The sequence below is a fragment of the Marivita sp. S0852 genome, assembly GCF_046591575.1.
Classification (GTDB): Bacteria; Pseudomonadota; Alphaproteobacteria; order Rhodobacterales; family Rhodobacteraceae; genus Marivita.
This window is the reverse complement of the sequence record NZ_JBIQWA010000009.1, coordinates 1-110175: the sequence shown is the minus strand read 5'-3', so window position 1 is coordinate 110175 and position 110175 is coordinate 1. Positions and strand designations below refer to the sequence as shown.

Annotated in this window: 120 protein-coding genes and 2 pseudogenes; 51 read left to right on the top strand and 71 right to left on the bottom strand. The window is 60.3% G+C overall.

Annotated elements, in window-relative coordinates; translation table 11 throughout:
• Nucleotides 1-37: 37 nt before the first annotated feature.
• The 3 genes from ACG74X_RS17425 to ACG74X_RS17415 are packed head-to-tail and all read left to right on the top strand — an operon-like array spanning nucleotide 38 to nucleotide 4954.
• On the top strand, nucleotides 38-631 hold the full coding sequence (locus tag ACG74X_RS17425; protein WP_411236428.1) for a transposase: 594 nt from the start codon (nucleotides 38-40) through the stop codon (nucleotides 629-631).
• Complete coding sequence (locus tag ACG74X_RS17420) at nucleotides 618-2951, top strand: relaxase/mobilization nuclease domain-containing protein (RefSeq protein WP_411236426.1); 2334 nt, start codon at nucleotides 618-620, stop codon at nucleotides 2949-2951. Before ACG74X_RS17425 ends, ACG74X_RS17420 begins: the two co-directional genes overlap by 14 nt.
• A gap of 8 nt (nucleotides 2952-2959) precedes the next feature.
• Nucleotides 2960-4954 carry a type IV secretory system conjugative DNA transfer family protein gene (locus ACG74X_RS17415; RefSeq protein WP_411236436.1) on the top strand — a complete coding sequence of 665 codons (1995 nt, stop codon included), beginning with the start codon at nucleotides 2960-2962 and terminating at the stop codon, nucleotides 4952-4954.
• Nucleotides 4955-5313: 359 nt separating this feature from the next.
• Here the strand turns inward: ACG74X_RS17415 and ACG74X_RS17410 are convergent, their stop codons facing one another.
• From ACG74X_RS17410 to ACG74X_RS17320, 19 genes are all read right to left on the bottom strand, one after another.
• A complete protein-coding gene (locus tag ACG74X_RS17410; RefSeq protein ID WP_111733913.1) occupies nucleotides 5314-6168 on the bottom strand; it encodes a DUF3037 domain-containing protein in 855 nt (284 codons plus the stop codon).
• Complete coding sequence (locus tag ACG74X_RS17405; protein WP_348155878.1) at nucleotides 6165-6965, bottom strand: HipA family kinase; 801 nt, start codon at nucleotides 6963-6965, stop codon at nucleotides 6165-6167. The genes ACG74X_RS17410 and ACG74X_RS17405 overlap by 4 nt, the downstream gene beginning before the upstream one ends.
• Nucleotides 6962-8113 carry a restriction endonuclease subunit S gene (locus ACG74X_RS17400; RefSeq protein WP_411236425.1) on the bottom strand — a complete coding sequence of 384 codons (1152 nt, stop codon included), beginning with the start codon at nucleotides 8111-8113 and terminating at the stop codon, nucleotides 6962-6964. The genes ACG74X_RS17405 and ACG74X_RS17400 overlap by 4 nt, the downstream gene beginning before the upstream one ends.
• Nucleotides 8113-9678 (bottom strand): N-6 DNA methylase, encoded by a 1566-nt coding sequence (locus ACG74X_RS17395; protein WP_411236424.1) that lies wholly within the window; start codon nucleotides 9676-9678, stop codon nucleotides 8113-8115. Before ACG74X_RS17395 ends, ACG74X_RS17400 begins: the two co-directional genes overlap by 1 nt.
• Nucleotides 9679-9695: 17 nt before the next feature.
• Entirely contained in the window at nucleotides 9696-12065 is a 2370-nt protein-coding gene (gene hsdR, locus ACG74X_RS17390; protein ID WP_411236422.1) for an EcoAI/FtnUII family type I restriction enzme subunit R, read from the bottom strand.
• 537 nt (nucleotides 12066-12602) lie between these two features.
• Complete coding sequence (locus ACG74X_RS17385) at nucleotides 12603-13682, bottom strand: type IV secretion system protein (protein ID WP_411236421.1); 1080 nt, start codon at nucleotides 13680-13682, stop codon at nucleotides 12603-12605.
• A gap of 407 nt (nucleotides 13683-14089) precedes the next feature.
• A complete protein-coding gene (locus ACG74X_RS17380) occupies nucleotides 14090-14278 on the bottom strand; it encodes a hypothetical protein (protein WP_057821914.1) in 189 nt (62 codons plus the stop codon).
• Nucleotides 14275-15261 carry an ATPase, T2SS/T4P/T4SS family gene (locus tag ACG74X_RS17375; protein WP_055296391.1) on the bottom strand — a complete coding sequence of 329 codons (987 nt, stop codon included), beginning with the start codon at nucleotides 15259-15261 and terminating at the stop codon, nucleotides 14275-14277. The genes ACG74X_RS17380 and ACG74X_RS17375 overlap by 4 nt, the downstream gene beginning before the upstream one ends.
• A gap of 4 nt (nucleotides 15262-15265) precedes the next feature.
• Entirely contained in the window at nucleotides 15266-16645 is a 1380-nt protein-coding gene (locus ACG74X_RS17370) for a TrbI/VirB10 family protein (RefSeq protein WP_411236418.1), read from the bottom strand.
• Nucleotides 16642-17337: a TrbG/VirB9 family P-type conjugative transfer protein gene (locus ACG74X_RS17365; RefSeq protein ID WP_411236416.1), complete on the bottom strand. Its 696-nt coding sequence runs from the start codon at nucleotides 17335-17337 to the stop codon at nucleotides 16642-16644. The genes ACG74X_RS17370 and ACG74X_RS17365 overlap by 4 nt, the downstream gene beginning before the upstream one ends.
• A 2-nt stretch (nucleotides 17338-17339) precedes the next feature.
• Nucleotides 17340-17993: a virB8 family protein gene (locus ACG74X_RS17360; RefSeq protein WP_411236415.1), complete on the bottom strand. Its 654-nt coding sequence runs from the start codon at nucleotides 17991-17993 to the stop codon at nucleotides 17340-17342.
• A 17-nt stretch (nucleotides 17994-18010) separates the two neighbouring features.
• Nucleotides 18011-18820 (bottom strand): type IV secretion system protein, encoded by an 810-nt coding sequence (locus ACG74X_RS17355; RefSeq protein ID WP_411236414.1) that lies wholly within the window; start codon nucleotides 18818-18820, stop codon nucleotides 18011-18013.
• On the bottom strand, nucleotides 18820-19908 hold the full coding sequence (locus ACG74X_RS17350) for a lytic transglycosylase domain-containing protein (protein ID WP_411236412.1): 1089 nt from the start codon (nucleotides 19906-19908) through the stop codon (nucleotides 18820-18822). Before ACG74X_RS17350 ends, ACG74X_RS17355 begins: the two co-directional genes overlap by 1 nt.
• A 55-nt stretch (nucleotides 19909-19963) precedes the next feature.
• On the bottom strand, nucleotides 19964-20131 hold the full coding sequence (locus tag ACG74X_RS17345; RefSeq protein ID WP_411236410.1) for a hypothetical protein: 168 nt from the start codon (nucleotides 20129-20131) through the stop codon (nucleotides 19964-19966).
• On the bottom strand, nucleotides 20128-22503 hold the full coding sequence (locus ACG74X_RS17340; RefSeq protein ID WP_411236409.1) for a type IV secretion system protein B4: 2376 nt from the start codon (nucleotides 22501-22503) through the stop codon (nucleotides 20128-20130). Before ACG74X_RS17340 ends, ACG74X_RS17345 begins: the two co-directional genes overlap by 4 nt.
• On the bottom strand, nucleotides 22493-22771 hold the full coding sequence (locus tag ACG74X_RS17335; RefSeq protein WP_411236408.1) for a type IV secretion system protein VirB3: 279 nt from the start codon (nucleotides 22769-22771) through the stop codon (nucleotides 22493-22495). Before ACG74X_RS17335 ends, ACG74X_RS17340 begins: the two co-directional genes overlap by 11 nt.
• Nucleotides 22764-23057: a TrbC/VirB2 family protein gene (locus ACG74X_RS17330; RefSeq protein WP_009503803.1), complete on the bottom strand. Its 294-nt coding sequence runs from the start codon at nucleotides 23055-23057 to the stop codon at nucleotides 22764-22766. Before ACG74X_RS17330 ends, ACG74X_RS17335 begins: the two co-directional genes overlap by 8 nt.
• Nucleotides 23054-23668 (bottom strand): lytic transglycosylase domain-containing protein, encoded by a 615-nt coding sequence (locus tag ACG74X_RS17325; protein ID WP_411236407.1) that lies wholly within the window; start codon nucleotides 23666-23668, stop codon nucleotides 23054-23056. Before ACG74X_RS17325 ends, ACG74X_RS17330 begins: the two co-directional genes overlap by 4 nt.
• 43 nt (nucleotides 23669-23711) lie before the next feature.
• Entirely contained in the window at nucleotides 23712-24080 is a 369-nt protein-coding gene (locus ACG74X_RS17320) for a hypothetical protein (protein WP_058123676.1), read from the bottom strand.
• Between the two features lie 210 nt (nucleotides 24081-24290).
• On the opposite strand from ACG74X_RS17320, the gene ACG74X_RS17315 reads away from it, so the two are divergent.
• The 3 genes from ACG74X_RS17315 to ACG74X_RS17305 all read left to right on the top strand — a co-directional run bounded on the left by ACG74X_RS17315 (nucleotide 24291) and on the right by ACG74X_RS17305 (nucleotide 25321).
• Entirely contained in the window at nucleotides 24291-24542 is a 252-nt protein-coding gene (locus ACG74X_RS17315; RefSeq protein ID WP_411236435.1) for a hypothetical protein, read from the top strand.
• Between the two features lie 124 nt (nucleotides 24543-24666).
• Nucleotides 24667-24924 (top strand): multiprotein-bridging factor 1 family protein, encoded by a 258-nt coding sequence (locus ACG74X_RS17310; protein WP_017470289.1) that lies wholly within the window; start codon nucleotides 24667-24669, stop codon nucleotides 24922-24924.
• A gap of 169 nt (nucleotides 24925-25093) precedes the next feature.
• On the top strand, nucleotides 25094-25321 hold the full coding sequence (locus tag ACG74X_RS17305) for a hypothetical protein (protein WP_027238601.1): 228 nt from the start codon (nucleotides 25094-25096) through the stop codon (nucleotides 25319-25321).
• A 120-nt stretch (nucleotides 25322-25441) separates the two neighbouring features.
• Here ACG74X_RS17305 and ACG74X_RS17300 read toward each other — a convergent pair whose 3' ends face one another.
• The 6 genes from ACG74X_RS17300 to ACG74X_RS17275 all read right to left on the bottom strand — a co-directional run bounded on the left by ACG74X_RS17300 (nucleotide 25442) and on the right by ACG74X_RS17275 (nucleotide 29493).
• A complete protein-coding gene (locus tag ACG74X_RS17300) occupies nucleotides 25442-26137 on the bottom strand; it encodes a hypothetical protein (RefSeq protein WP_411236404.1) in 696 nt (231 codons plus the stop codon).
• A 353-nt stretch (nucleotides 26138-26490) separates the two neighbouring features.
• A complete protein-coding gene (locus tag ACG74X_RS17295; protein ID WP_007803481.1) occupies nucleotides 26491-26802 on the bottom strand; it encodes an STAS/SEC14 domain-containing protein in 312 nt (103 codons plus the stop codon).
• Entirely contained in the window at nucleotides 26774-27739 is a 966-nt protein-coding gene (locus ACG74X_RS17290; protein ID WP_007803480.1) for a cation diffusion facilitator family transporter, read from the bottom strand. The genes ACG74X_RS17295 and ACG74X_RS17290 overlap by 29 nt, the downstream gene beginning before the upstream one ends.
• Entirely contained in the window at nucleotides 27729-28292 is a 564-nt protein-coding gene (locus ACG74X_RS17285) for a transglutaminase-like domain-containing protein (RefSeq protein ID WP_007803479.1), read from the bottom strand. Before ACG74X_RS17285 ends, ACG74X_RS17290 begins: the two co-directional genes overlap by 11 nt.
• 69 nt (nucleotides 28293-28361) lie before the next feature.
• Nucleotides 28362-28982: a cation transporter gene (locus ACG74X_RS17280; protein ID WP_008327361.1), complete on the bottom strand. Its 621-nt coding sequence runs from the start codon at nucleotides 28980-28982 to the stop codon at nucleotides 28362-28364.
• 82 nt (nucleotides 28983-29064) lie between these two features.
• A complete protein-coding gene (locus ACG74X_RS17275) occupies nucleotides 29065-29493 on the bottom strand; it encodes a MerR family transcriptional regulator (RefSeq protein ID WP_007803476.1) in 429 nt (142 codons plus the stop codon).
• Nucleotides 29494-29706: 213 nt separating this feature from the next.
• On the opposite strand from ACG74X_RS17275, the gene ACG74X_RS17270 reads away from it, so the two are divergent.
• The 10 genes from ACG74X_RS17270 to lnt are packed head-to-tail and all read left to right on the top strand — an operon-like array spanning nucleotide 29707 to nucleotide 37159.
• Entirely contained in the window at nucleotides 29707-30273 is a 567-nt protein-coding gene (locus ACG74X_RS17270) for an SCO family protein (protein WP_007803475.1), read from the top strand.
• A gap of 5 nt (nucleotides 30274-30278) precedes the next feature.
• Nucleotides 30279-30701: a disulfide bond formation protein B gene (locus tag ACG74X_RS17265; protein ID WP_007803474.1), complete on the top strand. Its 423-nt coding sequence runs from the start codon at nucleotides 30279-30281 to the stop codon at nucleotides 30699-30701.
• On the top strand, nucleotides 30698-31357 hold the full coding sequence (locus ACG74X_RS17260; RefSeq protein ID WP_007803472.1) for a DsbA family protein: 660 nt from the start codon (nucleotides 30698-30700) through the stop codon (nucleotides 31355-31357). Before ACG74X_RS17265 ends, ACG74X_RS17260 begins: the two co-directional genes overlap by 4 nt.
• Nucleotides 31358-31379: 22 nt before the next feature.
• The gene (locus tag ACG74X_RS17255; RefSeq protein WP_008327335.1) at nucleotides 31380-31850 is read left to right on the top strand and encodes a copper chaperone PCu(A)C; all 471 of its coding nucleotides are present in this window, start codon (nucleotides 31380-31382) and stop codon (nucleotides 31848-31850) included.
• A complete protein-coding gene (locus tag ACG74X_RS17250) occupies nucleotides 31850-32476 on the top strand; it encodes an SCO family protein (RefSeq protein WP_007803468.1) in 627 nt (208 codons plus the stop codon). Before ACG74X_RS17255 ends, ACG74X_RS17250 begins: the two co-directional genes overlap by 1 nt.
• On the top strand, nucleotides 32473-33846 hold the full coding sequence (locus ACG74X_RS17245; RefSeq protein WP_007803467.1) for a M23 family metallopeptidase: 1374 nt from the start codon (nucleotides 32473-32475) through the stop codon (nucleotides 33844-33846). Before ACG74X_RS17250 ends, ACG74X_RS17245 begins: the two co-directional genes overlap by 4 nt.
• A 3-nt stretch (nucleotides 33847-33849) precedes the next feature.
• On the top strand, nucleotides 33850-34308 hold the full coding sequence (locus tag ACG74X_RS17240) for a DUF411 domain-containing protein (protein ID WP_007803465.1): 459 nt from the start codon (nucleotides 33850-33852) through the stop codon (nucleotides 34306-34308).
• Between the two features lie 22 nt (nucleotides 34309-34330).
• On the top strand, nucleotides 34331-35113 hold the full coding sequence (locus ACG74X_RS17235) for a ZIP family metal transporter (RefSeq protein WP_007803463.1): 783 nt from the start codon (nucleotides 34331-34333) through the stop codon (nucleotides 35111-35113).
• Nucleotides 35114-35117: 4 nt separating this feature from the next.
• Nucleotides 35118-35591, top strand: a complete 474-nt coding sequence (gene lspA, locus ACG74X_RS17230) for a signal peptidase II (RefSeq protein WP_007803461.1) — start codon at nucleotides 35118-35120, stop codon at nucleotides 35589-35591.
• Complete coding sequence (gene lnt / locus ACG74X_RS17225) at nucleotides 35588-37159, top strand: apolipoprotein N-acyltransferase (RefSeq protein WP_009807490.1); 1572 nt, start codon at nucleotides 35588-35590, stop codon at nucleotides 37157-37159. The genes lspA and lnt overlap by 4 nt, the downstream gene beginning before the upstream one ends.
• A gap of 261 nt (nucleotides 37160-37420) precedes the next feature.
• On the opposite strand, the gene mntR is transcribed toward lnt, so the two are convergent.
• Nucleotides 37421-37879, bottom strand: a complete 459-nt coding sequence (gene mntR, locus ACG74X_RS17220; protein ID WP_008327326.1) for a manganese-binding transcriptional regulator MntR — start codon at nucleotides 37877-37879, stop codon at nucleotides 37421-37423.
• 109 nt (nucleotides 37880-37988) lie between these two features.
• On the opposite strand from mntR, the gene ACG74X_RS17215 reads away from it, so the two are divergent.
• On the top strand, nucleotides 37989-38252 hold the full coding sequence (locus ACG74X_RS17215; protein ID WP_224888552.1) for a hypothetical protein: 264 nt from the start codon (nucleotides 37989-37991) through the stop codon (nucleotides 38250-38252).
• On the opposite strand, the gene ACG74X_RS17210 is transcribed toward ACG74X_RS17215, so the two are convergent.
• Nucleotides 38246-40432, bottom strand: coding sequence for a heavy metal translocating P-type ATPase (locus ACG74X_RS17210; RefSeq protein WP_043755113.1), 2187 nt, complete (start codon nucleotides 40430-40432; stop codon nucleotides 38246-38248). The two genes, ACG74X_RS17215 and ACG74X_RS17210, sit on opposite strands and share 7 nt — an antisense overlap.
• A 345-nt stretch (nucleotides 40433-40777) precedes the next feature.
• Here ACG74X_RS17210 and ACG74X_RS17205 point away from each other — a divergent pair, with 345 nt between their 5' ends.
• A complete protein-coding gene (locus tag ACG74X_RS17205) occupies nucleotides 40778-41065 on the top strand; it encodes a hypothetical protein (RefSeq protein WP_369817429.1) in 288 nt (95 codons plus the stop codon).
• A 47-nt stretch (nucleotides 41066-41112) separates the two neighbouring features.
• Here the strand turns inward: ACG74X_RS17205 and ACG74X_RS17200 are convergent, their stop codons facing one another.
• The 3 genes and pseudogenes from ACG74X_RS17200 to ACG74X_RS17190 form a co-directional block, all read right to left on the bottom strand.
• Nucleotides 41113-41778: a L,D-transpeptidase gene (locus ACG74X_RS17200; RefSeq protein WP_007803448.1), complete on the bottom strand. Its 666-nt coding sequence runs from the start codon at nucleotides 41776-41778 to the stop codon at nucleotides 41113-41115.
• A 193-nt stretch (nucleotides 41779-41971) separates the two neighbouring features.
• Complete coding sequence (locus ACG74X_RS17195; RefSeq protein ID WP_007803446.1) at nucleotides 41972-42694, bottom strand: cytochrome c biogenesis CcdA family protein; 723 nt, start codon at nucleotides 42692-42694, stop codon at nucleotides 41972-41974.
• Nucleotides 42682-42801 (bottom strand): annotated as a pseudogene (locus tag ACG74X_RS17190) (IS5/IS1182 family transposase); the annotation flags it as partial. The pseudogene ACG74X_RS17190 and the gene ACG74X_RS17195, both read right to left, overlap by 13 nt.
• A gap of 109 nt (nucleotides 42802-42910) precedes the next feature.
• Between ACG74X_RS17190 and ACG74X_RS17185 the strand changes: the two are divergent.
• Nucleotides 42911-43555 (top strand): hypothetical protein, encoded by a 645-nt coding sequence (locus ACG74X_RS17185; protein ID WP_007803445.1) that lies wholly within the window; start codon nucleotides 42911-42913, stop codon nucleotides 43553-43555.
• A gap of 7 nt (nucleotides 43556-43562) precedes the next feature.
• Here the strand turns inward: ACG74X_RS17185 and ACG74X_RS17180 are convergent, their stop codons facing one another.
• The 5 genes from ACG74X_RS17180 to ACG74X_RS17160 all read right to left on the bottom strand — a co-directional run bounded on the left by ACG74X_RS17180 (nucleotide 43563) and on the right by ACG74X_RS17160 (nucleotide 49534).
• Nucleotides 43563-44900 (bottom strand): APC family permease, encoded by a 1338-nt coding sequence (locus ACG74X_RS17180; protein ID WP_007803442.1) that lies wholly within the window; start codon nucleotides 44898-44900, stop codon nucleotides 43563-43565.
• Between the two features lie 48 nt (nucleotides 44901-44948).
• On the bottom strand, nucleotides 44949-47294 hold the full coding sequence (locus ACG74X_RS17175; RefSeq protein ID WP_012187177.1) for a copper-transporting P-type ATPase: 2346 nt from the start codon (nucleotides 47292-47294) through the stop codon (nucleotides 44949-44951).
• A 78-nt stretch (nucleotides 47295-47372) separates the two neighbouring features.
• Entirely contained in the window at nucleotides 47373-48293 is a 921-nt protein-coding gene (gene lgt, locus ACG74X_RS17170) for a prolipoprotein diacylglyceryl transferase (protein ID WP_007803438.1), read from the bottom strand.
• A gap of 105 nt (nucleotides 48294-48398) precedes the next feature.
• A complete protein-coding gene (locus ACG74X_RS17165) occupies nucleotides 48399-48785 on the bottom strand; it encodes a DUF302 domain-containing protein (RefSeq protein WP_007803435.1) in 387 nt (128 codons plus the stop codon).
• A 140-nt stretch (nucleotides 48786-48925) separates the two neighbouring features.
• Nucleotides 48926-49534 (bottom strand): EF-hand domain-containing protein, encoded by a 609-nt coding sequence (locus tag ACG74X_RS17160; RefSeq protein ID WP_012187178.1) that lies wholly within the window; start codon nucleotides 49532-49534, stop codon nucleotides 48926-48928.
• A 397-nt stretch (nucleotides 49535-49931) separates the two neighbouring features.
• On the opposite strand from ACG74X_RS17160, the gene ACG74X_RS17155 reads away from it, so the two are divergent.
• Nucleotides 49932-50489 (top strand): hypothetical protein, encoded by a 558-nt coding sequence (locus ACG74X_RS17155; protein WP_012187179.1) that lies wholly within the window; start codon nucleotides 49932-49934, stop codon nucleotides 50487-50489.
• 76 nt (nucleotides 50490-50565) lie between these two features.
• On the opposite strand, the gene ACG74X_RS17150 is transcribed toward ACG74X_RS17155, so the two are convergent.
• The 4 genes from ACG74X_RS17150 to ACG74X_RS17135 form a co-directional block, all read right to left on the bottom strand.
• Nucleotides 50566-51231, bottom strand: a complete 666-nt coding sequence (locus ACG74X_RS17150) for a L,D-transpeptidase (protein ID WP_411236399.1) — start codon at nucleotides 51229-51231, stop codon at nucleotides 50566-50568.
• A gap of 42 nt (nucleotides 51232-51273) precedes the next feature.
• Nucleotides 51274-51759, bottom strand: a complete 486-nt coding sequence (locus tag ACG74X_RS17145) for a disulfide bond formation protein B (protein ID WP_008327308.1) — start codon at nucleotides 51757-51759, stop codon at nucleotides 51274-51276.
• Nucleotides 51760-51899: 140 nt separating this feature from the next.
• Entirely contained in the window at nucleotides 51900-53162 is a 1263-nt protein-coding gene (locus ACG74X_RS17140) for a multicopper oxidase family protein (protein WP_007803424.1), read from the bottom strand.
• Nucleotides 53163-53287: 125 nt separating this feature from the next.
• Complete coding sequence (locus ACG74X_RS17135; protein WP_012187183.1) at nucleotides 53288-53869, bottom strand: L,D-transpeptidase; 582 nt, start codon at nucleotides 53867-53869, stop codon at nucleotides 53288-53290.
• 179 nt (nucleotides 53870-54048) lie between these two features.
• Here ACG74X_RS17135 and ACG74X_RS17130 point away from each other — a divergent pair, with 179 nt between their 5' ends.
• Nucleotides 54049-54885 (top strand): DUF305 domain-containing protein, encoded by an 837-nt coding sequence (locus tag ACG74X_RS17130; protein WP_411236396.1) that lies wholly within the window; start codon nucleotides 54049-54051, stop codon nucleotides 54883-54885.
• A gap of 12 nt (nucleotides 54886-54897) precedes the next feature.
• Entirely contained in the window at nucleotides 54898-55662 is a 765-nt protein-coding gene (locus ACG74X_RS17125; RefSeq protein ID WP_012187037.1) for a MauE/DoxX family redox-associated membrane protein, read from the top strand.
• Nucleotides 55663-55683: 21 nt separating this feature from the next.
• On the opposite strand, the gene cueR is transcribed toward ACG74X_RS17125, so the two are convergent.
• Nucleotides 55684-56082 carry a Cu(I)-responsive transcriptional regulator gene (cueR, locus tag ACG74X_RS17120; protein ID WP_007803416.1) on the bottom strand — a complete coding sequence of 133 codons (399 nt, stop codon included), beginning with the start codon at nucleotides 56080-56082 and terminating at the stop codon, nucleotides 55684-55686.
• Between the two features lie 12 nt (nucleotides 56083-56094).
• Complete coding sequence (locus ACG74X_RS17115) at nucleotides 56095-58605, bottom strand: heavy metal translocating P-type ATPase (protein ID WP_411236394.1); 2511 nt, start codon at nucleotides 58603-58605, stop codon at nucleotides 56095-56097.
• 152 nt (nucleotides 58606-58757) lie between these two features.
• Between ACG74X_RS17115 and ACG74X_RS17110 the strand changes: the two genes are divergently transcribed.
• On the top strand, nucleotides 58758-58958 hold the full coding sequence (locus ACG74X_RS17110; protein ID WP_007803412.1) for a heavy-metal-associated domain-containing protein: 201 nt from the start codon (nucleotides 58758-58760) through the stop codon (nucleotides 58956-58958).
• Between the two features lie 42 nt (nucleotides 58959-59000).
• On the opposite strand, the gene ACG74X_RS17105 is transcribed toward ACG74X_RS17110, so the two are convergent.
• The 7 genes from ACG74X_RS17105 to ACG74X_RS17075 form a co-directional block, all read right to left on the bottom strand.
• A complete protein-coding gene (locus ACG74X_RS17105) occupies nucleotides 59001-59732 on the bottom strand; it encodes a DsbA family protein (protein WP_009807488.1) in 732 nt (243 codons plus the stop codon).
• A 1-nt stretch (nucleotide 59733) separates the two neighbouring features.
• Nucleotides 59734-60216, bottom strand: a complete 483-nt coding sequence (locus tag ACG74X_RS17100) for a c-type cytochrome (protein ID WP_007803408.1) — start codon at nucleotides 60214-60216, stop codon at nucleotides 59734-59736.
• Nucleotides 60213-61607 (bottom strand): multicopper oxidase family protein, encoded by a 1395-nt coding sequence (locus ACG74X_RS17095; protein WP_007803406.1) that lies wholly within the window; start codon nucleotides 61605-61607, stop codon nucleotides 60213-60215. The genes ACG74X_RS17100 and ACG74X_RS17095 overlap by 4 nt, the downstream gene beginning before the upstream one ends.
• 43 nt (nucleotides 61608-61650) lie before the next feature.
• Nucleotides 61651-62568 carry a c-type cytochrome gene (locus tag ACG74X_RS17090; RefSeq protein ID WP_007803405.1) on the bottom strand — a complete coding sequence of 306 codons (918 nt, stop codon included), beginning with the start codon at nucleotides 62566-62568 and terminating at the stop codon, nucleotides 61651-61653.
• 2 nt (nucleotides 62569-62570) lie between these two features.
• Entirely contained in the window at nucleotides 62571-63164 is a 594-nt protein-coding gene (locus tag ACG74X_RS17085; RefSeq protein ID WP_007803403.1) for a c-type cytochrome, read from the bottom strand.
• A 369-nt stretch (nucleotides 63165-63533) separates the two neighbouring features.
• A complete protein-coding gene (locus ACG74X_RS17080) occupies nucleotides 63534-63992 on the bottom strand; it encodes a c-type cytochrome (RefSeq protein WP_007803401.1) in 459 nt (152 codons plus the stop codon).
• 28 nt (nucleotides 63993-64020) lie between these two features.
• Nucleotides 64021-64581 carry a L,D-transpeptidase gene (locus ACG74X_RS17075; RefSeq protein WP_009807486.1) on the bottom strand — a complete coding sequence of 187 codons (561 nt, stop codon included), beginning with the start codon at nucleotides 64579-64581 and terminating at the stop codon, nucleotides 64021-64023.
• A gap of 155 nt (nucleotides 64582-64736) precedes the next feature.
• Between ACG74X_RS17075 and ACG74X_RS17070 the strand changes: the two genes are divergently transcribed.
• Nucleotides 64737-65039, top strand: coding sequence for a DUF2933 domain-containing protein (locus tag ACG74X_RS17070; RefSeq protein WP_007803398.1), 303 nt, complete (start codon nucleotides 64737-64739; stop codon nucleotides 65037-65039).
• 283 nt (nucleotides 65040-65322) lie between these two features.
• A complete protein-coding gene (locus tag ACG74X_RS17065) occupies nucleotides 65323-67452 on the top strand; it encodes a protein-disulfide reductase DsbD family protein (RefSeq protein ID WP_411236391.1) in 2130 nt (709 codons plus the stop codon).
• 28 nt (nucleotides 67453-67480) lie between these two features.
• Here ACG74X_RS17065 and ccmI read toward each other — a convergent pair whose 3' ends face one another.
• From ccmI to ACG74X_RS17030, 7 genes are all read right to left on the bottom strand, one after another.
• A complete protein-coding gene (gene ccmI / locus ACG74X_RS17060) occupies nucleotides 67481-68632 on the bottom strand; it encodes a c-type cytochrome biogenesis protein CcmI (protein ID WP_008327282.1) in 1152 nt (383 codons plus the stop codon).
• A complete protein-coding gene (locus ACG74X_RS17055; protein ID WP_009807484.1) occupies nucleotides 68629-69102 on the bottom strand; it encodes a cytochrome c-type biogenesis protein CcmH in 474 nt (157 codons plus the stop codon). Before ACG74X_RS17055 ends, ccmI begins: the two co-directional genes overlap by 4 nt.
• Complete coding sequence (locus ACG74X_RS17050) at nucleotides 69099-69665, bottom strand: DsbE family thiol:disulfide interchange protein (protein ID WP_009807483.1); 567 nt, start codon at nucleotides 69663-69665, stop codon at nucleotides 69099-69101. The genes ACG74X_RS17055 and ACG74X_RS17050 overlap by 4 nt, the downstream gene beginning before the upstream one ends.
• 8 nt (nucleotides 69666-69673) lie before the next feature.
• Entirely contained in the window at nucleotides 69674-71674 is a 2001-nt protein-coding gene (locus ACG74X_RS17045; protein WP_012187039.1) for a heme lyase CcmF/NrfE family subunit, read from the bottom strand.
• A 65-nt stretch (nucleotides 71675-71739) separates the two neighbouring features.
• A complete protein-coding gene (locus tag ACG74X_RS17040; RefSeq protein ID WP_222481198.1) occupies nucleotides 71740-72045 on the bottom strand; it encodes an SHOCT domain-containing protein in 306 nt (101 codons plus the stop codon).
• Nucleotides 71981-73447 carry an ATP-binding protein gene (locus ACG74X_RS17035; RefSeq protein ID WP_009807480.1) on the bottom strand — a complete coding sequence of 489 codons (1467 nt, stop codon included), beginning with the start codon at nucleotides 73445-73447 and terminating at the stop codon, nucleotides 71981-71983. Before ACG74X_RS17035 ends, ACG74X_RS17040 begins: the two co-directional genes overlap by 65 nt.
• On the bottom strand, nucleotides 73447-74169 hold the full coding sequence (locus ACG74X_RS17030) for a response regulator (RefSeq protein WP_007803380.1): 723 nt from the start codon (nucleotides 74167-74169) through the stop codon (nucleotides 73447-73449). Before ACG74X_RS17030 ends, ACG74X_RS17035 begins: the two co-directional genes overlap by 1 nt.
• A 188-nt stretch (nucleotides 74170-74357) precedes the next feature.
• Between ACG74X_RS17030 and ACG74X_RS17025 the strand changes: the two genes are divergently transcribed.
• From ACG74X_RS17025 to ACG74X_RS17005, 5 genes are all read left to right on the top strand, one after another.
• Nucleotides 74358-74831: a rhodanese-like domain-containing protein gene (locus tag ACG74X_RS17025; protein ID WP_008327269.1), complete on the top strand. Its 474-nt coding sequence runs from the start codon at nucleotides 74358-74360 to the stop codon at nucleotides 74829-74831.
• Between the two features lie 40 nt (nucleotides 74832-74871).
• Complete coding sequence (locus tag ACG74X_RS17020) at nucleotides 74872-75357, top strand: ion channel (protein ID WP_008327268.1); 486 nt, start codon at nucleotides 74872-74874, stop codon at nucleotides 75355-75357.
• A 161-nt stretch (nucleotides 75358-75518) separates the two neighbouring features.
• On the top strand, nucleotides 75519-75968 hold the full coding sequence (locus ACG74X_RS17015; protein ID WP_008327267.1) for a DUF6010 family protein: 450 nt from the start codon (nucleotides 75519-75521) through the stop codon (nucleotides 75966-75968).
• Between the two features lie 3 nt (nucleotides 75969-75971).
• Nucleotides 75972-76634 (top strand): TVP38/TMEM64 family protein, encoded by a 663-nt coding sequence (locus ACG74X_RS17010; RefSeq protein ID WP_008327266.1) that lies wholly within the window; start codon nucleotides 75972-75974, stop codon nucleotides 76632-76634.
• A gap of 1 nt (nucleotide 76635) precedes the next feature.
• Nucleotides 76636-77616 (top strand): cation diffusion facilitator family transporter, encoded by a 981-nt coding sequence (locus tag ACG74X_RS17005; RefSeq protein ID WP_009807478.1) that lies wholly within the window; start codon nucleotides 76636-76638, stop codon nucleotides 77614-77616.
• On the opposite strand, the gene ACG74X_RS17000 is transcribed toward ACG74X_RS17005, so the two are convergent.
• From ACG74X_RS17000 to ACG74X_RS16960, 9 genes are all read right to left on the bottom strand, one after another.
• A complete protein-coding gene (locus tag ACG74X_RS17000) occupies nucleotides 77613-78464 on the bottom strand; it encodes a TniQ family protein (RefSeq protein WP_207287098.1) in 852 nt (283 codons plus the stop codon). The two genes, ACG74X_RS17005 and ACG74X_RS17000, sit on opposite strands and share 4 nt — an antisense overlap.
• On the bottom strand, nucleotides 78401-79282 hold the full coding sequence (locus tag ACG74X_RS16995; protein ID WP_411236386.1) for a TniB family NTP-binding protein: 882 nt from the start codon (nucleotides 79280-79282) through the stop codon (nucleotides 78401-78403). Before ACG74X_RS16995 ends, ACG74X_RS17000 begins: the two co-directional genes overlap by 64 nt.
• Before the next feature lies 1 nt (nucleotide 79283).
• Entirely contained in the window at nucleotides 79284-80918 is a 1635-nt protein-coding gene (locus ACG74X_RS16990; RefSeq protein WP_009807475.1) for a Mu transposase C-terminal domain-containing protein, read from the bottom strand.
• 270 nt (nucleotides 80919-81188) lie between these two features.
• On the bottom strand, nucleotides 81189-82646 hold the full coding sequence (merA, locus tag ACG74X_RS16985; protein WP_008335972.1) for a mercury(II) reductase: 1458 nt from the start codon (nucleotides 82644-82646) through the stop codon (nucleotides 81189-81191).
• Between the two features lie 51 nt (nucleotides 82647-82697).
• The gene (locus ACG74X_RS16980; protein ID WP_008335974.1) at nucleotides 82698-84047 is read right to left on the bottom strand and encodes a dihydrolipoyl dehydrogenase family protein; all 1350 of its coding nucleotides are present in this window, start codon (nucleotides 84045-84047) and stop codon (nucleotides 82698-82700) included.
• 63 nt (nucleotides 84048-84110) lie between these two features.
• Entirely contained in the window at nucleotides 84111-84341 is a 231-nt protein-coding gene (gene merF / locus ACG74X_RS16975; protein ID WP_050759304.1) for a mercury resistance system transport protein MerF, read from the bottom strand.
• 97 nt (nucleotides 84342-84438) lie between these two features.
• Complete coding sequence (locus ACG74X_RS16970) at nucleotides 84439-84735, bottom strand: hypothetical protein (protein WP_222481190.1); 297 nt, start codon at nucleotides 84733-84735, stop codon at nucleotides 84439-84441.
• 22 nt (nucleotides 84736-84757) lie between these two features.
• On the bottom strand, nucleotides 84758-85063 hold the full coding sequence (locus ACG74X_RS16965) for a hypothetical protein (protein WP_009807473.1): 306 nt from the start codon (nucleotides 85061-85063) through the stop codon (nucleotides 84758-84760).
• 12 nt (nucleotides 85064-85075) lie between these two features.
• Nucleotides 85076-85483 (bottom strand): mercuric transporter MerT family protein, encoded by a 408-nt coding sequence (locus ACG74X_RS16960; protein ID WP_176244179.1) that lies wholly within the window; start codon nucleotides 85481-85483, stop codon nucleotides 85076-85078.
• Between the two features lie 96 nt (nucleotides 85484-85579).
• Here ACG74X_RS16960 and ACG74X_RS16955 point away from each other — a divergent pair, with 96 nt between their 5' ends.
• Nucleotides 85580-85981: a MerR family transcriptional regulator gene (locus ACG74X_RS16955; RefSeq protein ID WP_008335980.1), complete on the top strand. Its 402-nt coding sequence runs from the start codon at nucleotides 85580-85582 to the stop codon at nucleotides 85979-85981.
• A gap of 329 nt (nucleotides 85982-86310) precedes the next feature.
• On the opposite strand, the gene ACG74X_RS16950 is transcribed toward ACG74X_RS16955, so the two are convergent.
• Nucleotides 86311-87378, bottom strand: coding sequence for a hypothetical protein (locus ACG74X_RS16950; RefSeq protein ID WP_411236382.1), 1068 nt, complete (start codon nucleotides 87376-87378; stop codon nucleotides 86311-86313).
• A 227-nt stretch (nucleotides 87379-87605) separates the two neighbouring features.
• On the opposite strand from ACG74X_RS16950, the gene ACG74X_RS16945 reads away from it, so the two are divergent.
• The gene (locus ACG74X_RS16945) at nucleotides 87606-88502 is read left to right on the top strand and encodes a recombinase family protein (protein ID WP_027263653.1); all 897 of its coding nucleotides are present in this window, start codon (nucleotides 87606-87608) and stop codon (nucleotides 88500-88502) included.
• On the opposite strand, the gene ACG74X_RS16940 is transcribed toward ACG74X_RS16945, so the two are convergent.
• Together ACG74X_RS16940 and ACG74X_RS16935 are read right to left on the bottom strand one after the other, a co-directional pair.
• On the bottom strand, nucleotides 88486-88881 hold the full coding sequence (locus ACG74X_RS16940; RefSeq protein ID WP_017467198.1) for a PIN domain-containing protein: 396 nt from the start codon (nucleotides 88879-88881) through the stop codon (nucleotides 88486-88488). The genes ACG74X_RS16945 and ACG74X_RS16940 overlap by 17 nt on opposite strands.
• On the bottom strand, nucleotides 88871-89098 hold the full coding sequence (locus tag ACG74X_RS16935; protein ID WP_009815510.1) for an AbrB/MazE/SpoVT family DNA-binding domain-containing protein: 228 nt from the start codon (nucleotides 89096-89098) through the stop codon (nucleotides 88871-88873). The genes ACG74X_RS16940 and ACG74X_RS16935 overlap by 11 nt, the downstream gene beginning before the upstream one ends.
• A 313-nt stretch (nucleotides 89099-89411) precedes the next feature.
• Between ACG74X_RS16935 and repA the strand changes: the two genes are divergently transcribed.
• From repA to repC, 3 genes are all read left to right on the top strand, one after another.
• Entirely contained in the window at nucleotides 89412-90599 is a 1188-nt protein-coding gene (gene repA, locus ACG74X_RS16930) for a plasmid partitioning protein RepA (RefSeq protein WP_027263652.1), read from the top strand.
• Nucleotides 90596-91612, top strand: a complete 1017-nt coding sequence (gene repB / locus ACG74X_RS16925; protein WP_411236379.1) for a plasmid partitioning protein RepB — start codon at nucleotides 90596-90598, stop codon at nucleotides 91610-91612. Before repA ends, repB begins: the two co-directional genes overlap by 4 nt.
• Nucleotides 91613-91789: 177 nt before the next feature.
• Entirely contained in the window at nucleotides 91790-93025 is a 1236-nt protein-coding gene (gene repC / locus ACG74X_RS16920; protein WP_012187363.1) for a plasmid replication protein RepC, read from the top strand.
• A gap of 131 nt (nucleotides 93026-93156) precedes the next feature.
• On the opposite strand, the gene ACG74X_RS16915 is transcribed toward repC, so the two are convergent.
• Nucleotides 93157-94359 (bottom strand): Fic family protein, encoded by a 1203-nt coding sequence (locus ACG74X_RS16915; RefSeq protein WP_411236377.1) that lies wholly within the window; start codon nucleotides 94357-94359, stop codon nucleotides 93157-93159.
• A gap of 280 nt (nucleotides 94360-94639) precedes the next feature.
• On the opposite strand from ACG74X_RS16915, the gene ACG74X_RS16910 reads away from it, so the two are divergent.
• Both ACG74X_RS16910 and ACG74X_RS16905 read left to right on the top strand, forming a co-directional pair.
• Nucleotides 94640-95110 (top strand): hypothetical protein, encoded by a 471-nt coding sequence (locus ACG74X_RS16910; protein WP_411236375.1) that lies wholly within the window; start codon nucleotides 94640-94642, stop codon nucleotides 95108-95110.
• A gap of 40 nt (nucleotides 95111-95150) precedes the next feature.
• Nucleotides 95151-96089: an ArdC family protein gene (locus ACG74X_RS16905; RefSeq protein WP_064260190.1), complete on the top strand. Its 939-nt coding sequence runs from the start codon at nucleotides 95151-95153 to the stop codon at nucleotides 96087-96089.
• Between the two features lie 108 nt (nucleotides 96090-96197).
• On the opposite strand, the gene ACG74X_RS16900 is transcribed toward ACG74X_RS16905, so the two are convergent.
• Nucleotides 96198-97049 carry a cation diffusion facilitator family transporter gene (locus ACG74X_RS16900; RefSeq protein ID WP_411236373.1) on the bottom strand — a complete coding sequence of 284 codons (852 nt, stop codon included), beginning with the start codon at nucleotides 97047-97049 and terminating at the stop codon, nucleotides 96198-96200.
• A gap of 63 nt (nucleotides 97050-97112) precedes the next feature.
• Between ACG74X_RS16900 and ACG74X_RS16895 the strand changes: the two genes are divergently transcribed.
• From ACG74X_RS16895 to ACG74X_RS16875, 5 genes are all read left to right on the top strand, one after another.
• Nucleotides 97113-97463 (top strand): ArsR/SmtB family transcription factor, encoded by a 351-nt coding sequence (locus tag ACG74X_RS16895; RefSeq protein ID WP_007803330.1) that lies wholly within the window; start codon nucleotides 97113-97115, stop codon nucleotides 97461-97463.
• A gap of 205 nt (nucleotides 97464-97668) precedes the next feature.
• Nucleotides 97669-98058, top strand: coding sequence for a DUF3768 domain-containing protein (locus ACG74X_RS16890; protein ID WP_411236370.1), 390 nt, complete (start codon nucleotides 97669-97671; stop codon nucleotides 98056-98058).
• Between the two features lie 156 nt (nucleotides 98059-98214).
• A complete protein-coding gene (locus ACG74X_RS16885) occupies nucleotides 98215-100197 on the top strand; it encodes a ParB/RepB/Spo0J family partition protein (RefSeq protein ID WP_411236369.1) in 1983 nt (660 codons plus the stop codon).
• Between the two features lie 72 nt (nucleotides 100198-100269).
• The gene (locus ACG74X_RS16880; protein ID WP_411236368.1) at nucleotides 100270-100863 is read left to right on the top strand and encodes a regulator; all 594 of its coding nucleotides are present in this window, start codon (nucleotides 100270-100272) and stop codon (nucleotides 100861-100863) included.
• Nucleotides 100863-101561, top strand: coding sequence for a DUF6927 domain-containing protein (locus ACG74X_RS16875; protein ID WP_209226965.1), 699 nt, complete (start codon nucleotides 100863-100865; stop codon nucleotides 101559-101561). Before ACG74X_RS16880 ends, ACG74X_RS16875 begins: the two co-directional genes overlap by 1 nt.
• Here the strand turns inward: ACG74X_RS16875 and ACG74X_RS16870 are convergent.
• Nucleotides 101499-102596, bottom strand: coding sequence for an IS630 family transposase (locus ACG74X_RS16870; protein WP_209226966.1), 1098 nt, complete (start codon nucleotides 102594-102596; stop codon nucleotides 101499-101501). The two genes, ACG74X_RS16875 and ACG74X_RS16870, sit on opposite strands and share 63 nt — an antisense overlap.
• A 197-nt stretch (nucleotides 102597-102793) precedes the next feature.
• On the opposite strand from ACG74X_RS16870, the gene ACG74X_RS16865 reads away from it, so the two are divergent.
• From ACG74X_RS16865 to ACG74X_RS16825, 9 genes and pseudogenes are all read left to right on the top strand, one after another.
• The gene (locus ACG74X_RS16865) at nucleotides 102794-103120 is read left to right on the top strand and encodes a type II toxin-antitoxin system PrlF family antitoxin (protein ID WP_036562940.1); all 327 of its coding nucleotides are present in this window, start codon (nucleotides 102794-102796) and stop codon (nucleotides 103118-103120) included.
• Nucleotides 103117-103635, top strand: a complete 519-nt coding sequence (locus ACG74X_RS16860) for a type II toxin-antitoxin system YhaV family toxin (protein WP_411236367.1) — start codon at nucleotides 103117-103119, stop codon at nucleotides 103633-103635. Before ACG74X_RS16865 ends, ACG74X_RS16860 begins: the two co-directional genes overlap by 4 nt.
• A 94-nt stretch (nucleotides 103636-103729) precedes the next feature.
• Nucleotides 103730-103894, top strand: a complete 165-nt coding sequence (locus ACG74X_RS16855) for a hypothetical protein (RefSeq protein WP_009819683.1) — start codon at nucleotides 103730-103732, stop codon at nucleotides 103892-103894.
• The gene (locus ACG74X_RS16850) at nucleotides 103884-104036 is read left to right on the top strand and encodes a StaA (protein ID WP_411236365.1); all 153 of its coding nucleotides are present in this window, start codon (nucleotides 103884-103886) and stop codon (nucleotides 104034-104036) included. Before ACG74X_RS16855 ends, ACG74X_RS16850 begins: the two co-directional genes overlap by 11 nt.
• A gap of 102 nt (nucleotides 104037-104138) precedes the next feature.
• Nucleotides 104139-108401: a strawberry notch-like NTP hydrolase domain-containing protein gene (locus ACG74X_RS16845; protein WP_411236364.1), complete on the top strand. Its 4263-nt coding sequence runs from the start codon at nucleotides 104139-104141 to the stop codon at nucleotides 108399-108401.
• 121 nt (nucleotides 108402-108522) lie between these two features.
• Entirely contained in the window at nucleotides 108523-108909 is a 387-nt protein-coding gene (locus ACG74X_RS16840; protein WP_037240036.1) for a DUF6878 family protein, read from the top strand.
• Between the two features lies 1 nt (nucleotide 108910).
• Complete coding sequence (locus ACG74X_RS16835) at nucleotides 108911-109372, top strand: DUF6915 family protein (protein ID WP_100269191.1); 462 nt, start codon at nucleotides 108911-108913, stop codon at nucleotides 109370-109372.
• A gap of 100 nt (nucleotides 109373-109472) precedes the next feature.
• Nucleotides 109473-109775, top strand: a complete 303-nt coding sequence (locus tag ACG74X_RS16830; RefSeq protein ID WP_411236363.1) for a hypothetical protein — start codon at nucleotides 109473-109475, stop codon at nucleotides 109773-109775.
• Between the two features lie 125 nt (nucleotides 109776-109900).
• Nucleotides 109901-110062 (top strand): annotated as a pseudogene (locus tag ACG74X_RS16825) (chromosome partitioning protein ParB); the annotation flags it as partial.
• Here ACG74X_RS16825 and ACG74X_RS16820 read toward each other — a convergent pair.
• Nucleotides 110053-110175, bottom strand: a 123-nt coding sequence (locus ACG74X_RS16820; protein ID WP_411234979.1) for a transposase domain-containing protein, incomplete at its 5' end; no start/stop codon positions are given. The pseudogene ACG74X_RS16825 and the gene ACG74X_RS16820 overlap by 10 nt on opposite strands.

Genomic DNA, 110175 nt, shown 5'->3' with positions numbered 1-110175 from the left:
GTGGAAGGTGGCAGGAAATAGGGGGTCTTTCTTCCGCATGTCCCGAACAAAACGCCTGACAGAGATCGAGAAGATGCAGATCGTCCGCGAGGCCGCGGAGGGTGTGTCGACGTCTGAGCTGGCTGAGCGTTTCGAGGTCACATCGCGGGCCGTTCGCTACGTCCTGAAAGCCGATGCCGAGCGTCAGATGGATGCCGCGATCCCGGTCTCGGCGGTCAGTGTGAAGGTCACGGCTGCGGAGCTTGAGGCGCTCGACGCGGTGTTGGCGAAGGCGGGGATCGAGAGCAGGGCCGAGGGGCTGCGGCGGCTCATTCAGACGGCAGGCGGGGTGTTCGTTCCGGACGCGCAGATGGCAGCAGAGATGGCGCGCTACCGCGCCTCTCTGCACGAGGTTGGCAATGGGGTTGCGCAGATCGCCAAGCAGATGACGCGGGCCAACCGGATGGGGCAGGGGGCCGTAGGCGGCACGAGTGCCGAGTTCTCCGAATTGCGCCTCGCGCAGATGCGCGGGCTGGCGCGCTTCATCCTCGATTCCGCTGACGAGATCGATCTGCTCTTGCGCCGCCGTCGTGACGCGATGCAGCTGCAGGCCACGGCCGCGCTGAGGGAGTTTGCCCATGCGGCTGAATGATGCCGTCCATGCCGTCACGGGCGAGGTCTTCCGAGATGGCTGGAGCCGCGTCCGGGGCTCGATGCAGGGGCTGCACGTGGCCAAGCAGACCCAGTTGACGCGCGCGGCAGCAGGGCATCGGCCGGCGGTTTTCAAGGCAATCCGAAGCGGGGGTACGCATACCAAATCGCAGCTCTCAAACCAGCTCGATTACCTCACCACGAAGTCGACCCATATCGTGGACTCGAGCGGATTTCTGGATGGCAAGGCGAAGCTCGAGGCAAAGGATATCAAGGACCTCACCGAGCGCTTTGCCAAGCGGTGGGATGCGGGCTTCAAGCCCAAGCTGGGACAGACCACCCATATGCTCATGTCCTTCCCCATCGGCACGCGCGGCGAGGATGTGCGCGACATTGCGACGGATGTGGCCGAGCGGTTCTTCCAGACTGATGCGGGGCATTTCGATTACATCATCGCTGTGCATGAGGACCGCGATCACCCGCATGCGCATCTGGTGCTGAACCGCCGCTCGCAAGAAGGCGAGTTCTTCTTCCTCGGGCGCAACCACCGGTTCAACTATGACGATTTCCGCCTCGCCATGGTCGAGGAGGCCGAGAAGTATGGTGTGCGCCTGGAAGCCACGCGCCGGGTGGATCGCGGGGTCGTGCATTACCCCGCCCCTACCCGCGAGGTTTATGCGGCGAAAGAAGAGGGCCGCGCGCCCCGCGAGCGGGAACGTGTTGGGCAGGACCTAACGCGGACGCTGGCGGAGATCGCCAACACCAGAACCGTCTACCATTCGCTTGCCGCGGAGGCCTCCCGGGAGGCCCGCGAGGATATCGCCGCGGCACTTTTTCGCGCGGGCGAGGTGCTGGCGCATGGCGGACAGATGGATCGAACAGGAGATGTGTATATGGCCGAGGATCAAAGCTTTGAGGATCTGAGAAGCCTCTATGCGGAGAAGCTCGCGCGGGTGCAGGGCATGATCGCAGAGAAGTCCGATGCGGAACGTCCGGTGCTGGAAAAGCGCCTTATCGAGATCCAGACGCAGGTCCAGCACATGCAGCCGCTCGGATTGCGTTCGAGCACGTTGTCAGAGGCGCCCTCGGAGGGCGGGGTCTATTCCGAGGCAAACATCCAAGAGAGCCAGTTGGAGCGCCTCACAGAGCCGCGCCTGCGCTCTCGGATCGACGCAGCGCTACGGGGCGCCGGGATCAGCACATCGGAAGTGGTGGCGCGGATCGAGACCGGGGCCGCGAATGCCGCGCTGGAGCATCAATGGATCGCAGATGATCTCTCCAAGGTGGCTGAGGCGCGCGATCTGAACCTCGAGCGCCGCGCCGATCTGGAACAGGCGCGTGACATCCTGAATGACGTGCATGTGGAACTTGGCACGCTGTTGGAGCGCGAGAACGTGCTGCGCCGGGATGGCGTCATGGAAGCGGAACCGATCAGCGAGCGGTTCCATTATCACCGGGACGCGGTCCGGGCGATGGAAGGGACAATCCGTCAGCAGATGCGCGCAGAGGGCCTGACAGCGCAGCGGATCGAAGACCGGGACTGGGAGGTGGTCTCAAAGGCAGAGCGCCGGATTGAGACGGAGCAGCGTGCATATCTCGAGGCACACCCGGATCTGCTCGCACGCCCCGGCGATGTGATTGACCGGTCTGAGCCTTACAGGGAGACCATTACCGATGCGGCCCGCGCCAGCGAGATCACCCGCGAGGTCGACCGGATCATGGAGGGACGCGATATCCGCACGCCCGTTGCAGATGCTGTCACGGATGAATTCAGGGAGCGCTATCCGGACATGCCGTCCCACCTCGCCCGCGGGCTCGGCGCGACCTATGCCGCTGTCGTCGAGATACGGGACACGGAGGCCATCAATCAGGTCCGCCGCGAAAGCGAGTTGCGCGACGGACTTGGGGTTGGCACGCGCGACGACATCCTCGCGGCCCGCGATGAAACTGCACCGCTGTCTGACCGATCCGGCCGCCTCTCAGACGAAATCGCGCGTGTTCTGGACCATGAGCGGGCAGGGGAGTTGTCCGCGCCCTTCGAAACCGAGGCGGAGCGGGACGCCTTCCGCGAGGAGATCGCGCGGGTGCTGGACGTGCGCCAACTCGACCGGCTCACATCCGGCGATGCCGATGCGCTGGACAAGGTTCTCGAGGATCGTCTCGACCGGCTCTATGTCGCCAAGGTCTATCTGCAATCCGATGCCGCCACGGCCAACACGGAGGCCTTGCGCCAGGTGGTCGATGACCTCGCCGATGCCGAATACGAAAAACACCGCGCGACAGACGTGGATGGCGAGACCGAGCGGGGACAGGTCCATTGAGCGCCGCCATGGGAAAAGCGCGGATCGCCACGGGCGTCCTTCTGGTGACGCTTGTGAGTGGGGCCATGGGCTATACCATCGCCTCGGCGGTGCTGACCTACCAGGATCTCGGCTTCGGGGCCGAGATCGACTTTGCCTATATCGCGCAGAACTACATGGCGATCCTGGACCGCCGCCCGGAGGATGCCCAACTCATTCACCTGATCATCGGCAGCTTTGCCGCCGCCGGCCTGATGCTGAGCCTCGCCCTCTCGGGATCGGCCCTCACACGGTTTGGCCAGACGCATTGGCAGAGTGCGCGCGAGATGAAGGCCAATGGGTTTTTCGGGGCGCCCGGGACCGGGTTCATCCTCGGCAAGCTGGGGACGCCTGGCTCTCGCGCCAATTACATTTGCTCGAAGGTTTTCCCGCATGCGCTGATCGTGGCGCCCACGGGCCGCGGCAAGACCACGGGCTTCGTCATTCCGAACCTGCTGACCTGGCAGGGCTCCGCCGTGACGCTCGATGTGAAGGGCGAGTGTTTCGAGGCCACGGCCCGGCACCGCGCAGCCCAAGGCGACAAGGTCTATCGCTTTGCCCCCACCGATTGGGAGGGCAAGCGCACGCATCGCTACAACCCGCTCCTGCGCATCTATCAACTGAAAGATCCCGCGCGCCAGCAGATGGAATTGCAGCTTCTTGCGACGCTCTTCCTGCAAAGCGACAACGACCGGGTGCAGGGCCTCCTCAAAGGCGGGATCGATCTCTTCGTCGCGGCAGGGCTCTTGGCGTTCCAGCGCAAGCGCCCGACCTTGGGCGAAATCTACCGCATCGCTGCCTCGGGCGGGAACAAGCAGAAGGAGTATTCCGCGCGGGGGCATGAGGTCGATAACAGGGCCGCCAAGCTGATCTTCACGCGGCTCGCCTCGACCAACAACGACACGCTGACGTCCTACGTCTCGCTCCTGATGACCTCGGGGCTCGATCAATGGCAGAACCCGGCCATCGATGAGGCGACGGCGGTGTCGGACTTTGATTTCCGCACGATCCGCAAGAAACCCTTCTCGGTCTATCTTGTGGTCCAGCCGCTGATGGTGAAGCCGCTCGCGCCGCTGATCCGGCTGTTCTTCTCCGATCTCCTCTCCGCCATGCAGGAAAAGGACCCCGGGCCGGATGAGCCATGGCCCGTGATGATCATGCTCGACGAGTTCAATCGCCTCGGCAAAATGCCCATCGTGGTCGAAAGCATCGAGACACTGCGCACCTATCGTGGTCACCTGGCCGTGGTCACCCAAACCATTCCCGCCCTCGATGAAATCTACGGCGAAAACACCCGCCGCGCCTTGCAGGGGAATGCGGGCGTGAAGCTCTATCTGACGCCCTCCGATGAAAAGACAGTCGAAGAGTTGAGTAAGGCTGTCGGCAAGACCACGAAAACCGTTGTCACGCGCTCGCAATCCATCGGCAAGAACCCCTTTGAAGGGCGCAGCCAGTCGACCCGGACCGAAGAGAGCTCGTTGTTGCCTGAAGACGAGGCGCGCCGCTTGCCGCTCGACGAGATCGTCATGGTGATCGATGCGCAAATGCCGGTCCGGGCGAAGCGGATCCAGTATTTCGACGACCGGCTGTTCAAGGCGATCTACGCGGCGCAGACAGGCGAGTTGCCGTTTCCGGAGCCGGGGGGAGGCGGATCACAGGGTACGCTGCCGCTGAGTATGCGCGCCATGCCGATGACGCCGCCAGCGAAAGGGTCAGGCGGATCCGAGGCCGATATCGAGGCAGCAGACCAGGCTGCTGCAGGTCAGCCGTCAGCGCATGTCGTGCCAAAGAAGACCGCGCCCGTCGTTCAAGCCGTCATCGCTGAGGAACAGCGGCAGATGGAGATGGATTTTGGTAGCCAGGTTGTGGATGTCGAAACAGCGGGCGCGAGTGATGAGATGCAGATGCGCTCCGCTGTCGAAGGCTTGGATGAGATGGAAGCGATGTTGCGAGAAGACGGCAGCGAAAATCTGGTTGCTCGATAGGATGAAGAGAGTGTTATTTTTGCAGGGGGGCGGCGAAACCGGACGTTCGAATCTCATTCGTACCGCCATATACCCTAGCGAAAATGTTCACACGCTCCAGATACGACCGGATTTTTCCGTTGTTTTCTAGGGGTATGCGGGAAGGAGTTGAGCACTGGACTCTTCATCAGGAGGCCCGTAAACGGTTTCTCAGGGCATATATTCTCCGGACCTGTTAACCGACCCACTACGGTCGTCAGCGCACATGCGCTTGTTATTATGCGATAATTTTTCTCGTTGCGTACGCGAGGTTTGGATACTCAACCGAAAGCCGGATGAGACGCGAGTCGAAATCGAAGCGTTGAACACAAGGTGGGCAGCTACTGGACACGACCTTGATGTTGACGCACTTCGTCTTCTATTTCATGGACAAAATCGTCGATTTCGTCTTCTTCGAAAACGCGATTGTCGAAAGGCACCTGTCGCAAGATATCGACCGCATTCTTGTACGCCGGAACTAAAGACGCACTCTGCGGGCGGCCAACGAGAAAATGCACCTGGACGTCTTCGGTGGCACCAACTTTTACAGCAGAGAGGTGGCCAAGCCAGCGGCGTGCCTTGTCCTTGATGTTGTCTGCGTCCGAGAGATCGAAGGATAGTGGCTCGTAGACATGCCAGCGACCGTTCTTCCAAGCATGCCGAAAATCGACAGTATCGGTGCTTCCGTGGACACGCTTGGACTCCAACGAGACTTGCACGCCTTGCTCCTTCAGCTTCGCCTCGACTGGTCGCCAAACATCCTCATCAGACCTGCGTCGTTGCGAAGGGCGATCATAGCGAGTGATGAACCGGTGATAGAGCTGATCGAAGGTTTTCTGTGGATCGGACGTCAAGCCCGCCCCTACGGGTGACCATTGCAGCGAACTGTCATCAAGCGGAAGAGCGATGCGCGCATAGTCGCCAGCAGTCTTTTCACCCTTGAACAGGCCTTCGGATTTCAGGCTGCGCTCAACGCTTTTCATGCCGCGTTCGATCGATTCGATGGCGCGCTTGTAAGCATCGCTATCGAGGTCTGGAAATATATTCTTGATCCTTCCGAAGGTCTTACGAGCCTTCGTGAGGATAAGCGGCTGGCCCGGGACAACCACGACCAAGCCGACGTTCACGAACTCGCCGGTTAGGATATCGTGGACGTAGCGTAAGACGACGTAGCTGTACGGCTCCTTCGTGGTCATGTCAGTATCCTCCCTAACTCCCTGATGCAGTCGTCGATGTTGTCCCGAGCGTCAGCGATCAACTTCAACGCAGCATCTATATCAGCTTGGGCGGTTGCCCACTCTGACGGGATGCTTCCTTCATACTCCTTCAGACGCGCATCCGACAAGGCGGTCCATCTAGATTTGATCGACGCGAAGTCGATCGGTGCGCCCTTCAACTCCTGCACGAATATATGCTTGCCGGGCGTTTCCAAATCCTTCATTCCGCCCAATATCCATGGCGCTTTCCACAAAAGAACCATTCTATGCATAAATGCGAGCTCGTGATCGATAATTCGAAGCTCATTGCCGCATATCAGGCAATTCGGGTTGTCTACCCTCCGATCAGGGTTCTGAATGATGGCATCGAACAGCAATATACCGGATGCTGTTGGTCGCATGGCATCTGACAGCCGTTGGCCGGTCGCCCAAGCCGAGAACCCCGACGTTCGGGTTGACCCGAACGCGATGCGACTGCTGCGGCGCAGTTTGTCTGCGATCTGGGTATCTGAAACAACAGGAATAATTTCCGGCGGTATCTCTACAAGCCAGGGTTTGGGTACAGGCAGCCCGAGATCGGCTGCAAGGCAGGCCGCGATTGCTTCGCGTGCAAGGTTGATCTCGGCTTGATCGCACCCGGCCGAAAGCTTCACGAACATTTCCACATCATCATCATCTGCTGCTCCGCCAACGGCTTCGCAGGCGGCCAGCACCGGCGCCGTGCGGCCATTGGCAGCGGTTCTGTCAATCCGAGTCAATACTGCGTGTGGAATCATGCCGCACTGGCCTCTGATCTGAAAACCTCATGAAGCAACGCTGGCATAAGGGCATCTACGTCTTCCGTCGTTCGCATCCGGATGCTTCGGATTTCCTGAGCCTTAGCTTGGATACGACTGAACCAGTGTTGTGTTTCGATAGGCGGCACAGGAACCTCGATGACTTCAAGCTTTTTTAGTCCCAGGGTGCGGTTTCTTCCCGCTCCGCCTGGTGATGCCTCGCCAAGTTTCTGCAAACCTTCCGTTGTGCGGAAGTAGAATAGCAGAAATTCAGCTGCGACTTGGTCGGGGTTTGTCACGCAGGTCAAAAAGCGATGCGAACCAACCCGGCCATCGTCTTCAGACTTTGCGATGGCGACGGCACCTTCCCATGCAAAAACTATGTTGAACACCAAATCCCCAGATTCGATGGTGAACAGTTTCTTGGAGCCAACCTCCATCCCCGACAGACCTGGCTTGTGAAACGTTCCTCGACCAAACGAACGAACACCCAACTCCATGTAGGTTTTGTCGGGTTCCACTTCGACTGGGCGGCGGACAAGCGGGGCGACTTCAGCCATTGGGCGGAGTGGTGCGCCGTCGATGACTCGCTGGAAGGCCTTTAGCAGCATGGCCTGGGTCTCACGTTCAGAAGCTTCGACTGCCCGCCGACGCCTATCCACCAAGGCTGAAACATCGTCGAGCCTCCGAACTATGTCACGCTGCTCATCGAGCGGCAGCATCGGTACGCTCATTTTTAGAAATTTATCTTCCTTCATGCGAACTCGATTGGTCGAACCCTCGCTTGCGCGACGGCAGAGATCAACGAATTCCGGCGTGCGCGAATACCATTCAAAAAAGTGCGGCAGCACCTTTGATGAATCGATATCGAAACAAGGGAAGTCGTTGCTAACCAGAGCGCCGTCGAGATTGGCAGGAACGATGCCAAAGGCGCCATGTCGTGCATCAATTCGCGAAATCAGAAACTGTCCTGCTTTAGCTTTATACTGCTTTGCCGCAGCAATCGCTGAGCCCTGCACTTCGCCGCGCAACGTCAAACCTTTCCCCCATAGTTTGGCGGTGATCTGCTTGTATCGCTGATCCGGCTGAACGGGCACCCAATCCTCGGATTTGGTTAGGAATTCATCAATGCTGATCGTCTTCGCCATCAAGAGCGCTCCGCAAGGACAGTTTTGATTTCGTCCATGATGCCAAGGATCCGTTTTTCCTGTTTGATGATCGCGTCGACAATTTCGGCGGGTGCGCGGTGGTCCGCGACTTCGCCGGAATGAGGGTTCTTGATGTCGAGATTGCAGGATGTGACACGATTCTGTTCATCACGCTTGATCAGATCGGCAGCGGAAACCTTCCAGGCGCGGTCATTCTCCATGCGATCATTCCACCATTCAAGGCAGCCGCCGAATTCCTCATAAGCCATCGGTGCGGTTTTTGAGTACTTCTTGCGACCTTCCGGCAGGGGCAGTTCATAGTACCAGATGTCCTTGGTCGGTCCGCTGGAGTCGAAAAAGATCAGGTTTGCCGGGATGTCCGTGTAAGGCGCAAACACCCCCTCACGCAGTCGCACCACCGTGTGTAGATTGAATTTCTCCAGCAAGTCGGCCTTGATCCGTGCCGAGATGCCGTCGCCGAACAGAGTGCCATGCGGGACGACAACAGCCGCTCGACCGCGCCCTGCACGTTTCAATCGGCGCATGATCAGCTGAAGGAACAAAAGCGCAGTTTCCGCTGTACGGCGATCGTCGGGGAAGTTGTTGAGGATGCCCGTCTCTTCCTCGCCGCCAAAGGGCGGGTTGGTCAGGATGACATTGACCCGCTGATCCTCGCCGATTTCAGCCAGACGAAACCGCAGCGCGTTGCCAGGATCGATCCGCGGGGCATGAAGACCGTGCAGCAGCAGGTTGAGCTGAGACAGCAGGAATGGCAGCGACTTGGCTTCGCCACCGAAGAAGCTGTCTTCCTGCAGGGTGCGGCGCTTCTCGACCGTGTCGGCCTGCCGTTCGAGGTGTTGGTAGGATTCAGTCAGAAAGCCCCCCGTGCCGCAGGCTGGATCGAGGATGGTCTCACCGAGTTTCGGGTCTGTCACTTCAACCATGAAGCGCACCACCGGCCGGGGCGTGTAGAACTCGCCAGAGTCCCCGGCGGCGTCGCGCATCTCGCGCAGCAGTGTCTCGTAAAGGCGGCCAAGCGTGTGGACCTCTTCGGACGAGTCGAAGTGGATGCCATCTATCAGGTTCACAACGTCACGCAGAAGGTAGCCACTTTCCATTCGGTTGGCGAAGCCCTGAAAAACGGTCGCGATCACGTCGCGCCGCTCACGTCGGCCATTGTCACCGCGTAAGCCGCGCAAATAGGCGAACAGGCCGGGGCCACGGCTGCCGTCCGGCCGCTCGGCTTCGTCAGCGACCAAGAACGACAGCAGGTCCGGGCCAGTGATTCCGTCGGCATCCGCTGCCCAATCGCGCCAGCGATACGGCGCCTCGATGATCGAACGATAGTCCTTGCCCGCCAGGTCCGCGCGTCCTTCTTCAATCCGCTCCATGTCGTCTAGGAACTTCAGGAACATGATCCAAGTGAGCATTGGCAGGCGGTCGAGGTCGCCGTTCAGCCCCTTGTCCTTGCGCATGATCTTGCGTGCAGACTTGATGATGCTGTCGAGACGCTGGGCAGTGGTCAGTTGCTTCGGCTCTGCCTTCTTGCGGGCGGTTTTTGCCAATCTAGGCCTCCTTCAATTCAAGCGGTATAGAGCAGGCGCTGCAATTCGGTGACGGCGCTGCGCAGCTCCTTGCCCCCGCCGAAGCGGGCGGCAATTTCGATTACATTGCCCCATTCGTTGAATGGGGGCACTTCCAGGATGTCAGGCAACTTGAACTGAGCGCTGCCGTGTTCTGCATATTTCTCAAGCACAGCGCCCAGAACTTCGCGGGCATCAGGCCCGAAGCGGGCCAGAAAGTCGTCCTGTTCCCGCAGCAGGCGATCCGCGCGCTCACGACGTGTGCGCAACGGCGCATTGTAGGCGAGATGGCAAAGTAGGTCGAACGGGTCGGCCTCCGGCTTTCCGACCGCCTCGGCAAGGGAGTCTAGCTCGATGCCTTTCTCCTCCAGCCGTTCGACGATCTCGGCCCGGCGCTCGGGGTCAAGCCAGTCTGTCCGAAGTTCCGAGGCGTTGGGATAGAGAGTGCGAACCTTGTCGCCAGTATAGTCGGTCAGCTGGCGGCAGGCGAGTTGACGGCCGTCGGAATCAAGCTCGTAAACGAGGTGCCGGACAATCGAAACCTCACCGCCATCGACGTAGAATTTCCGGGGGCCGGCTTCTGGCTCGTCGTCGAGCTCGACCGGTCCATCTGGCAAATCAGGGTAGTCGTCGGGATCCAGTGGCGTCTCTTCTATCTCGCGCTCTTCAACGACATCACCTTCTGCATTGATCACCGCTTCATCCTCGCGGACGGGATCGCCGTCGAAAGCTGGATCAGCAAACATTCGTGTTGCAGTGCCGGTGTAGTCGATGATGTTGAAGGCGAGCTTCCCATAGTCGGCCCTGAGGCGCGTTCCGCGTCCGATAATCTGCTTGAACTCCGGCATCGAGCCCACCACCCGGGCAAGCACAACGTTCTTGCAGGTCGGGGCATCGACGCCGGTGGTCAAAAGCTGCGAGGTGGTGAGGATGACCGGCGTCTGGGTTTCGACATCCTGGAACTTGGCTCGGTGCGCGCTGCCAATATCACCCTCGTCAGACGTGACGCGGCAAACATAGTCGGGGTGATCCTTCACCAGATCGGTGTTTAAGGCAGCGAGCGCTTGGCGCATTTCGAGCGCGTGTTCCTGGTCGACGCAAAAAACGATGGTTTTGGCGAAACGATCAGTCTCCGCCATGAAGCCCGCCAGGTGTTTCGCGATGGCCTGCGTCCTTGCACGAAGCGCCACGACTCGCTCGAAATCTCGCGTGGAATACTCGGAGTCGGGGATTTCACGTCCATAGCGGTCAAGCTCGCCACGTGTCGGGCGCCATCCGGCGGCATCATAGTCCGAGATGACACGGTGAACGCGGTACGGGGCGAGGAAACCATCGGCGATGCCCTGCGCGAGACTGTATTCGTAAAGCGGATCGCCGAAGTAGTTATAGGTGTCGAGGTTTTCCTCGCGCCGCGGCGTCGCTGTCATTCCGATCTGGGTCGCTGGTGCAAACCACTCGAGAATCTCGCGCCAATTGCTGTCGTCGCGCGCGCTGCCCCTGTGACATTCATCAATTATGATCAGGTCGAAGAAGTCGCGTGCATATTCGCGATAGAGGCCAGGACGGTTTTCGTCGCGCGCGATGGACTGGTAGATTGCGAAATAAACATCACGACTTTTGACAGCGACACCACCTGCGATCTTGTGTCGGGCATCGCCGAATGGACTGAAATCCTTCGCCATCGGATCATCAATCAGCACGTTGCGATCCGCGAGAAACAGGATCTTTGGATTCCGGTTGACCCCTTTGGAATTCCAGCGTGCAGACCAGAGCTTCCAGCAGATCTGGAAGGCGACGGCAGTCTTGCCTGCTCCGGTGCACAGTGTGAGTAGTGCTCGCTTCTGGCCCTGAAGCGCCGCCTGAACGGCGCGGTTCACAGCGATTTCCTGATAGTAGCGAAGAGGCTTGGCTCGGTCTGGGAACGTGGGCGTCAACAGCCGTTCGGCCACTTGATCGTCGGAAATGCCCTCGGCGCGGCGGAGCCGAGCCCAGAGATCATCGGGCGCCGGGAAATCCCCAATGATACTCTCAACACCGGTTGTGTAATCGAATTCAACGACTTCGATGCCGTTTGTCGAATACGCAAACTGCAGCCCAAGAATCTCAGCATACTCCTTTGCCTGCTGAAGTCCCTCAGCTGCGTGTTTATATCGGGACTTCGCCTCAACAACGGCAATTGGAAAATCCGGGTTATAGCGGAGCAAATAGTCTGAGCGCTTCTGTTTTCCCCGGCGGGCTTTTCCGCCAATGAAAACTACCCGACCATCGGTAAATGTTTTCTGTTCGTTGATTGCATGCGGACGATTGTCCCAGCCTGCTGCCTGCAGCTTTGGGACGACGAATTTTCTGCAGGTATCAGCTTCGTTCATGCGTAATCTATTTCGCCCGGTTTCGACATGCCATTGCGAAGTAAACGGCTTGTCAAAGAACCCAGCTTAAACAAATGCACAATTCTTTGGTTTGGCTGCTCTTTCACCTGACAATGGCTCACGGAGGCTACAGCTTCAGTGACAGTGCCTGCAAGCCCTATTCGGCCCGGCGCATCAGACTCCCCACTTGCTGTGATCAATCGTCAGGAACGTTACCTCGCAGTACCTCCAATGTCAGTCCGGGCGGCTGACGGCCAGCAAGAATCGCCTCCACAATGCCTAGAGCAAGCTGAGATAACCTCAGCGTTCGTGCCAAATACGGAGCAGCAATCCCCTCGCGTTTGACCAGTTCATTGATCGTGGCAAACTGGCCGGACTGCAGCATCCTCTACTACCGGAACGCATGCGCGAGAACCTTGACTAGGAAGCTGCTATTCTGGCGCGGTAGCATGGCTCTAACTGACAGTCGCACGTCATTCCGCTAACTGTACTTCACGATGGTGATCTCCACCTTCCTCGAGTGCTATGAGTTGACCGTCACCGCCTGCCAAGGCGTCCCAACCTTGAAAGCTGCGCAAGCATTCTGGCTCCTGTGCCAGTCGCGTCGCCGGGAGGAGCTGGGGTTGGCCCCCCAGCAGTATTTGGACGGTGTGGCAAGGCCTGCACACCGAAGAACTGGCGGGCACGCAGAGCTGCGTATTCGGCCCCGGTGGCGCCACCGATGGCGTAGCGGTTGTAGACCTGCTGGCTGCCGGCAAGCCCTCTGGCGAAGGCATAGCTTCCCCCGAACCCGGCCGAGAGTGCTGGCATCATGATGTTTCCGGAAATCGCACGAACCAAGAAAGGCGTTGCTATGATGAAACCCTTTGCCATCAGCACCATCATGAAAAATGGGATAAGGGCCCCTATGTTCGAGGCTCCCTCCGGGTCGCCCAGTTCGGCAAGAAGAGCCCGAGAAACCCCCGTGATCGTCGCGAACACGCCAGCTACGACGATCGGATACATCCCAAAGGATATGAGTGCCGAAAGCCAGCGCGCGAAGTAGTCCTTGGTCACCTCGAAAAGGGTCAGGAAGATCATGACCGGCGCAATGCCGATTAGAAGAGCGATCATGAGCCGTGACGCCACAACAATGAACGCTGCCAACCCGCCCAAAATTGAGAGCAGTAGGACGCCGAGCGTGTCCAACAAGGCACCGGCCATCCAGTTTAGCTCAGATCCCGCCGCGTTCAGATAGTCCCCGAGGGCTGCGATCAGTTCGTCGAATTCCTCCGCAAAGGTACCGGACGGACCTGGTGATCCGCCGCCGACAGAAGCCACAAGGGCCCCGGCAATGCTGTCGATCCCATTCAGTATCGCTGAGGCAAGCGCATTGAACTGGACCCAATTGGCCGCGAAGACTCCTATCAGCCCGACCTTCACGGCCAGCCAAAAGGCAGTTCGGCCGTCCATGGCGCGATACTGGTAGATCATGTTGATGAAGACCAGAATGACAACCAGTGTTGTGCCCAGAACCAGCAACGTGCCCACCGTTGCTGCGACCGCGCCGAATTGCGTCTCGGCAGCGGTATTGAGATAGCCTTCGGCCGTTTCCACGAAGTAGGTGACGACACTCATGGATCCCTACCAGTTTCCAGCGGCTTCGCAGATTGGCATGGCTTTGCGTCGAAGCTCATTTGCTTGGCGCCGGTATTGGGACGTCGCTTCCACGATGTCCCAGTATTCGGACGAGGCGAGACGCTCAACGTATACGCGTTCGGCTGCTGCCCAAGATGGATACCGCGTGGGACATTCACAGCTTTGGGCTTCAACGATGCGTTGCATACTCTGCGCCCGATAGATTTGTTGGATCAGGAGCCGTTTGTGGGACTCGCGTACATCGATGTCTTGCATCCACTGTGGCTCGGGAGACTGGTCTGGGCAGACATCCGGCTGATTGTCGAGCGTTGGGACCAGGTTCCGCTCGGCCACGCCAGCGGTTGGGCAGAGAGCGACGAGCAGGCCTGCCGTTGCAACGACCCGCATCATTCTGAAGCCGCCTTCGTCGCAACAGTTTCACGCTTCAAGAACGTGGTGTAGCCGTAGTCACCCGCTTCGGCGGTGATGACTTCCCACCCCTCCGCGCCGCGCTCATTCAAGGCGCTTCGCATCGCGTCGTAGTCCTTTTGTTTTTTCACCTCAAAGAACAAGATATCGTATTCAAACGTCTTCATGGGGAAGTTCCAATCTCAGTTGCGCCGGGGAGGTAGAATTCCGTGATGCCGCGTTTGCCGTCATGGCGACCGGCCTGGATGATCACGTCGATGGAATTCTCGATGTATTGGATCATGTCGGCATAGGTCATCGGGATTTCGGTTTTGAGCGCCGCGATCGCGAGCCGCTGCACGGCCAATTGCGGGGTTTCGGCATGCAGCGTGGTCATCGAGCCGCCATGGCCGGTGTTGATGGCTTCCAGAAAGGTCATGGCCTCCTTGCCGCGCACCTCGCCGAGGATAATCCGGTCGGGGCGCATGCGCAGCGTGGCGGTGAGAAGCACATCGGCGGTCTGGAATTCTGCGTCGCGATTGGCGATGAGGGTCACGGCATTTGGCTGGGTCGGTAGAAGCTCGGCCGCTTCTTCGATGGTCACGATGCGTTCCTCGGCCGGTACGTGAGAGAGGATCTTGCGCGCGGCGACGGTCTTGCCGGTGGAGGTGCCACCCGAGACGATCATGTTGAGTTTGTTCTCGACGCAGAAGGCGAGCGCGTCATCGATCAAACCCGCGGCCACCACGGCGCGCAAGGCGCGCTTTTTTTCGACGCGCAGGTCTTCGAGCTTGCGCTCTTTTCCGTAGAGGAAATCGAGTGCGATGCCCTCGAGTGGCAGGCTCGAGAAGAACCGCAGGCTGATCGACATGGCCGAGAGCACGGCGGGCGGGGTGATGACCTGTGCGCGGATCGGGCGACCCTTGTAGGTGATCGATACCGAGACGATGGGGCGGTCCTTGCTCATCGTTGTATTGGCCGAAGAGGCGATCTGGTTGCCGAGGTCCCTGACCTGAACGCCCGTCAGCCTTTGATCCAGCGCGCGCATGAAGTGATCGCCCTGGAATTCTCCCCAGCAGGTCCCGTCGGGGTTGATGCAGATCTCGATGACATCGTCGCGAGCGGCGGCGTCGATCCGGTCGAGCGAGGTTTCCAGATAGCTCAGCGACATGGGCTCAGAATATCTCCAGATCGCGGTCGACCATGACCGTGACGCGGGCGCCCTGGTCGACATAGATGACGGGGCCGATGGAGAGGTAATCGCCTATGACGCTGTCCGTCGCATCTGCCAGATCATCGCCCACGTCTTCGAGAATGTCCGCGGCAGTCTCATCCTGGACCTCGGAGGCGGCGGCACTTGGTGCGGCGGAAATCAGCGAGATCAGGGCGGCCGACCCGAAACGCTCGGCAAAGCGCGTGTCCACGAAACCTGTGACACCGGAACGGCCCAGTTCATCGCCCCCGAAGGAGCTGATCTGGACGGTCTGGCCCGCGGGCAGGATAATCCGGTCCCAGGCGATCGTGACGCGGCGCTGCGCGATATCGACGCCGGCGCGGTAGCGCCCGATGAGACGGGATCCGCGCGGGATTAGGAGGCGCGCGCCATCGACGCTGTAGACATCCTCGGAAACCACGGCACGGGTCTGGCCGGGCAGGGAGCTGTCGAGGGCAGTTTCCATGACGGCCTGGATCATGGTGCCCTGGATGACGGTGTTGGAGGGATTGGCGATCACCTCGGCCTGCGTCACGGTAGAGGGCAGCGCCCCGTTCAGCACGAAATCCGTCACCTCGCCAAAAGTGCGTTCAGTCAGAGCCGTTTCATTCGCTCCGGACGTGCCGCCAAAGGCGATGGTGGGCGAGGTGATGCGGCGCTCCTGAAACGCGCGTTCCTCGGCCGCGCGGCGTTCAAGTTCCGCGAGTCGCCTTGCTTCCTCTTCGCGGCGCAGCCGTTCTTCTTCCCGCGCCCGCAACTCGTCCTCGGTGGGCCCGATGGGTGCCGGAAGGGGGCGGTTGGCTTCGAGCTGTGCGAGTTCGAGGTCCATGCGGAGTTGCTCAAGGCTGCGATCCCGCGCCGTCAGTTCGTCCTGGAGTCGTTGCTGTGCGGCTTCCGAGGCGGCTTGGAGCGCAGCGATCTGAGTGGTCAGCGCGTCGATCGCCTCTGCGGCGGCGGTGTCTTCCTCGACGACAGGTTCGGGAGCGTTGCGCAATTCCTCGATCTGGGCCTGCAAGGCGGTGACCTGTGCCAAAAGCTCCGCGTTGGGCTCGACTGGATCCGGTCCGACAAACACAACCTCGGGCTCGGGCGGGGGCAAGGTCTCGATAGCGCCAAAGCCATCCCCTTCGTTTTGGAAGACGTCCGGAGTGGCCGTCGGCAAGGCTTCCTCTTCTTCGGGCTGTGAGAGGAGATAAAGCAGGGCACCACCCGCGCCGATGACGAGGACCACGACCAGCGCGAGAAGGGGCGACCGGCGCTGCGCCGCTATGGGCGCGCGGGCACTGCCTTTCTCAAGGGCGGCGAGGCGCTTTTCCAGCTCGGTATTCTCGGTATCGCTCATGAGGCGGCCTCCGTGGGCGGGATCGCCTCGATGCAGACCACCTCTTCGCCAAGTCGCAGGACCCATTGGCGGTTTACGCCGCTGACGCGGATCACGCCGTCTTCAGGAGTTTGCGTGTTGACCGTGCGCTCGCGGCCGCCCGCGTAGCGAAAGATCGCTGGCACAGGGGCGTTTCTTGGAAAGGCGAAATACGTGAACGTCCCGTCATCCCAGATGCGGGTTGGCGTGAACTCGGTCCGCGCGCTGGCACCGTAATTGTAGTTTGGTGCTTGGGCGGCGATGGCCCGGGTCGGGCGCGCAGCGTCATCAGGATAGCGGAACTGCACCACATAGAAGGTTGGGCTGCGGACCTCCTCGACGTTGAAATAGTAGCTTCGCCTGTTCGTGTAGACGGTCACATTGGTATGGACACCGCGCGCGACGGGCTTGATTGCAAATGCCTGACCACCGGGCACGCCATCGATCTCGAAGCCCTCGGTGTCGCCCGCGATGATCGAGCGGATGCTTTCACCCTCACCGAATTCGACCGTGGTGACATGGGTAAGCGAGACGCTGACGCGGTAGACCTGGCCTTCCTGGTAGGTGGCCAAGCGCACCCGGCTGTCGTTGGGACCGCCACGCGGGATGGCTTCGGCAGAGACGAGGCCGGGCAACAGGGCAATGACAAAAATAAGCGATCTTATAAACAACAACGTCAGTTCTCCAATCTGTCGGAGCGGATGGAATATTCGAGGACGGTGAAGCCGAATGGATTGGTCCAGACCTCATCGATGGAGCGGCGGGTCTCCGGGCGGAACTCGAAGAGAAGCGTCGCAGTGAAGAGGCCGGTCTGGGTGCCGTTAATGGACGTCAGGCGCTTGCGCAGGCGGACCGTCGCGCGGTTGGTTCCGATCCGGTTGATGCTGAGGATTTCCACGTCGAGCCGAGCATTGGGGCCATAGACCGTCGGCGGGTAATTCTCGTTGGCGCTGTTCCAGATCTGGCGCAGCCCGCTCTCGGCAGCTCCGTCCGAGCGGCGCAGGACGCTGCGGATGCGCAGATCGTTGTCGAGCTGGTTATAGACCTCCCGGTCGGTCACATAGCGGAAGACCTCCGCCTCGATGATCGCCTGGTTGGCGGTGACCGAGGAAGCGCCCACCGAGGCCTCGGGGAGTGCAAAGCCGGTGGCGGGATCATAGGGGACAACGACGGGGGGCGGGTCGACATCGAGGATCGAGACAGCTGCCGCGCTCAGACAGCCGATGATGCCGAAGACAAGGCCTATCAGGCCAAGACGCTGCCAAAGCCGTTCACGGCGCAGGGCGCCATAGACCAGTTCTTCCTCGATGATTTCTTGTTCAGTCGCCACCCGTCATGCCCCCACGATCAGTCTGCCCGGAGGTCTGGCAAGGTGAAATCCATGAAACGCTGCTCTTCGGCGATGGTGGCGGCATCGATCACGCCGCCCGTGCCATCGCCCACGGTTTGAATCGCTTCCAGCTGCCACATTGCCACGAGGGCGATGGCCAATTCAGCTGTCACGCGCGTGTTGAGATCGACGCTTTGCTTGAGCTCTTCCATGTCGTCGATGAGCCCGACAAGGCGGTCTACCCGCTCGAGCGACTGGCCGGCATCTTCATAGCTGTTCTGGGCGGCGGCTGAGACGAGTGCGCCGGTTGTTGCCTGCGTGGCCACACGGTTGGCCCCGGGATTGCCGCTGGTGGCCATTTCCGAGAGCGTGTCTTCATCGAAGCCGAGATCGGCCAGCACCCGGTCCATCTGGGTTTCGATCTCGCCTGCGCCAGAACCAGACAGGCCGGAGAAATCCCCAGTCTTGATCGCCTCAATAGTGGCGAGGATGTCCCCGAACTCTTGGTCGAGCAGACCGTTCAACTCGTCTTCCATTTCCGTCCGGATGATTTCGGGAAGCTCGGCAAGTCGGGTGAGCGCTTCATAGGTTCTTTGCAGCTCCGCGAGTTGATCCGTGAGAAGGCCGAGCTGTTCGCGGAGCTGCGTCAGCTGCTCGTTTTGCAGGATCTCGTCTTCGATCATCTGCCGTAGCTGCTGGATGTTTTGCGCGATGTTCTGGGTATCGACGACGGGCACGCCTTGCGCGAGGGCAGAGGATAGGGCGCCAAGATGCAGACCAACCCAAAGTGTCGTGGCCAAAGCTGTCCTCAAAAGCAGATGTCCCATCATTCAATCTCCCTGATCGTAAAATCCATGAACGCGCCTTCGGCCATGCGGGCGCTGGCCTGGGCCAGCTCTTCGGCAGAGAGGACGCGGGTGCGTGCCGCCTGAAGCCGGATGCGGGCAGCCACGAGACGCACAAGTTCGGCGCGGGCATAGGTGTTGAGCGCGACGCTCTCCTGCACGTCCTCGGTTTCGGAAATCCGCTCGACGATATCCGCAATGCGCAGGGCGGCCTGCCTGATCGCGGCTGGTGAGTTGCTGCCAAAAAAGGCCGCCCCATGACCCGTGAGCGAGAGGTTGGCATTGGCGAGAAGCGCCGGATCGATCGTGCCAAGCGCATCGATCCCGCCGATACGGCTCAGATAGAGATTGTAGCGCTCCGGGATAACCTGGACGTAGTGCTGGGTCTCTCGGAAGGGAGGTACGCCGCCATACTCGAAAACCCGGCCTGGTCCGGCGTTATAGGCCGCGAGCGCGTTGATGATATTGCCATCAAATGTGTTGAGCTGGGTCGCGAGATAGCGCGCGCCGCCATGCACCTGCAGGTAAGGGCTGTCATAATATTCCGGGTTGATGCCGAGATCAGTGGCCGTGCCAGGCATGATCTGGGTGAGACCATAGGCGCCGACGGGTGAGCGGGCGCCAATCGTGAACCGGCTTTCCTGCCAGATGAGCGCCTGTAGGAGTGCGCGCCATTGGACTGGAGAAAGGCCCGCGCGGCCAACACCGGCAAAGCCGCTGGTCTCCTGAGCCACGCGGATGATGAGCTGCTCGATGGTCTCGGCGGCGTCGCCGAACATCTGCGCACCGCCGGGATTGGGGTCGATGTCGGCATTGCCATAGACCGCCTCGACTGACCGGGCCGGATCCCCGCTGCCGCTTTCCAGCCCCGAGACCATAGACGGCAAGCCCTGACCGCCGAAGCTGGTCTGGGCATCGAGGATGCGTCGGAGGGTTTCAAGCTGTTCGCGCTCGATCTCGGCGATGAGTTCGCGCACTGCAAGCTTGTCGGCCTGAACAGCCAAGTCTGCTTCGCGGTCGCCGGTCTCGACGATGTCACGCGCGGTCAGCCCATTGTCATTGGTCGGCACGCCTTGAGACAAGGCGAGACCGGGCAGCAAGCAAAATGCGAGGATATGAGGCAGGCTAGACTTCAATGTCGCCCTCCGGCGCATCTAGAGGCGTGAAGGTGCAATCAGGCGCGACAGGGGCTGTCGAGGCTAGGAAGGTGAAGCAATTGGCCTGCGGTTCCTGGTACTGGGCGCAGGAGGCCAAAACGCCGAGCGCAGCCAAAGCGACAAGAATACGGATCATGAAAGCCTCCAAAAATCTGGGCGGGTGCGGTAATCGGCGCCGACAAGCGCTTCGCCCTTTTCCATGCCGCCAAGGATGGTGAGATTGGGCCCAAGGGCGCTCAGATCGGCATCGACGACGATTGAGCCCTGATCGTCGCGGATCAGTGCGAGGCGGCTGTTGCTGCCCGTGTTGAGAAGGACGTCGAGCTCCTTCTCCGTGAGATTCAGCATGGCGTAATCCGCAGGCTGCGCGCGGATATTGGGCAGCAGGATCTGCGTCGGAACGGCTTCGACGATGGTCTTGCCGGTCCGGGTGCGCTCTAGCTGGCTTGCGTATTGCGTCATCATCACGGCAACCGTGTTCTGCTTGCGCGCGGTCACCAGCCAGTTCGACAGTCGCTCGGCGAAATATGCGTTGTCGAGCGCCTTCCAGGCCTCGTCGATCACGATGATGGTGGGGCGGCGGTCCTCGATCTCGCGCTCGACCCGGCGAAAAAGATAGGACAGGACCGCCATCCGTTCCTTGTCGGCCTCGCTGTCGAGAATACCGGTCAAATCGAAGCCCACGACATCGCCTTTGAGTGAAAAAGTGTCCTCAAGGCTCTGCCCGAAGATCCAGCCATAGCGGCCGTCTTCGGTCCACTCGAGTAGGCGCTGGTGCAGATCGCCGCCATCATCGGTGGACACAAAAAGCGACGCGAAATCCCGCCAGTTCCGCAGGGCTGGATTGGAGGCCTGTGCGTTCTGGCGCACGACTTCCTGGATGCGGTTGGTCTGTGCGGGCGTCAGGGGCTTGTCAGCGCGGTAGAGCAGGGTGGCAAGCCAGTCCGAGAGCCAAGCGGTGCCGCGCGCATCGGTCTCGGTCCAGAGCGGATTGAGGCCTGTGGGCTGACCGGCGTTCAGGGACGCGTAGCGCCCGCCATTTGCGCGGACCGCCATCTCCATACCGAGGCGATAATCAAAGACAAATATCCGCGCCCCTGCACGCCGGGCCTGTGTCATCAGGAAGGCCGACAGCACCGATTTGCCCGAACCAGGCCGTCCCATGATCAGGGTATGGCCGCTGGTGGGTTCTTTGTCGGGCGAGCCTTGCTCGTGATAGGAAAACCGATAGGCGCTCTGCTCCGGGGTGGGCAGATAGGTGATGACCTTCCCCCAGGGCGTTTTCGCGGCGGGTTTGCCGAGCTGCGTTCGGTGGAAGGCCGCGAAATCCGCAAAGTTGCGATTGGTGACGGCACTGGCGCGGACGCGCTTGGGCTGGTTGCCGGGGTGCTGGCTGAGGTAATGCGCCTTGGCGGCGACCCGCTCGCCGATCATCTTCACGCCTTCGGTCGCGGCGGCGTTTACGATCTCGGCGCTGAGCGTCTGCAGCTCGTCCAGCGTGTCGCAGAAGAGCGTCACGATCATGTGGTGTTCACCGAAGCTTTGTCGCTTGGCCTCCAGATCATCAGCGGCGATGTCGAGGGCCTCCAGGAGCGAGAGGGCTGCGTCTTGGCTGGCCTGCATCTGACGCTTTTGCCGCTTGATACGGCCCGCCATGAGGTTCGAATTGATCGGTGTGAAAGAGTGCGTCACGATCATGTCGACCGGCAGGTTCAGCATGTCGAACATGGTGCAGGAGGTGCCTTCGGAATATTCCCCGATGGTGAAACTCTTGCCGTAGCGATGGCCCACGACGCCCTCGGAAAGCTCGAAATGATCGCCGTGGAACGTCACCCGGGTATTGGCGACGTTGAAGGACAGAAAGCCGTAGGTGTTGGCCGGGTAGAGCGGCAGCTCGGTGCCCGTGTTGAGCGCGCCCAGAAACCCCACCAATTCCCCCGATCCGGCTGACAGCAGGCGCGGCTTGAGCTCGGTAAGCCCCGAGAGGAAGACGTTCACGGCCTCGCCCAAGCGCTGCAGGCGCTTGCGGGTCTCCTCTCTCAGCCGGTCCGGCGCGCTGCGGCTGAGGAACGGCAGGAGGCTTTTCGGAGGCGGGCGGTGAATGACGGTGAGCGTCAGTGTTTTGTCGCGAAGCCCGCTGGTCTCGAGTTTCGCGCGCCAGCGCCGGTCCACCTCGCCCGCGAAGCTGTCCTCACGGATGGGGTCGAGATCAGGTTTGATGGCCTTGGAGACCTTGTGGACGTAATAGCTGAATTCCGGCCCAAGTTGCGCGACGATGCGGGCAAAAAGCGCCGTCACCTTGTCGAGATAGGCATCGTCCGTCGTGTAGCTGTTGATCCCCTCGAGCCGGATGCAGCGGAAGAGTTCGTTCACCCGGGTCCGCACGGTCTGATCGTCAACGAGGCTCACATAGGGCAGCATATGCGCAAGCCGGGTCTCGCGCGCATACCAGTCTGGCGTCATTGTGCGGGCATCGAGCGCATCATCACGGGCATCATCACGGGGCATAGCTGTCCCCGCCATGGATGGACCGGTTGCGCGTAGGTGGCGTTTCCTGCAGGGCCGTCATCATCACGTCGATGAAACGCGGGTCCCAATCCGCGGCCTTCCATAGCACCGGATAGAGCAGGCCGGCCACGCCCAGCACCGCGATGTGCTGGACCCAGACGAACAAGAGCACCGAACCGAAGAGCCAGACCATCGCGTACATGATGGGCAGGCCCAGAAGCTTGGGCGGGCGCACGAGGCCGAGAAAGAGAGGCGCGCGCTCAGCCACCGGCAAAAACCGCGGCAACGATGGTGGGGGCGGCGGCAACACCAGCGATGCCCACGAGGACCCAGAGCGCCTGGCGCAGGTCGATGATGTTGAAGAACCAGCTGAGAAAGACCCCGAGAACGGCCAGCGTCGCGATGACAACGCCAAGTGGGCCGGTCAGCGCATCGACGATGCCCTGTAACAGGCTCTGGATCGGGGAGAGATCGATGCTCTGTGCAAGGGCGGGTTCGGCAATCAGCAGGAATAGCGCCAGCGAGGCGACAAAGAGGTTTGAAATCTGTTTCATGAATTTGATCCTTCCAATCGGGCCACGACGGCCATGACGCGGGCCACGTGGTTCTGGGTTTCTCGGTAGGGGGGGACGCCGCCATACTGGCGGACCGCATCGGGTCCGGCGTTGTAGGCAGCCAGCGCAAGACGCGGATCGCCGAATGTCTCCAGCAACATCGCGAGGTAGCGGGCCGAGCCGTCTAGGTTTTGCAGCGGATCACGCGGGTCAACACCCAGATCGCGCGCAGTGGCGGGCATCAATTGACCGAGGCCAATGGCACCTGCACTTGAAATCGCATCCTGCCGGTAGGCGCTCTCAACCTCAATATTGGCTCGATAGAGAGCCAGCCAATCCGTCACGGAAAGCCCCGCGCGACGCAGGCCGGGATGGCCGGCATAGCGCAAGGCCGTGATCTGAATCCCGGAGAGGACATCGGCGCGGGGCAGGGGAGTCGGGCGGGCAAGGGCCTCGACTTGGACGCCCTCTTGCTCGGCCTCTACCTCGCCGAAGATCGCGATCCCATCGGAGGCCGAACCCTGACCGATGCCGTCATTGTAGTTTCGAGCAAAGCTGCTTTGGGAGCGGGACGGGATCAGGGAGCCGTCGCTCTCCATGACCAGCACCATTTGCGCGGAGGCTGGCGCGGCGACCAGCCAGAGGCAGACGAGGTTAGTTGTCAGCGCCCTTGGCTGATGGGGCTTTGTCTGACGGCGCAAGTTTGTGCGTACGGCTTGTCCCCGCCTCAAGCGGCAGGTCGACATGCGCAAAGCCAAGGCCAATGAAGAAAGACACCACGCCGGAGATCGTCTTGAACTCGCGGATCTTGATATCGTTGTAGGTCGTCCGCGTGCGGGCGGTGACGAGGAGCTTTTCCACGCCATCATCAGAGACAACGCGCATGATCCAGACCCCGTAATAGCTGGGGCCTTTCTTGTGTGCCGACTCCTGGCACAGGATTTCTGCGCTATAGCCGCTTTCCACGAGCTCGCGGAACCTGGCTTCCGTAACCACATTTGGTGCTTCGATGTCCCAGTTCATGGCCCGGCTCACGCTTTCTCCAATGGCGCGACCCCAGGCATTCCTACTTGAAGCCCAGAGTTACGATAGTATATTATCAACCGCAAGATGTAATATCGTGCTTTAGCTGTAGTTTGGTCACGCAAACACTAGTCTCGGCCAGTGTCCGCGATCAAGGAGATAACAGGTTTGAGAAACCCGAGGTTGATATGCCTGCTCCCATTGCAAGCTCTGGCCCTTCTGATCTGCGTTCCCGGGCCGGTTTTGGCGGAATCCTGCTTCGCTCCACCCCGTCCCTTCCTGCCAAGTGATTCGCAGGCCGCGCGGGACTATGCGGCTATCATCCGCAGCGATTTCGAAAATTACATCCGGGATATCCAGAGCTATTTCCGTTGCCTCGACAGCGAACGCGCCCGCGCGTTCGAAGAAGCGCGGGAAGTCAGCGAGGACTACGGCCGATTTCTGCAATTGGTAGGGGATTGATGGGCAACCTCGGGAGCATCAGACTTGCAGCCCATGGAAACCAGACGCCGATAACACCCTCATATATCTACTTTTTAGATAACAGATTTCATCCGCTAGCGACGTCACAAAAGGTATGTGACGCGTGGCAAAGACAATCAGAAGCAAGGGACAAGTGGCACTCTGTCAGGCGTTGGTCGACGCCCGTGTCAAAGCGGGCCTTGGTCAGAAAGACCTGGCAGACAGGCTCAGATGCCACCAGTCCCTTATTGCCCGCCTTGAGAGCGGCCAGCGCCGGGTCGACGTTGTCGAGCTGGTCGTCTTGGCGCGCGCCATCGGCTTTGACCCGTTCGAGGTTCTGGCGATCGTTGAAGCCGCCACGGAGCCCGACCACAGGATTTGAAGCCAATGAATTGTTGAGAACACGGGAACCCACTTTCCCGGTCTGATGATCATTTCCTCATCGAGGACCAGTTAGCCAACATCAAAGAAGCCCGGCGCGCGGTCGTAGTGAACGCTCTGCAACCCCACGCCGCAATTCGCAGCGCCGCAGTGCAGGAAGCCAGTAAACAGTGAACGAAGATAAGGGTGAGGGCGTCGCGATCGCCAATCTGATCGGGACCGATGGGTGCAGTGTTGTTGGTTGGGTTTATCGCTGGAGGACAGGCTCACATGCGGTGATGTGGGACGTCCAAGGGCCCCAGCCGGTATCGGAAACCCGGCCGGATATAAGTGACGAACAGAAGCAAGAAATCGACTTCGATGCGCTGACGAGGATCGGAAGAAGCGACGACGGGTGAACAGAGCGAACCCGCGGTGTTTGCCTAAACGCCAAACAGCATGTGGACCGCGAAGCGTATGCGGTGCGGTCGTGCAAGCCAAAGAAGCCGTCTTCCATGACAAATCTACGTAGCGGCAGGTCAGTAGTTCACCTGCTCGAACCCGTAGTTGCCGTCATAGTCACGCCAATCGACGAAGACGGATCGGTGATAAATGCCAGGGCAATGCTCGCCCCAACGTTCAAGTCCCACATGGGCCTCGGGCAGGGCAGTTATCGAAGATCGCTGCCATGAGAAATCGCCTTGGGTCCCGTAGGTGCCGAGGACCACGGTCGCGCTTCGGTTACAATCCCCATCGCGCCCGGACTCGTGCTGTCGTGCATACCGTACATCGAAGACGCGGATGGACCGCACGAAATTGAACTCCGGCCCGCTGATATCGATGTCCGCGCGGTCCTGAACGAGCCGCAGGGCGAGGTCGGTGGGAACGAGATTATCTACTGGCAAGGATTGAAGCGGTCGACGGCTGTCGGTTCGGTACAAGGCTTCAAAGATGCCGCCAGCGTTGTTTTTTAACCGATCGTTCTCGTAGGAGGCGCCCATGGGACAGCGCCAGATTTGCAGCGGTGGTTCGACCGGCCAAGGTGTAATCCGCCGGATAAATTCGGCGCGGGCTCGGGCGCAAGGGACGGAAGCAGGCCAGCCGCCAGACAGGCACAAGAGGATCGCGCAATCGATCGGGTATGTCTGCGCGCGGGCGGGTATTGGCAGCGAAGAACCTGTCACGGTCAAAGCGACTGCGACCGAGGGGAGGAGCTTCTTGAGTAAATGGCGCATGCTGTGGAGCCTCCGTGATAGGAGTTCAGCATACATACAATAATATACTATCGCAACGCTAAGTATAAAGTCGCATAATGAAGTTTATGTTAACCAACTGGCGCCCTGAGCCGCTAAAACATTACGATTTGATAATGCCCCGGCAAGGGCAGTGCCACCGTACCAAAGTTACTCCTTTGCGAAAGGAGCGACCATGTTCAGAACTTTCGGATTGCTCTTGGGTCTCGCAACTGCTGTAGTTCTTTTGTTTATGGTTTCGAACAGATGCTGTCTTCTGCGAAGGCATCTGATTGAAAGCTACTCTACCTTTCACTTGCCCAGGCGATTGCCGCCTTCATTTCCGCCGGGTCGAACTAACGGAGTTCTGCCGTGGTCAGCACGTCGGCGAACCTGGTTCCCCACTCCAACAAAGCCCCTTCGCCCACCACAGCGACGCGGCGGAAGTCATTCCTATGGGCTGTGTCGATTTTCAGATCTTCGAGCAGAGCGGACGGCCCATCGTAGCCTTCGAACCTCGTGAGATCGAGAACCAGGCCGGGCTTACTTGTCTCTTGCAGGCGCTCATGAAGCAGGGCGTGCATCCGTTTCAGGTCGCTTTCGCTGAGCTTGCCCTCGCAGGCGAGGCCAATCGTGTCGTCATGAGCTGTCAGTGTCTCGGTGAACATGGTTTTCCTCCTCTTTTTCCGGTTTGCCGTGACCGTAAAGGTCAGCGTTTTCGTGTGCGCGGTCTTCATGCTCAAATTCCAGACTCGAATGACCGATGCTGAAATCGTCCTTCAGCCGGTCCTTGATCGCGGCCTTGATCTTTTCGATTTGACCCCAGCCGTCCGCTGTCAGCACGACGTGGCAGTCCAGAGCCGCCTCGTGCTCCTGCATCTGCCACAGATGCACGTGATGAACGTCCGCGACACCATCCACACCCCGCATCGCCTGAACGACGGTTTCATTATCGATGTCCGGTGGACTGCCGAGCATCAGCGTCCGAATCGGACCGCCGATCTCGGTAAATGCGAGGTAGAGGATGTAGAGAGCGATGCCGATGGTGATCGCCGGGTCGACCCACCGCATGTTGTAGAGGAGGATGAGCGAGCCGCCGATGATGACCGCCACGGAGGCCAAAGCGTCCGATAGGTTGTGCAGGAAGAGCGCACGGATGTTCACGCTGCCTTTCTGCATCGAATAGGTGAGCAGCGCCGTCAACGTGTCGACGACCAGTGCCACACCGCCCAGGATCACCACCGTCCAGCCCTGTACCTCTGGTGGGTCGATCATGCGCATGCCACCCTCGTAGATCAGGTAGAAGCCGATCAGGATAAGTGTCGTGTAGTTGATGAGCGCTGCGACGATTTCTACCCGCCCATAGCCGAAGGTCATGCGCTTGTCCGCCGGGCGGCGAGCGATCTTACGCGCGAAGAAGGCGATCACCAGCGACGCCATGTCCGAGAAATTGTGGAGGGCATCCGCGATCAGCGCGAGGCTGCCGGAAAGGATCCCGCCGACGATCTGCGCGACCGTCAGGAGGCCGTTGGCCCAGATGGCGATGGAGACGCGACGATCACCGGATTGAGGATCGATGTGGGCGTGGCCGTGATCATGCGGCACGGTTCGTCTCCTCATGGCGGTGGTTCGGCCGATCGAATCCGGGGACCGGCGGCAAGATTCCGCGGCGGATGCGGCGAACCCTGGCATTCATCCAGTGACGGATGACGTGGCGATAGAGCAAGTCGCGCACAAATCCGAAGTTCTGGCGGTGATTGACCCATCCGTCGCCCAAGTCCACCTCTACCCAGGAGTGGAGGATTTCGGACGGCGCGAGGGGATAGACGAGTTCCGGAACGACGCCTCTCTGAAGCGCCTTGTGGATTGTGAACCCGTGCAGTCGGCAGCGAACTCCCACGCCACGCAGCAGGGCCATGAGGAGCGTGCCCTTGGTGTTGCACTGCCCGTGGCCATCTGCGAGGACCTCGGACGCCGGAATGTCGTCGGCGCGGTTGTAGCCGAAGGTAATCTCGTTCCTGACGAAATCGTAGATGGCCCCAATTCGGTCGTCGCTGGGAAGGTCTGCCCAGCCGCGCTCCTCGATCAGTTTTGCAATTGAGGTCGCGTCAAAATCCAGCAGCCGGGTTTTGGCCAAATGAGGGTCGGCGGGGTTCACGGGATACCTCCTCGAATCGTTCACGAGAATATGTAGTTGCTACAGTCACTGTAGCTTCAAGCCCCGATTTCAGGCCGAGTCCTTGGTTACCTGATCGTCATTGTGCACCGCCTTGTGGTGTTCACCATGCGCGTCTCTCAGGATTCCGACGCCACCCCAGGCCGCGATGCCGGCGACAATCACGCCCACGACAAGGTCCGGCCAATTCGTTCCGAGCCAGGCTACGAGCCCGCCTGCGACGACGATTCCGAGATTGGCCGCGAAGTCGTTCCAGCTGAACGTATTCGCCGCTCGGATGTTTACGTCTGGATCGCGAAGCCGTGCCAGCAGCCAGACGCAAAGTGCGTTGATGGCCGCCGCTACCAGCGCCATGACAATCATGATCGTGCCAAGAGGATCCGATCCGCCGACGTAGCGGCGCCACGCGTCATACAGGATTCCAAGGGCGAAGAGGATCAGCAGGCCGCCCGAAACGTTCGCCGCTCCGCGCTTCCACTTGGCGGAGCGGGACAGCGCGAAGAGGCTGATCGCGTAGACGAAACTGTCCGACAGATTGTCGAGGCCATTGGCGATAAGCGCGCTTGACTCGCCGAATGCGCCCGAGGCGAAGAAAGCGACTGCCAGCCCGATGTTGAGACCCAGCACGATCCAGAGTGTGCGTCTTTCCGTTGCGTTTCTCTGCTCCGCCATGCCGGGTATCCAAATTAGTGAATTGCCAATGAGTAACTAACACCGGGCTTTTTGCGTTCCGATCAAAGGTCGTCGAAATTGCTCAGGCGCCGATCTCTTCATGGTCGGTCAGGCATTCGGAATGGTCGCGCAGTACCTCGAGCACACGGCAATCAGAAGTCTGTCCGCCGCTGCACTCATGCACCATCCGCTTCAATTCCGTCCGCAGCGCCTCGAGCCGCGCCAATCGTTGCTCGACCTGTTTGAGTTGCCGACGGGCTATTGCATCCGCCTCAGCGCAGGACTTTCCCGGATGATCGCTGAGATCGAGGAGCTCACGGATCGCGTCCAACGAGAACCCCAGTTGCCGTGCGTGCCGGACGAATGACAAGCGGTCGAGTTCGGCGTCGCCATAGCGTCGTTGGCCCCCCTCGGTCCTGCCGGGCTCAGGCATAAGTCCGATCTGCTCGTAATACCGGATGGTCTGCACCTTTGTTCCGGTCTTCTTCGCCAGCGTCCCAATCGTCAGCATTTCCGCTCCCCACATTACCTACAGTGGGTGTAGCTTTATGCGGTGCGCATCACAAGCTTCACCCGAGTTTCACAGATCGGTGATTGTTGGCCGATCGATGACAATCACGCTTGAACCTACAGTAGCTAGAGGATGTAAACGCACACAAAATATAGAATCAGGTTCGGGCGGAGCGGCGTGAGGCTTTCAGGTCTTCAGAAGGTATTGTGGGTGTTGGCGGGCGCGGCGGCGTTCGTTTTCATCTGGCTGTTGCTATGGTCCGACTACCGTGCCGATCTTGCCCGCACCGAGAGTGAACCACCGTTTCTTGCTGATTTCGAACTGACCGATCATCGCGGCATGGTCCAAACGGACGAAGATTTCGCAGGGCGCTGGATGCTGGTCTTCTTTGGCTTCACCAATTGCCCCGACGTCTGTCCGACAACACTGTCCGAAGTCGCGGCCGTGATGGAGGGCCTGGGCGATGAGGCAGCAATGGTTCAGCCGATTTTCATAACGATTGATCCGGAGCGGGATACGCCGACTGCACTTGCCGAGTATGTGCCCCTGTTCGACGCAGGGATCATCGGGCTGACCGGTACACCGGAGCAGATCGCCGCGACATCCGAAACCTTTCCGATATTCTTTGAGCGGATCGAGCAGGCGACTGCGCCGGGCGGATACACGATGGGTCACACGTCGCATCTTTTCCTTTTCGACACGCAAGCAGGCTTCGCGGACTCCTGGCCCTACGGCACGCCCGCCGAAGAGATCCTCGCCGATCTGAGACAGAGGATCTGATCGTCATGACCCGACTTTCCGGAGAGACGGCCCTTGGCCTGGCCTGGATCATCGCGCTCACCGCGTCGCTTGCCGTGCTCTTCATCGGCGAGGTTCTGGGGCAGACACCTTGCGTGCTCTGCTGGTTCCAGCGTGCCTTCATGTTCCCCTTGGCCATCATCCTCGGGCTTGGGCTGTGGTGGCAGGATCGGCGCGTGGGTCGCTACGGGATCGCGCTGGCTTTGGGCGGTGCCGCCGTCGCGCTTTGGCACTTGGGCCTCTATGTCGGCGTTATCCCCGAGCGTATCCAGCCCTGCACGGCGACCGGCCCATCCTGTACCGACGACAATCAACTGGTCTTCGGCATTCCGATTCCTTTGATGGCGCTCGTCGCCTTCGCGATGATCGGTCTGCTGTCGGCTCTCTCACTGAAGGAAACACAAAAATGAAACGACGCGGCCTCATCCTGTCCGTTCTCGCGCTCGGGGTCGCCGGTTTCGGCGGTGCCGCCTGGTATGCCACCCGCCCCGACCCGATTGCCGCGTCCGATCCCATCGACCCTGAAATGGCCGACGCGCTGATCCGACCCTATTCCCCGATCCTCGGGCCCGAGGATGCGCCCGTAACCATCGTTGAATTCTTCGACCCGGCCTGCGAGGCATGCCGCGCTTTCTATCCGGTCGTCGAGGATATCATGGCGGAGCACGGAGACGCGGTGCGCGTTGTAATCCGCTATACGCCTTTTCACGGCGAGGCGTCGGTAGAAGCGATCCGTGTGCTCGAGGCGGCGCGCATGCAGGACGTGTTTGAACCTGTGCTCGAGGCAGTCTTGCGAGAGCAGCCCAGATGGGCGTCTCACGGGACCCCGGCACCCGGATTGATCCTTGAGATTGCAGCAAGCGGAGGTCTGGATGTCGAAGCTGCCCGGACACAGATGCTGGCCCCCGGTGTTGTGGCGGTGCTCAACCAGGACCGCGCCGATGTCGAGACAGTCGGGGTCCGCCAAACGCCCACGTTCTTCGTGAACGGCAAGCCTCTCGATCCGTTCGGTGAGGCCGAATTGCAGAGGCTGGTGGCAGTGGAAGTTGCGGCAAGCCAAAGCTGATTTGCGGAGGCAGGAGAAACGAGTGGTGAAGAAGTTGAGATATACCAATGCATTGGCCGTGCTTTTGACGGTTGCAGGGCTGTCGGCCCCCGCACTGGCCGGTTCGGAGGATGTCGTGGTCGAGAATGCGTGGTCCCGCGCCTCGATCGGCGTCAACAGGCCAGGTGCCGCCTATATGACCGTGCGCAACACGGGTGAAGACGCCGTTACGCTGACCGGACTTGCGACACCGCTGGCAATGATGCCCGAGATCCATGAGTCGAAAACCAACTCCGATGGCGTCAGTTCCATGGCGCCTGCAGGCGAGATCACGATTGAGCCCGGCCAAAGCGTGGCATTGGAGCCGGGCGGGTTGCACGCCATGCTCATGAAGCTGCAAGAGCCGATGACCGAAGGCGAGAATTTCCCGCTGACACTGACCTTCTCGGATGGCGGCAAGGTGACGGTCGAGGTCCCAATCCTCGGAATCGCCGCGCGTGGACCGGAGGGCTGATGCAACGTCGGCAGCTCCTTCTATACGGCGCAGCCGGTGCCGGCGTTCTTGGCCTGACGCTCTTCGTGGGCTGGTGGCGGGTGGACGGGCCCGGTGCGCCTGAACCAAAAGGGCAGCGGCCCCTGCCCCTATCGGCGATGGAGTTCCGGCTGACCGACCACGAGGAAAATGAGGTAGGGCCTGGCAACCTGATCGGTCGTCCCACAATGGTGTTTTTCGGGTTCACCTACTGCCCGGACGTCTGCCCGACGACCCTATCGGATATTTCCGGCTGGCTTGAGGAACTGGGCGACGAAGCATCAGAGATGAACGTGGTCTTCATCACGGTCGACCCGGAGCGGGACACGGTCGAGGCCATGGCCGAATATGTCGGCTATTTTCATCCGGTCATTCGTGGCTGGACGGGGCCGGAAGACCAAATTGCCCGCGCTGCAGAAGGGTTTCGTGCCTCATTTGAGCGCGTCCCGACTGAGGGCGGCGGCTATACGATGAACCATACGGCAAGCGTATTCCTGTTCGATGCCGAGGGTGAGCTCGTCACCATGATCGACTATCACGAGCAAAGAGAATTCGCGGTGCCGAAGATCCAGCGCGCACTGACAGAAGACGTAGAGGGGGCAACATGAAGATAAGAACTGTCTTGGCGGCCGTTGCGGTCGCAGGCGCATTTTCGGTGACCGCCATCGCCATCTCTGGCGTTCTGTCCAAAGAACCGGTGCCCCCTGCGATTGCTGAAGCGACCCTCTGGACTCCCAATCCGCTTGCGCCGCCTCGGATTACCGAAACCAATTCGGTCCGCCCTACACTCGCCCAGGCGGATATCGCATTCGAGTTCAGACCCCGGCCGCTCCTGACCGTTTCCCCCGCTGATACCTCCTTGCCATCTATCGAGCCCCCGCTGGTCACCTGGTCGCGGGAGATTGCGTCCGGCGAGACGCTTGATGCGGTCCTTTCCGATGCGGGGCTGGATGCTTCGGATCGCGCCGAAATCGCCTTGGCGATTGGCACGGAATACGATCTGCGCCGTCTGCGTCCGGGTCACATCATTACGGTGGTTTCCACAACGGACGACAACCCGCGTCGTGTAGAGCTCGCCGTCGAAGACGGTGTCCGGATAGAGGCGGTCTTCGGCGAACAGCTTGCCGCCCGCGTGTTGGACCCGGATCCCGAATTGGTGACTTTCGCCGGCGAGGCGGTGATCGAGAGCTCGATTTTCGCCGCCCTGAACACGGCAGACATCCCCGCCCGTTTTGCGGTGGACCTGGCGCAGATGCTGGGCGGCACCGTGGATTTCCGTCGTGATCTTGCGGGTGGCGAGACGATGCGCCTCCTTTGGCGCGAGGCCCGAGACGGGAACAAGAGGATTGGTCAGCCCGAGCTTGCCTTTGCCGCACTGGATATCGATGGCTCGGTCTATGAAATCGTCTGGCCGAACGACGGCAGCGGCCAAGCGACGATCTATGTCGACGGAGAAGTCCTGCGCGTGTTTGCGCAACCGGTCGAAGGTGCACGGCTGAGTTCTGTGTTCGGGCGCCGCACCCATCCGGTCTACGGCAATGTACGGATGCACACAGGAGTCGACTTCGCGGCGGCGCGCGGCACGCCGGTACAGGCGACGGCGCCGGGCCGCGTTAGCTTCATCGGCCGACGCGGTGGGTATGGCCGGGTCGTCGAGATCGCTCATGGCTCCGACACCCTGACGCGCTATGCGCATCTGAGCGCCGTACCGGACGGGCTCACACAAGGGCAACGCGTGATGGCCGGAGATATGATCGGGCGGGTCGGTGCGACGGGTACCGCGACAGGCCCCAACCTACATTACGAAGTGCTGGTGGACGGTCGCCCAACCGACCCTCTCTCTGACGACCGATTGGCAGAGGCGGCCGAGCGTGAAGCGGACGACACGGCCGCGCTTGAGCGACTGCGTGAGGCGCGTTCACTTCTTGCTGAGAGGCTCGCCAGCGAATTTGCACAGACGACAACCGAAAGGCTTTGATCCATGAAACGATTTACTCCCGCCCTTGCCATCGCATTTGCCTTGCTTCCTGCGGCGCAGGCCGTCGCAGAGGCGATTCAGATCGACGTCCGGAAGACAAACGGCTGCGGCTGTTGCCTGTCCTGGATGAAGCACCTCGAGGAGAATGGCTTCGCGCCGATGGGCGAGGACATGTTCGGAGGATCTCTTGTGCGCTTCAAACTCGACAATGGCGTGCCGCAGCGCATGGTCTCCTGCCATACGGCTTTGGTCGACGGCTATGTGATCGAGGGCCACGTGCCGGCGGCTGACATCCAACGCCTGCTGGAGGACCGGCCAGACGCGGTAGGCCTGGCGGTGCCGGGAATGCCCTACGGGTCGCCCGGCATGGGACCGGAGGACGACCGGGAGGCTTACGATGTCTTCCTGATCCACGAAGACGGATCGACCGAGGTCTACACCAGCTACTCGGCTCCTGACTGAACTCGCGGCAGAACCTTAACAATTGGAACCCCTCTCCCCCATAGCGCTTGGCTTTCTTGGAAGCCTGGCCGCCGGATCGCTGACCGCGGTCGGGGCGGTCCCCGTTCTTTTTGGGCGCATCCCGTCCCGGGCCACGCGCGATCTGCTGCTTGGCTTCGCGGCGGGTGTCATGCTCGCGGCTTCGTTCTTCTCGCTGATCATCCCGGCTCTCGACGCAGCTGAAGGACAGTTCGACAACGGTGCTCTCCCGGCGGCCATCGTATGTGTTGCGATCCTGCTTGGCATGGGCGCGATCGCTCTGATGAACGAACGGCTACCGCATGAACATTTCAAGACGGGGCGGGAAGGTCCCGACGCCGCATCGCTGCGGCGCGTCTGGCTTTTCATCATCGCGATCACTATCCACAATTTTCCCGAAGGGCTTGCCGTCGGCGTCGGGTTCGGGGCTGACGGTTTGTCGGGCGGGTTGCCACTTGCGATCGGTATTGGATTACAGAATGCCCCCGAAGGTCTGGCGGTGGCGGTTTCGTTGCTCGGCGAGGGCTATTCCAGGCTTCGCGCCTGGGGCATCGCCGCTCTGACCGGTCTCGTCGAGCCCGTCGGTGGACTTCTCGGCGCAGGGATTATCAGTCTTTCGCAACCGCTGCTGCCCTGGGGTCTCGCCTTCGCAGCAGGTGCGATGCTCTACGTCATCAGCCACGAGATCATTCCGGAAACCCACCGATCCGGCCATCAGAACAGGGCGACGCTCGGCCTCGCCGTTGGTCTTGTGATCATGTTGTTCCTCGACGTCTGGCTGGGATAAGCTGATGAGAACTTGCCTCTTCGTCGGTCTGCTTGCTGCGCTGATCGCCTTTCTTGTCGATCAGGCAACGAAGGCAATCGTTGTGTCCAATGCGACTGTTCTTAGTTCCGGCGTATCGGTCTTTCCCGGCTTCAATCTCATCTACCTGCGCAATGACGGAGTGACCTTCGGGCTTCTCGGCGGCGCGCCGTGGTGGAGCCTTGTCTTACTGGCGCTTGGCATCTGCGTCTGGCTGGCGTTCATGCTGGTCCGTACCAGCAGCCGGGTCGAGGCCATTGCCTATGGTGCGATCATCGGCGGTGCACTCGGCAATATTCTGGACCGCCTGCGCTATCGTGCGGTGACGGATTTCCTCGATTTCTACATCGGGACGGCGCACTGGCCTGCCTTCAACATGGCCGATGTTTTTGTGGTTGGCGGCGTGATGCTGCTGCTCATTGCGCCGTGGGTTGGCGCTCGACTTCAGACCGATTCATGAAGCCGGGATTGCCGCAGTTCGTTAGTGAGGACCTGAACCTGTTCCAGCGCATGGGTCTTGCCCTTGCTGCCGGCGGATTGACGGTTTTGACTCTTCCGCCGTTTTCTTGGCTCATCGCGGTCCCTGTAGCCTTCTCCGTGCTCTTTATCGTTCTCCGGAACATCTCAACCTCGCGCGCTTTCCTTGTCGGTTGGGCTTTCGGACTGGGCCAATTCGGGATTGGAATTTCCTGGATCGCCGAGAGCTTTTACGTCGATGCCGAACGTTTCGGCGCACTGGCGATTCCGGCGGTCGCGGGTCTGTCCGCCGGACTTGCCATCTTCCCGGGCATGGCGGCGATGCTTTTTGCCGCCATCATGCAGCGCCGAGCTGTCGGCGGCATTGCGGCAGGCCTGCTGTTTGCAACCTGCTGGGTGGCCACGGAATGGCTGCGGGGTCATGTCCTGACAGGGTTTCCCTGGAACCTTGCCGCTTATGCCCTTGTCGACTATGCCGCCCTGCGCCAACCCGCCGCCTGGGTCGGAAGCTACGGTTTGGGCTTTCTCACGGTCTTCATCGGCATATTGCCAGGTGTGTTGACTGTGGCGGCGCCAAAGAGACGCGCGCCTGTTCTCGTGCTCTTCGCCGTTGCTGTGGCGGGTTTCTGGGTTGGCGGTGCGCTTCGGTCAGGGCAGGACGTGCCGCCGACAGACGTTGCTTTGCGCATCGTCCAAGGCAATGTGCCACAAGTCGAGAAGTGGGTACCGGGCAGCCGCCAGCGAACCTTGGAAAAATACCTGGGCTTGTCCGCGCAACCCGGACGTTTCGATTTGCTGCTTTGGCCGGAAACGGCCTTCCCCGGCTTTCTGGACGAAGATGCTGCGGCACGCGCGCGGATATCTGCAGCTTTGCCAGACGGCAGGATCCTACTGACAGGTGCGCCTGACCGAGTGGAGGGCGATGGGGGAACCAGATATTTCAACACGGTTCAGGCCTATGACGGCAGCGGCGAGGTTCTGACGGGGTATGCAAAACATCATCTTGTTCCGTTCGGGGAATATGTGCCCCTGAAAGGCTGGCTGCCCATCGAGCGGCTGACCGAAGGGTTGGGCGATTTCACGCCGGGACCAGGGCCGCGCACGCTGGCGATCCCTGGCGCGCCTCTGGTCGCGGTGGCGATCTGTTACGAGATCATCTTTCCGGGCCACGTGGTCGATGACCTTTTCCGCCCCGACTGGATATTCAACGCCACAAATGATGCCTGGTTCGGAACCAGCATCGGACCCGAGCAGCACCTCGCCTCCGCGCGGATGCGCGCGGTCGAGGAGGGACTTCCCGTGGTCCGGGCGGCCAACACTGGGATATCCGCGATCATCGACGCCAATGGAAATGTCGTCGCGCGTCTTGATACCGGGGAAACAGGCACCATTGATGCCGGCCTGCCGGGCGCGCGTACTCCAACGCCCTATGCGCGGTTCGGCGACTGGACCTTGTTGGTTCTTGTTTTTGGGTGCTGGGTCTTCGGCTGGCTGGCCAGTTTGCTCGGACGAGATCCCGATGCGCGGCATTTTGGAACGGAGGTATCCTGATGCTTGTGATCGTGAGCGCTATCGGAGGCGCGATCTGGGGTGGCTATCTGGCACGACGGAGGAGGGGGAATCACCTGGATATCCTCCAATATGCGGTAGCGTCTGCGATCGCCTTCGGACTTGTCGCCCTGTTTGCAACCATCGTGCTGTCGCGGGTTCTCGGCTAGCGAGCTTCGAAATTGCGCAAACGTGTCAGCGGCTTGAAGACCTGATAGCTCGAGGTCCCGATAGAGAATCGCGCGAATGTGCATCTAGGCGAGCTCATTTCTGATTGAGCCGTCGCTCGAACGCCTCCAATGTCGTCCCGCTGACGTGATGCTCGATCCCTTCCGCATCGCGTTCCGCGGTCTCTTCGTCGATTCCCAGGCTCAGAAGAAAGGCGACGACGACCCTGTGGCGGCGTCGACAGATCTCCGCGAGGTCCTGCCCGGCATCGGTGAGGAATATCGCGCGGTATGGCTCCCGCCGGACCAGACCAGCAGCCTTGAGCCGCGAGATGTTCTTGGTCACGGTCGGCGGCTTCACGCCAAGCCGCTCGGCGATCTCGACCGGTCTGGCCTCCCCGCGCGTCTCGATCAGTTCCGCGATCAGTTCGACGTAATCCTCCGCCATCTCGCTTTCATGTGCCTGACGCACGGTCGCAAAGCCATCGGCCTGCGCCTCGGGAGCCCGGTCGACCGCTTCGAATGGCTCACGCCCTTGTGATTGTAGCTTTGTCATACTCGGGACTTTGCAGCGAAACAGCGGGATTGACAACTTGTTTGCTTCGGGTAGATAAGTTAGCCATGTCTAACTTTTTACTTTGGAGGCCGTGGTGATGCGAAATATTATGAGAGTGCTGCTCGCCACACTCGCAAGTGCGCTCCTCCTGTCCGGACCTGTCGCCGCGACGCCGGCCAAGGAGGCGCCTTGGCTTCCCGAGGCAGCGGCCTACCGTCTGACGCTCTTTCTTGGAAATCTCGAGCCTCTGCCCTGGGACGACATCGAGACCGCCTGGACGGAACCCTACCGGGGTTCGGAATTCTCTGTCGGGGCGCTGGCGTGGCTGGACCGCAAAAGCGATATCGAGCTACCGAAACCGCCGGATCAATGACCGTGCGCCAGTGCTCCTTTCGCCATCTGCTCGCCCGCCGGTTCTCCGCCTGAAGGCCCGGCCTCAACCTGATGGCCGTTCAGGAGCCGAAGTGCGTTGGCGACCACCAGCAGAGACACGCCTACATCCGCAGCAATGGCGCCCCACATTGAGGCCATACCGAACGCGGTCAGCCCGACGAACAGCGCCTTGGTCGCCAGCGATATGCCGATATTCTGGTGGATGATCGTCATGGCACGGCGCGAATGGCCGATAAGCCAGGGTACCTTGCCGATGTCGTCGGTCATCAGCGCGATGTCGGCCGTCTCGATCGCGGCATCCGATCCGACAGCGCCCATGGCGATGGCATAATGCGCCCGCGCCATGGCCGGTGCGTCATTCACACCGTCGCCGATCATCGCCACCATGTCGTGGCTTTCGACGAGTTCCTCAATGGCCGTCACCTTGTCTTCTGGCAAAAGTTCGGCGCGCACCTCGTCGATGCCGACTTCGGCTGCCACCGCGCGCGCGGTGCGTTCGTTGTCGCCCGTCAACATCACGATGGTCTTCACACCCTGCGCATGCAGACGCGCAACGATCCCCTTTGCATCTGGGCGGATGCGGTCGCGAAGCTCCAGTACGCCGGTCACGCCGGTCTCGTCACCCACGGCAACGAGGGTGCTCCCTGCCCCTTCGATCCGATCCCGCAGATCCGCCGGAATGGCATTGCCGAACCCCTTCTCTTCGGCGAAGCGATCCGAGCCGAGCCAGATAGCGCGCCCGTCGGCGCGTCCTTCCAGACCGCGCCCGGGCACGGTACGGGTGTCCTCTGCGGCAGACACGGAAACACCATCGGCTTCGGCGCGCGAGAGGATGGCGCGTGCCAGCGGGTGTGAAGACCGCGCCTCCAGGCTTGCTGCCAGCGCCATGAGATCGCGTGCGGAAACGCCGACCAGTGGGTGAACCGCCGCCACCTCAGGCTCGCCCATGGTGATCGTCCCGGTCTTGTCCATCGCCAGTGCCGTGGTCCGCCCCGGCGCCTCGACATAGGCGCCGCCCTTGATGAGCACCCCCGCCCGTGCCGACGCGGTCAGCGCTGCCACGATGGAGACCGGCGTAGAAATGACCAGCGCGCAAGGACATGCGATGACCAGAAGGACCAGAGCATTGTAGAACCAGTAGTCCCAGGCGCCGCCGAGCAGCAGTGGCGGCACCAGCGCGATGGCGATCGCCAAAGCCATCACGATGGGTGTGTAGATGCGCGCGAACTTGGCCACCCACTGTTCGACCGGCGCGCGGCGGGCATGGGCATCGCCCACCATGCGAATGATTTTCGCGAGCACCGTGTCCGAGGCGGCCTTCGTCGCCCGCACCGTCAGTGTGCCCTCGCCGTTGATCGTGCCGGCATAGACCTCGTCGCCTGGTTCCTTGGGCACTAGCGCGCTTTCCCCAGTAATTGGGGCCTGATCGACGGCCCCTGCCCCGTCCACGACCTCACCGTCGAGGGGGATCCGGTCGCCGCCGCGCACGATAAACCTTGCATTGACTGCCACGGCCGCGGCCGGAACGTCGGATTCAGATCCGTCGTCGTAAAGAACCCGCGCCGTTGGCGGCGCCAGATCGAGGAGCGCGGAAACCGCATTACGCGCCCGCCCCACGCTCCAGCTCTCAAGATAAAGCGAAAGCGAGAAGAAGAAGGCGACCGTCGCGGCCTCAAAAAACTCGCCGAGGCCGATGGCGCCCGCGACGGCCACCACCATGAGCAGGTTCATGTCGGGGCTAAGCCTCCGCGCCGAAGACCAGGCCTTGGGCGCGACAAGCCAGACGCCAAAAAGAATCGCGACGGCGAAGATCCCTGCTTCCACCATAGGCATAGGCACCTCGCCATGGCCCGCAAAGAGCCCGAGCGCGCCGCCCATGCCGGTCTCGACAATGTGAAAAAGGAATCCCGCCGCCCAGAAGCCGCCGCTCAACGAGGTAAAGCGCTTCTGACGTGCCAGATGCGCCGCCTGGTCCTCTGCTGCGTTGTCGGCATCCCATGGCTTGGCGCTCATGCCGGTCGTTGCGACCAACTGCGTGACTTCGTCGTCTGGTATCCTCTCGGCGCTATCGAGGATGGTCATTCGCCCGTTGATCACGTCGAATGCCAGGTGTTCGGTTCCGCCCACTTTCGGCCCGACAACCCGGTTCAGGATCGCCACCTCTTCGGCGCAATCGAGCCCGGAGACCTGAAAGCTCCTTCCGCCAGACGGCGCTGGCGCCGTGGACGCGACGTCCTTGCTGGCGTCGCAACAGGAGTTGCCTCTTGGGTCAGAATGCTCTTGATCACCCGGATGGCCGTGATCGTTGCGGTTGCCGTCGGAAGACATGGATTGACCTCAGGATTCATTGATTCCACATTGACATAGCCCCTACAGTAACTAGAGCTTCAAGGGCAACAAGTGGATATTCGTCCAGCAAGAAAGGCGCCCTGCGGAGGCTTGAAGCTAGCCGCCCCCTTGAAACGACGCGGTTGGAGCAACGCTTGCCGGTACGAAGCGATCAGAATGAGTGAGGTAGACATGCAGAAACGAAACGCGCCGATTATCGCAGCGACATTGGTGCTTGCTGGCTGCGCGGTGCCAACGCTGGACGACGGCGGCGCTCGCAACGAAGTGGGAAGTGTTCCCGAGGCCGTCATTGCCCTTGCTGCGCCTGGTCAGGATCTCACCACGGCGCGGCTTCGTCCCGAGGATGGCTGTTATTGGTATGAACACAGCGGTCCGGTGGAAAACACCTTGGTTCCGCTACGCTCGGCAGGTGGCAACCCCATCTGCACTTCGCGCCAGTCCTGATCAGCCCATAGATGCGTCAAGCCCACGCGTAACACATGATGCGCCAGTCAACTTCTCGGGGTGACGCTGTCTTCCGCCGAGTACAGGAATGCCGTCGAGCCAATCTCGACGTTGGGATAGAGATCATTGATGTGTGCCATGACCATTCGGACGCAGCCGGAACTCGCACGGCCGCCAATGCTTCTTGGATACGGTGTCCCGTGAATCCTTAGATAGGTGTCTCGGTCGCCGACGAAGAGATAGAGGGCTCGCGATCCGAGCGCGTTTTCAGGTCCGGGTTCCATACCGTCAGCGATATCGGCGTAAAGCTCTGGGTCGCGGTCGATCATGTTTTGTGTCGGCTGCCAATGCGGCCACCTGACCTTGCGCTTGATCGTATAGGTGCCCGGTTCGTAAAGTTTACCGCGCGCGATCGCCACGCCATAGCGCATCGCCGTGCCGCCTTCTTCGATGTGGTAGAGATAGCGCGCAACAGCATCGACATGGATATCACCGGGTACAAGTCCGTCCTTCGCGAGGACCCGCTGTGGCAGGAAGCGAGGGTGAAGGCCCCAAGGGTTGGACGTGGCCGGGTCGTAGCCGGGAGGTGTAACCTGTGCGTCCCAAGCTGCCTTCTGCGCATCGGTAGGCCACGTGTCTGCAAGGAGCGGGCTGGATATCGATGCCGAAAACAGCGCGGTGGTCGTCTGGATGAAATGTCGTCTTGTCAGCATATAGATTGCTCCGTTCACGCATTGGACGGCAAACCGAACCTTACCCCGAACGCAGTGTTGTTCGCCCGGGAAGGAGTGAGGCGTTATTGGCAACTTGCTCCATGGTGCCGTTCTTTGTCGGTGGCTTAACTCCTAAAGCTACTAGAGGTTCAAGAAAATTTTCTGTTATCAATAGACGCTGCTACTAATGGAGCTATCCGATCCGTCCCAGAACCGGAAATACGTCGAGCATCCAGTATGACAGCGCGCTCAACTGCCCTGTCATCATCGCCAGCCCCATCAAGATCATCACTATGCCCGCAAGCTGGTGGAGGCGGCGGCCAACCCGGCCGATGGCCCGCAACCGTCCCGCGATCTGGTCGGTGAATCCGGCCACGATCAGAAACGGTATTCCAAGGCCGGCGGAATAGACGGCAAGCAGCATGATACCTTCGCCCATCGTGGCACTCGCCGCACTGGCTGTCAGGATCGCGCCGAGGATCGGGCCGATGCACGGAGTCCAGCCGAAACCGAAGGCAAGACCGAGGACATAGGACGCAGCGGGTTGGCCCCCGGGGATGTTGAGATTGAATCGGAAGTCGCGTTCCATGACCGAAACACGCGCGGCTCCTATCATGAAGAGCCCGAAGAAAATGATGATGCCGCCCCCAACGAGGTTGAGTTCATACCGCCACCGAAGCAGGGCCTGACCCATTGCAGTCGCGGATGCGCCAAGTCCCATGAAGATGGTGGAGAAGCCGAGGACAAAACACAGGCTCAGCCAGACCGCGCGCGACGGCGAAGCGCCGACCACCCCGCCCTCAGCGGCTGTGCGCCCGGTTACGTAGGAGACATAACCTGGCACAAGAGGTAGCACGCAGGGGGACAGAAATGATATCGTGCCGGCTAGGAGGGCGGCGGTGAGGGCGCGCGCCAAGTGATGTCTTCGTCGACCCAGATCAGCAGGGACCCCCGCTTGCGCAGCGATGCGTTGTAGCTGGACCAGTTGGTCGTACGATAGCGGGCGGGAGATGGGTTGCTCATGGAATGCGGCTAACAGCATGGGTTCGCGAAGGGAATCCTGAGGCGTCAGACTTGTGCAACAACGCCCCGTATCATCGACCTAGTGGTGCCCACATGGCAGGCTATTTCAATGGATAGATTTTTCTCTATCAGTATGCCCGCGGCTCAGTTTGTTAGAAATGTCCTGCTGTTCAGCTTCGCTGCATTACTGCCGGTCCTGTTGTTCTACGTCTTACTGGCTCCGGGCTTTGCTCCGGCTCTTGCTGCCGGCGGACCGGCACTCATGCGCTTACTAAGGCAGGTTGCGACCAACGGTTTGCCCGTGGTTTTTGCCGTCAACTATGTCAGTTTTTTCCTTTTCGCTATGACAAAGCAACCAAAGGCGGGCTCAAGAGACACGGCGTTTTTCGTGCTGGTCGATGTCTTGCTCAGAGCCCTTCTCTTTCCAGGTCTCCACGTGCTGATATACGTTCTATCTGCCGACTGGTTCGGGTCATTCGGCGGCAATCGTTCAACCGCTTTGGCGGTTGTATCCCCGACTCTTGCGCGTTCGGCGTTTTTCGAGAACATCTCCGGCGTTTACCTCTATGCGACTATGATAAGCGCGTTGCCGCTCTACGTCTCGGCTTTCGGGCGGTCGGAATTTCTTGGACCGGTTGTACGTCGCTTGCCCATGAACACGGGCGTGATGCTGCTTGCCCTGGCTGCGTTTGCCTTGTCGGTCGGGCTGATCACGATCGGCGCACAAGGCATCGCATCTCTTCAGGCCAGGTGATGGCAGGCTAATCACCGTGGGCGTGGGCGGGGGCGGGGGCGACTTGCGGTGCCACCCATTGCGACAAGTAAACGCGCTCGAAGGCGAACACAGCGATCATCCCGACAGCGGCGTAGAGAACGATCATCGGGTCGCTTTGAAGCTTCATCACGGTGAAAGCTGCCAGTACTATCGCATCGAGCGCCAGGGCAGTCAAAAGCACGATACCGAAGGCGCCGACGTCTGCTCGACGATAGCGGAACACGCCCCAATGTATGATCATGTCCATGACGAGGTAAAAGAAAGCACCGAGGGATGCGATCCGGCCTAAATCAAAGAGCACGGCCAACGTCGCGGCGATGACGACAGTATAGACCAGGGTGTGGCGTTGGATGGGACCTGGCATACCGAAGTGGCTGTGCGGGATCATTTCCATGTCGGTCAGCATCGCCAGCATACGCGACACCGCGAAGACGCTGGCCAGAACGCCGGACGCCGTTGCGACAGCGGCCAGGATCACCGTGAGTATGAAGCCGGTTTGTCCAAGGGCGGGCTGCGCCGCTTGTGCCAGCGAATAGTCACGCGCTGAGATGATCTCCTCGATCGTGAGACTCGAACCGACCCCGTAGGCGACCAACAGGTAGACGACGACGCAGATTCCGATAGAGAACATGATCGCTCGGCCAACATTGCGATTTGGTTCAGTGATCTCGGCTCCGCTGTTGGTGATCGTGGTGAATCCCTTGAACGCAAGGATGGCCAGCGCCGTAGAGGCGATGAACCCCGTGAGCCCGTAGGATTGTGAGGTCTCGGACGCCGCGGCGAACGCAAAACCACTGGACCACAGGGCCGCGATGCCAAACAGAGCTATGCCTCCGATCTTGATCGCGGCCATGATCAACGAGAACAGCCCGACCGAGCGGTTTCCGGCCATGTTCACCAAAAAGGCGAAAACGATCACGGCCACAGCCAGAGCGGGGACCAATGGGCCACCTTCGATATCGAAAGGGCGCAGGACATAGGTGGCGAAGGTTCGCGCGACGAGGCTTTCCGCGATCACCATGCTGAGCGCCATCAGCAGTGCGGCCCCGCCCGCGATGGCTCCGGGGCCATAGCATTTCTGCAGGATCATGGCGATGCCACCCGAGGACGGCCATTTGTTCGACATCCTGATGTAGCTGTAGGCGCTGAAGCTTGTGACGACCGCGCCGGCGATGAATGCAAGCGGGAAAAGCGGGCCGGCGAGCTGCGCGATTTGCCCCGTCAACGCAAAGATTCCAGCGCCGATCATCACGCCTGTCCCCATCGCAACGGCTCCGCCCAGACTGATGGAATTTTCGCGGTACGTTTCTTTTTCGCTCTGCATAAATGGCCCCCTTTTAATTTTGGTTCATCCGAACGCTGTTGCGCGCTTCTAGATACGAACGCCGCGAAGGCGCAGCGAATTGAGCACCACCGAGATTGACGACGCGCTCATGGCGAAGGCAGCAAACATCGGACTGATGAGGATGCCAAAGAAGGGAAACAGAACTCCCGCCGCGACCGGCACGCCGGAGGCGTTGTAGATCAGCGCGAAGAACAGGTTCTGGCGGATGTTGCGCATCGTGGCCCGGGCGAGCCGCCGCGCACGCACGATACCATCAAGGTTGCCCTTGACCAGCGTGACGCCCGCGCTTTCGATGGCCACATCGGCGCCGGTGCCCATGGCGATGCCGACATCGGCCTGCGCGAGCGCGGGGGCGTCGTTGACGCCATCCCCGGCCATGGCGACCTTGTGGCCCGCCTCTTGCAACTCAAGGATGATCCGCGCCTTGTCCTCCGGCAGCACGTCGGCCCGGATCTCATCGATTCCGAGCCGCGTGCCGATGGCCTTGGCCGTGCGTTCGTTGTCGCCGGTCGCCATGATGACGCGGAACCCCAGTTCATGCAGATCCTCGATGGCTTCTGGCGTGGTCTCCTTCACTGGGTCGGCGACAGCAACTAGACCGGCGATCTCGCCATCCAGCACAACGAACATGACCGTCTCGCCTTCGTCGCGGCGGGCATTGGCCTTGGCGGTCAACGCGCCCGCCTCGAGCCCCAATTCGCGGATCATCGCCAAATTGCCGAGCGCGACCGCTTTGCCGTCAACGACCCCCTTGACGCCCTTGCCAGTGACCGCCTCGAAGTCCCGTGCCTCGTCCATTTTGACATCTCGCTCCTCCGCACCCCTGACGATCGCTTCGGCCAAGGGGTGCTCCGATCCGCGCTCAAGCGATGCGGCGAGACGCAAGACCTCGGCTTCGTCGTGGCCGGGTTGCGGGAGTACGTCGACAAGCCGCGGCTTGCCTTCGGTCAACGTGCCGGTCTTGTCGACGATCAGGGTATCGACTTTCTCGAACCGCTCCAGCGCCTCGGCGTTCTTGATCAGCACCCCTGCCTGAGCGCCCCGTCCTGTCGCTGTCATGATCGACATCGGTGTCGCCAGGCCAAGCGCACAAGGACAGGCGATGATCAGAACCGCCACCGCCGAAATCAATGCGTAGGAAAGCGCAGGCGCGGGCCCCCAGATCGCCCAGGCGATGAAGGACAGGACCGCGATACCGATGACGGCCGGAACGAAATATCCCGCCACCTTGTCGGCGTATTTCTGGATCGGGGCGCGCGAGCGCTGCGCGTTCGACACCATCTCGACAATTTGAGCCAGCATCGTGTCGGACCCGACACGCGTCGCCTCCATCACCAGACTGCCGGTGCCATTGATCGTCGCGCCGGTCAGCGGGTCGCCCTCGGTCTTCTCGACCGGCACGGGTTCACCGGAGATCATGCTTTCGTCGACCGAGGACCGGCCGTCCAGAACCACGCCATCGACCGGCACCTTGTCACCGGGCCGCACGCGCAGCCGGTCCCCGACTTGCACGTCCTCCAGCGGGATTTCCTCCTCGGATCCGTCGTCCCGGATGACCCGCGCGGTCTTTGCCGCCATGTCGAGAAGCGCGCGGATCGCCTTGCCGGTCCCCTCGCGGGCGCGTAGTTCCATCACCTGGCCGAGCAGCACCAGCGTCACGATCACCGCCGCCGCCTCGAAATAGACGCCGACATGGCCTTCGGAGTCTCGGAACCCATCAGGGAATATGTCCGGTGCGAGAACGGCAACGACGCTGAAGAGCCAGGCGGCAAGAACGCCCATGCCGATCAGGGAGAACATGTTGAGGTTCAATGTGCGGAACGAAATCCATCCGCGTTCCAGAAACGGCCAGCCGCACCACAAGACCACTGGCGTTGCCAGGATCAATTCGATCCATTGTGTGGTGCTTTCGCCAAAAAAAGTCCGGACTGCGGGGAAACCGACGAATGGCCCCATCGTGAGGACAAGGAGCGGGATCGTCAGGACTGTGCCGACCCAGAACCGCCGTGTGAAATCCACCAGTTCGGGATTTGGACCTTCATCGCCCGGCACACCGGATTCCAGTTCCAATCCCATACCACAGATCGGACACGCGCCCGGATCAGGCTGCCGCACCTGAGGGTGCATCGGGCAGGTGAAAATGGGACCATCATGTCCTGTAGGAACCAGATCATATCGGCCATCGGCCGGCGTGGCACCCGCGTGGTGTTCGTGATGATCATGTGCTGAATGGACCTCGAGCTCCGATTCCGGCACGAGGTGCATCCCGCATTTCGGACAATTGCCGGGCTCGTCCTGCCGCACCTCAGGGTGCATGGGGCAAACGAATACCGAAGAAGCTGCTGTGGTTTCAGAACTGTCGGGAGTGCTCATTTTGCGGTCCTTTCCGAGAATGCTTCTCTTGCCTAGGGCTTCCATCCGCGGGAGGGTCAAGAGAGATCAGTACGGCGATTACATTGCGGCTCTGCGGGGTGGCGCTGTCCGGCCCCGTTCCCGCCGGGCGAACACGATCAACGCCAGCCCGACCAGCGCCATTGGCATGGAGAGCAACTGGCCCATGGTCAAACCCCACTCACCAAAATGAAGCGCATGGCCGATCGGGTTGTCCGCCGTCACAAATTGTTGGTCCGGTTGCCGGAACATCTCGACGAAACTTCGGGCAAGACCATAGCCGGTCAGAAACACGCCAGCCAAGGCACCGGGCATTTTCAGCCAGCCCCGGCCCCAAGCGAGATAAATGAGCAGTATTCCAAGAATGAGCCCCTCCAATACCGCCTCGTACAGCTGGGACGGGTGTCGGGCGCAGAGGCCGCTAACCCCTGGGCAGGCCTGCGCGACTTCGCCGGGAAAGATCACCGCCCAGGGAACGTCCGTTGGACGCCCCCACAACTCATTGTTGGTGAAGTTCGCCAGCCTTCCAAGAAACAAGCCTGGTGGTGTTGCCAAAGCCAGCAAGTCGCCAGTGCTGAGCAATGACGCGTTCTGTCTAAGGCAGAACAGCAAGGCCGCGATGACAACTCCCGCGAACCCCCCGTGGAAAGACATGCCGCCTTGCCAGACCATCAGAATTTCCAAGGGATTGGCGAGATAATATGCGGGCTGGTAGAACAGTACAAAGCCCAGGCGACCACCAGCAATCACGCCGATGATGATCCACGTCAGAAGATCTTCGATCTGCGTTCGGTCAAGCGGCGGTCCAGCTGACGTCCAGAGCGCGGGACGGCTTATGGCACTCGAACAAATGCGCCAGCCAATCAGGATACCGAAGATATAGGCTAGCGCGTACCAGCGGAGTGCGAATGTGACCCCCCCGATGTCGAAGGAGAAGAGGTCGGTTCCAATATCCGGAAATGGCAATCCCGCTGGCAGCACTGGGTGAGTTCCTCATCAGGAATTTACGTGGGGATTAGATGGCATTGATCGAGCACCGCTAAAGGCGCTCGATCTGCGACAGGGCATCCAACGCCCATCCCGCCATCACGCGGTGTCGAGGGCGTCCCGAAGGAGATCGCGGACTTCGCCGGCGACCGCGTCCAGGTCTTGGTTCTGCACCGCCTGCATCGAAGCGACAGGATCGACCGCGCTGACCTCGGTGTCGCCGTCCAGTTGCCGCAGGATAACATTGCAGGGAAGCATCGCACCGATGCGAGGCTCGATCTCGATGGCTTTGTGCGCCATGCCCGGATTACAGGCCCCCAAGATGCGGTAAGGCGGCATGTCCGCATCAAGTTTCTTTTTCATCGTCGCTTTGACGTCAATCTCAGTCAGAACGCCGAAGCCCTTGTCTGCCAAAGCATCCCGAACACGCATCTCTGCGTCATCGATTTTGGTGTCTTTCAGGACGCGATCATAGGTATAGGCCATGGGAATTTTCCTTTCCGTGTCTCTATTTGTTGGCATACCGAGGCTAAACGGTTCAGGTCGCGGTTCGGTTCAATGTCCCGACCGCGAATGGTTTTGGGGTTGTGAGGACGGGTGCCGGAAAAAAACCGGCACCCATTGGCTCAGTTGTCCTGCATCATGGAGCCGTTGCCCATGCCCTGACCGTTGCCAGGCCGCGCAGGCGCATCTGCCATATTCGACCGCATCATCTGCATCCGCTCCATCCTATCGGCAGGAGCGGCCATCTCTTCCGGCGTCACCGCGCCGTCGCCATCGGCATCGAGGTGTTGGAAGCGATCCACCATCATTTCGCGGATCATCGCGCTGTGGAGAGCTTCAAACTCGGTAATCGAGAGGCTTCCATCCCCGTCGCTGTCAAACTCGGAAAGCTTGGCCTGCAGCTGCGTGCGCATTTCTTCCGGCGTCGTTGTGCCGTCTCCATCAGTGTCGAACATTTGCATCATGCCGCCAGCCATGCCTGGGCTCATCATACCACTGCCCATGCCTGCGCCCATCATGCCTGCGCCCATCATGTTTCCGTGCATGCGCTTCATCATGTCCATCATTCCGCCCATGTTCCCCATCATACCGGGACCACCGTTCTGCATCATGCCTGGTCCGCTCTGGGCGCCAAATTGTCCCCCACGCCCGTGGTTGGCGTCCGCGAATGCGGCACCGCCAAGGGCGGTTGCAGCCAGGGTCATTGCAGCGAGTAAAGTGTTGCGTTTCATTTCGATCACCTCGTGTCAGTGTTGCGATACCCAGCATATGGGGGGCACCTGCAGATGCGGAATGCCACGCGAGCCGGTGTTTTGTATCGCGAGGTCACAAAGGCGGGGTCTGTTACAAATTGCGACAAATCAATTCGGGGCGAACGCTCCTCTTCATCTGAAACATGCGATATCCAGAAAAAAAGGTGTCGAGGATCCGTATACCAACCGAAACCGAACCCATGTTTCGGTAGAGGTGAAATCCGGAAGAGTTGATGTCGAGATTGCTAGAGGCCCTGAATATCCCGAAAATTCAATCATTCAACCCATGGCAGGAGGCTGCAGGGTGCTCTTTTTGAACCGCATTTTCTCAGTTCTAACCTTGGTAATTTTGGCGGGGTGCGGTGCAGGAAACGACATGCGCCCGGATGCTTCAGCCGAAGTCATCAGTAGCGCATCCTACCGTCACGATGGACCGGCCGCGCTGACGTTGTACACCATGATCAACAACAGGTCCGGGGCGGGTGCGCATAGCAGCGTCATGATTAATGGGTCGCAGCGTGTTATCTTCGATCCGGCAGGAACGGTCCGGCTGAGCGCTGTACCGGAACGGGGAGATGTGCTTTATGGCATTACTCCACAAGTGGCCGATTTTTATGCGCGGGCTCATGCTCGCGAGACCTACCATGTCGTCATACAAGAGATCGATGTGTCTCCCGAAGTCGCGGAGCAGGCTTTGCGCCTTGCAATTGCCAGCGGCCCAGCCGCTTCCGGTTTTTGTAGTGCCAGTACCTCCGCGGTACTCAGACAATTACCAGGATTTGAATCCATCGGACGCACATTTTTTCCAAAGCGCCTGATGGCGGATTTTGGCAAGTTGCCGGGCGTGCGAACCACAAAGCTGTTCGAGAACGATGAGGACGACAAATCCGTAGCGATCGCACAGTTCGAAAGTTCACTTGCGACACAGCCGTGAGTGTTCGTCCAACAATTCATTGGAAGATGTCCCTGCACGACGCAGTCCTCGGCGTGTGAGCCAAAGATGCAATAGGTTAGCTTCGAGCGGTAACGCTGTCTTCGGCCGAGTAAAGGAACGCCGTCGATCCGACAGCGACATTCGGATAGAGATCATTGATGTGGGCCATCACCATGCGCACGCATCCCGAACTGGCCCGGCCGCCAATGCTGCGAGGGCTCGGCGTTCCGTGAATTCGAAGGTACGTATCCCGATCTCCGACGAATAGATACAAAGCCCTGCTGCCCAAGGCATTGTTGGGGCCGGGCTCCATACCGTCGGCAAACCGCTCGTAAGCCTCCGGATCGCGTTCGATCATTGACTGCGTTGGCGTCCAGTGCGGCCATTCGACCTTTCGGCGGATCGTATAGGTGCCGGGTTCATAGAGATCGCCCTTGGCAATCGCCACCCCGTATCGCATCGCGGTGCCACCTTCCTCGATATGGTACAGATAGCGCGCGATCGCATCGACGTGAATGTCACCCGGGCGCAAACCGTCATTCGCCAAAACGCGTTGCGGCAGCAGCCTGGGATGCAGCCCCCATGGGTTGGTTGTTGCCGGGTCATAGTTGGCGGGCGTGATCTGCGCATCCCAAGCTGCTTTTTCGGCTGTTGACGGCCAGGTCTTAGCGAATGCTGGCGAACTCAGAGACGCTGAAAACAGCGAGGCGGAAAGTGCAAGGAAGTGTCGTCTTGTAACCATGAAGCGAAGCCCTTTGTTTGTTTTCGATGAATGCGGGACGATTCAAGAAACGTCCGCGACCCCATGCCACCGAACCTTTTGATGTCTTGCGATCGCGACCAACCAGAGGCAAGCAAGGACACCGCTTAGGATCGCGTTCCAACTGGCCATGGACAACGTCAGAAATTCCCAGACAACCTCACTGCACAGAACAAGATTGGACGTATTTGAACTGGCAGAGGGCAGCAATTCCGATACCGACATTTGGGAAACATCGAGGCCGGATCCCGTGCAAGAAGTCGGTCCCTCCCACCAGCCGCGCTCGACACCGGTATGAAACACTCCCAACGCGGATGTGCTGAGTACCGACAGGGCACCGATTATCAGGATTGGCAAAATCGGCAGAGCAAAGAGCAACAGAGCGCCCATTCCAATGGCGATTGCGTGTGGGTAGCGTTGCCAGATGCACATTGCGCACGGCGCGTACCCAAGAGCCTGGAAAACGAAGGCCCCCAACAGCAAGGCGGCTGATCCTGCCGCCGCAGTCATGCCGAGAGATTTTGGTGTCAGGGTCAATGAACGCTCCCATTGGCAGTCGATGGACCTGTTTCTCGCTTGTCAGGTTACGTAGACGGCGAAAGGCCTGTTATCATTCAGAGATTTGTAACGGTATGTATCCGTCTCGACCCTCAGCCGACTCTGATCCACGTTGCCATACCGTCGGCTTGGTGGCTCAACATGTGGCAGTGCAGCATCCACGATCCCGGATTGTCCAGGACGACGAGAATATCCCGCGTCTCGCCGGTATCCAGATAGGTCGAGTCCCGGTATGGACCGGCTTCACCCGCCGCATCGAGTTCCCAGAAATGGTGGCCATGCAGATGCATGACGTGTGGGAACCCGGTTTCGTTGCGGATCGAAATGCGCGCGGTCGTCCCCTGCGCGGCGGATAGGAAAGGCCTTCGAGGCAGGCCGGATACGTCATTGAGCGCCCATGTCCCTGTGCCGTTGTGGGACGCGCTTCCCGCACCTCCCTGGAGCACCAGCTCCGCGGTTTGGCCGGGGTCTTTCGGGGCGGGCATTCGGTTGGCGGGCAATGCGGTGATGGGCGCTTTCGCGGGCTCACGGGAACCGGAAACAGCGATTTCGCCAAGGCTCAACGTCTGTTCTCCAAAGCTGTCGTCGAATCTAATAGGCCCGGTCGCATCACCAATCACATCGCATCTTTGCCCCGGAGCGAGAAGGATCGGTTCGAGCGTCCGAGGATGCGCCAGAGGCATGCCATCCAGTGCAACGATCTTGCCTATCAAACCATCCAGGCCGACACGGTACACCCTGTCGATAGAGGGATTTATGAGACGCAGTCGCAGACGGTCGCCTCGTTTCACAGTCTTGCCGGTTCCATTGAAAACAAGTGCCGTGACCGTATTGCCGATACGGCCCTCGGTTGCGAAGTGGGCCGGGTTGAACGCTTCGTCGTACTGCCCGGACTGATCCAGCAAGACATCGAAGAACTGAACAACGATGTCATGGTCGACAGCCGGCGCATTTTGCTCCTCGACGATGAAGGCGCCGAAAAGACCGCGGCTGACCTGATCGTAAGACAGGTAATGCGAGTGATACCAATACGTGCCGGCATCCGGGACGCCGAATTGATAACGATACGAGTCGCCCGGAATGACCACATCCTGAGTGAGGACGTTGACACCATCCATCCGATTTGGAACCCGCAACCCATGCCAGTGAACGAGAGCGCCCTCCTCCAATCGGTTATCGAGGGTAATGCGGGCGGTTTGTCCTTGTCGCATTCTGACTTCTGGGCCCGGCAGACCACCGTTGAAGCCCAACATCGACACGTCGTACCCAGCAAGGTGCGCCTTGATCGATTGGGGCGCGAGGATCAACTCGTGTGTCGCTGCTGGCAAGCGGGTACCAGCCAGCGCAACGGTCATCCCGCCAAGGAAAGACCTCCGGCTCAAAGACAATTCCGTCACCTCATGAATGATAGACTGGCTTTCGCCAACTGCCGCACTTGTGCCATTTCCGGAAGAGGAACTTCAAGGCGACAGAACACTCCTCACGCCGTTGTCACTTTGGGATACAGGAAGACGCGGGCGCCGATTTCAACGCGTTCGTACAGATCCTTCACATGTTCATTCGTCAACCGCGCGCATCCATTCGACACGGCAGACCCAATTGTCTCCGGGGCGTTCGTTCCATGAATGCGAAGATAGGTATCGCGTCCCTCGGCATCGTAGAGATAGAGCGCGCGGGCCCCGAGCGGGTTGTTTGGCCCGCCTTTCAGTCCATCCTTGTACTTTGCGTATTTGCGTGGCTCGCGCCGGATCATGGCGTTCGTTGGCCGCCACCATGGCCATTTGGCCTTGCGCGCTACCGTGAACTCTCCGGGTTCGTACAAACCTTTGCGCCCTACCCCGACCCCGTAGCGGATCGCCATCCCGTCCTCGAGCATGAAATAAAGGAAAAAATCGTCGGGAACGACGTGGACATCGCCTTTAACCCAGTCACCACGACGGGTGTTTACCAATTGTGGTTCGAACCGTTCGGGCAATTTGACTTTGTGGGCCCAGGCAGTTGTGGGCAGAAAGCAACCCATCGCTCCGGCACAAATCAATTCTCGTCTCGTGAAATTCTGCATGGCGCGATCTTCTCGGACCCATGAAAATTCAGTGCGCGTCAGGGGCAAAGAAAAGAAGCCGTGAACCGGGGCAAACGACGCGCCTTTGTTGCCTTGAAACTACGAAAATTCGTGCTTTTGGAACTCTCCAGCGCTGGAATGTTGTTGTTTTACAGAGAACTGCAAGGAGGTGACTGGAAATGCACTACTCACGATTCTTTATGATGATCGGAACATCGACCGTGGTCATGTTCGTTCTGATGTACCTGAACACCTATCTTTGGGGCCATATCTTCTTTTCGGAGACACGCCTTTACATGGCCATCCTGATGGGGGCGACCATGGCCGTGATCATGTTGGCGTACATGTTGTCCATGTATCAGAACAACAAAGCCAACATCGCGATTTTCGTTGGCGCAATAGTCCTTTTCGCGGCGAGCCTCTGGCTGGTTCGCGGGCAATTCACGGTGCAGGACAGGTCCTACATGCGCGCCATGATCCCGCACCACTCGATCGCCATCATGACGTCGACTCGTGCCGAGATCACCGACCCGCGCGTCCGGGGGCTCGCAGACGACATCATCTATGCGCAGGACAAGGAAATCGCCGAAATGCGCTACCTTATTGCTGACATTGGAGCAAACGGCGAAGCATCGGCCACGCGAAGCGAAACGCCGGCGCAGGTTGTGGATGCGCAACAGGCGCTTCAAACGGAGGTCGTGTCGAAGGTCGATCCTGAGTTTCTGACGGAAGACGAAATCGCTGCGGTGTTCCCGAATGGCGGAAATTGCCGCTTTGCTTACACCTCGGACAGTCCGGCTGTACTGGTGACTGGTGAAACCGGCGAAGGGTCTGCCGCCGCAATGAAGATCAGCGGTGATCTGGTGCGCCTGAATGCGCAGGGCGAAAATGCATTTTCTGAAGGCCCGCTGTCGGCCGAGATCGCAGAGACGAACGGTGACCTGACCGATCTGATCGTCAGCGCGGGAACCGACTACGAAGCCGGGTTCCGTGGTCAACTTACGTGCAGCGGATAAGGAGGAAAGGACATGCCCCGCGACACAGACAGTAAATCCGCGCAGCTTTATCGCATGGTCATGCCGGGCCATGTCTGCCCCTACGGTCTGAAATCGAAAGACCTGCTGGAGCGGCAAGGCTTCGAGGTGGAAGACCATCCGCTTGACACCCGTGAAGACACCGATGCTTTCATGGAGAAGCACGGGGTCGAGACGACGCCGCAGACTTTCATCGGGGACGAACGGATCGGCGGTTACGATGATCTCAGGGTGTTTTTCGACATTGACCCACCCGAGGAAGAGCAAAGCGACACGACCTACCAGCCGGTCATCGCGATCTTTTCCGTTGCCGCGCTGTTGGCATTGGGCCTGTCTTGGCACCAGTACGGGTCGGTCCTTACCTTGCGGGGGTTCGAATGGTTCATTTCGCTGTCCATGACCATTCTCGCGATCCAGAAATTGCAGGATGTCGAAGGGTTTTCGACGATGTTCCTCAACTACGATCTGCTGGCGCGCAAATGGGTGCGATACGGCAAGGTCTACCCGTTCGGCGAAGCGTTGGCAGGTGTCCTGATGACTGCCGGCGCGCTGCTGTGGCTCTCGGCGCCTGTCGCCCTGTTTATCGGCACGGTCGGCGCTGTCAGCGTGTTCAAGGCTGTTTATATCGACAAGAGAGAGCTGAAATGCGCCTGCGTCGGCGGTGACAGTTCCGTCCCGCTGGGGTTCATTTCGCTGACGGAAAACCTGATGATGATCTTCATGGGTATCTGGATGCCGGTCCGCGCGATCTGGTTCTGAGGTACAGCCCCTTCTTGCCTGTCACTTGGCCAACCGCTCCGGCGACAGATCCTCGATGATGGGGCAGTCGGGCCGGTGATCCCCGGCACATTTTTCCACCAGTTCGGCGAGCGTCGCGCGCATGGATTGCAGTTTCGCGATCTTTTCCTCGATCTGGCGCAGATGGTCTTCCGCAACCGCCTTCACTTGCATGCTTTCGCGGTTTTCATCCTCGTAGAGCGACAGGAGCGTCCTGCAATCTTCGATGGTGAACCCCAAGGCCCGTGCGCGACCCAGAAACGCCAGCTTGTGAATGTGGCTCTCGGTGAACGCGCGGTAGCCGTTCTCGCTACGGTTCGGGCGGATCAGCCCGATGTCCTCGTAGTAGCGGATTGTTTTTGGGGGCACACCCGATTGTCGGGCAACGTCTCCGATGTTCATGTCGAACCTCCGTTATTCTGCTGGAGCAGGAGTGGCGGCTGCCAGCTCTGCCGGGATTGCGCGCTGCTCGTCCATCGCAGGCGCGATGCGCCGCAGCCGCAGGGCATTGGTCAGGACAAACACCGAGGACAACGCCATCGCACCCGCCGCAAGGATTGGTGACAGGAGCAACCCAAAGGCGGGATAAAGCACCCCGGCAGCGACCGGAATAAGTGCCACGTTGTAGGCAAAGGCCCAGAACAGGTTCTGCCGGATGTTGCGCATGGTCCGCCGCGATACTTCGAAGGCGTTCACCACGCCGCGCAAATCGCCCGACATCAGGACGACATCCGCAGATTCGATGGCCACATCGGTGCCGGTTCCAATGGCGATGCCCACATCGGCATGCGCCAGCGCCGGGGCGTCGTTGATCCCGTCGCCGACAAAGGCGATGCGCTTGTTCCCTTGGCGCAAACTGTCGAGCGCCGCAACCTTGCCGTCCGGCAGGACGCCGGCGATGACGTGGTCGATACCGGTTTCGCGGGCGATGGCTTCGGCGGTTTCGCGTTTGTCGCCGGTGATCATCGCAACCGCAAGACCCTTTTCGTGCAGCGCTGCGATGGCTGCGCGGCTTCCCGGTTTGACCGGATCGGCCACGCCGATCACGGCGGCGACACGCCCATCTATGGCAGCGTAAAGCGCCGTGCGACCCTTGCTTGCGATCTTCGTTTCCTCTGGAGCCAATGCCGAGACGTCAATGCCTTCGCGCGCCATGTAGCGGTCGGCCCCAACCAACACCTCCACGTCTTCGACCACGGCGCGCACGCCGTAACCTGTGACCGATTGAAAGCCTTCGGCCGCCACAAGAGGTGCGCCCTCGGCCCGCGCGGCCCGCACGATGGCGTCCGCGACAGGATGCTCGGAGAGCGACTCCACGGCAGCGATCTTCGAGAGCGTTGTTGGGCGATCGAACCCTTCCGCCAGCACAAGGTCAGTCAGTGCGGGTCGCCCCTCGGTCACCGTGCCTGTTTTGTCGAGGGCGACCACATCAACGGAATCAAGTTGCTGCAAGGCGTCACCTTTACGGAACAGGACACCCATTTCCGCAGCACGTCCCGTCCCGACCATGATCGAGGTCGGCGTCGCAAGCCCCATCGCGCAGGGGCACGCGATGATGAGCACCGACACACCGGCGACCAGCGCCATCGTCAGGGCCGGATCAGGCCCGAAAAACAGCCAGACCAGCACGGTCGCCGCCGCGATCGCCATCACGGCAGGCACGAACCACAAGGTGATCCGGTCGACCAATCCCTGGATCGGCAGTTTGGCGCCCTGGGCCTCTTCGACCATGCGAATAATCTGCGCCAGGGTCGTGTCGGCGCCGACCCGCGTGGCGAGGAACTGTAGGCTTCCGGCGCCGTTGACCGTCCCGCCGGTCACCGTATCTCCGGCACCTTTTTCAGCGGGGATCGGCTCGCCTGTCAGCATGCTTTCGTCGACGCGGCTGGTCCCCTCGATGACCTCGCCATCGACCGCGATGCGTTCACCAGGGCGCACGATGACGATGTCACCCTGAACCAGCGCATCGATCTCGATCTCGACGCTTTCTCCGTCCCGCATCACGCGTGCAGTCCGCGCCTGAAGCCCTAATAGCTTCTGGATGGCCGCGCCCGTTCTCCCCTTGGCGCGCGCTTCAAGAAACCGCCCCAGAAGGATCAGAACGACGATGACCGCTGCCGCCTCGAAATAGACGGTGCGCAGCGTGTCAGGCAGGACCGACGGTACGAATGTCGCAACCACGGAATAAAGGTAAGCCGCCCCGGTGCCGACCGCGACGAGGCTGTTCATGTCGGGGGCACCCCGGAACAAGGCCGGGAAACCCTTGGTGTAAAACGTCCGGCCCGGGCCGAAGAGAACGATTGTCGTCAGCACGAACTGAAGAAGCCAACTCGTCTGCTGGCCAATCGTGGTCTCGATCAGCATATGAACGGCCGGAATGACGTGGCCACCCATTTCGATCAGGAAGACCGGCAAGGCGAGGATGGCCGCAAAGGTGACCCGTTTGGCAAGCGCCTGAGCCTCTTCCTCCTTGCGCGCAACTCTGTCGTCACCGGCCTGGGCCGTTGCCACGGTTGCTGGATACCCTGCCGCGCCGCTTGATTCGATCAGATCGGATGTCGTGACAAGACCTTCGACGTAAACGACCGTCGCCGTCTCTGAGGCGAGGTTGACGTTCACCTCGACCACCCCGGGCACCGCGGCAAGCGCCTTATCGACCCGCCCGACGCAAGAGGCACAGGACATCGCTGCAATCGTGAGTTCGGCCCTGGCCTTCCGCGCGGGGTAGCCCAGCTCGCGAAGGGATTCGATGATGTCGGGAATGCGCTTGAGCGCGTCCACGCTCATGCGAGCAGTTTCCGAGGCAAGGTTCACCGACACATCCTCTACGCCGTCGATTGCATTCAATGCGCGATCGACCCTGCCAACGCAGGACGCGCATGACATGCCTTCGATCGGCAGGCTGATCTGTTTGGGTTCGGGCATATGTGTCACCTGTTTTTCCATTCGAAGTGGAATATGAGGCTTCCAGTTACTGGAGGGTCAATGGGAGGGCGCCAAATAAATTTCTTCACTTGACCTTCCAGCGGGGGGAAGCCCCATGTCACCGATAGAAATCAGATCAAGGAGTGGTTCCGATGAAGTTCAGCGTTCCGGACATGAGCTGTGGGCATTGCACCGCAGCAATCGAAAGCGCGGTGAAGAGCGCAGATCCGAATGCAGGCGTAGAATGTGACCTTTCTGCCCGACAGGTGCATGTCGACAGCGTGTTACCAGCCGATCAGGTCCAAGCGATCATTCGGGATGCGGGCTACAACGTGGAACCTGCGGCCGCTTGATGCAGTGCCTGGACCACCCAAGGGTGGTCCGGGCACAGAATTTCAGTCTTCGACTTTGCGGGCTTCCTCGACCAAGTCGGCAAGCTGCGCCTTTTCGACGAAGCCCGGGACCAGCGCATCCCCGATCACGAAAGACGGCGTGCCGTTAAAGCCCAGAGCTTGGGTCAGTTGCATGGAGGTCGCAATGTGCTCTTCGACCTCGGGGGCCTCCATGTCCTTGCGCAACTGCGCGATATCCAGGCCGATCTCCTCGGCCACGCGCAGCACGGAGGCCTCTTCCGCGCGGCCTTCCAGCCCCATCATTGCCCAGTGAAACTCTTCGTATTTGTCCTGCTTGCGCGCTGCCAAGGCCGCTTTCGCGGCAAACACCGATCCGTCTCCGAGAATGGGCCATTCACGATAGACGAGGCGAATGTTGGGATCGTCTTCGATCAAAGCCCGCACCTCGGGTTTGACCCGCCGACAATAGGGACAGTTGTAGTCGAAAAATTCCACAACAGTGACGTCCCCTTCCAGGTTGCCGAGAACCGGCGCATTCGGATCGTTCTCGATCAGATCGCGCTGGTCATTCAGAACTTGGGCCTGACTGAGCTCCTGCGCTTGCGCCTGCCTTTGTTCGAGGATCGCCACGGCCTCCATGACAATCTCCGGGTTCTCGCGGATTGCCTCGAGCACAAGTTCCTTGACCCGGGACTCTGACAGTTCGTCCGCGAGTGCCGGTATCGGAAGCAAGGCAGCTATCGCGACCGTCGTGAAGGCTTGTCTGAAACGCATTTTAGTTCTCTCCCCGTTGTTCGTCGGCTTCTGTCCGCGCGGCCTGGACTTCGCGGATGCGGTCTGGCCAGGTGGACCGGATGAAGGCCAGGATGTTGTGAATTTGCTGGTCGGTCAGCACGTCTGCGAAACCGGGCATGCCACTGTCGAATTCGACGCCCTGACGCGCCAGAAGCGCCGCACCCCCCAGTTTTGTGTAATCGAAGAGCAGGCTGTCAGGATGATGCCAGGTGTGACCCGTCTCATCATGTGGTGGTGCTGGCAGGCGCCCATCCGCGCCGGGCGTTCGCCATTCCGGCTGGCCTTCCAGACCCGCGCCATGACAAGACGCACAGTTTTCTGCGTAGAGCAACGCGCCTTCTTCGATGTCGTAGCTCTCCGCCCTGGACGCGCTGCCGACATCCGAGGATGCACTGGTCGAGAGCCAATACGTGAAGGCGGCTGCTGCGACAGTGATCGGAAGGGACCAAACGAGATATCTCATGTGACCCGTATCCAGGTTGTCATGCCAGATGCGGCGTGGCTGAGCATGTGGCAATGGAACAGCCACTTGCCGGGATTGTCTGCCGTAAAGGCGATCTCCCGGGACTCGTTGCCGGCCAACAGGATCGTGTCCCGCATCGGCCCGAACGCGCCGTCGGGGCGCAGCTCGCGGAAATGCATCCCGTGCAGGTGCATCGCATGTGGGAAAACGGTCTGGTTCTCGATCTTCAGGCGCACCGGCTCGTTCAGGGATAGATCGGCCAGTGGCGTGTAGGTCATTTCGGCGACATCATTCAGGGCCCAGAATTTGCCCGCTTGGGCAAGCTGACGGAATCCAAGACGTTCCCCGCCAAGCAATGCGGACTGCATTCGCCCCATTGCCCCGCCGGACATGACCAGTCGCAAATCACGCGCATCGGCAAGGTCCGGGGCGTGTGCCGCGGGGTTCGGCGGCAACGGCAGTGGCTTGCCTCTTGGTACTGAACTGGCTGTGCCGTTGACCAGAAAACTCACCAACGGGGTCAGTTGATCATCATCGCCGATGCGAAGCAATTGGGCGGTGCCGCCTTCGTCTTCGGTCACATCCACAATTAAGTCGACGCGCTGTGCCGGGCCGAGGATCAACTCGCCGTCAACCGACTGGGGTTGGCCGGTTGGCATTCCATCCACGGCCACCGTCCAGCCACTGAATCCAGAGAGCCTCAGCGGGAAAATTCGAGCGCTTGCTGCGTTGATGATCCGCAAGCGAATGCGCTCGTTGCGCTGCGCGGGCAAGGTCAGGTCATAGCGCCCGTTGGTCGTGATAAAGTTGCCGGTACGTCCACCGTGGCTCATCATCATGGGCTGTTCGAAATTGTCGAACAGCTGCCCGCTCTCAGGGTCGAGCAACCAGTCCTCCAGAACGATGACTTCCTCGCGGTCGATGTCCGGTCCATCGACCTCTTCGACGATCAAGGCACCGCGCAGACCACGCGCGACTTGCTCGTATGAGCGATTATGCGCGTGATACCAATAGGTGCCCGCGTCCGGTACGACGAAGTCGTAGTCAAAGGTTCCACCCGGCGCTACGGCCTCTTGGGTCAGCCCTGAAACGCCATCCATCGCGTTGTCGATCCGGATTCCGTGCCAGTGAACCGAACTGGGATCGGGTACCTCGTTGCGAAACCTGCGACGCACCCGATCGCCTTGTGTGACCCTGATTTCCGGGGCCGGAACGAGGCCGTCATAGCCCCAGATCTCTGTTTCCGGGTAGGTGTCCGGAAGAAGCTGTCGACGTGCAACCTTGGCAATCAGGTCCTCGAACGGGGTCGCGGCAAAAGCCGACTGCGGGATGGCCGCCGCGCAGGCCGCCAGTGTTGCATGGCGCAAGAAATCCCGACGTGTTTGTCTCATTTCGATCCTCGAGAAAGCGGGGGCGTGTTGCCCCCGCGTGGTGTTAGTTCGACGCGGGGTTCTCCGCCTCGACCGTGTCCTTGTTCAGCAGGAAAAGCGCCATCGCTTCGCGATCGGCAGGTGTCAGAAACCGAGTTCCCTCGCGAACCACTTCCGCCATGCTGCCGCCGAAAGCATCGCCCGAAGGGGTGATGCCGGTCTGGAGCGCATAAGCGAGGTTTGAAACCGTCCAGTCATTTTTGACCAGGTCTTTTGGCCGTATCGCGGGGGCCTTGCTGCCACCGGGAAGCTGGGCGTTGCCTGCAAAGGAAGCACCGATATCGCGGCCTCCCGCAAGATTGCGCGGCGTATGGCAGGCTCCGCAATGTGCCGCACCGCGCACCAATTCCCGTCCTCGATTCCATGCGTCGCTTCGCCCTTCAATCGGTTCGGTATCCGGATCGTAGAAGAACGCCGCTCGCCAGAGCTTCAGCCCCCATCGTTGGTCGAATGGGAAGCTGACATCATTTTCTGGTGCAGGCTCGTCCACGGGCGGCACGGTTTGAAACGCCGCCCAGAGGTCAGCGATATCCTGATCAGAAAAATCCGCATAGAAGGTGTACGGGAAAGACGGATAGTACGGCGTTCCATCGGGGCCGATGCCTTGCCGCACGGCTTTTGCGAACTGTTCTGCCGTCCATTCGCCCATGCCATGTTCCGGGTCTGTCGTCAGGTTGGGCGGGTAGAACGTTCCGAACGGGGTTTCGAGCGGCGCCCCTCCGGCAAGTGGTGCGCCGCCCGCTTCAAAATTGGTATGACAGGCAATGCACCCACTGGCGCGCGCCAGATATGCGCCCCGGTCGACATTGCCCTCTATTGCAATCGGAGTCACTGCACTGCCGACAGGCCATGCAATCACGACGCCGAGGCTGGCCGCGCCCAGCACGGCGGCCCCGCTGACGAGTGTCAAGAACCGGCGCATGGTCAGTCTTCTTCCGCCCGGAAGCGTTCATGGCATGCGGAACAGACCTGGGTCGTCATCGCGAATGCTGCGTCGGCGGGCATTTCGGCAATGGCGGCCGCATCCATCATGTCGCCTCGGCCCATCATCGTGCTCCCGCCCATCATGGTTGTATCGCCTCCCATCATTGACCCGCCGCCCATCATCGAGGCGCCATCCATGGAGGTATTGCCGCTCATGCCGCCCAATCCATTGTCGGCTGCGCGTTCCAGGCCCTCAGAGTATTCTTCCAGCTGACTTGCCAATGCCGCGAAGCGCTCCCAGTCGGTCCACACCTCGTCCTTGGCTTCCGAGGGCATGCCCCCTGTGCCCTCTGGGAACAGCTTTGTCATGCTCTCACCGGCGTGCTGCTGGAACAGGCGCGCGGCATCGCGCACTGTTTCTGCGTCATAGGCCGTTTCGCCCCGCATCATCGGGGCCACGGTCTTGACCGCCTTCCCCATTGCAAGCATGGCATCCATGCGCTCTTTCACGATGCCGGTGGCACCGCTATGCGCGAATGCCGTGACCGCAGTACCTGCAATCAACACTGCCGCTACGATAGTCGTCTTTTTCATGTCTTCGATCCTTCTTTGGGTCTGCTTTTCGAGCGATGTGAAATCAGACCCACCGTCGGGGCGGTGGAGGATCGCTGATCGGGCGCAATTCGGTTCGTTGGATCGCGCCGTCTTGCATGACGGCTTTCAGAAAAGAAGGCTCGTACGCCATGTTCGGCTGAAGCAATAACGCTGCCGGGACAGAACAATCGAGGCCTGGATGGCAGTGGCCAGAGGCCTCGGTCGATGGCCCTGCGTCTTCGTGACCATGGTATTCCTGCCCCAACGACGTTTCACCATGATATACCGGCGCCTCTGGCACCCCGAGTACTACAAGGAAAAGGCCGAAAACGGCCGACAGAATCCATCGGTTCGTCTTCGACCAACGCATCAGTTGATCCCGTTGGCCCGCTGCAATTCGCGGACATAGGCGGCCACCATCTTGACGTCTCCTTGGGTCAATCCCTCGATCTTAGGCATATTACCGAAATTCCAGTGATGTGCACGGACGCCGTTTTGAGCTGCCAGAACAAAAGCCATGTCCGAATGGTGGCTCGGTTCGTAGATCTTGTGCACGAGAGGCGGCGCAACACCGTTGCGACCGGCGGCATTTTCGCCGTGACACTCGGAACATTTTGCCTCGAATATGTTCTTCCCAAGCGCCGCCTGCTGCGAGAGTGCGTCAGGCAGCTGGACCTGGACGATCGGATCGCCTTCGGCAATCTCGCTTGTGTCAGGTGGCGTCATGGAGTGGCCAACCGCTAAATCTTCGGCTCCAACGAACTGCCAAACGGCAAAACCCCCGCCGATAACAAAAACGGCACCAATCAGCGCAGTTAATTTGTCCATGCCTGTATCTTCCGCCTTGCCCGTTGGGTCAGATGAGTTTGACTTGAGTGCCGACAGGCGCTCGCTCGTAGACTTCCTCGATCTGTTCGTTGAACAAACCGATGCAGCCGTTTGACGACCGGCGGCCGATCTTGCGCGTGTCCTGTGTCCCGTGAATACGGTAGTACTGCCACGACAGGTACAGTGCGCGAGTACCCAAGGGGTTGTCCGGATCACCCCCCTCGATACGTGCCGGCCATTCCGGATTGCGTTCCCGCATGGAGGGCGTCGGCGCCCAACTGGGGTTTTTGCGTTTTTCCACCACTTCAGTGTAACCGCGTTTGGTGAGTTCGTCGGTCAGCGGAACGGATGTCGGGTAAATCCGCATCTCGCCGTCCGCTGTCCAGTGCTGTAGCGCCATCGTCACGGTGTCTGAGATGATGATCCCTTTGCCGAGCGTGTCGAAATGGTCTTGCCAGTCATGAACTCGGAAAGAAGAAATGTTGCGGCGAATGGTTTCGGCTCGAACCACGCTTGGTGCAACCAAAGCGACAGCCGCATACCCCAACAGGCTTCGTCGATTGATCTTGTTGTTTCGCGATGTCGTCATGACACACTCCTAGCCTACGGTTTGTACATGTCTTTTACGGGAGACCCGGCATCAGGCAACCTGACAAGGCCGCGAGAAGTGTATCCATTTGTATCCTTGACCTTACCCTGCTGGAGGGTCGCAAATGACGCCAGGAACGAGACAAAGAGGGTGTCATGGACGACGAAAATCCCAAGAATAAGCCGATTACAGACAAGCTCATGCATTACGGAATGATGGCGTGTTGCATTGTGATGCTGTTGCCCGTGATCGGTTTTTTTCTCGCTGGCGGAACGCTTGCGGGTATGTGGGGCAATGCATCGGCTTTCGCCCCGCTCCTGTTGTGCGTTGGAGCGCATCTTGTGATGCATAGATTCATGGGGAAATCGTGCCATTCCGACAAGGCAAACGATACTATCGAGGAAGCGCCCGAGCCCATAAGTTCCGTGATTCCTAGCGTCGCCCGCAACAGGCAGTGATGTGCGAGGGAAAGCAAAGGTATTCGTATTGCTGTTGATGGTTACATTACTTGGAGGTTGCGCGGGAAGCCTTGCAGACTGCCTAGATCTGAAGGCTATCGTGTCCACGAAGCAAGCGTCAGACCTTCTGCCGGATGGGTGTCGAACCCTTTCATCTTCTGCGACTGGCGTTGCGCGAATTGTCTGTGCGGACGGTCGTCAGGGTTTTGCCACAGGTGGACTTTGACGCAATTTCCGCCGTCCTGGCGAAATCTGCGGAAAATATGGGAAGGAAGCAGGTATCTTGATCGATTGCCTTTTGATCCTGCGACGGGTTTTGCTTATTCCCTTCGTGCTCCTGGCCGTTGTCTCTGGAAGTGTCGCGGCAGCAACCTCTGCTGAATACCAGAGCGCGCCACTCACCGCGCATCTCATTAGTGTACAGGACGGCGTTCCCGAGAACACACAGACTCTGTCAGCCGGGCTTCACCTTCAACTGAACGAAAACTGGAAGACCTATTGGCGGTCGGCGGGCGAGGTGGGAATACCGCCTTCGGTCGAATGGAGCGGTTCCGAAAACGTCGCAGATGTCGAATTCATGTGGCCCGCCCCGACGCGCTTCACCGCCTTCGGCATCGAAAATTTTGGTTATGCGGGTGAAGTCGTCTTTCCGCTGCGCATAACGCTCAAAGATCCCGGCGCACCTGTGACTCTTTCCGCGCAGGTCAAACTGCTGGTGTGCTCCAATGTCTGTGTCCCGGAAGAGTTTGACCTGTCACTTCGCCTCGGACGGGGCAACGTCATCGACAGCACTTCGGCTGGGCTGATCGGTACGTTTTCCGAGCGCGTCCCCGAAGGGGCCAAGACGAGCGGCGTCAGCGAGGCAAATGCCTTCATCGACGAAGACCTCACGGAGTTGATCGTCAGCCTTCGCGTCGATGAACCACTCCAGTCGCCGGATGTGTTTCCCGGACTGGGTATGGGTGTTGCGCTTGGCAAACCCGATATCCGTTTGGGAGAAGAGGATCGTTTGCTTTGGGCGCGCTTGCCGATCCTCTCGTCGAATACGGATGTGACAGTGGCTCCGTCGATTACCGTCACCGACGGCGAGAACCGGGCCTTCACGATCATCGCGGATCGCGTGGCGCAAGGAATAGCACCACCCTTTGAACTGGCCGCCACGACACCGGACATGATGGAACTGATCTGGATTGCCGCGATCGCGCTGCTGGGCGGATTGATCCTGAATGTGATGCCCTGCGTGCTGCCGGTGCTGTCCATCAAGGTGTCGTCTGTGCTCAAACACACCGATCACGACACAACCCGTGTCCGGTTCGGTTTCGTCGCTGCCAGCGCCGGCATCATGACGTTCATGTGGGGTCTGGCGCTCGTCCTCTGGGCGCTCCAGACGGCAGGCCTCAGCGTCGGGTGGGGTTTGCAGTTTCAAAGCCCGCTGTTTCTTGCGGCGATGATCGCTGTCCTGCTCGTCTTTTCGGCAAATCTGTTCGGAGCGTTCGAGTTCGCCCTTCCACACGGCATGCAGACGCGGCTTGCAGGGGCCGGAGGACGCAACGGGTATTCCGCCGACTTTTTCACTGGCATGTTCGGTGCCGTCATGGCGACGCCTTGTTCGGCACCGTTCCTCGGCACCGCGGTGGCCTTTGCTTTGGCCGGGCGTGGCGTGGACATCCTCATCGTCTTTACGAGCCTCGGGCTCGGCCTCGCCCTGCCCTATCTCGTCATCGCCGCGTTCCCGCGTCTGGTCGCATTCATGCCCAAGCCTGGTCGATGGATGCTGATCATCAAAAGCGTCATGGGGGTTTTGTTGCTTGCAACCGCCGTGTGGCTGTTCTGGGTGCTCGACGGTGTCGCCGGGCTTGCGTCTGTCATCGCGGTCGCGGCGTTGTCCGGTCTCGCCGTTCTGATACTATCTCTCCCGAATGTGCAGTCCCAATTCAGGTGGTCTATTGCCATAGCCAGCCTTGTCCTGGCCATTGCCGCAGGTCCTCTCTTGCAGCAATCAGCACCTGCGCGTTCGACGCCGCAGTTGGCAATGGCTTGGATCGCATTTGATCGTTCGGAAATAGCGAAACGCGTGTCCGCAGGAGAGGTCGTTTTTGTCGATGTGACCGCTGACTGGTGTCTGACTTGCAAAGCGAACAAGACACTTATCATCGATCGGGAGCCAGTCCGGAGCGCGCTTGAAGCGCCTGGAGTCACGGCGATGCAGGCAGATTGGACACGCCCGGACACGCGCATTTCCCGCTACCTTGAGAGTTTCGGCAGATACGGCATCCCCTTCAATGCCGTCTACGGACCATCGGCACCGAACGGCATTGTGCTGTCCGAATTGCTAAAAACCGAGGACGTGATGAACGCCTTGGCGCAAGCCAGTGGTCGGGATGTTTCCGCAAAGGTTGCCGGACAGGAGTGACCTGCTCGACCGGGACACCGAGCAGTAGTCAGCCGCCGAGCCGCTCAAGCGCGGCACGGACCGCCGCACGCCGAGGATCACTGGCGGGCTGCTGCTCCAACAGCGCTTCAGCCTTGCGGTAGGCCTCAACGGCGCGATCGGGCTCCTGAAGGACGGTATAGGCATTTGCCAGCCGCATCCAACCATCCAGATCGTCCGGTTCATCCTCAAGACGCTCGGCCAGCCGCGAGACCATCGATCGGATGAACTCCGCGCGATCCGCGTCATTCATCTCCGACGCCGCCGCGACATCTGCGGCACTCGGGCCTGGTTGCGACGTCGGCCCGCTGGGTAGATTGACGACCGGAAGGTCAGCTGCCGCTGCAATCCGGTTGATCTGCGCTGCATAGGTCTCCATCCAGGGAACGTAAGCCTCTTCCTGATTCAGTCGTGAAACAAGCAGATCGTAGGCCTTACGCGTCTCTTCTTGCTGAAAGTAATACAGAGACTCGAAGTAGGTTGCCGCAGGATTGGATGGGTCAAGGTCCAAAGCGCGATCAATGGCCAATTTCGCCCGTGGAATAACAACGCCGTCATTGGCAACCGCGACAGCCTCTGCCAGCATGGAGAATGTCGCGGAGGTGGCATCCTCCCGTTCGGCAACGACTTCGAAGGCTTCGACGGCATCGGCTGCTCTGCCCATGCGCTGATAGGTCTGGCCCAACAGCATCCACCCTTCGCTAGGGCCGCCGGTCGGATCGGATACAAGCCTTTCGCGAAGTTGTATTGCCAGCGCCGTCACTTCATCAGTCTGTGCCCGCTCCTCTGCACGGGCAGCGAAGGCCATTGAAGGAACCTCCGGCGATCCCATCGTCAGATAGTAGCCCGCGGCAATAACCGGCGCGAGGACCGCCGCGACAACGAGAGTGACTCTGCCACCATTACGGGATGATCCGGCTTTTTCTTCCGAATTGCGGGTCGTCGCGAGGATCCGTTTCTTGATCTCGAGTCTGGCCGCTTGAGCTTCCTGTTCAGAAATCAAACCGCGGTCCATGTCTCGTTGGATTTCCCGCATCTGATCGGCGAGGATCGCCGGTACCGCATCCCCTCTGGTGAGAGTGTTCGATTTGGACAGCAGCAGCGGGTAGAGGACAATTCCGATTGCGACCAGCGTCAAAAGAACGAAAATACCCCAGATCATGACGCATCCCCCGCTTCGTTTTGCCTGAGAATTTCGGACACGGTGTTCTCATCCTCCGAGCCCAAGTCTTCAAATGCCTCTTGCTTTCGCCGACTCATCAGTAGCCCGCCACCAACGAAAACCCCGATCAGAACGAAAGCGATCGGAGCGAACCAAAGCGCGTAGGTCGCAGGCTCCAGAGGCGGTTTCAGCAGCACGTAATCCCCGTACCGCGCCCGTATGTATTCGATCACCTCCGCGTCGCTGTCTCCAACGACCAGGCGCTCGCGTACGAGCAGACGCAAGTCCCGCGCCACACCCGCGTTCGAACTGTCGATGTCCTGGTTCTGACAGACGACGCATCGTAGATCCTTGGAAATCTCCCGCGCACGCTGTTCCAATACCGGGTCGGTCAGCATTTCGTCCGGTTCCACCGCATTGGCGGCAAAGGGAAGGAGCCCGATGCAAAACGCGAAAATCAACTGTCTCATGAACCTGCTCCATTTGGCAGTGCGCCTGCCTGCTTCAGGGCTTGCGTGAACCGTTCGACGGCGTCCGGACCCACGACCGGCCCGACATAGCGAAACAAAACGGTGCCATCGCTATCGACGATGAAGGTTTCCGGCACGCCCGACAGGCCCCATTCGATCCCGGTCCGGCCCGACAGGTCGGACCCGATCCGCTCGTAGGGATTGCCGAGGTCATTGAGCCACTTCACGGCATCCTCAGGTTTGTCTTTGTAGTTTATTCCGAACAACCGCATGCCGTCTCGTTCGACAAATCTTGTCAACACGGCATGTTCCGCGCGGCAGGGCACGCACCAGGACGCAAAGACATTGACCACGACCGGTCGTTCGTTGCCGACAAGATCGCTTCGGGCCAGGCCGGGTGTCTCCAACCCCGGCACGGGATCGAGGTCGAACGCCGGGGCCGGTTGCGAGATCAGGACGGAAGGGATCTCGTTGGGATCCCGGTCGGGATTGAGCCCCCAGAGAAAAAACCCACCGAATATGACCGCCGCAATAAACGGCAGCCCGGCAATGAGACGTTTCATCTTCTCTCCTACTCGGCAGGAACGGCATCGGTGGCTGGCTGTTTGGCACGGCGCGGCGCCCCGACCCTCAAACGGCGATCCGACAAGGACAAACAGCCACCGATCACCAGCAGGATCGAGCCGATCCAGATCAGGTTGACGAGCGGTTCATAGAGGATCCGAAGGGTCCATGCTCCGGCGTTGTTCACTTGATCGGAGGCTGGCGTTGCAATCGACGTATAGAGATCACCCGCCAATGTGGAGCGGATGGCCGACTCCGTCGTCTGGCTTTCCGCGACCGGGTAATACCGCCGTTCCGGGAAAAGTGTCGTGACCAATTCGCCATCCCGACGCACCACAAGGGTGCCGCGATCCGCGATGTAGTTCGGCCCTTGAACCTTTGCGGCCCCTTCGAAGGTGATGTCGAACCCGGCGATCGTGACTTCGGTCCCGGGGGCGGCAAAGACGATCTCCTCACTCTTCCATCCGGTCGAGCCGATCATCCCCATCATCAACACAGCGACGCCGGCATGGGCAAGCGTCATACCGTGAGAGGCGCGTGGCAGGTTGCGCACGCGTCTCGCGCTCTCTGCAAGGGAAACCTCGAACAGACGGATGCGTAGCGCCCATTCCCGCAGGGTCGCAAAAAGCAGCCACGCTGCGCCGAGGATGGCAAGATAGGCCATGATCGGCCCACCGTTCAGAAGATACCATGCGGCCAAGGCTGCAATGACCGCCAGCACGGCCACGAATTGGATGCGATCGAGCAAACCGGCGATATCAGCCCGCTTCCACGACAGGAATGGACCAAGACCCATGAACACGACCAGTGCCAGCATCATCGGAATGAAGGCCGCGTTGAAGAAAGGTGGACCGACCGAGATCTTGTCCCCGGTGACAGCCTCCAGGATCAGTGGATAAAGCGTCCCGAACAGGACCGTTCCCGTAGCGGCGGCCAGAATGAGGTTGTTCACGAGCAGCCCGGCCTCGCGGCTGATCGGGCGAAACAGACCACCCGGCTCCATTTCGGGCGCCCGCCAGGCGTAGAGCGCCAGCGACCCACCGATGGACACGGCCAGCAGACCCAGAATGTAAAGCCCGCGCTCTGGATCGACGGCGAAGGCATGCACGGATGTAAGCAGGCCTGACCGGACGATGAACGTCCCGAGCAGCGAAAGCGAGAAAGTCAGGATGGCAAGTAGGATGGTCCAGCTTTTGAACGCGTCGCGCTTTTCGGTGACGATGGCGGAATGCAGCAGCGCCGTGCCCAGAAGCCAGGGCATGAAGCTCACGTTCTCGACCGGGTCCCAGAACCACCAGCCGCCCCAGCCCAGTTCATAATAGGCCCACCACGATCCAAGAGCGATACCTGCCGTAAGGCTGACCCACGCGGCCAATGTCCACGGGCGGACCCATCTGGCCCAGGCCGGATCGACGCGCCCTTCCAGAAGAGCCGCAACGGCAAAGGAAAACACGATGGAGAAGCCGACATACCCGAAATACAAGAGCGGCGGGTGCATGGCGAGACCCATGTCCTGAAGCAACGGGTTGAGGTCATTGCCGTCGAGCGGCGGCGGAAACACCCGCTCGAAGGGGTTCGACGTCAGCAGCAGGAAGGACAGGAAGCCGACGCTGATCCACGCCTGCACCGACAAGGTGCGCGCCTTGGTCTCGGCGGGGATGTTCGATCCGAACCAGGCGACGCCCGCGCCGAACACCGCGAGTATCAGGATCCAGAGCAGCAGCGAACCCTCATGGCTGCCCCAGGTCCCGGCCACCTTGTAGAGCATTGGCTTGAGCGAATGGGAGTTCTCGACGACGTTCCTGACGGTAAAATCGCTGACGATGAAAGCCTGCATCAGCGCTGCGAAGGCGATGGCCACAAACAGCACTTGTCCTATTGCCGTCGCCTGGGCGGATTTCATCCAGACGGCATTTCTACGCGACGCACCTGCAATCGGTAGAACACTCTGAACAAGCGCAAGCGCCAGTGCGAGGGCCAGTGCGAAGTGACCAATTTCCGGGACCATGGCGTTCTTTCCTATTCAGCGTCGGTGGGCGTCGCGTCGGACGGCTTTGGCGTCCGCGGCGGGGTCTATTCGTCGAGCGTTGCTTTGCGGCGACGGAACTCTTCTTCGTCGATTTCCCCATTTGCAAAGCGGCGCCTGAGCGCTTCCTGCGCGTCCGAGTCCGGGGGACGGGTGCCATTGTCCCGCAGCCTGAACACCAGAAACACCACCAATGCGATCAGCGCACCCCAGAAGGCGAGCATCATGAAGCCGCCCATAAAGCCATAGCCACTGCCCCACATGTGCCCCGTCCAGGAGCCTGGTCCATCAGCCTGCGCCATGCTGGCGGGCAAGCTGGCCAGCAACGGCAGGATCAACGCGTTCAGTTTCATCTGTTTCTCCTTCGATCAGTTCGGTTTCATCCAACGGGATGGTGACAACAGCGCGCAAACCCGCGCTGTTCTGATTGACCAGCTGGATATCGCCGCCATGGGATTGGACGATTGTCCTCGCGATTGAGAGCCCAAGCCCATAACCGCCCGTTTCCAGAGACCTCGATTGCTCGAGGCGATAGAACGGATCGAAGACCTTTTCCAACTGGTCGACGGGAATGCCGGGCCCATTGTCATCGATGTTGAGTACGAGGTTCGAACCGTGGGTCGCCCAGCTGACTTTTGCGGCACCACCGTAGCGAACGGCGTTCTCAAGCAAGTTCCTCAGTGCCCTTCGGAACGCGTTGGGTCGAAGCCGCACGGCAACATCATCACTCGGGGCAAAGGTGCAGTGTGCCGCCATATCGCTGCACAAGCTGTCCAGAAAATTGCGCAGATCGACCACTTCGGCACCTTCGGATCCGGTAAGGCCGCGTGCAAAGGTGAGCGTCGCTTCGACCATACTCTGCATCTCTTCGACCGATGCGATGAGGCTGTCCCGCGTCTCTTCTTCGTCAACCAGCTCCGCGCGGACACGCATGGCAGTCAACGGCGAGCGTAAATCGTGGCCAAGGGCTGCGAGCATACGTGTACGATCACTGACAAACCGGGTCAGCCGTCGTTGCATGCGGTTGAATGCGACGGTCAGATCTCTGACCTCGGTCGGCCCTGTGACCGCCAATTCGCCCACATCTTCGCCCCGGCCAAGATGGTCCGCGGCCTTCGACAGGTGCCGCAAAGGACGCGTCAGGCGCGTCATTACAAACCAGAAGATCGCCACCAGAAGCAGTCCGGCGGAAATCCCGAAGGTCAGCATCGAATAGAAAGGCCATTGGATCGGCGGTCGCTCGAACCGCGTTCCGACATTCAGCCAACGCGCTCCCTTGATGGCGATGGACAGGTTCATTTCAACCGCTGTCAACTCTCCGCGCATCATCGCGAGATGCATTTCTGTCATCTCGTCCGAGAGATTGGGAAGAGGCCGCAACTCGCCCTCGACCTCGTGCAATTCAACGCGAATATCCCGGCTGTAGCTGTCATCCATCAGGGCGCGTATGCGCGCTTCCACGATGCCGCCGTCCGAATGACCGGTGTGATCCACGATCGGAGCGTCCGACAGATCGAACCGGATCAGAGGCGAATTTGCCGCGCGAAGGATCGAGTCCTGCAGATCCAGCGGGGCCTCTTCGATCAACCGCGCGACATTCGCTGCGCGACCCGCGGCCTCGAATCCTAAAGCTGCACGGATCGCAAGGCTGCGCTCGTCGGCGAACAGGAACAGGCTGATCACCTGGGCCACGACAAGTGCCGCGACCACAAGCAGGATCAATTGGCCGCTCAGAGATCTCATCGCACGGCGCATCACGGCGCATCCTCGACATCGGCAGCCAGACAGTATCCGCCGTTCCGCACCGTTTTGATGACACTGGGCCTAAGTACATCCGGCTCGATTTTGCGGCGGAGACGGCTGATCTGATTGTCGATGGTGCGATCCATCGGGCCTGCCGTCCGACCAGCGGTCAGGTCAAGCAACTGGTCACGGCTGAGCACCATCCTCGCGCGTTCCAGCAGGACCGCCAGCAATTTGAACTCGGAGGTCGTCAATGGGGTCTCGGTGGTGGACTCGTCAATCAGCACCTGCCGGTCGGTATCCAGTATCCAGTGCGCAAAAGAGACTTTCCTCCCAGCGAGGCTTCCGGCCACAGGTTCGTCGCGGTTGCTTCTCCGAAGAACCGACTTGATGCGGGCGAGCAGTTCTCGTGGATTGAACGGCTTGGCGAGATAATCGTCCGCACCGATTTCCAGACCCACGATCCGATCCGTTTCCTCACCAAGCGCCGTCAGCATGATGATCGGAAGATCACCCTCTGGCGCAAGTCTGCGGCAAACCGACAAACCGTCCTCGCCCGGCATCATGACATCGAGCACGAGGAGGTCGAAGTGACCAGTGGCCAGCTTGGCATCCATCTCCACGGCATCCCTGGCGACGGTCGTGCGCATTCCGTTCTTCTCCAGGAAGCGCGCGACGCTTTCGCGTATCTGAGCGTGGTCGTCCACGATAAGGATATGAGGTGGCGGTCCCATGGCGTCCTTCCTAGATCATCGTTGCATTCTGTTTCATGGGCAGAATTGTAGCCGTTTGTATCAGGTCAGTCCCTTGCTACAGATGGATACAAATCTGTGCCTGCACCGTGTCGTGCTCCCGGGTAGCGTCGCGCGTATGTTATGTGACCTTTGGGATCGCAACCGATCAAAGGATGAGGTTTTCGAATATGGCTCTTGATTTGAACCGGCGCCGTTTCGTTCTGGGTGCTCATATGACGGTGCTGACCGTCGCGGCGTCACCGCTGTTGGCGCAGAGCCGATCTGTCTGGTCGGCAGAGAATGCCTTTGACGCGCTTCTATCGGATACGGCGCGGATCATCGATGTCAGAACGCACAAAGAGTGGCAAGAAACCGGCGTAGGTGCTGGTGTATGGCCGATAAGCATGCACGCGTCCGGTTTTCCGGACCGATTGTTCAGGGCCAAGGAACTGAGCGGTGATCGCACTGTTGGACTGATCTGCGCCACTGGCGGACGCTCCGCATCGCTGCTTCGAGCGTTGAGACAAGCTGGTTATTCGGGCTACGCCGATATCTCGGAAGGGATGTTGGGATCAGGCGAAGGGCCTGGCTGGATCGCATCGAACTTGCCGACCGTTCCGGTGGATGTCGCCCTGAACGGGTTGCCCCCCGCGTTGGCCTGACCAGTGAAGAATCAATTGGTCCCGTTGTGCTAAAAGCCTGATGTATGGTCAAATTGACCTGTTTGAACAGGAAGACGGGTTTGGGTGTATGACCGAGTTGATGGCTATGTTTGTCGGAATATGCGCGGCGATCGTGATGGGAATTGTCCATCATTATGCGTTGTCGGGCATTCTGAAGTTTTCCCCGCAGCGGTCGGATGGCTCCGGCTTTCGGATCATCCTGACGTTTTCCACGTTGCTGTTGCTGCATGTCTTGGAACTTGTGACGCTCGCCGTGTTCAACACGATGGTGGTGGCAAGCGTTCTGCCGCAATCGTTCAGCAACAGCCCTCCGATGTTTCAGGATGTTCTCTATGTTACGGGCATCTCGTTCTCGACCCTTGGCTATTCGTCCATAGAGGTGGTCGGGCCCTTTCGACTATTGCTGATGCTGCAATCGCTTTTGGGCTTCATGTTGCTGACCTGGTCAGCGACGTTTCTTTACTCAGCCTGCCAGCAAGTCTGGCAGAAGGCGAAAGATGACTGAAAATCGCCACGCGCGTCGGACATGAGCTTGGCGTCAGCGTCAAATACGTCCTGATATCGGTCCTTTGACCTCACCGTGGAACGGTTGAGTGAGCGCTGCGTTGCGCGCGTGGATGAATAGCCCTTGACCTTCCAGTTGCTGGAATCCCTAGGTACAAAGCCATGGCACAGATTTTCGAAAAGACAGGCGATCACGTATCGCACCATCGACACGGGGATATCTTGAAATCTCCCGTATGGGTTGGCGTGTTGCTTGTCGTTCTCACATTGCCGGCTCACCTTTTTTTGGATGAGCAAAGCTCGATAGCTCTTGCTTCGATCACGCTTGCTTTGATTGGCGGTGCCTATATCGGCTTTGGCGCTGCGGACGGCAGAGCGCGCGTGTTCTGGGCAGAGCTCGCGGTCGCCCTTTTGTTCGGCTTAGCAGCGTTCCTGGGGCTGATATGGCAGTGGGCCTTCCTCCCCTTGGGCTTGGCCCTTCACGCCCTTTGGGACATGTCACACCACAATTCTTATCGTCTCGCCCGGATTCCGAACTGGTATATTCCATTCTGCGTGGCCTTTGACCTTTTGGCAGCGACGTTCTTCGTTCTGCTCTATGCCGTGTTTTGATCCATGATGATGCGCATCCTTCTTATGGCGGTGTTCCTGATGGGAGTCGTCGCATTGGCCTTCCCGGACGTCCTTGGCGTTGACATTCGCCTGCCGGATCGCGCGGAAATTGACCGCTGGATCGAGGCGGCAGGTCTTGCCGGACCAATTGTCATCGTGGCGCTCATGACAATCGCTATTGTCGCAAGCCCCCTGCCCTCGGCGCCAATCGCACTCGCCGCCGGAGCGGCTTATGGACACACGTACGGGACGCTCTTCGTCGTTCTAGGTGCGGAACTCGGTGCGCTTGCCGCCTTTGGTCTGGCCCGCGGCTTGGGTCGTCCCTTCGTTGAGCGTCATCTCGGTCAGAAGATTAACGCAGGCCTGTTCGGGTCCCAGAACACTCTGACCTTCCTGGTCTTCGGCAGTCGCCTGCTGCCGTTTCTGTCCTTCGATATGATCAGTTACGCCGCAGGTCTGAGCAAGCTGCATCTTTGGAGGTTCGCGCTGGCCACGATGGCCGGGATTATTCCAGCGAGTTTCTTGCTCGCTCACATGGGCAGCCAGGCGATGAACGGCGATGCCCGCACTGCCACATGGACCGCACTTGCGCTGGGTGGCTTTACCGGCCTGTCGGTTCTCTTCGCCGCGACGCGAAAGACCGGTACGAAACGGAAGGAGAGCTGATATGGCCAGTCATTCCCACGCCGGGCATATGCCGAGTTCCGGCAAGGCCCTTGTGATTTCGGCCTGGCTCACCGGCGTCTACTTCGTGATTGAACTGGCCGTCGGGCTCTGGACTGGCTCGATTGCCGTCCTGTCGGATGCGTTTCACACCCTGTCGGCGGTTGGCGGCGTTCTGGTGGCCATCATCGCGCAGCGCATTGCGCGCCGCCCGGCGGATTCGGCGCGGAGTTTCGGCTGGTACCGCGCCGAGATCATCGGGGCACTGGTGAATGGCGGCTTTCTTCTCGGTATGGCGCTTCTGGTGATCTGGATGGGCGCGATGCGGCTCGGGAATCCGATTCACCTGGCCACGGGTCCCATGCTCTGGGTCGCCTTCGGAGGCCTGGTCACCGAAGTGATCTCGCTGGGGCTGATGTGGCAATCGAGCAAGGACGATCTGAATGCCCGTGGTGCGCTCTGGCACATCATCCAGACCTTTGTCGGCAGCCTCCTGATCATCGTCACCGCTCTAGTGATCGAGTTCACCGGCTTTCTGGCGATTGACCCGATCCTCGGCATGGCGTTCGGGGTGGTTCTCCTCTGGGCCTCCGTCGGCGTCATCAAGGAAGCGGTCCACATCCTCATGGAAGGCACGCCAGAGGGAACGGATCTCGAGGCTGTGACGACGGACCTGCGCGGCCAGGACGGGGTTCTGGACGTTCACCATGTGCATGCCTGGACGCTGACCAGCGGCAAACACGCATTTTCTGCCCATATCCGCCATGGTGAGCCCGCAGAGGCCGCGGACCTGCTGAACCGGGCCTATCGGCGGCTGACGGAACAGCATGGGTTTCACATGGTCACGCTGCAGCTCGAAACAGAGTGTCTCGACGAGCGCCACGCGCGGGATCTTGATATAGTCCAGATAGCGGCTGCAAAGGCTGCTGTCGCGTTGCCCTTTAATCTGAGACGCGACGCGTTTGGCGACAATTTTTGCCCTTAATTGTGAGATACGGCTGTCATGGGGCCCCTGTTTCTCGCGCACCTTTGCGCGATGTGATCAACCGCGGCAAGCAATCGAGGCTCCTTCTCGAAGGCGCGCAAGAGAGCAACCCTTGCATAGTCGTCGATGCTTTTGCTGACGATGGCTGCCTTAGCCAAGGGATGAGATCGAGCGGCGGCGATTGCGGCGAGGCAGAACAGCCTAACTTCCGATCTGGGGTTCTGGACAGCGAACGACGGATCCCCGCGGAAGGTTTTGAGTGACATGGCAAAGGTGACTGCGCGCATTGCGCGCCGAAGTTGCTTGGGGCCGCGCGAGCGCGCGGCGCACTCAAGCATCTCTGCCCCGCGGCGCGCTCGGTATATCAGTTTTCCAGATATTTGTTCCTCACGGAGTTTGCCAAGGGTCTGCACAAGTCTCGTCCCGCAAACTTGGCAGTCAAATGCCCAGGCCCGCCTCCAATGCCTGAGCAAAAGACCCTCTCTGGAGCATCGCAGGCAATGCTGGAATGGCATCTGAGCCGTCAGTGAGGCTTCTCGTGGCGTCATTGCCGGAAAGGTCAAAGATCGAACAACATCTGGGTTAACCCGTGCGGCGTTGGCAATCTTCGCCGCCGCAGCCGCGTCGACGTTGAAGTCCAAGGCGGTGCCATGCGCGGTATCGATTCTGAGATGAGCCAGTAGTTCCGCATCATCACAGTAGTTGGCCGCCGCCAGCCGAGACAACCAACCTGACAACAACTCGTCTGGCAGCGGCGCGACAGTCTTGGGCAGCGGGTGCGGCTTCACACCCGGGACTTCTGGAGCCGCCGATGGGGGTTCGCATGGCGCGACCAAACCGGCGTCCATTTTGCGATTGCGTCATCGGTGATGCATTCCTCGCCTGTGATAATGGCGTCGATGGAAAGATCCTTGACCAGAGCGAAGATGCGCGAGGTCACCCCACCGGTCAGTGCCAAGACCTGCTTGAGAGATTTGACCTTCAGGTTGGACTTCTTTTCCAGTGGCATGGCAGCAACAAGGGTCTGGATCATGTCCGAGAACTCGGCATCGTCGCGCCAGTTTGGCAGATGATGTTCGTCCAGCCGTCGGGCAAGCTGGATATCACCGCGAATAGCATCGACGGCCTCGCTGACCCCAAGGCAGACCAGTGACACCTCGAGTTCATTGCTGAGATACCGCAGGACATTGAGAAATCGGCGCTGTTCGCGGTGGGTCCCGGCCAAGAGATTGTGGACCTCGTCGATCATGATCATCCGCAGGCCAAGGTCGCGTAAGAGCGCGATGACACGGACTTCGAGGGAAGCCACATTTTGAGCGCGGGCGCTAAGAGCCGTCGCCGGGGCGCCGACGGCGGCCAGGATGTGCAGGTAAAACCGCCGTTCATCAGGTGCGGGCGGCGCTTGCAACAGCAGAAGCGGTGTGCGGGTGATGCCCGACGCCGGATCGTATTCTGGTGCGTACTTGCGCGACAGGTTTCGGGCAATCATCGTCTTTCCGATCCCGGAGGCGCCATGCACAAGAAGCCCAGGCATACGGGTTTGTCGTGGCGCTTCGATCATGCCCTGCAAGCGGTCCAACACCTGTTCCGCCCGAGGAAAGCCGATCCAGATATCCGATTGAATGAGGGCGATCCGGCCGTCTTCTTCAGTTGTCCCTGCCCTCAATTCACCATCTCTCCACCTTGAACAATGGGCGCGATGTATCACCCGTATCGATCGGGCGCAGCCCTTCGGTTGTCGAGACGGCCGAGTTCGTGCCCTTCAATGTCCCTTTTCTTTCACGGGTTCTGCGTTCGGCCTTCGTCAGGCCCCGGCTTTCAGCTTCGATCTGGCGTTGCTGTCGGATCAGCTCAGCCAGCACCAGCTCATTAGACCCGGACTTGCCAAGGGCACGGGCCTTCCTCATCGCTTCGCGATATTCCCAGAGCGAGACGGGCGGAATTTCCAGGTTTCTGTACCGCGCCTCAACATACCGGCCATCGTCCAGTTCGACCCAGATCATTGAGATATCGCGAGGATCGTAGCGAACGACCACCTTTCCATCCCCGCGCCCAATGTGGCCTGCAAGGGCATCGGACCAGTACCTTATCTGGAACAGATGGATGCCGTCACGCCTGATCTTGCGCAGTTCACTCGGCAGGAAGCTCACCTGAAAGGCTTCCATCTCGAAGGGGATGTCGCCTGTCATTTGCTCTGAGAGCGCCTCCCATTTGGCAACGGGCGTGCAGCCAAGACTTGAATGAATGCTGTTGTTGTAACGGCAGATTTCCAGAGCAAACCAGCGATCGAATTCGCTCAACGTCATCGTGGCCTTGCTTTCGGCGTCATAGTCGCCCTTTGCCGCGATCGAGGATTGCGTTGTTCCCGGCAACAGGTGAACGGCCCCCATCATGGTGCCGATCAACCGTTCGATGTGACCACCGAAGTGAGGACTTGCTGGCGGTCGATAGACCAGATCGATCCCCCAATCCGCACAGGCCGACCGAAAGGCGCGCGACCGGAAATCGCGACCGTTATCGACGTGGATGCTGTGCGGTTTGCCCTGTGCCGGCCAAGGAACATCGCACGCCAATTCCGCAAGAAGTTCCTCCTTGAGGGTCACCGCCTGTGTCAGGCAAAGCGCCACTGACAGACGCGAAGGTGCCTCGAGAGAGGTGTAATATCCGGTCACCATCCGCGTTGCGACGTCGATCGCCAGCGTGACCCAAGGCCGCCCAATTGGTTTGCGTTCAAAGCCGTCGACAAGAATGATGTCCGCCGGTGTATGATCAATTTGGACGATCTCCAGTGGCATACTGGCCTTGTTCTCACCTGTGACCGGCGCAAATTTCTGGCGGGCCGCCTTTGCGCCCTCTCGTGCCTTCGCAACTTCGCGGGCATCCATCGCATCCAGACGACGCTGAACCGTTCGCCGTGTCGGCGGTTGCAAGCCCTCCTGCCAGCAAGCGCTGCGGATTTCTGTCACGACGCGCGACAAGCTCGAACGCTCCCGGCGCAAGAAATAGCGGCGAAGGTGCTCCTCGATTACCGCTTCGACTTTGCTGGATATTAACATCGTCCCGGTCGGGCGGCCCCGTTTCCGCGGAGCCAGAGCGCTGGTGCGCCCACCCTCTTCCGCCAACCGTTTTATCCAACGCCAGACCGTCGCCCTGCTGACACCAAGCTCCCAAACGGCGTCATTGATGCCACGTTCCAGGCTGCCAGTCCCATTGAGATATGCCTGAACAAGAGGGCGCAGCACCGCGGCCCTGCGCGCCTCTTCAGCACCAACGGCAACGGAGTCTTCGCCATCATCATTCATCGATATTTGCCGCAAATGTCTGTGAACCCTGTCTCAGGTTTAAGGGCAAAAATATCAGAATTAAAGGCAAAATCTCATATTTAAGGGCAAAACTCAGCCGTTGATTTCGTTGGATTTCCCATCTCACAATTAAGGGCTACGCGACACCAGGTCTTGATCGGATGCGGGATACCGATCGCCAAGATCATCGCTGCAATGGGCAGACCCCAAGCGATCAACGCACCGGGAAGTGTCGACAGAAGATCGGTCCTTTCCTTCAGCACCATGGCATTACCCCGCGCAGCAGCTGAGTTTGGCCACATCCTTGTCGAAAGTCTGGGCCGCAAGTTTCAGCCCTTCAACCGTGGTCAGATATGGGAAAATCGTTTCGCCGAGGGCCTTGGAGGTCATGCCGAACTTGAGCGCCATTGCCAGCGTCTGGATCGTGTCCGAGCCTTCGGGCGCCACGATCTGGCCGCCCAGCAGGCGGTCGGTCTTGGCGTCGGCCACCAGCTTGATCACGCCGCGGGTGTTGCGGGCCGCGGCGGCGCGCGGGACGTTGTCGAGCGTGATCACGCTGATCTTGACCTCGTGCCCCGCCGCCTTGGCCCCAGCCTCTGAAACGCCGACACCGGCCACTTGCGGGTCGGTGAACACGACCCATGGCATCGCCGCATTCTCATAGCGCATTGGCTCCAGTCCAAGGGCATTGTTGATTGCCACCTTGGCACCGTAGGCGGCCATGTAGACGAACTGGTCACGGTCGGTGACATCGCCCGCCGCCCAGACGCCGGCCCGCGTCGTGGCCATGTCAGGACCGACCTTGATCGAGCCGCGCGCGTCGGTCTCTATCCCGAGGTCTTCCAACCCGAGGTTCTCGGAATTGGCCACCCGTCCGGTGGTCACAACCAGCCGTTCGGCGGACAAAACCTCGGTCTTTCCATCGCGTTCGACAGTCAGAATGACGCCGCCCGCAGCTTTCGCGGCCGAGACGTAAGCAAGACCGGTCTCGACCGCGATGCCTTCGGTCTTCAGCGCTTGCGTCAGCGCCTGGGCCACCTCCGGCTCGGCGCCGGGCAGAAGGCGCGAGCGGGTCACAAGCGTGACTTTCACCCCCAGCCTTGAGGCCATCTGCGCCAACTCGCAGCCGATATAGCCGCCGCCCAGCACAATGATGCTTTCGGGCCGGTCGGGCAGGGTCAGCAGACCGGTGGAATCGAGGGTCTCCACGGTGTCGATGCCTTTGATGGCAGGTTGATGGGGGCGCGAGCCGGTGGCGATCAGGATGCGCGGGGCGGATATCACCCGCCCGCCGACAGCGACGCCACCCTCGACCAATCGCGCCGGGCCGTCCTCGATATAGGTGACGTTCTCATAGGCGGGCAGCAGGTCGATATATTTCTTGTGCCGCATCTCCGCGACCAGATCGGTCGTGCCTTTCACAACGGCTGGCCAATCCACCGCATGTTCGCAGGACGCAATGCCCGGGAACCGGGCAGCGGACGCGCCACCATGGGCCGCCTCTGCGGCGCGGATCATCGCCTTGGACGGAACGCAGCCGACGTTCACGCAGGTGCCGCCGATGGTGCCGTGCCCGACAAGCGCCACCCGCTTTCCGGCTTCAGCTGCAGTGATCGAAGCCGAGAACCCGGCAGAGCCCGCACCGACGACGATCAGGTCATAACTGTCGGCGCCGACATCCTTCGAAGAGCAGCAATCATGTTCCTTGACGGTTTGATCCATTTTCATTTCCTTTACTTGAACCGGGCGCCACCATCTTGGCGGCGGTCAAATTTCAATTCACACCATCGACCCGATGTCGGAGGCGTAACTGGGATAAGCGAAAATCATCGCCTTGATCTGATTTGCGGTCTGCCCGGCACCCATGGCCATGGCGAAAAGATTGATCTGCTCCTCGGCTCCTGGTCCGATCAGGTGCGCGCCGAGTATTTGCCCGCTGCCCCGTTCGACAAGAACCTTGAATCCGGTGTGTTTCGCGCCGACGCGCAGCGACGAATACCAGCCCTCCGTCTTCTCGAAATGCACATCGAACTTCAGCCCCTGCTCCCTGGCCGCCGCTTCCGACAAGCCCACGGTAGCAACCATGGGCAGGGTGAAGACCACTGACGGGATCGGCGGATACTTGATCTCCCGCGCGTCCTTGCCGCCCAGAATGTTCTTCCCCGCGATGCGTCCCTCTGCCGCCGAGACCGGGGTCAGATTCAACCCGCTATCAGCGCAGTCGCCGGCCGCGAAAATGGCCGGGTTGGTGGCGCGCATCGCGTCGCTCACCTTGATGCCACGGCGTGAGTATTCGACTCCAGCGGCCTCGAGGTTCAGCCCGTCTATGTTGGGCACGCGGCCGGTGCCATGCACCACCAGATCGCAAGTGATCGTTTCGGTGCCGTCGTGACGTTCCACGGTGACCACGACTTCGTCGCCCTGTTTCTCGATCTTCGCCACCTTCGCTTTGGTGCGCAGATCGACGCCCAGCTCTGCGGTCGCCTCGACCAGCATCGCGACCAGATCGGGATCAAAGTTGCCCAGGGGGCGGTCCATCATCTCCAGCACGGTCACCTCGCGCGCGCCCGCGCGCTTGGCCACATGGGCGAATTCCATCGCGATGAACCCGCCGCCGACAAAGGCGATGCGGTCGGGACGCTCGGGCAGTTCCAGGAAATCGGTCGAGGTGGCGAGATACTCCTCGCCCGGGATGTTCAGCGTCATCGGTCGGGCACCGGTGGCGATGTGGAAATGCTTCGCCCTCAGGGTCTCGCCGTTCAACTCGATCGCATCGGGGCCGGTAAACCGTACCTCTCCGTGCAAGACGTCGATCCCGGCCTTTTCCAGCCCGGCCTCGATGCGCGGTGGCATCGCGTCGGTGAAGCTGCGCTTGAAGGCGATCATGTCGGACCAGTTGACCGAAGGCTGCGCCTCCAGCCCCTTGCCCTTCATGTTTTCCGCCCACTCGACGCCCTCGGTGACGGCGATCAGCATCTTCTTGGGATCGCAACCGCGCAGGGCGCAGGTGCCGCCATGGGGCTCGCTGTCGATGCTGGCGACGCTCCAGCCGGCATTCGCCGCCATCCGGGCGACGCCATTGCCACCGGTTCCACCGCCGATCACGATAAGGTCGTAGCTCTTCGTCATAAGGTTTTTCTCTTCAATGCTTTGTCTGAGGCGCTATTTGGATGGATGTCAGCCCAGTTTCCCTCAGGACGCCGAGCCGCGCGCGTTCTTGCGCCAGAGCGCGTAAATGGTCAGCAGGATAAAGATGCCCAGTGCCGGAAACAGCACGAGGTCGAGATATCCGACGACGGCGGCCAGGCCGACCGCGCCGAAGAGGATCACCAAAATGGGCGTAAAGCAGCAGAGCGCCACAATGATGGTGCCGATGATGCCCACTTTCAAAAGGCCGTTCGAAGATGTGTCGTCTGAAGGCATCGTAATTTGTTTCCTCATGTCTGGTGCATCAATTGCGTGGTGCCACCGGATCCGGGATCGACCCGAACAGCCCAAAGACCTGTGCCGGTGCGTTGCTCTACTCGGCCGCGAAATCGGCCGGGCGGTGGATACTCTCACCGGCGGCCCGGGTTTTGGTGCAAGTCTCATCCGGTGCGCCATCGACACCTGCTGATCCCCTGCGCCTGATCTCGCGAACAACCAGCGCCGCGCCAATTGCCGCGACGACAGCGGCTATTCCGCCGAGCCCCATCAACCACCCGCCAATCCCGCCGAGAATGGTGGCTAGGATGACGCCACCGCCGCCGCAGCAGATCACCATGATCGGCGCGGCAATGATGAAGGCCAGAAGCCCGCCCAAATGTTTGTCATCCATGGCCATACCCGTCCTTCCGTGCTCAGGACTCCCCCGCCTGGAGCACCTCGGCCGGATAGCCATTGGCCAGAACCGCCTCGATGATCATGTCTGGGTTGGCCGCCTGATCGTCGAAGGCCACGACGTAAGTGCCCGTGCCAAACTCCTCGCCTTCCTGGAAGTCGACGATTTCGACCGTGGGCACGCCGCGCATCGCCGCCGCGACGGTGAACGAGCAGGTCGGGCATGTCAGTTCGGCGACACCGACATTGATGCGCTGTTCTTCGGCACTGGCGGGCATTGCGGCCAGAATGCCGAGAGTTGCGAGTGCGAGAGAGAGATGTTTCATCGGTTACGCCTTTCAGTAGGACAGGATGTAGGGGGTCAGGTAGGGGAAGATCATCGCCACGGCGACGATCCCGCTGGCAATCCAGAGAATGGACCGCATGAGTGTTCGGTTCATCGGTCGCGCGCAGGTGCCATCAACGCAGGCTTCGGCCGGGATCGGGCTATACGCCTTGTAAAAGCCGTATCCGATGAAAGCGGCACTCAGTGCGAAGGTGATCCACTTATATTGATAGAACGCGCCCAACTGGGCGATGAACACGCCGGTGACGCCGAAGCTCACCAGCACCAGCGGCAGGATGCAACAGGAGGTCATGGCCAGCGCGCCGAGTACGCCGAGCCCGGTTGTCGCCCATGCCTTTTTGTCAGCTGCCGGGGTTTCGCCCATTGCCGACTGGCGGCCGGCGGATGTGGTTTCAGTCATGGTTCGAATCATCCTTGCCTCAGTGATGATCTCAATCTAGGGTCTGTAGCTGGTACAGGCTCAAGGGGGTTTGGTGTGAATAATCATCACAGATCGGTGAAGGTCCTCAGGCGCGGAGATCTGGCCAAGCTGACCGGCTGCAATCTCGAAACTATTCGCTACTACGAGAACATCGGCGTCATGCCCGAGCCGCCGCGCTCCAGCAAAAATTATCGCGTCTACGATGACAGACATGTCGCGCGTCTGCGCTTCATCATGCGCGCGCGCGAGTTGGGGTTCACGCTCGACGAGGTTCGCGATCTGCTCGCATTGGTCGATGGCGGGGCCCAGACCTGCGGCGAGGTGCAGGGTCTGGCAAATGCGCATCTCGCTTCAGTCCGCGCCAAGATCGCGGATCTCAAGCGCATTGAGCACGTCCTGTCGTCCACCGTGGCGCAATGTAGCGGAGACGATGTGCCCGAATGCCCCGTCATAGATGCGCTGAGGGAGGAGGCCTAAAAGGTTTCTTGAGGAAATCCGCGGCAATCAAACCGGACAGTCCTTGGCTTCCGCGCTAGGAACACCGTGACCAATATCGCGGGCAGCGAAGAAACCGCGCTCTGAGGTGCCCCTAGTTTCCTAGACATCCGCTTCCACGAATCAGGCCGTAGCCGGCCAAGCTGATCAACTCGGACAGGTGCAGGCACAGAGTTACCGCAAGATTTATCGCTCGATCCGGCACCGCGGCTTCGAGGTGCTCGCGCCTCTCCTGAAGGTCGCGTATTTTACTGGAAACTGAATGGCTGAAATCCCGCTTGGGCATGTTCTTGTTCGCATTTAGGCAAATTCTAATTTGCTGTCCGCCACATTCGAAACTTTCCCTGCCCTGTTACCTCACGGACCAATCCCCTTTCTTCCATCCAGGTCAGGTTCCGCTGGACCGCCGCTCGGCTAGTGCCGGTCAGGGCCTCGGCCATCGGTGCGGAGAGGAGCGGCCATTCGGTCAGCACGGCACGCAAAGCCGGTGGAGTTTTGCCTGAGAGCGAGCTCATCTCTGCTTCTGTCCTCGCTGACCATGTCTCGATATAGTCCAAGTGCCGCATCGCGGTCAGGCAGGCAGTCTCCATCCCATCCAGCCAGCGAGCAAGACGCTCCGGTGGTAAGCCCGACGCGCGCAACCCCCCTGCCCCACCCATAGCTAGTGGTGCAAAGTTCGCTCCCTTTCCGTCGCTGGCCGTGATCCTTGCCGCGGTAACGGCTGCTTCGATCTGGTCGCCTTGTTGCCCGAGACCCGCCAAGCTCCAGAGGTGAAACCCCATGCAAGCCCGCGTGATCGGGTGTAGATGAACAGCTGATTTCATCACCTCCAGCCATCCGCCCGCGCGCTCCTCTAGCCGCTCGGTGGCATCCTCGATGTTCTCGGGATCGCGGCGGTCCAGAAAGGCCGCCAGATCGACCATTGGACCCGGACCACCCATCAGGCGGCGAACAGCCCAGCCAACTCTTGCCAAGGCATTCGGGTCATCCTGTGCGCCAGACAATCGCATTGATATCCAAAGAGCGAGGCGGTCAGAACTCACCCGATCCCCTGCAAGCCAGCTGAGGTCTGCCGCCTCGATCAGTGCCAGTCTGTGTCGCCAGCCATCCGGGCCACGCAGCAAGCGGTCATCCAGCGCACCCAGGCGTCCAGCCACCTTTGCCAGCCGCGCAGCCTGAGCCGCTTCCGCCTTTGCCCAGTCGTCGATGACAGCAATGTCGGACGGTTCTGCCCGTGGCCCGGGCGGCAAATCATCCGGTTCTTCTTCGAGCGGCCCCGGCAGGAACCAGAGGTCGTCCTCGTGAGCCCCCACATCCCCCTCGGTGGTGATGAGGGGGTCGTCACAATCATCAGGAAAAGTAGATGCTTGCGGCTTCATATGTGCAAAATATCTATATTATGCACATTACCCAAGCGATTTTGTGGCAGTTGCCCGCGCTCTTTGTATAGTACGGACGCGCGACTGTCGGCGGAACCTCTCAGATCGCGCTCAGTGCAAGAAAACCAAGGGGATTGTGCACCAGCACGACAAGAGATCACTTGCTTGCATTCGTTTTCAAACGGTCGTTTATTGGAGATATCTTAAATTGCAAACGGCCGGATTTCATGCCCCTGATTGGCTATGCGCGCGTATCGACAGAGGATCAGACACCCCTGCCCCAGTCTGAGGCCCTGCAAATCGCGGGATGCGTCGAAATCTTCGAAGAACACGCCTCAGGCGGCAATCGCGCGCGGCCAGTGCTTGCGCGCGTTCTCGAACGCGTTCAGATCGGCGACACGCTGGTCGTCGTGCGGATCGACCGGCTTGCGCGGTCCTTGTCGCATCTTCTCGAGGTGATCGAGAGTCTGGAGGCGAAGGGTGCCTTCTTCCGCTCCCTGCAAGACCCGATCGACACGTCCTCACCGCAGGGCAAGTTTACGCTGCAGGTTCTGGGCGCCGCAGCCGAGTTCGAACGCGCTCTGATCCGCGAACGCACAAAGGCCGGGCTTGCCTCTGCGCGCGCCAAGGGTCGCGTTGGTGGCAATCCTGGGCTAAGCGCCAAGGATCCCGTCGCGCTGCGCAAGGTGCGGCTGGCGCGACAGGACGGCTACATGGAGCGCCTGAACGAGACCGCGCAGGATTGGGTACCCCATGTGCGCCGCTTGCGCCCCGATATGGCTTGGGAAGACGTCTTGCAGATTATCAATGGCCCCCTGCCCCATGATCGACGCTGGACGCAAAGCCGCTTGCTTCGCGCCGTAAAGGCATATGTGCGCGACGGGTTTCTGCCCGATGAAGTGCTTGGCCGCGCCGGACGCCGCGAAACCGACGATCGCCTGCCTGCCATCGTGGCGGCCATCAAAGGTTCGGACCCCGATATCACGCTACAGGCGATCTGCGACCGATTGGAATCCATGCGTGAGCGGACTCCACGGGGACGTACAAGCTGGCAACCGTCCTCCGTCAGGATGCTGTTGGAACGGGCGGAGCGACTTGGGTTGCTGGTCAGGCAAATGGATTGACGACGCGCAGCCGATCTTCGACCAGCAATCCGTCGTGCATGTCCTCAGTCCATAACGTCGTGCACCCAGCGATCAGCGCGGCAGACACGATCATCGAGTCATAGACCGATAACTGGTACTTCGCTGCCAACGCGCGACCCACTTGATGGGTTTGAATCGTGAGGTCCTCGACAGGGCATAAGGACTTAATACCCTCAAGAAACGCTCCGGTATCTTCCCAACTGAGACCAGCTTTCCGTCGGCAATTTACCATCGCTTCGTTCAGGACCTGAACGCTGATCCGGGGTCCCTGCCCCAGAATTTCCTCCGCCCTCTCAGCCTTTGGACCATCGTCGAGCAGGTAGAGCACAACATTCGTGTCTGCGAATTCAGCGCTCATGCGCGGCGTCGCGGCTTAGACGCGCGTCCTTGGGCAGTTTTCCGCGAAACCGCCTTAGCCCTTGTAGAACTTCATCGGCGCGAGGTTGGCGTCTCACAAGAATGGTTCCATCGTCCTTTACCAGGTCGACCTGATCGCCTTCCTTTAAGCCGAGTTCTCTCACAAGATCCGCGGGTAGCCGGACGGCAAGGGAGTTTCCCCATTTGGCAACTTGCATCTTGTCCTCTCATGCATGGATAAACATCCAATAATGTATATCCAGAACTGCCAAAAGGCAAGCTCTGGTGCGCTCAAAGCCATGCTGGAGCCCTCCGACAAGAGTTCTCCCCTGTCCCTTTTCGTGAGATGCGGTGCGTTACACCATGCAGCAGGAAGCCTAACAGCCTTGTGTTCGGTGACGACCCGCCCACTAGATGTGGAAAAACCTTGCGCGAATCCGACTCTTGCGCCAATAGTCACGGAAACGAGGCAAAAAACGTCAATTTCCGTGAACACGCCAAAGACGCGATGTCTCGGAAGCGAGAGGGCAGATGGATAATACCTTTGTGCATGAGGATCTCAACGCGGTGATCCGCCAGCATTCGGAATGGCTGGCGAACCAGTTGCATTCGCAACGTGAGAGCCTGTTTCCACCCGATGCCGAGAAGACCATGCGCAAATTCACCTCTGGTGAGGCTGCGGCGCTGCTCGGCGTAAACGATTCCTATCTTCGCAAACTCAACTTGGATGGCAAAGGGCCTTCTCCCGAGCTGACCGCCGGCAACCGTCGTCTTTACTCGGCGCAGGATATCCAAGCGCTGCGTGTGCTCCTTGAAAAAACCGCTCGCAAGCCGGGCGATTACGTTCCCGGACGACGAGAGGGTGATCATCTTCAGGTCATCGGCGTGATGAATTTCAAGGGCGGGTCCGGAAAAACAACAACCTCTGCCCATCTCGCCCAACGGCTTGCCCTGCGCGGATATCGTGTGCTGGGCATTGATCTTGACCCACAAGCTTCCTTCACCGCGCTGCACGGCGTTCAGCCGGAATTGGACCTCGAAGATGGCGGCACTCTCTACGATGCGATCCGCTATGAGGACCCGGAGCCGATCCGGTCGGTCATCCGCAAGACCTATATCCCCAATTTGGACTTGATCCCCGGCAACCTCGAATTGATGGAGTTCGAGCACGACACCCCGCGCGCGCTGGCGCAGGGCAATGCCGGACTTTTCTTCTTCCGCGTGAAGGAGGCGCTGGCCCAGGTCGATGAGGACTACGACGTGGTCGTCATAGATTGCCCGCCGCAGCTTGGCTTTCTGACCATGTCCGCCCTGTCCGCGGCCACGGGCGTTCTGGTGACCATCCATCCAGAGATGCTCGATGTGATGTCCATGTCGCAATTCCTCCGCATGACAGCCGACCTCATGGACGTGATTGCCGAGAGCGGCGCTGACATGTCTCATGACTGGATGCGCTATGTTTTGACCCGCTACGAGCCGCAGGATGCGCCGCAGAACCGCATCGTGGCTTTCCTGCGAACAATGTACGGCGAAGCCGTGCTGAATTCGCCCATGTTGAAGTCTACAGCCATCTCAGATGCGGGCCTGACCAAGCAGACACTTTATGAAGTGGAACGCAGCGCGTTCACGCGTTCCACCTATGATCGCGCGATTGAGAGCCTGAATACGCTGAATGACGAGATCGCCGACCTAATCCAGAAAACCTGGGGGCGCACATGACCAGTGGCAAGAAGAAGCGCATGTCAATGCTGGACAGTCTCGCGGCAGCTGGGGCCCCCTCCCCTGCCCCTCAGACAGGTGCTGTGACACCGATGATGACCTCGAATCGCGCCCTTCGGTCCGCCCGCGACGCGGTCGATTCCCATCATGTTTGGGAACTGGACCCGGCGAGCATCGAAGACGGGCGTATGGCGGACCGGCTTGACCCGGCCGATGTACTGGATTTGCGCGATGCGATTGAGGCGAACGGTCAGACTGTTCCGATCCTCGTGCGACGTGCGCCGGGTGAAGATGATCGCTACCTTTTGGTCTATGGGCGACGCAGGCTGGAGGCGATCCGTCAGTCCGATAAGGTTACCAAGGTTCGCGTGTTAGTCACCAACCTGGATGACGACAGCGCTCTGCGTGCTCAGATTTCGGAGAACATGGGGCGGCGCGATTTGTCTTTTATTGAAAAGGCCCTGTTCGCAAAGGACCTTGTGTCGTCCGGCTTCGGAAATCAATCTCAGGTTGCAGAAATTCTTACCGTCACGAAGTCGTCCATATCTATGGCGATCGCGATCGCGGACATGGTCGGGCCGGATCTGGTACGCGCCATTGGCGCCGCCCATGGCATTGGCCGACCCCGATGGGAATCCCTTGGTCGGGCCATCGACGAAAATGGTCTGGACTGCGAGGACCTTATCGGGATCGCGAAAGAGGCACGTGAAAATGCCGAGACCTCCATGGTGGTGGATGACGTTGCCTCTACCAATGACCCGTCCATCCAAGCGTTCCTGGCCGTAGAAAAGGCTGTGACCAAGGCGATTAAACCGGCCAAGTCGCCCTCCCCTGCCCCACCTTCCAGCGTCCCGCTGAAGATCGGCGGCAAACGCGGCGGCACGGTCAAACGCACTGCCAAGGGCCTATCGATCGAGTTGGCGGGTGGAGACTTCGCCGATTGGGTCGAGACGCAAGTGCATGACATGATTGAAGACCTTCACGAACGCTGGAAGCAGCGGTCGGAAGACTGAGGAAGAGCAGAAATCAAAGAAGGAGGCACGAAAAGGCAAAAGAAAAGGTCCCGCAAAGCGACCACTCCACGAGACCCTAACTTGTTTCTAGCACCTTCAAGGTAGTGTCCGGAGCTATTTTCCGCAAGTCCAAAGTGATTCGCGGACCGGGATATTTTTGTCTTCGTGAATGACAAAATGGACTACACGCCCGTAACGCCGTTCCGGCGAACGATAGATGCTGCCATCCTGAAACATCAGGCAGCGACCCAAGAAGACCTGCCCCCAGCCGGCGCCAACAAGTGGGAGGTCCTGAGGGAGCTCGCTGCCGCTCGAGTCGCGTTCGGCTTGTCCGATCGGGATTTGACGGTGCTTCAGGCGCTGGTCAGCTTTCACCAAGCGACAATTCTCGGAGGCAATGACAGCGAATTGATTGTACATCCGTCCAACAAGGCGATTTGCGAGCGCCTGAACGGCATGCCCTGCTCGACGATGCGGCGCCACCTCTCCAACCTTGTGCAGACTGGCTTTGTTGTCCGGCGCGATAGCCCCAATGGGAAGCGCTATGCCCGCCGCTACGGCGACGAAAAGGTTGCGTTTGGGTTCGACCTCTCTCCGCTCGTTCGACGCTTCCAGGAGGTTTGTGAGGCCGCTGAGACCGTCCGGGCCGCAGAAGAGCGGTACAAGCGCTTACGTGCCACTGTGAGCCTCATGCGGCGTGACCTCGCAGGGCTGGCCGAGTACGGGCGCTCACTTCGTCCGGATCAGGGCGTCTGGGACCAATTCTCTGATCTTGCGGCCCTAATGGCCCGAGATCTTCGCAGAAAACTCGAAATGGAAGACCTTAGGCGCATCGAAGACGCTTTGGGGTCAGCTTTAGATCACGCCCGAAGCCTTCTGGATGGCTGTGAAACAGAAAATATGAGCACCAATGATGCTGTTTCTGAGCAGCACTATCAGAATTCAAATAAAGACTCTTATGATCTTGAACCTCGCTTAGAAAAAGCGCGGGGCGGAGGCGCTGTGCGCGAAACTCCAGAAGTTGCCAATAGTCATCTGTGTTCTGAAGATGAGGGCAACTCAACGGCAACTATTGACGATCAACTGATGCCGAACATACCGCTTGGTCTCGTCCTCGCTTCCTGTCAGGAATTCAAAGCGTATTCCGAGCAGCCCGTGCGCCACTGGCACGATCTGGTCCGGGTGGCTGATGTGGTCAGGCCCATGATGGGTATTTCCCCGTCCGCGTGGGACGAGGCGAAACGCTATATGGGTCCCGAAGAAGCGTCTGTTGTGATCGTTGCAATGCTTGAACGGTTTGCGGATATCCGATCACCTGGAGGCTACTTGAGAACCCTATCTTCAAAGGCAGCAATTGGGGAGTTCTCCTGCGGTCCGATGATCATGGCCTTGATGCGGCGGGATGCTGCATGATGAGTTCACAGCTGTGAACTCGGCTGACAAGTAGGATAGCTCGGGATAGTTCACAGCTGTGAACTTCTTTCCAACACGGTCAGAGGCTTCGCTCGCGGACTTGGCCAGAAACAGGGTGCTTCGGTTGCCAGTCACACGGGCATGTCACCGTCTCCAAAGAGGTTTGGAAAGAGCCGCTCTCTATAATCCAACGGAAACGCCAACCGTACTGGCGTCTTCGGCGAGGCGGACGTCATGTATCCGGCGGCGGTCAGTTTACTCAGCGTGTTGCGAGCAGTACGCTCGGACGTCTTGAGCACAATCTGCGCATCGCCTCGTTCCAGTGCCCCATGACGAAGAACCGCCGAGATTAGTTCCGGCGCTCGCTTGTCATCGATGGTATCTGCAACAAGACGACGATACCGTTGGTCTAGTCCGCCGAGATCGAACAATCTTGCTGAGAAGGTGATCTGGTCGAGCGTCACCTTTAGGAACCATTCACTAAACGTCTTCAGTGCCGCTTCTGACAGGTTCCCCCGTCCGTCGCGGTCTCCGCGGCGTGGACTGTCGGCCAGATCCATCATCCGTTTGTACTCGCCCCGATCGGTTAGCCCGCGGGCCAGCCCACGTGATACGGACCAGAGCCCTTGGCCACCAATCCCCGCTGTGAGGGCCATGGCATGAGACATCAGTCTGCTGACACGACCGTTCCCATCCGGGAAAGGGTGGATGTAGTTGAGCCGGTGATGTGCAGAGGCGATCGCGATGATCCGTCCGCTCGAAGACCGCGCCGCAATCTGAAATCGTTTGTCGAAATGGTCCATGAATGCCGCGACGCGCGACGATGAAGGAGGTAGGTGGCGCCCGACCGCAACTTCCCGATCATCATCCTGGCGCATGCGTCCCGGAACGATGGGCTCTTGTGTGCCGTCGGGATGTTCGATGACCCGAAACTCATCCGGCATCTCTTCGTAGAAGCTCTTATGGACCCAAGTCAGGAATTCGACGGATGTGGGGCGGGGCAGGGTGCCCTTGCGATGCATCTCGTCGATGGCCCGTTGAACGATGACGTGCGCTCGGGCCTCAAGGGCGAGGGGACGGGTTTCTTCCTCAAGCTCGGCGCCCGCCAGCGCCCTTTCGATGTCGCGGGGGCGCGTGTTGTGTCCTTCGATCAGGTTGGAGTAGTAGCAGTTCATCACGCGGACGAGATCGGCAAGCTCGGCTGCGCTGTCAGGATGCAACCCTTGTCCCAGCCCGGTGGCTTCCCTCTGGATGTCGACCGAAAGGTCTGCCAGTTCTGTGGGAATATGCTCCTCGAAGAAGCAGGGTTCGATCCTGGCGGGTGTTTCCAGCATTTTTGCCGATCTTCCATGTTTGCAAAGTAATTGAAAAATAAACACATTTCGTACTTTCAAGCAAGGTTTTGCCGATATGCGTTGCCGATCTGGAATTGCTGCATGAAATCAATGGCTTCGGCAGAAGGGCCGGGCTTTTCGGTTTTGTTGTGTGCCCAAAGGGGCCGGAAAAAGAGAAAGTGTTCTTCGGGTTTTGTGACTGACGGATGAGGGCCTTTGGGGTCCCTCAGATGGGTCCGGGCCGGGTTCCGGTCTGCCGTTCCGGATGAAGGGCATTCCTATGCAATCAAGTGTCTTGCGCGTGCTCCGCGCAACCGCCGCCTCCTGGTGGCGGCATAGAGAGCTGCGCCGAACTGGCCAGACGGCGCTGGCACAGCGGCTCGAACGCCAGACCGTCCTGCGTGATCTCGGCTATCTGAAGCAGGCGGCGTCATTGCCAAACGCGCACGTGATCTGCGGGGAGGGTGGGACATTCCTCCATCTCGGTTGGACCACCGTTTCGACTCTCGCGCCCATCGAGCGCTTTCCCTTGGCCGCCCTCGCGGTCGCACGAGGGACCCCGTTCATCGATATCCGGCCCATCAGTGACGTCGTCGCCTTCGCGAACTTGCCGTGCGTGGCGCGGGACGGATCGGTCGACCCTGACCCTTGCGGTCCTGGCAGGTCCGTCTCGCTGACCGACTACATCGACATGGTTGAAGAGCTCGGCGCGAGGATCCTCAACGATCCGCGGCCCCGTCAGTCAGCCTGATCACCATTCCCTCTCATTAAAACTCGAAAGGAGGCCAGCCATGGCCCGATCCCGCACGCCCAAATTCGATGCCTCCGAGGTCATCACAAACGAAATCATCCGTATCATTGAGCGCGGCGTCCTGCCCTGGCGAAAGCCCTGGACCGCAGGCGGCAGCTCTCGCCCCCTGCGCGTGGGGGGTGAGCCCTACCAGGGGGTCAACAACTTCCTGCTGACGATGCGCACCGTGATGGCGGGCCACAGCTCGCCCTTCTGGATGACGCTGCCTCAGGCCAATGCCTTGGACGCGAAGGTGCGCAAAGGCGAGAAGTCCTCTGTCGTTGTCTACTACGGCCAAAGCCGGAAAGACGCCGATGGCGAGGACGACCGTAGCAGCGGGGATGATCACTCCGAGGAAGCCCGCATCTTCCGCTTCCAGAAATCCTACCGCGTGTTCAATGCCTGCCAGATCGAGGGCTTGCCCGACAGTTTCTACCCTGACCCGGAGCCCGTGCCCGAGCATCCGCCGTCCGAGCCCATCCCGCACATGCAAGCGTTTTTCGATGCCATCGACATCACAACCGTCTTCACGGGCACGGAGGCGTACTATTTGCCCCCCGTGGACAAGGTCTACATGCCGTCCATCACGCGGTTTCAGGACCCGCGCAATTTCTACGGGGTCTGGGCCCATGAGCTGGCCCATGCCACAAAAGCCCCCCATCGGCTGAACCGCGATTTCGGGTTCTCGAAGTTTGGCAACACGTCCTATGCTCGCGAGGAGATCGTCGCGGAATTGACCTCGGTGTTCCTGGGTCAGACGCTGGGCTTTACCGCGCATACGCTCGAGATGAATGCCGCCTACCTCCACAACTGGTTGCGCGTTCTTCGGTCGGACAAGGGCGCAATCTTCCGGCACGCCGCGGACGCGCAGCGGGCCTGCGACTATCTGATCGCCAGATCGGAGGCGTGCAGGGCAGGGGAGGGCGCTGAGGCAGCATGACCTATGCTCTTCCGCAACGCAGAAAATGGCAGCTTCGAGCCCAGACTCACCGATGCTGCGGGGCGCGCGAATGTCGGCTTTCGTCCGGCGCGTCGCACCATGATGGAGTTAGCCAGCTTCCACCAAGTCACTCCGGGCATCGCGGATGATCATCCACGACGAATGCAGGAAAAGCCCCGCGATCGCGAACGCGACGATCAGGTCGGGCCATGCACTGCCAAGCCACGCGACCAGCCCGGCGGCGATGACCACGGCGAGGTTGCCGATGGCGTCGTTGCGAGAGAACAGCCAGACGGCTCGCATATTGGCATCACCCTTGCGGTGCTTTAGCAGCGGCAGCACCGCGAGGATGTTTACGATCAGCGCACCTACCGCGAAGGCTCCCATCAACCCGGCTTCTGGCGTGGTCTGGTTGAGGACACGCCAGAGCGTGCTGCCGACAACGCCAAGGCCCAGAAGGCCCAGAAACACGCCTTGGATCATCGCCGACCGCGCCCGCCATGTCAGGCTCCAGCCGATGGCGAGCAGGCCCAGAAACGTGATCGCACCATCGCCCAGAAAATCGAGCGCGTCTGCCTTCAGCGCCTGCGAACCGGACAGGAACCCGCCGAACATTTCGACCACGCCGTATCCGAGATTGAGCGCGACCACGATCCAGAGCGCGCGGCGATAGCTCGGGTCCTTGTAGGCCGGATCGGACGATGTATCGCCGTCCTCGATCTTCTCGAAACCGTAGCCGGTCGCGTCGAGCGCGGGCCGCACTTTCGGCAGATCGCCGTCCGCGATCCGCAATGTCATGATGTGGGTGGCGGCGGACACTTTCACGTCGCCTTCGGCCACGCCCGCAGACCGGGCCGCGCGCTCGATCTCGGCGGCATCTTTCGCGCAGTCCATGCCTTGCACCCGCATTCGGATCGGGGAGGAGGCTGTCGCCAACTTGCTGTTATCGGGCTGGCTCATGTGCGATCCTTTTTGTGGTGGCGGGCGAAAAGGTACGCTGCTAACGTATCAGTGGATAATGATATGACAGCGCAAAACATTCAAGACGATCTTTCGGCACCCGATACACTGGAACTGCGGGCAAAGCTCTTCCGGGGCCTAAGCGATCCCAGCCGTCTGACGATCCTCGATGCGCTGGTGTCGGACGAACGCAACGTGCAGGAAATCGTCGGGCATACGGGTTTGGGTCAGCCCAACGTCTCGAACCATCTGCGCTGTCTGCTGGAATGCGGGCTGGTCAGTCGCCGCAGCAAAGGCCGCTTCGTTCGGTATCGTCTGGCGGACAGGCGGGTCGCCGATCTCATCCGTGATGCAGATCAGCTACTTGCCTCGACAGCCAACGGAGTTGATGCCTGCCAAAGCTATACGGACTAACCGGCGCGACCTGCTGCAATGTCCTATCGGTGCGCCAAACCTGAAGCAGCCATCTGCGCATCCGCAGCGAATGCACCCTTTGTCCCGCAGAGCGGACTATTGGAACTGTTTGGTTCGGGCAGGTTTGGACCGGGTTCCTCCGCCAAGCGGAAAAGGAAAAGTGGGCTTTGAGAAGGGTGTTTCAAACCTCTCAAAGGAGATCCCCATGTCCATGAATGTTCAACCCCAGCCAGACCTTCCGGATCCGACCGTGATCGCGGCGCAAAACGACGCGTTTCGCAAGCTCGCGTGCCTTGGGGTGCCGCCCGCGCAGCCCATCCAGGGCCGCATGCATGTCACCCGCGCGCTTATGGAGGCCGGTGACGGCTTCATGGCCGAGGCGGTGAAGGCGACCGGTGAGTTCGATACATTCGAGCCTGAGAATGACCCGGAAGGCTGGCACGATTTCGGGGCGGTCGAGATCCGGGGAGAGACCGTGTTCTGGAAAATCGATCTCTATGAGGCAGATTCGGATTTCCGCTACGGGGCTGAGACCCCGGACAATCCCGCCACCACCATGCGCGTGCTGACCATCATGCTGGCGCGCGACTGGTAGGGCAGGGGACTCCTCCCCCCTGACATCTGAGACGATGAAGGCCCGCTGACCCCTCAAAGGGAAAGTGGGCCTTTTGTCGTAGTGATCCCTGAAGCCGGGGATTGGACACGCGCGTGAAGGCGCGGGCCCCACCTCACCCACCTGGAAGGATACCCCATGACCACGAACTTTGCCCCTCTCACCGTCGCCATCGGCGATCTGGTCCCGCATCCTGCCAATGTGCGCAGCAACGCGCCGGAAACCTATGACCCCGAGAACATCGCGCATCTGAAGGCCAGTATCGCTGTGCTGGGCCTGCTCCAGCCACTCCTCGTCCAGAAGATCGACGGCAAATACGCCGTGCTGGCCGGTGGCCGGCGGCATGCCGCGCTGAAGGAGCTGGTCGCTGACAAGGCCATCAAGGGCTTCACGGCGAAGACCAAGGTGGACTGCCGCCTTGTGCCAGAAGACTGCGACGTCACCACGGCGCTGTCGCTCGCCGAGAACGTCACCCAGGCGCCGATGAACGCCATTGACGAGTTCGAGGCTTTCGCTCGGATGATGGAGGTCGATGGCCAAACGCCCGAGACGATCGCAAGGACCTTCGGCACCACGGTGGCGGCCGTGAAAGGCCGGTTGCGTTATGGCCTGATCCACCCCGACATCCGCGCCGCGGCTCGGGGCAAGGTGATCACGCTCGACACGATGAAGGCCTTTGCTGAGCATCCAAGCCAGGAGGCGCAGCGCGAGGTCTTCGAGGCGCTCACGAAGGACGGCGGCTATCTGCAGGCCTATACCGTCCGTCAGGCCCTCAAATCCCGCGGCGTGCAGGTCAGCGACGATATCGGGGCTTTCGTGCGCGCGGACTACGAGGCGCGTGGCGGTGCCGTCGCAGCCGATCTGCTGGATGAGCATTCCGTGCTTGAGGATGCGGCTCTGGTCGAGACCATCCTGCTCGAGAAGCTCGGTGCCGCTGCCGAAGAGGCCCGTATGAGGCTGGGCTTTGCCTGGGCCGATGCGATGGTGCGCTATGATTACGCGACCATGGCCGACTACGGCCGCGTCTATCCCGGCCCGATCGAGCCGGATGAGGCTGCCCAGAAGCGCATCGATGAGATCACCGCCGAGCTTGAGAAATTGCAGCTCGAGATGGAGGATGAGGGGCTCGAGGACGGTGCCTACAACGCGCTTTACGATCGCGTGGATGCCTTGGAAGAGGAAGCCCGCGATCTGCAGGAGGCCTACAGCGCCGAGGACCTCGCGCGGTCTGGGGTGATCGCCTCGTGGCAGGGTGGGCAGATCACGCTCCATGTGGGCCTCGTCCGCCCGGAAGACACCGTCAAAGAGGAGGGCGCGCGCGGCTCCTCGGCTAGCCCGACCGGGGAGGAGGCCCCAGACGCCGGCGAAATCACCTACCCGGCCTCGCTGGCCGAGGACCTCAAGACCGAGCGGGCCATGGCCCTCGGCGCCGCGATGGCGCTGCATCCGGAGGCCACGCTCGATCTGACGCTCTTCAAGCTGGTCAGTGATGTTCTGGCCAGCGGCATGAGTGTCACGCAGGCGATCAAGATCGATGCCCGCAAGGAATACCGCAGCCATGCCAAGATGGACGAGATCGACGAGACCTCGCTCGAGCAGGTGGCGGCGGCGCATGATGCGCTTGATCTCTCGTGGCTCGATGACGCCCGCGCGCCCGCCGATCAGTTCGCGGCGTTTCGCGCGCTGGAGGCAGGGGAGAAGGCCAAGCTCGTCGCCTATGCGACCGCCAGCACGACGCAGTCCTGCTTCGCACGGGACCGCCAGCGCGACAGCCTGATGCATGACTTCGAGATCGAGATCATGCCCGACATCCGGGCGCATTGGACGCCGAATGCGGCGCTCTTCAACCGCTTCAAGAAGGCCTGGCTCCTGAAGATCCTCGGCGAGGATTTGGGCCTGGCCCAGGAGGCGGTGACGCTGGCCTCGTCGAGCAAGAAGGAGATCGTCGCCTTTTGCGACAAGCTCTTCGCCGAGCCTTTCGCCACGCTCACGGACGCGCAGCGCGCTGCCGTGGCCGCCTGGTGCCCGCCGATGATGCAGACCGCCGGTATCGCCTTTGATGAGGCGGAGCCCGCTGCGGAAACCCCGGAGCCTGACAGCGAGGTCGCGCAAGCGGCCTGAGCCATCATGCGACCCGCGCGAGGCATTCCCCGCGCGGGTCGACCCTCCCACACCCAACCGAAAGACATCCTCATGGCTATTCTCAAGTTCTCTGCGTCCGCTGTTGCGGCACAGATCGCCCATGCGCGCGCCTGCAAAACCTTCCTGCCCAACTGGAACGGGCCCATGGACAGGCCCGCCCTGATCCTCATCGTCGGCAATGGTGTGCATCTGCGCTCGAACGGCATCGATGGCACGACCACCCGTATCGTCACCACCGAGCAGGCCGATCCCTCCTTTGCCTTCGCCGACGGCATGAACCCGTTTCGGGATACCGACTGGATGCCGCAGCGCCGCATGGCGTTTCGCGATCTGACCGGCCAGTTCTACACCGACATCCTGGATGACGTGCAGGTGCTCATCGACCGGGGGCGGGGTGCGATCCGGCTGGCCACCGATGGCCATAGCATCCGTGTCTTCGTGCGCCGGGCCTCGGACTATCTCATCGGCGGGACCTACGAGGTGCCTTCAGGTCTTGGCGGCAACTTCCGGGTCATCCTCAAGGATGCCTGCGACACCTTCGCGATCGTGCAGAACTGCGGCAATTGCGAGGATTTCGACGCCATGCAGCCCTACCGCGTGCCGCTCGATGCGCTGATGGAAATCGATGACCGGAGGGCGGCGTAATGGGTTGGCTCTTCTACACCGACGGCCGCGTCCAGACCTACGCGGATGAGAAAGCGGAGATTGCTCGGCTGTGCACCTTCGAGGGCGAAAGGCGCAAGACGGAACTGGTCAAAGCCTGCAAGGTGGGTTCGACTTGGTATGCGGCGGCAAAGGTCACAAATATCGACGGCACCCCTGTCGAAGACACGACCTATGTCACCGATGCGGATGGTTCCATCACTTTCGCCGCCGTATTCCTTACCCGATACGATGAGGGCTGCTGGGGCTACAAGGACATGGAGGAAAGCGCTGGCCCGAACGAGTCGCGCGCTCCGCTCAGCCTTCTGGCGCTGCTCTCGGAATTGAGGGACCCAGAGAGCTATGCCCAGGACTGGCGCCAGCGCTGCCGGGACTGGGCGTCGATCCCGGATTACGACGAAGGTGACAAGATCAAGCTCGCAAAACCGGTGACGCTCACCGACGGCAGCACCTGCCAGATCGTCACCGCGACCCACTACAGGCGCGGGCGGCAAAAACGCCGGTGCTACCGCATCGAGGAAACCGGTGGGCTCGTGCGCCTCTCGAAAGCCTCGCTTGCGGGCTCGGAGCTGCTCAGCTCCGCGAAGGGCGCGGCAAGCCCGGTGCTGGCGGAGTTCCTAGTCACCCGGAATCGAAGTTCGGTTCATTGTCTTGAGGCAGAAGCGTTTGACGGAGGTTAGGATTTCGTCGGCTGATTTGACCCATCTGTAGGGTTTTGGATTATCGTTATGCGCATCGATGAAGGCCATGATGTCAGCCTCCAATTCAGCGACGGATCTGTGCACACCACGCTGGATTTGCTTTCGAGTGAGTTCCGCAAACCAGCGTTCGATCTGGTTCAGCCAACTGGCTGATGTCGGCGTGAAGTGCACCTGCCAATGCGGCCTGCGGGCCAACCATGCTTTCACCTTCGGCGTCTTGTGCGTGGCATAGTTGTCCATCACCAGATGCACGTCCGGCCCTTCGGGCAGGTTGCGGTCCAACTCCTTGAGGAAGTCCAGGAACTCTGTCGCGCGGTGCCGCTTGTAACACTTGCCCACGACAGCCCCGGTCGCGATGTCCAGCGCGGCAAAGAGTGATGTTGTCCCATTGCGCAGGTAGGTATGGGTGCGACGCTCTGCGACACCGGGTGCCATTGGCAAAACGGGCTGCTCGCGATCCAGCGCCTGGATTTGGGACTTTTCGTCCAAGCACAATACGATAGCCCGGTTGGGTGGCGACATATACAGTCCCACCACGTCTTGCACCTTGTCCACGAATAGCGGGTCGGTGGATAGCTTGAACGTCTCCGAGCGATGTGGCTGCAAACCAAACGCGTTCCAAATGCGACGGATGGTCGTATGCGAGTATCCCGTCTCGGCCGCCATTGACCGAATTGACCAATGGGTTGCGTCCTTCGGTGTCGTTTCCAGCGTCTGCTTGATGATCTCGGCAACCTGCGCGTCGGAAATTGTGCGCGGACGGCCCGCACGATATTCGTCCGACAAGCCTTCTATGCGATGTTCGGCAAATCGCCTACGCCATTTCCCGACTGTATGCTCGGCATGACCAAGTTCCGCCGCGACCTCTTTGCTGGTCAACCCATCTGCGCATCGCAGCACAATCCGGCACCGATCCGAAAGCGACCGCTCCGCCTTGTGCCTGCGCAACTGCGCTTCCAGAAAACTCCGCTCCTCATCGCTGAGGTCTATCGCAACTGATGCCCGTCCACGCATGCTCGCCCCCTGATTTGTCTCAAATCAATGATGGCAAATTCAGTTCCGGGTGACTAGCGGGGCGAGAATAGGTGCTGCGCCGGACAGCTCATCGACCTGCCCGGCGACAGCAGATCCTGCGTCTAATCTTGACAAGACAATGCAAATGCATTACCTATCGCAGGTAGCAAAGATCCCCATTCTTTTAGGAGACTGCCATGACAGCGCTCGCACAAGATGTCTCGAAACTCACGGATCGGTATCAGACGACCGTGCCGGCGGGTGTGCGCAAGCAGCTCAAGCTGGGCAAGGGCGACCAGATTCGCTACTGCACCGAGCCGAGTGGCAGGGTCTATATCGAGCCCGTGCGCAGCGACGAGGATGATCCCGCGCTTGGCGCCTTTCTCGATTTTGTCGAGGCCGATATCAAGGCGCATCCGGACCGCATTCGGGCGTTCGATGGGGCTTTGCATGACCGTCTTGCAGCACTGGTCGGAGACGTTGACGTCGATCTCGATGCGCCGCTATCGCTCGAGGATGAATGAGCGGCGATAGCGTGCCCGCCCAATCGCCCCTTGTCGTAAACGGATGGTCGATTTATGCGCATCCGCTCTTTCTGGATCAGCTCGAAGGGCTGATTGACGAGGTCGAGGCGCGTAAAGCACGCGATCCTAAGACCTGGCGCAAGAAAAACCCGACGAAACGGCTGGCCGCCATCTTCAAGCTGGTTACCGAGGCCATACCGGCAGATCCGGGTGCCGCCGCCTTCCGGCAAGGCGGCACATTCGGCGATCACCGCAAGCACTGGTTCCGGGCGAAATTCTTCCAGCAGTATCGGCTGTTCTACCGGTTCAACAGCGATGCGAAGGTCATCGTGGTGGCATGGGTGAACGACGACAAGACCCTGCGCGCCTATGGCAGCAAGACGGATGCCTATGCGACGTTCAAAGGGATGCTGGAAGATGGCAACCCACCTGACAATTTCGACGCGCTCTTGAAAGAAGCTGCAGCGGCAGGCAAGCGGTTCGAGAAATCCCTTGAAGCGGTGCCCGATCGGTAAGTGGGCCAGCTTGCTGTGACCCTTTGGCATTATCGTTTACGACGCCCCGCTGGAAGATGTAGCATCGGCTGATAATGCGGTTGGAGAAAGCACAATGAATGAGACGGAAAAGGATAGGCAGCACCTCGGGCTAGAGGAGCAATGCGCGCCTGACCTGACGGGGCACCGTTTCCCAATTGCTGTGCGCGTTGCAGACATGCCCGATGACCTCGGCAAGCTGCTGGATATCGGGCTCGAGGAGCATTTCCGTGGCCGCTGAAGCGAATTCTTATGACACGTGGTTTTGCGCGCAGGTGCGGGCCGCGCTGGAGGATGCACGCTCGGGAACATCTCAGGTTCAGGTGATGCAGGCCGCACAGGCATTGATTGATGCGAAGCGGCAAGTCGAACCCAAGTCCTGACCAAGCCTTGGAGGTCAGCGCGGTCTGATCCCATCACCCTGAAAAGCAAAAGTGGGCTTTTTGTCCTTTGGAACTCAGACTCTGATCCAAAGGAAAATCCCCATGTCCAAACCCAGAACGGCCAACCCGGCTCTCGCAATCTCCGAAGCCGATCTCGCCTCTGCGCTAGCGCTTATCGGCACAGAGATCCACCACCAACCCCTGCGCAGCTCAGCGCTCGCGCGCGTCATGCGCGAGACGTTTCTTGGCAGCGATGCCGGGGGCGCCTGGGACTGGCGCATAGCCTATGACATGATGCAGGCTGCGGCCATCCAGGTGCTGCTGGGTGGGGACGGCGCGGCAGGTGACATCGCCGCTGCAAAGCTCCTTGCCTCGCGGCTTCTCACGGAAACGCGCCGGTCAGAGCAGCAGATCCGGCTGCAGCAGTTTTCCACGCCGCTGCCATTTGCGGCGCTGGTCTTGCGGGCTGCGGCGATCCGCAAGGGCGAGACCGTTCTGGAGCCCTCGGCTGGCACCGGTGCCCTGGCTGCTTTCGCTGCCCAAACCGGTGCCACGGTTGTGCTCAATGAGATCGACCCCTTTCGCCAGCGCCTCCTGCGCGCGGTTTTCGGCGGCGAGGTGACGGGCCATGACGGCGAGCATATCGACGATCTGCTGCAGTCGCCGGTTCTACCCGACGTCGTGGTGATGAACCCGCCCTTCGCCTCCTCGGTCGATCGCTCCCGAGACAAGCACATCGCCGCCAAACATCTCGTCGCGGCTGCAAAGCGTCTGGCACCAGGTGGGCGCCTGGTGGCGATCATGCCGCCGGGATTCGCGCCCGAACGCGATGCCGCGCATTGGTCACGCGCCTGCGGTCTCCTGACGCCGCGCTTGGCGTTGACGATGCCGGGGCAGGTCTACCGCAAGCTCGGCACCTCTGTCGAAACCCAGCTGATGGTCTTCGACAAGGTGCAGGAGGACGGCGAAATGATCCGCGTCCCTGTGCGGGATTTGGATGAAGCCTTGGCATATGTCGATGCTGTGGCCTCAACCCGGACGGAGATGCGGCCCGTACAACAGGCAGCGGCGATCCCTAACGGGCGGCTGACCGTTCCATCCTCTGCTCCGCGCAAGACCGCCGCTGCGCCTGTCGCCGCCTCCAAGCCTCGGGCCAATGCCGTTGTCCCGCTAACTTTCACGAGCTTTGATATCCCGCGCGACAACACGCCCATCTCGGACATCTATGCGCGCTACCGTCCGCAACGGATCGAGATCGCGGGTGCGCAGGAACATCCCACCCCGCTCGTCGAGAGCATCGCCATGGCCTCGGTTGCCCCGCCCATGCCCTCAAATACGGGTCGTGATGACTTGCGCCTGCCCGCACGGTTGGTCGAGGAGGGAGATCTCTCCGAGGCGCAGCTCGAGACCATCATCATGGCGCATGATGCCCATGGGCGTGATCTGCCCGGTCGGTTTACCATCGATGACGACCAGACCAAGCTGACGCGCGCCGATGATGACCCGGATGCACGTGCCTATCGCCTTGGCTATTTCCTCGGCGACGGCACCGGTTGCGGCAAGGGGCGCGAATGCGCGGGGCTCATTCTCGTGAACTGGCTTTCCGGGCGCAGGAAGGCGATCTGGGTCTCCAAATCCGCCACGCTCATCGAGGACGCCATCCGCGACTGGACCGATCTCGGCGGCTCGCCAGCCGACATCCAGCCGCTCTCCAAATGGAAACCGGACCAGCCCGTCCCTATGGGTGACGGTATCCTCTTCGTCACCTACGCCACGCTGCGGTCCGCGGGCAAATGCGGCACCACGCGACTGAGCCAGATCCTCGACTGGATGGGCGAAGACTTTGAAGGCGTACTGGCCTTTGATGAGGCCCATGCCATGCAGAACGCGGCCGGGTCGGAGCAGGGCAGGGGGGTCAAACCCTCCCAGCAGGGCCTTGCTGGCCTCCGGCTGCAACTGGCAGCACCCCGCGCTCGCGTCTTCTACATCTCGGCCACGGGTGCCACGAGCGTCCACAACCTGGCCTATGCCGCGCGTCTCGGTCTCTGGGGGCAGGGGCCGGAATACCCCTTCCCAAGCCGCGAGAGCTTCGTTTCTGCGATGGAAGCTGGCGGTGTCGCCGCCATGGAGGTGGTCGCGCGCGATCTCAAGACGCTCGGCCTCTACACGGCCCGCGCCCTCAGCTTCGATGGCGTGGAGTATGACGTGCTCGAACACGCGCTCACCCCGGCCCAGATCGAGATCTACGACGCCTATGCGGGAGCCTTTCGCACAATCCACCACAATCTCGAAGCCGCTTTGACAGCCACCGGCGTCAACGATGCCTCGGGAGAGACCAATGCCTCGGCAGCACGCGCCTCGGCCAAGTCCCGCTTCGAGAGCACAAAGCAGCGTTTCTTCAATCATCTGCTGATGGGCATGAAGGCCCCGACCATCATCCACGCCATCGCGGACGATCTGGCGGCAGGCAAGGCTTGCGTCATCCAGGTGGTCTCGACGGGTGAGAGCCTGTTGAAGCGTCGGCTTGAGACGATGGACCCGGAGGATGAACTCGTCGAGGGTGCCTTGACGCCGCGCGATTATGTTCTGGGATACCTCGAACAGGCCTTCCCGATTCATGCGCAAAAGCTGGTCGAGATCGACGGCAACATGGTGGCGGAACCTTTGCGCGATGAAACTGGCGCGCTGGTCGTCTCGCGCGAGGCGCTTGCCCTGCGTGATGCGGCCATGATGGAGTTGATGACGCTGGCCCCGATCCCTTCGGCGCTGGATCAGATCCTCTGGGCCTTTGGCGACGAGGCAGTTGCCGAGGTCACGGGTCGATCGATCCGGCCCCTCAAGGCCGAGGATGGACATCTCTTCATCGAGAAGCGCGCCGCCAGCAGCAATTCGTCCGAGACCCAAGCCTTCATGGACGGCGAAAAGGATATCCTGATCTTCTCCGACGCGGGCGGTACGGGCCGGTCCTATCACGCGGCGCAAACGGCGAAGAACCAGAAACGGCGGCGGCACTACCTGCTGGAGCCCGGCTGGCGCGCCGATGCGGCCATCCAGGGGCTGGGCCGTACGCATCGCTCGGCCCAGGTAAGCGCGCCCTTCTTCCGGGTCTGCACCTCAGATGTGCATGGCGAAAAGCGTTTCACCTCGACTATAGCCAAGCGCCTCGACCAGCTAGGGGCCTTGACCAAGGGTCAGCGCGAGACCGGCTCGCAAGGCATGTTCCGCGAGGAGGACAATCTCGAAAGCCCGATCGCACGGGCGGCTCTGCGTGGGTATTTCGCCGATCTTGCCGCCGGGCGCGCTGAGGCGATGAGCTACGAGAGCTTCACCGACTGGACGGCCCTGCGGCTGATCGACAAGGATGGGGTGCTTCTTGAGGAGCTTCCCCCGATCCAGCGGTTTCTCAACCGGGTGCTTGCCCTGCCCATCCACATGCAGAACGCACTCTTTGCCGAGTTCATGCGCCGGATTGCTGATCAGACGGAACGTGCGCGCGCGGCGGGCACGCTCGATCTCGGCGTGGAAACCCTGCGCGGCGAAAAGATCGAACAGGTCTCCACAGAGGATCTCTGGACCTGCCCGAAATCCGGTGCGGTCACGCGGATCATCGGACTTGAGGTGACGGACCCGGTGCACGTGCTGTCGGCGGATGACGCGCTGTCGCGCAATCCCGACAAGCTGCCCATGGTCAACCGCGCTTCCGGCCGCGCGGCGCTGATCTCGGCGCGGCCCATGCAGATGTATGACGAGGATATCGTCACACTGATGCGCAAGGCCGTGCGGCCCAACGGGTTCAGCTACCTCGAGGAGACGCGGTTCGCGTCCTCTGCCTGGGAAGACATCGGCAAGCCCGAGTTTGCAGGACTTTGGGATGCCGAGGCTGCATCCCTGCCAAAAACCACCACGACCAAGCTTTACCTGCTGACTGGGCTGCTGCTGCCGATCTGGAAGGACATTCCGACCACCAATGAGCGTATCTACCGCGTCACGCCGGACGGGGCGACCGCCATGATCGGGCGCACGCTGAGCGAGGAAGGGGCGGCCGCGCTGCGCGCCCGCTTCCTCGTCTCCAACCCGCAAACGCCGCAGGAGATGTTGACCGCCGCCCTAGGCACCACCGCACCTGTCGATCTGGGCCGGGGTCTGACCCTGACCCGTCGCCGGGTCGCAGGCGAGATGCGCCTTGAGCTTGGCGGTGCGGATCGGGGCATGATCGACGGCCTCAAGGCGCTCGGCTGCTTCACCGAGATCATCGCCTTCCAGCTGCGGGTGTTCCTGCCGCAGGGGGACGGGATCGACACGGGCCGCATTCTGGCCCGGATCGTTGGGCAGGGAGCCACTAGAGCTGCAGAACAAGCCGCCTGAAAAGTCAAAGAGGGCTTTGGGCCGGGCGTCGCGGATCGGGGTTTGCCCGGTCTGCGCTTTCCGGGCGCGCGCTGACCTATGCCAAGCCCGGCCCCCCAACTTCAGACGAGAGGACAGACCCATGACCAATCCCCAGATCGACTATGCCGCGATGGCGGCTCAGTGGCGTGCAGAGCGCGAAACCACATTGAAGGCATCCCGAACGGAGCTGCTCGCGCAACTACGTGCGCTCGGCATCAGCGAGGTCACTGCCGAATACGAAGGCTATGGCGACTCCGGCAATGTCGAGGATGTGACGGTGCAGCCTGCAGAGGTCCAACTGCCGGAGGCGCTTGCCACAGAGGTTGGCGACTTCGCCTGGTCGCTCGCCTATCACCATCACCCGGGGTTCGAAAACAACGAGGGCGGCTACGGCACGCTGACCTGGGACATAGCACTAGACAGCATTATCCTCGATCACGCGGACCGCTATGTCGAATGCTCGCACAGCTATGACGAGGGGCTTTGAGATGGCCCATCCGCTTCATCATGCTGAAAGCTCTGCCCGGAAATTCGGCGGGGTGCCGTCTGACTATCAGTCCATACATGACTGGTTCGATGCCTCGAAAGAGCACCTCGCGCTCTTTACGCACCGAGCCATGCGTCACCATGCCCAAGGGCTGTATGAGGCCGAACGTGTCTTCGGCCTGTCCCTGACCAATAGAGCAGGTCGGGACATTCCCGTGCGCTGGATCGGCGAGCAGCATATCCGTGAAGACTGCCAGGGCCGCATTCCGAGCATGGCGGACTGGCTGCGACGGATCCAGCCTGAGCCATGGATGGCAAATGGCCACATCGACCGGCATGTCGGCAATGAGCCCTGCGGCGACCCAAGGGTTGCCTGGGCCTCCGAGGTCGCCGCCGGAAGAACGGTTCTTGGCCTGAAGGATTGGATGGCGTCGCGCGCGACGCAAGCCACGCAAAGCGCCTGACAGCTCTTGGCCGTTAGCCAAACGAATACTGCATGGAAGCCCGGTTGGAAGATCGGGCTTCTTGCGTCGTTTCCCCACCATTCTTCTTGAGGAGGATCGCATGACACTCGAAGACATCAAGGCGGCCGTCGATGCCGGCCAGACCGTGCATTGGGCCAATACCGGCTACGTTGTCCACAAGGACCGGCTTGGGCAGTACCTGATCACCTATGTGCCGAACGGCAGCTGCATCGGTCTGACCGACCGGGAAGGGCAACGGTTGAACGGCAAAGAGGCGGAGTTCTTCATCGCGCGGTCGGAGGATAGCGTTGAAAATTCGGGCAGCCAATCAAGACCAGACGGGCAGGGGAGGGGCGTAGCACCCGGAGGCGCGGGGGCCTTCCCACTCGGACGGCAGCTCTGACCCGTGGGCGGGGCTGAAAGGAAAGCAGGCTTTCTGATTTGTGATCCCTCAAGGGGTCGAGAAAGCAATCCCGGATGCGCTGGCAAGAACGTCAGGCACCGAACAATCTGAAAAGGAACCATCCCATGTTCGCAGGAACCCTCACCCGCAATGTCGAGACCGCAGCCGCCGAATACACCGGCATGATTCATTCGACGCGCTTTGACATCGCCATCCAGCTTGAAACCCGCCCGAAGATGTCCGCGCGCAGCCCGGATTACGGTAAGCGGTGCGCCGGTCACACGGGCTTGGGATAGTTCCAGGGAAGCAACTTGTTGATGTCGTTTTGTTTGTGTCCGCCAGCGATGGCTGTCAGGACAGTGGACAGATAGCCATGGGGCTCGATCCCGTTGAGTTTACA

Bases quoted from the DNA above. Each gene is read 5' to 3' on its own strand.
- ACG74X_RS17425 (WP_411236428.1), top strand. From the start codon at position 38: ATGTCCCGAACAAAACGCCTGACAGAGATCGAGAAGATGCAGATCGTC.
- ACG74X_RS17420 (WP_411236426.1), top strand. From the start codon at position 618: ATGCGGCTGAATGATGCCGTCCATGCCGTCACGGGCGAGGTCTTCCGA.
- ACG74X_RS17415 (WP_411236436.1), top strand. From the start codon at position 2,960: ATGGGAAAAGCGCGGATCGCCACGGGCGTCCTTCTGGTGACGCTTGTG.
- ACG74X_RS17410 (WP_111733913.1), bottom strand. From the start codon at position 6,168: ATGACCACGAAGGAGCCGTACAGCTACGTCGTCTTACGCTACGTCCAC.
- ACG74X_RS17405 (WP_348155878.1), bottom strand. From the start codon at position 6,965: ATGATTCCACACGCAGTATTGACTCGGATTGACAGAACCGCTGCCAAT.
- ACG74X_RS17400 (WP_411236425.1), bottom strand. From the start codon at position 8,113: ATGGCGAAGACGATCAGCATTGATGAATTCCTAACCAAATCCGAGGAT.
- hsdR (WP_411236422.1), bottom strand. From the start codon at position 12,065: ATGAACGAAGCTGATACCTGCAGAAAATTCGTCGTCCCAAAGCTGCAG.
- ACG74X_RS17385 (WP_411236421.1), bottom strand. From the start codon at position 13,682: ATGAGTGTCGTCACCTACTTCGTGGAAACGGCCGAAGGCTATCTCAAT.
- ACG74X_RS17380 (WP_057821914.1), bottom strand. From the start codon at position 14,278: ATGAAGACGTTTGAATACGATATCTTGTTCTTTGAGGTGAAAAAACAA.
- ACG74X_RS17375 (WP_055296391.1), bottom strand. From the start codon at position 15,261: ATGTCGCTGAGCTATCTGGAAACCTCGCTCGACCGGATCGACGCCGCC.
- ACG74X_RS17370 (WP_411236418.1), bottom strand. From the start codon at position 16,645: ATGAGCGATACCGAGAATACCGAGCTGGAAAAGCGCCTCGCCGCCCTT.
- ACG74X_RS17355 (WP_411236414.1), bottom strand. From the start codon at position 18,820: ATGGGACATCTGCTTTTGAGGACAGCTTTGGCCACGACACTTTGGGTT.
- ACG74X_RS17345 (WP_411236410.1), bottom strand. From the start codon at position 20,131: ATGATCCGTATTCTTGTCGCTTTGGCTGCGCTCGGCGTTTTGGCCTCC.
- ACG74X_RS17340 (WP_411236409.1), bottom strand. From the start codon at position 22,503: ATGCCCCGTGATGATGCCCGTGATGATGCGCTCGATGCCCGCACAATG.
- ACG74X_RS17330 (WP_009503803.1), bottom strand. From the start codon at position 23,057: ATGAAACAGATTTCAAACCTCTTTGTCGCCTCGCTGGCGCTATTCCTG.
- ACG74X_RS17325 (WP_411236407.1), bottom strand. From the start codon at position 23,668: ATGGTGCTGGTCATGGAGAGCGACGGCTCCCTGATCCCGTCCCGCTCC.
- ACG74X_RS17320 (WP_058123676.1), bottom strand. From the start codon at position 24,080: ATGAACTGGGACATCGAAGCACCAAATGTGGTTACGGAAGCCAGGTTC.
- ACG74X_RS17300 (WP_411236404.1), bottom strand. From the start codon at position 26,137: ATGCGCCATTTACTCAAGAAGCTCCTCCCCTCGGTCGCAGTCGCTTTG.
- ACG74X_RS17295 (WP_007803481.1), bottom strand. From the start codon at position 26,802: ATGTTCACCGAGACACTGACAGCTCATGACGACACGATTGGCCTCGCC.
- ACG74X_RS17280 (WP_008327361.1), bottom strand. From the start codon at position 28,982: ATGGCGGAGCAGAGAAACGCAACGGAAAGACGCACACTCTGGATCGTG.
- ACG74X_RS17275 (WP_007803476.1), bottom strand. From the start codon at position 29,493: ATGCTGACGATTGGGACGCTGGCGAAGAAGACCGGAACAAAGGTGCAG.
- ACG74X_RS17265 (WP_007803474.1), top strand. From the start codon at position 30,279: ATGACCCGACTTTCCGGAGAGACGGCCCTTGGCCTGGCCTGGATCATC.
- ACG74X_RS17260 (WP_007803472.1), top strand. From the start codon at position 30,698: ATGAAACGACGCGGCCTCATCCTGTCCGTTCTCGCGCTCGGGGTCGCC.
- ACG74X_RS17250 (WP_007803468.1), top strand. From the start codon at position 31,850: ATGCAACGTCGGCAGCTCCTTCTATACGGCGCAGCCGGTGCCGGCGTT.
- ACG74X_RS17245 (WP_007803467.1), top strand. From the start codon at position 32,473: ATGAAGATAAGAACTGTCTTGGCGGCCGTTGCGGTCGCAGGCGCATTT.
- ACG74X_RS17240 (WP_007803465.1), top strand. From the start codon at position 33,850: ATGAAACGATTTACTCCCGCCCTTGCCATCGCATTTGCCTTGCTTCCT.
- lspA (WP_007803461.1), top strand. From the start codon at position 35,118: ATGAGAACTTGCCTCTTCGTCGGTCTGCTTGCTGCGCTGATCGCCTTT.
- lnt (WP_009807490.1), top strand. From the start codon at position 35,588: ATGAAGCCGGGATTGCCGCAGTTCGTTAGTGAGGACCTGAACCTGTTC.
- mntR (WP_008327326.1), bottom strand. From the start codon at position 37,879: ATGACAAAGCTACAATCACAAGGGCGTGAGCCATTCGAAGCGGTCGAC.
- ACG74X_RS17215 (WP_224888552.1), top strand. From the start codon at position 37,989: ATGAGAGTGCTGCTCGCCACACTCGCAAGTGCGCTCCTCCTGTCCGGA.
- ACG74X_RS17205 (WP_369817429.1), top strand. From the start codon at position 40,778: ATGAGTGAGGTAGACATGCAGAAACGAAACGCGCCGATTATCGCAGCG.
- ACG74X_RS17200 (WP_007803448.1), bottom strand. From the start codon at position 41,778: ATGCTGACAAGACGACATTTCATCCAGACGACCACCGCGCTGTTTTCG.
- ACG74X_RS17185 (WP_007803445.1), top strand. From the start codon at position 42,911: ATGGATAGATTTTTCTCTATCAGTATGCCCGCGGCTCAGTTTGTTAGA.
- ACG74X_RS17180 (WP_007803442.1), bottom strand. From the start codon at position 44,900: ATGCAGAGCGAAAAAGAAACGTACCGCGAAAATTCCATCAGTCTGGGC.
- ACG74X_RS17175 (WP_012187177.1), bottom strand. From the start codon at position 47,294: ATGAGCACTCCCGACAGTTCTGAAACCACAGCAGCTTCTTCGGTATTC.
- ACG74X_RS17165 (WP_007803435.1), bottom strand. From the start codon at position 48,785: ATGGCCTATACCTATGATCGCGTCCTGAAAGACACCAAAATCGATGAC.
- ACG74X_RS17160 (WP_012187178.1), bottom strand. From the start codon at position 49,534: ATGAAACGCAACACTTTACTCGCTGCAATGACCCTGGCTGCAACCGCC.
- ACG74X_RS17155 (WP_012187179.1), top strand. From the start codon at position 49,932: ATGCGCCCGGATGCTTCAGCCGAAGTCATCAGTAGCGCATCCTACCGT.
- ACG74X_RS17150 (WP_411236399.1), bottom strand. From the start codon at position 51,231: ATGGTTACAAGACGACACTTCCTTGCACTTTCCGCCTCGCTGTTTTCA.
- ACG74X_RS17145 (WP_008327308.1), bottom strand. From the start codon at position 51,759: ATGACTGCGGCGGCAGGATCAGCCGCCTTGCTGTTGGGGGCCTTCGTT.
- ACG74X_RS17140 (WP_007803424.1), bottom strand. From the start codon at position 53,162: ATGACCGTTGCGCTGGCTGGTACCCGCTTGCCAGCAGCGACACACGAG.
- ACG74X_RS17135 (WP_012187183.1), bottom strand. From the start codon at position 53,869: ATGCAGAATTTCACGAGACGAGAATTGATTTGTGCCGGAGCGATGGGT.
- ACG74X_RS17130 (WP_411236396.1), top strand. From the start codon at position 54,049: ATGCACTACTCACGATTCTTTATGATGATCGGAACATCGACCGTGGTC.
- ACG74X_RS17125 (WP_012187037.1), top strand. From the start codon at position 54,898: ATGCCCCGCGACACAGACAGTAAATCCGCGCAGCTTTATCGCATGGTC.
- cueR (WP_007803416.1), bottom strand. From the start codon at position 56,082: ATGAACATCGGAGACGTTGCCCGACAATCGGGTGTGCCCCCAAAAACA.
- ACG74X_RS17115 (WP_411236394.1), bottom strand. From the start codon at position 58,605: ATGCCCGAACCCAAACAGATCAGCCTGCCGATCGAAGGCATGTCATGC.
- ACG74X_RS17110 (WP_007803412.1), top strand. From the start codon at position 58,758: ATGAAGTTCAGCGTTCCGGACATGAGCTGTGGGCATTGCACCGCAGCA.
- ACG74X_RS17105 (WP_009807488.1), bottom strand. From the start codon at position 59,732: ATGCGTTTCAGACAAGCCTTCACGACGGTCGCGATAGCTGCCTTGCTT.
- ACG74X_RS17100 (WP_007803408.1), bottom strand. From the start codon at position 60,216: ATGAGATATCTCGTTTGGTCCCTTCCGATCACTGTCGCAGCAGCCGCC.
- ACG74X_RS17095 (WP_007803406.1), bottom strand. From the start codon at position 61,607: ATGAGACAAACACGTCGGGATTTCTTGCGCCATGCAACACTGGCGGCC.
- ACG74X_RS17090 (WP_007803405.1), bottom strand. From the start codon at position 62,568: ATGCGCCGGTTCTTGACACTCGTCAGCGGGGCCGCCGTGCTGGGCGCG.
- ACG74X_RS17085 (WP_007803403.1), bottom strand. From the start codon at position 63,164: ATGAAAAAGACGACTATCGTAGCGGCAGTGTTGATTGCAGGTACTGCG.
- ACG74X_RS17080 (WP_007803401.1), bottom strand. From the start codon at position 63,992: ATGGACAAATTAACTGCGCTGATTGGTGCCGTTTTTGTTATCGGCGGG.
- ACG74X_RS17075 (WP_009807486.1), bottom strand. From the start codon at position 64,581: ATGACGACATCGCGAAACAACAAGATCAATCGACGAAGCCTGTTGGGG.
- ACG74X_RS17070 (WP_007803398.1), top strand. From the start codon at position 64,737: ATGGACGACGAAAATCCCAAGAATAAGCCGATTACAGACAAGCTCATG.
- ccmI (WP_008327282.1), bottom strand. From the start codon at position 68,632: ATGATCTGGGGTATTTTCGTTCTTTTGACGCTGGTCGCAATCGGAATT.
- ACG74X_RS17055 (WP_009807484.1), bottom strand. From the start codon at position 69,102: ATGAGACAGTTGATTTTCGCGTTTTGCATCGGGCTCCTTCCCTTTGCC.
- ACG74X_RS17050 (WP_009807483.1), bottom strand. From the start codon at position 69,665: ATGAAACGTCTCATTGCCGGGCTGCCGTTTATTGCGGCGGTCATATTC.
- ACG74X_RS17045 (WP_012187039.1), bottom strand. From the start codon at position 71,674: ATGGTCCCGGAAATTGGTCACTTCGCACTGGCCCTCGCACTGGCGCTT.
- ACG74X_RS17040 (WP_222481198.1), bottom strand. From the start codon at position 72,045: ATGAAACTGAACGCGTTGATCCTGCCGTTGCTGGCCAGCTTGCCCGCC.
- ACG74X_RS17035 (WP_009807480.1), bottom strand. From the start codon at position 73,447: ATGCGCCGTGCGATGAGATCTCTGAGCGGCCAATTGATCCTGCTTGTG.
- ACG74X_RS17030 (WP_007803380.1), bottom strand. From the start codon at position 74,169: ATGGGACCGCCACCTCATATCCTTATCGTGGACGACCACGCTCAGATA.
- ACG74X_RS17025 (WP_008327269.1), top strand. From the start codon at position 74,358: ATGGCTCTTGATTTGAACCGGCGCCGTTTCGTTCTGGGTGCTCATATG.
- ACG74X_RS17020 (WP_008327268.1), top strand. From the start codon at position 74,872: ATGTATGGTCAAATTGACCTGTTTGAACAGGAAGACGGGTTTGGGTGT.
- ACG74X_RS17015 (WP_008327267.1), top strand. From the start codon at position 75,519: ATGGCACAGATTTTCGAAAAGACAGGCGATCACGTATCGCACCATCGA.
- ACG74X_RS17010 (WP_008327266.1), top strand. From the start codon at position 75,972: ATGATGATGCGCATCCTTCTTATGGCGGTGTTCCTGATGGGAGTCGTC.
- ACG74X_RS17005 (WP_009807478.1), top strand. From the start codon at position 76,636: ATGGCCAGTCATTCCCACGCCGGGCATATGCCGAGTTCCGGCAAGGCC.
- ACG74X_RS17000 (WP_207287098.1), bottom strand. From the start codon at position 78,464: ATGGACGCCGGTTTGGTCGCGCCATGCGAACCCCCATCGGCGGCTCCA.
- ACG74X_RS16990 (WP_009807475.1), bottom strand. From the start codon at position 80,918: ATGAATGATGATGGCGAAGACTCCGTTGCCGTTGGTGCTGAAGAGGCG.
- merA (WP_008335972.1), bottom strand. From the start codon at position 82,646: ATGAAAATGGATCAAACCGTCAAGGAACATGATTGCTGCTCTTCGAAG.
- ACG74X_RS16980 (WP_008335974.1), bottom strand. From the start codon at position 84,047: ATGACGAAGAGCTACGACCTTATCGTGATCGGCGGTGGAACCGGTGGC.
- merF (WP_050759304.1), bottom strand. From the start codon at position 84,341: ATGCCTTCAGACGACACATCTTCGAACGGCCTTTTGAAAGTGGGCATC.
- ACG74X_RS16970 (WP_222481190.1), bottom strand. From the start codon at position 84,735: ATGGATGACAAACATTTGGGCGGGCTTCTGGCCTTCATCATTGCCGCG.
- ACG74X_RS16965 (WP_009807473.1), bottom strand. From the start codon at position 85,063: ATGAAACATCTCTCTCTCGCACTCGCAACTCTCGGCATTCTGGCCGCA.
- ACG74X_RS16960 (WP_176244179.1), bottom strand. From the start codon at position 85,483: ATGACTGAAACCACATCCGCCGGCCGCCAGTCGGCAATGGGCGAAACC.
- ACG74X_RS16950 (WP_411236382.1), bottom strand. From the start codon at position 87,378: ATGAAGCCGCAAGCATCTACTTTTCCTGATGATTGTGACGACCCCCTC.
- ACG74X_RS16945 (WP_027263653.1), top strand. From the start codon at position 87,606: ATGCCCCTGATTGGCTATGCGCGCGTATCGACAGAGGATCAGACACCC.
- ACG74X_RS16940 (WP_017467198.1), bottom strand. From the start codon at position 88,881: ATGAGCGCTGAATTCGCAGACACGAATGTTGTGCTCTACCTGCTCGAC.
- ACG74X_RS16935 (WP_009815510.1), bottom strand. From the start codon at position 89,098: ATGCAAGTTGCCAAATGGGGAAACTCCCTTGCCGTCCGGCTACCCGCG.
- repA (WP_027263652.1), top strand. From the start codon at position 89,412: ATGGATAATACCTTTGTGCATGAGGATCTCAACGCGGTGATCCGCCAG.
- repB (WP_411236379.1), top strand. From the start codon at position 90,596: ATGACCAGTGGCAAGAAGAAGCGCATGTCAATGCTGGACAGTCTCGCG.
- repC (WP_012187363.1), top strand. From the start codon at position 91,790: ATGGACTACACGCCCGTAACGCCGTTCCGGCGAACGATAGATGCTGCC.
- ACG74X_RS16915 (WP_411236377.1), bottom strand. From the start codon at position 94,359: ATGCTGGAAACACCCGCCAGGATCGAACCCTGCTTCTTCGAGGAGCAT.
- ACG74X_RS16910 (WP_411236375.1), top strand. From the start codon at position 94,640: ATGCAATCAAGTGTCTTGCGCGTGCTCCGCGCAACCGCCGCCTCCTGG.
- ACG74X_RS16905 (WP_064260190.1), top strand. From the start codon at position 95,151: ATGGCCCGATCCCGCACGCCCAAATTCGATGCCTCCGAGGTCATCACA.
- ACG74X_RS16900 (WP_411236373.1), bottom strand. From the start codon at position 97,049: ATGAGCCAGCCCGATAACAGCAAGTTGGCGACAGCCTCCTCCCCGATC.
- ACG74X_RS16895 (WP_007803330.1), top strand. From the start codon at position 97,113: ATGACAGCGCAAAACATTCAAGACGATCTTTCGGCACCCGATACACTG.
- ACG74X_RS16890 (WP_411236370.1), top strand. From the start codon at position 97,669: ATGTCCATGAATGTTCAACCCCAGCCAGACCTTCCGGATCCGACCGTG.
- ACG74X_RS16885 (WP_411236369.1), top strand. From the start codon at position 98,215: ATGACCACGAACTTTGCCCCTCTCACCGTCGCCATCGGCGATCTGGTC.
- ACG74X_RS16880 (WP_411236368.1), top strand. From the start codon at position 100,270: ATGGCTATTCTCAAGTTCTCTGCGTCCGCTGTTGCGGCACAGATCGCC.
- ACG74X_RS16875 (WP_209226965.1), top strand. From the start codon at position 100,863: ATGGGTTGGCTCTTCTACACCGACGGCCGCGTCCAGACCTACGCGGAT.
- ACG74X_RS16870 (WP_209226966.1), bottom strand. From the start codon at position 102,596: ATGCGTGGACGGGCATCAGTTGCGATAGACCTCAGCGATGAGGAGCGG.
- ACG74X_RS16865 (WP_036562940.1), top strand. From the start codon at position 102,794: ATGACAGCGCTCGCACAAGATGTCTCGAAACTCACGGATCGGTATCAG.
- ACG74X_RS16860 (WP_411236367.1), top strand. From the start codon at position 103,117: ATGAGCGGCGATAGCGTGCCCGCCCAATCGCCCCTTGTCGTAAACGGA.
- ACG74X_RS16855 (WP_009819683.1), top strand. From the start codon at position 103,730: ATGAATGAGACGGAAAAGGATAGGCAGCACCTCGGGCTAGAGGAGCAA.
- ACG74X_RS16845 (WP_411236364.1), top strand. From the start codon at position 104,139: ATGTCCAAACCCAGAACGGCCAACCCGGCTCTCGCAATCTCCGAAGCC.
- ACG74X_RS16840 (WP_037240036.1), top strand. From the start codon at position 108,523: ATGACCAATCCCCAGATCGACTATGCCGCGATGGCGGCTCAGTGGCGT.
- ACG74X_RS16835 (WP_100269191.1), top strand. From the start codon at position 108,911: ATGGCCCATCCGCTTCATCATGCTGAAAGCTCTGCCCGGAAATTCGGC.
- ACG74X_RS16830 (WP_411236363.1), top strand. From the start codon at position 109,473: ATGACACTCGAAGACATCAAGGCGGCCGTCGATGCCGGCCAGACCGTG.